General features: G+C 62.6%; 103 protein-coding genes and 1 pseudogene (1 of these 104 running past the window's edge). 58 read left to right on the top strand and 46 right to left on the bottom strand.

The genetic code is table 11. From position 1 onward, the window contains the following. From fapA to fapF, 6 genes are all read left to right on the top strand, one after another. Positions 1–365, top strand: the 3' portion of a protein-coding gene (gene fapA, locus HX851_RS01915; RefSeq protein ID WP_177057075.1) for a functional amyloid chaperone FapA. Its footprint begins 82 nt before the window's first position; only the last 365 of its 447 coding nucleotides appear in the window; the start codon falls outside the window, past its left edge; it ends in the stop codon at positions 363–365. 1 nt (position 366) lies between these two features. After that, entirely contained in the window at positions 367–942 is a 576-nt protein-coding gene (fapB, locus tag HX851_RS01910; RefSeq protein WP_177057076.1) for a fibril amyloid subunit FapB, read from the top strand. A gap of 61 nt (positions 943–1,003) precedes the next feature. Further along, entirely contained in the window at positions 1,004–2,002 is a 999-nt protein-coding gene (gene fapC, locus HX851_RS01905; RefSeq protein WP_177057077.1) for an amyloid-like fimbrin subunit FapC, read from the top strand. 64 nt (positions 2,003–2,066) lie between these two features. Further along, a complete protein-coding gene (gene fapD / locus HX851_RS01900) occupies positions 2,067–2,747 on the top strand; it encodes a fibril amyloid maturation endopeptidase FapD (RefSeq protein ID WP_177064770.1) in 681 nt (226 codons plus the stop codon). A 42-nt stretch (positions 2,748–2,789) separates the two neighbouring features. Beyond that, positions 2,790–3,539 carry a fibril amyloid subunit FapE gene (fapE, locus tag HX851_RS01895; RefSeq protein ID WP_177057079.1) on the top strand — a complete coding sequence of 250 codons (750 nt, stop codon included), beginning with the start codon at positions 2,790–2,792 and terminating at the stop codon, positions 3,537–3,539. Positions 3,540–3,588: 49 nt separating this feature from the next. Continuing rightward, a complete protein-coding gene (gene fapF / locus HX851_RS01890) occupies positions 3,589–4,887 on the top strand; it encodes a fibril amyloid transporter FapF (RefSeq protein WP_177064768.1) in 1,299 nt (432 codons plus the stop codon). A gap of 61 nt (positions 4,888–4,948) precedes the next feature. Here fapF and HX851_RS01885 read toward each other — a convergent pair whose 3' ends face one another. After that, positions 4,949–6,274 (bottom strand): sigma-54 dependent transcriptional regulator, encoded by a 1,326-nt coding sequence (locus HX851_RS01885; RefSeq protein WP_177064766.1) that lies wholly within the window; start codon positions 6,272–6,274, stop codon positions 4,949–4,951. Between the two features lie 334 nt (positions 6,275–6,608). On the opposite strand from HX851_RS01885, the gene HX851_RS01880 reads away from it, so the two are divergent. Further along, the gene (locus HX851_RS01880; protein WP_177057082.1) at positions 6,609–6,872 is read left to right on the top strand and encodes a hypothetical protein; all 264 of its coding nucleotides are present in this window, start codon (positions 6,609–6,611) and stop codon (positions 6,870–6,872) included. 66 nt (positions 6,873–6,938) lie between these two features. Here HX851_RS01880 and HX851_RS01875 read toward each other — a convergent pair whose 3' ends face one another. The 8 genes from HX851_RS01875 to HX851_RS01840 all read right to left on the bottom strand — a co-directional run bounded on the left by HX851_RS01875 (position 6,939) and on the right by HX851_RS01840 (position 18,798). Beyond that, positions 6,939–8,432 carry an efflux transporter outer membrane subunit gene (locus tag HX851_RS01875; RefSeq protein WP_177057083.1) on the bottom strand — a complete coding sequence of 498 codons (1,494 nt, stop codon included), beginning with the start codon at positions 8,430–8,432 and terminating at the stop codon, positions 6,939–6,941. Next, a complete protein-coding gene (locus tag HX851_RS01870) occupies positions 8,429–11,536 on the bottom strand; it encodes an efflux RND transporter permease subunit (RefSeq protein ID WP_177057084.1) in 3,108 nt (1,035 codons plus the stop codon). The genes HX851_RS01875 and HX851_RS01870 overlap by 4 nt, the downstream gene beginning before the upstream one ends. Continuing rightward, positions 11,533–14,634 (bottom strand): MdtB/MuxB family multidrug efflux RND transporter permease subunit, encoded by a 3,102-nt coding sequence (locus HX851_RS01865; protein ID WP_177057085.1) that lies wholly within the window; start codon positions 14,632–14,634, stop codon positions 11,533–11,535. The genes HX851_RS01870 and HX851_RS01865 overlap by 4 nt, the downstream gene beginning before the upstream one ends. After that, on the bottom strand, positions 14,631–15,935 hold the full coding sequence (locus HX851_RS01860; RefSeq protein WP_177064764.1) for an MdtA/MuxA family multidrug efflux RND transporter periplasmic adaptor subunit: 1,305 nt from the start codon (positions 15,933–15,935) through the stop codon (positions 14,631–14,633). The genes HX851_RS01865 and HX851_RS01860 overlap by 4 nt, the downstream gene beginning before the upstream one ends. Before the next feature lie 176 nt (positions 15,936–16,111). Continuing rightward, positions 16,112–16,612, bottom strand: coding sequence for a thiol peroxidase (gene tpx, locus HX851_RS01855; protein WP_177057087.1), 501 nt, complete (start codon positions 16,610–16,612; stop codon positions 16,112–16,114). A gap of 189 nt (positions 16,613–16,801) precedes the next feature. Further along, complete coding sequence (gene tpx / locus HX851_RS01850) at positions 16,802–17,302, bottom strand: thiol peroxidase (RefSeq protein ID WP_177057088.1); 501 nt, start codon at positions 17,300–17,302, stop codon at positions 16,802–16,804. 171 nt (positions 17,303–17,473) lie between these two features. Next, the gene (locus HX851_RS01845) at positions 17,474–17,968 is read right to left on the bottom strand and encodes a hypothetical protein (protein WP_177057089.1); all 495 of its coding nucleotides are present in this window, start codon (positions 17,966–17,968) and stop codon (positions 17,474–17,476) included. Positions 17,969–18,036: 68 nt separating this feature from the next. Further along, on the bottom strand, positions 18,037–18,798 hold the full coding sequence (locus HX851_RS01840) for an AraC family transcriptional regulator (RefSeq protein WP_256262734.1): 762 nt from the start codon (positions 18,796–18,798) through the stop codon (positions 18,037–18,039). 133 nt (positions 18,799–18,931) lie between these two features. On the opposite strand from HX851_RS01840, the gene HX851_RS01835 reads away from it, so the two are divergent. The 5 genes from HX851_RS01835 to efeO (HX851_RS01815) all read left to right on the top strand — a co-directional run bounded on the left by HX851_RS01835 (position 18,932) and on the right by efeO (HX851_RS01815) (position 24,104). Beyond that, positions 18,932–19,624 carry an aspartate/glutamate racemase family protein gene (locus HX851_RS01835; protein ID WP_177057091.1) on the top strand — a complete coding sequence of 231 codons (693 nt, stop codon included), beginning with the start codon at positions 18,932–18,934 and terminating at the stop codon, positions 19,622–19,624. Between the two features lie 252 nt (positions 19,625–19,876). Further along, positions 19,877–20,719 carry an iron uptake transporter permease EfeU gene (efeU, locus tag HX851_RS01830; RefSeq protein WP_177064760.1) on the top strand — a complete coding sequence of 281 codons (843 nt, stop codon included), beginning with the start codon at positions 19,877–19,879 and terminating at the stop codon, positions 20,717–20,719. Between the two features lie 8 nt (positions 20,720–20,727). Then, positions 20,728–21,921 carry an iron uptake system protein EfeO gene (gene efeO, locus HX851_RS01825; protein WP_177064758.1) on the top strand — a complete coding sequence of 398 codons (1,194 nt, stop codon included), beginning with the start codon at positions 20,728–20,730 and terminating at the stop codon, positions 21,919–21,921. An 18-nt stretch (positions 21,922–21,939) separates the two neighbouring features. Then, the gene (efeB, locus tag HX851_RS01820) at positions 21,940–23,256 is read left to right on the top strand and encodes an iron uptake transporter deferrochelatase/peroxidase subunit (RefSeq protein WP_177057094.1); all 1,317 of its coding nucleotides are present in this window, start codon (positions 21,940–21,942) and stop codon (positions 23,254–23,256) included. 23 nt (positions 23,257–23,279) lie between these two features. Further along, positions 23,280–24,104: an iron uptake system protein EfeO gene (gene efeO / locus HX851_RS01815; RefSeq protein WP_177057095.1), complete on the top strand. Its 825-nt coding sequence runs from the start codon at positions 23,280–23,282 to the stop codon at positions 24,102–24,104. Between the two features lie 252 nt (positions 24,105–24,356). On the opposite strand, the gene pssA is transcribed toward efeO (HX851_RS01815), so the two are convergent. Next, positions 24,357–25,700 (bottom strand): CDP-diacylglycerol--serine O-phosphatidyltransferase, encoded by a 1,344-nt coding sequence (gene pssA, locus HX851_RS01810; protein WP_177064756.1) that lies wholly within the window; start codon positions 25,698–25,700, stop codon positions 24,357–24,359. A gap of 221 nt (positions 25,701–25,921) precedes the next feature. Between pssA and HX851_RS01805 the strand changes: the two genes are divergently transcribed. The 8 genes from HX851_RS01805 (at position 25,922) to pncA (ending at position 32,387) form a co-directional block, all read left to right on the top strand. Then, the gene (locus HX851_RS01805) at positions 25,922–27,559 is read left to right on the top strand and encodes a methyl-accepting chemotaxis protein (protein WP_177064754.1); all 1,638 of its coding nucleotides are present in this window, start codon (positions 25,922–25,924) and stop codon (positions 27,557–27,559) included. Positions 27,560–27,663: 104 nt separating this feature from the next. After that, positions 27,664–28,227, top strand: coding sequence for a TetR/AcrR family transcriptional regulator (locus tag HX851_RS01800; protein WP_177057193.1), 564 nt, complete (start codon positions 27,664–27,666; stop codon positions 28,225–28,227). A gap of 118 nt (positions 28,228–28,345) precedes the next feature. After that, positions 28,346–28,825, top strand: a complete 480-nt coding sequence (locus HX851_RS01795; protein ID WP_177057098.1) for a nuclear transport factor 2 family protein — start codon at positions 28,346–28,348, stop codon at positions 28,823–28,825. Between the two features lie 184 nt (positions 28,826–29,009). Beyond that, a complete protein-coding gene (locus HX851_RS01790) occupies positions 29,010–29,582 on the top strand; it encodes a cytochrome b (protein ID WP_177057099.1) in 573 nt (190 codons plus the stop codon). 69 nt (positions 29,583–29,651) lie between these two features. Next, positions 29,652–30,194, top strand: a complete 543-nt coding sequence (locus HX851_RS01785; protein ID WP_177064752.1) for a tetratricopeptide repeat protein — start codon at positions 29,652–29,654, stop codon at positions 30,192–30,194. Positions 30,195–30,248: 54 nt separating this feature from the next. Further along, complete coding sequence (locus HX851_RS01780) at positions 30,249–30,746, top strand: RNA polymerase sigma factor (RefSeq protein ID WP_218173387.1); 498 nt, start codon at positions 30,249–30,251, stop codon at positions 30,744–30,746. Continuing rightward, positions 30,743–31,528: an anti-sigma factor family protein gene (locus HX851_RS01775; protein ID WP_177057101.1), complete on the top strand. Its 786-nt coding sequence runs from the start codon at positions 30,743–30,745 to the stop codon at positions 31,526–31,528. Before HX851_RS01780 ends, HX851_RS01775 begins: the two co-directional genes overlap by 4 nt. Positions 31,529–31,718: 190 nt before the next feature. Continuing rightward, positions 31,719–32,387 carry a bifunctional nicotinamidase/pyrazinamidase gene (pncA, locus tag HX851_RS01770; RefSeq protein ID WP_370590653.1) on the top strand — a complete coding sequence of 223 codons (669 nt, stop codon included), beginning with the start codon at positions 31,719–31,721 and terminating at the stop codon, positions 32,385–32,387. On the opposite strand, the gene HX851_RS01765 is transcribed toward pncA, so the two are convergent. The 3 genes from HX851_RS01765 to HX851_RS01755 form a co-directional block, all read right to left on the bottom strand. Next, positions 32,344–34,053, bottom strand: a complete 1,710-nt coding sequence (locus tag HX851_RS01765) for a SulP family inorganic anion transporter (RefSeq protein ID WP_177064751.1) — start codon at positions 34,051–34,053, stop codon at positions 32,344–32,346. The genes pncA and HX851_RS01765 overlap by 44 nt on opposite strands. 252 nt (positions 34,054–34,305) lie before the next feature. Beyond that, positions 34,306–35,445: a glycerate kinase gene (locus HX851_RS01760; RefSeq protein WP_177064750.1), complete on the bottom strand. Its 1,140-nt coding sequence runs from the start codon at positions 35,443–35,445 to the stop codon at positions 34,306–34,308. Between the two features lie 100 nt (positions 35,446–35,545). After that, positions 35,546–36,655 (bottom strand): sugar diacid recognition domain-containing protein, encoded by a 1,110-nt coding sequence (locus HX851_RS01755; protein ID WP_177057104.1) that lies wholly within the window; start codon positions 36,653–36,655, stop codon positions 35,546–35,548. Between the two features lie 158 nt (positions 36,656–36,813). On the opposite strand from HX851_RS01755, the gene HX851_RS01750 reads away from it, so the two are divergent. Both HX851_RS01750 and HX851_RS01745 read left to right on the top strand, forming a co-directional pair. Further along, the gene (locus tag HX851_RS01750) at positions 36,814–38,127 is read left to right on the top strand and encodes an MFS transporter (protein WP_177057105.1); all 1,314 of its coding nucleotides are present in this window, start codon (positions 36,814–36,816) and stop codon (positions 38,125–38,127) included. A gap of 152 nt (positions 38,128–38,279) precedes the next feature. Then, positions 38,280–39,293 carry an aldo/keto reductase gene (locus HX851_RS01745; RefSeq protein ID WP_177057106.1) on the top strand — a complete coding sequence of 338 codons (1,014 nt, stop codon included), beginning with the start codon at positions 38,280–38,282 and terminating at the stop codon, positions 39,291–39,293. Positions 39,294–39,311: 18 nt separating this feature from the next. Here HX851_RS01745 and HX851_RS01740 read toward each other — a convergent pair whose 3' ends face one another. Both HX851_RS01740 and HX851_RS01735 read right to left on the bottom strand, forming a co-directional pair. Further along, positions 39,312–40,829 carry a CoA-acylating methylmalonate-semialdehyde dehydrogenase gene (locus tag HX851_RS01740; protein ID WP_177057107.1) on the bottom strand — a complete coding sequence of 506 codons (1,518 nt, stop codon included), beginning with the start codon at positions 40,827–40,829 and terminating at the stop codon, positions 39,312–39,314. A gap of 162 nt (positions 40,830–40,991) precedes the next feature. After that, positions 40,992–41,663 carry an MOSC domain-containing protein gene (locus tag HX851_RS01735; protein ID WP_177064749.1) on the bottom strand — a complete coding sequence of 224 codons (672 nt, stop codon included), beginning with the start codon at positions 41,661–41,663 and terminating at the stop codon, positions 40,992–40,994. A gap of 113 nt (positions 41,664–41,776) precedes the next feature. On the opposite strand from HX851_RS01735, the gene HX851_RS01730 reads away from it, so the two are divergent. Continuing rightward, on the top strand, positions 41,777–42,664 hold the full coding sequence (locus tag HX851_RS01730; protein ID WP_177064748.1) for a LysR family transcriptional regulator: 888 nt from the start codon (positions 41,777–41,779) through the stop codon (positions 42,662–42,664). Here HX851_RS01730 and HX851_RS01725 read toward each other — a convergent pair. From HX851_RS01725 to HX851_RS01710, 4 genes are all read right to left on the bottom strand, one after another. Next, complete coding sequence (locus HX851_RS01725) at positions 42,642–43,619, bottom strand: NAD(P)H-dependent flavin oxidoreductase (RefSeq protein WP_177064747.1); 978 nt, start codon at positions 43,617–43,619, stop codon at positions 42,642–42,644. The two genes, HX851_RS01730 and HX851_RS01725, sit on opposite strands and share 23 nt — an antisense overlap. A 3-nt stretch (positions 43,620–43,622) precedes the next feature. Continuing rightward, positions 43,623–44,177, bottom strand: coding sequence for a cytochrome b (locus HX851_RS01720; protein WP_177057111.1), 555 nt, complete (start codon positions 44,175–44,177; stop codon positions 43,623–43,625). Between the two features lie 77 nt (positions 44,178–44,254). Continuing rightward, a complete protein-coding gene (gene actP, locus HX851_RS01715) occupies positions 44,255–45,925 on the bottom strand; it encodes a cation/acetate symporter ActP (protein ID WP_177057112.1) in 1,671 nt (556 codons plus the stop codon). After that, on the bottom strand, positions 45,922–46,236 hold the full coding sequence (locus tag HX851_RS01710; protein ID WP_177057113.1) for a DUF485 domain-containing protein: 315 nt from the start codon (positions 46,234–46,236) through the stop codon (positions 45,922–45,924). The genes actP and HX851_RS01710 overlap by 4 nt, the downstream gene beginning before the upstream one ends. Before the next feature lie 580 nt (positions 46,237–46,816). Here HX851_RS01710 and wrbA point away from each other — a divergent pair. The 4 genes from wrbA (at position 46,817) to HX851_RS01690 (ending at position 49,898) form a co-directional block, all read left to right on the top strand. Next, positions 46,817–47,431, top strand: coding sequence for an NAD(P)H:quinone oxidoreductase (gene wrbA, locus HX851_RS01705; RefSeq protein WP_177064745.1), 615 nt, complete (start codon positions 46,817–46,819; stop codon positions 47,429–47,431). 103 nt (positions 47,432–47,534) lie between these two features. Continuing rightward, positions 47,535–48,563, top strand: a complete 1,029-nt coding sequence (locus tag HX851_RS01700; RefSeq protein WP_177064743.1) for a D-cysteine desulfhydrase family protein — start codon at positions 47,535–47,537, stop codon at positions 48,561–48,563. A 129-nt stretch (positions 48,564–48,692) separates the two neighbouring features. Next, on the top strand, positions 48,693–49,247 hold the full coding sequence (locus HX851_RS01695; RefSeq protein ID WP_177064741.1) for a UPF0149 family protein: 555 nt from the start codon (positions 48,693–48,695) through the stop codon (positions 49,245–49,247). 105 nt (positions 49,248–49,352) lie between these two features. Further along, the gene (locus tag HX851_RS01690; protein ID WP_177064739.1) at positions 49,353–49,898 is read left to right on the top strand and encodes a hypothetical protein; all 546 of its coding nucleotides are present in this window, start codon (positions 49,353–49,355) and stop codon (positions 49,896–49,898) included. A gap of 39 nt (positions 49,899–49,937) precedes the next feature. Here HX851_RS01690 and HX851_RS01685 read toward each other — a convergent pair whose 3' ends face one another. The 4 genes from HX851_RS01685 to HX851_RS01670 all read right to left on the bottom strand — a co-directional run bounded on the left by HX851_RS01685 (position 49,938) and on the right by HX851_RS01670 (position 52,050). Then, a complete protein-coding gene (locus tag HX851_RS01685) occupies positions 49,938–50,570 on the bottom strand; it encodes a hypothetical protein (RefSeq protein WP_177064738.1) in 633 nt (210 codons plus the stop codon). 131 nt (positions 50,571–50,701) lie between these two features. Continuing rightward, entirely contained in the window at positions 50,702–50,884 is a 183-nt protein-coding gene (locus HX851_RS01680) for a DUF1289 domain-containing protein (protein ID WP_177064737.1), read from the bottom strand. A 3-nt stretch (positions 50,885–50,887) separates the two neighbouring features. Then, complete coding sequence (locus HX851_RS01675) at positions 50,888–51,259, bottom strand: hypothetical protein (RefSeq protein ID WP_177064736.1); 372 nt, start codon at positions 51,257–51,259, stop codon at positions 50,888–50,890. A 104-nt stretch (positions 51,260–51,363) separates the two neighbouring features. Beyond that, positions 51,364–52,050, bottom strand: a complete 687-nt coding sequence (locus tag HX851_RS01670; protein WP_177064735.1) for an SDR family NAD(P)-dependent oxidoreductase — start codon at positions 52,048–52,050, stop codon at positions 51,364–51,366. 355 nt (positions 52,051–52,405) lie between these two features. Here HX851_RS01670 and pstS point away from each other — a divergent pair, with 355 nt between their 5' ends. The 5 genes from pstS to yghX all read left to right on the top strand — a co-directional run bounded on the left by pstS (position 52,406) and on the right by yghX (position 57,178). Then, positions 52,406–53,425 carry a phosphate ABC transporter substrate-binding protein PstS gene (pstS, locus tag HX851_RS01665; protein WP_177057117.1) on the top strand — a complete coding sequence of 340 codons (1,020 nt, stop codon included), beginning with the start codon at positions 52,406–52,408 and terminating at the stop codon, positions 53,423–53,425. A gap of 69 nt (positions 53,426–53,494) precedes the next feature. Further along, positions 53,495–54,490, top strand: coding sequence for a phosphate ABC transporter permease subunit PstC (gene pstC / locus HX851_RS01660; RefSeq protein WP_177057118.1), 996 nt, complete (start codon positions 53,495–53,497; stop codon positions 54,488–54,490). Then, a complete protein-coding gene (gene pstA, locus HX851_RS01655; protein ID WP_177057119.1) occupies positions 54,487–55,359 on the top strand; it encodes a phosphate ABC transporter permease PstA in 873 nt (290 codons plus the stop codon). The genes pstC and pstA overlap by 4 nt, the downstream gene beginning before the upstream one ends. Next, entirely contained in the window at positions 55,359–56,138 is a 780-nt protein-coding gene (gene pstB / locus HX851_RS01650) for a phosphate ABC transporter ATP-binding protein PstB (protein ID WP_177057120.1), read from the top strand. Before pstA ends, pstB begins: the two co-directional genes overlap by 1 nt. Before the next feature lie 152 nt (positions 56,139–56,290). Beyond that, positions 56,291–57,178 (top strand): YghX family hydrolase, encoded by an 888-nt coding sequence (yghX, locus tag HX851_RS01645; RefSeq protein WP_177064734.1) that lies wholly within the window; start codon positions 56,291–56,293, stop codon positions 57,176–57,178. A gap of 31 nt (positions 57,179–57,209) precedes the next feature. On the opposite strand, the gene HX851_RS45375 is transcribed toward yghX, so the two are convergent. The 3 genes and pseudogenes from HX851_RS45375 to HX851_RS01635 form a co-directional block, all read right to left on the bottom strand. Beyond that, on the bottom strand, positions 57,210–57,935 hold the full coding sequence (locus HX851_RS45375) for a methyl-accepting chemotaxis protein (RefSeq protein ID WP_438362408.1): 726 nt from the start codon (positions 57,933–57,935) through the stop codon (positions 57,210–57,212). A 132-nt stretch (positions 57,936–58,067) separates the two neighbouring features. After that, positions 58,068–58,823 (bottom strand): annotated as a pseudogene (locus tag HX851_RS45370) (MCP four helix bundle domain-containing protein); the annotation flags it as partial. 131 nt (positions 58,824–58,954) lie between these two features. Then, complete coding sequence (locus HX851_RS01635; protein ID WP_177064733.1) at positions 58,955–59,575, bottom strand: cell wall hydrolase; 621 nt, start codon at positions 59,573–59,575, stop codon at positions 58,955–58,957. Between the two features lie 192 nt (positions 59,576–59,767). On the opposite strand from HX851_RS01635, the gene HX851_RS01630 reads away from it, so the two are divergent. Beyond that, positions 59,768–60,631 carry a CAP domain-containing protein gene (locus HX851_RS01630; RefSeq protein WP_177064732.1) on the top strand — a complete coding sequence of 288 codons (864 nt, stop codon included), beginning with the start codon at positions 59,768–59,770 and terminating at the stop codon, positions 60,629–60,631. Between the two features lie 9 nt (positions 60,632–60,640). Here the strand turns inward: HX851_RS01630 and HX851_RS01625 are convergent, their stop codons facing one another. Next, positions 60,641–61,321: a GNAT family N-acetyltransferase gene (locus HX851_RS01625; protein WP_177064730.1), complete on the bottom strand. Its 681-nt coding sequence runs from the start codon at positions 61,319–61,321 to the stop codon at positions 60,641–60,643. Positions 61,322–61,556: 235 nt separating this feature from the next. Here HX851_RS01625 and HX851_RS01620 point away from each other — a divergent pair, with 235 nt between their 5' ends. The 5 genes from HX851_RS01620 to HX851_RS01600 all read left to right on the top strand — a co-directional run bounded on the left by HX851_RS01620 (position 61,557) and on the right by HX851_RS01600 (position 73,256). Then, positions 61,557–62,606, top strand: coding sequence for an alpha/beta hydrolase (locus HX851_RS01620; protein WP_177057126.1), 1,050 nt, complete (start codon positions 61,557–61,559; stop codon positions 62,604–62,606). 85 nt (positions 62,607–62,691) lie between these two features. Then, positions 62,692–65,724, top strand: a complete 3,033-nt coding sequence (locus tag HX851_RS01615; RefSeq protein ID WP_177064728.1) for a ShlB/FhaC/HecB family hemolysin secretion/activation protein — start codon at positions 62,692–62,694, stop codon at positions 65,722–65,724. Positions 65,725–65,734: 10 nt separating this feature from the next. Next, complete coding sequence (locus HX851_RS01610) at positions 65,735–69,631, top strand: beta strand repeat-containing protein (protein WP_177064726.1); 3,897 nt, start codon at positions 65,735–65,737, stop codon at positions 69,629–69,631. After that, entirely contained in the window at positions 69,618–71,141 is a 1,524-nt protein-coding gene (locus HX851_RS01605; protein ID WP_177064724.1) for an argininosuccinate lyase, read from the top strand. The genes HX851_RS01610 and HX851_RS01605 overlap by 14 nt, the downstream gene beginning before the upstream one ends. A gap of 267 nt (positions 71,142–71,408) precedes the next feature. Beyond that, on the top strand, positions 71,409–73,256 hold the full coding sequence (locus HX851_RS01600) for a peptide transporter (RefSeq protein ID WP_177064722.1): 1,848 nt from the start codon (positions 71,409–71,411) through the stop codon (positions 73,254–73,256). Here HX851_RS01600 and HX851_RS01595 read toward each other — a convergent pair. Continuing rightward, entirely contained in the window at positions 73,216–74,565 is a 1,350-nt protein-coding gene (locus tag HX851_RS01595) for a cation:dicarboxylate symporter family transporter (protein ID WP_368670253.1), read from the bottom strand. The genes HX851_RS01600 and HX851_RS01595 overlap by 41 nt on opposite strands. 128 nt (positions 74,566–74,693) lie before the next feature. Between HX851_RS01595 and HX851_RS01590 the strand changes: the two genes are divergently transcribed. Continuing rightward, positions 74,694–75,662 (top strand): LysR family transcriptional regulator, encoded by a 969-nt coding sequence (locus HX851_RS01590; RefSeq protein WP_177057131.1) that lies wholly within the window; start codon positions 74,694–74,696, stop codon positions 75,660–75,662. A 6-nt stretch (positions 75,663–75,668) separates the two neighbouring features. Here HX851_RS01590 and HX851_RS01585 read toward each other — a convergent pair whose 3' ends face one another. The 4 genes from HX851_RS01585 to HX851_RS01570 are packed head-to-tail and all read right to left on the bottom strand — an operon-like array spanning position 75,669 to position 80,718. Beyond that, positions 75,669–78,053, bottom strand: a complete 2,385-nt coding sequence (locus HX851_RS01585; RefSeq protein ID WP_177064719.1) for a hypothetical protein — start codon at positions 78,051–78,053, stop codon at positions 75,669–75,671. Between the two features lie 58 nt (positions 78,054–78,111). Further along, positions 78,112–78,861: an ABC transporter permease gene (locus HX851_RS01580; protein ID WP_177057133.1), complete on the bottom strand. Its 750-nt coding sequence runs from the start codon at positions 78,859–78,861 to the stop codon at positions 78,112–78,114. Between the two features lie 7 nt (positions 78,862–78,868). Beyond that, positions 78,869–79,870: an ABC transporter substrate-binding protein gene (locus HX851_RS01575; RefSeq protein ID WP_177057134.1), complete on the bottom strand. Its 1,002-nt coding sequence runs from the start codon at positions 79,868–79,870 to the stop codon at positions 78,869–78,871. After that, positions 79,867–80,718 (bottom strand): ABC transporter ATP-binding protein, encoded by an 852-nt coding sequence (locus tag HX851_RS01570; RefSeq protein WP_256262733.1) that lies wholly within the window; start codon positions 80,716–80,718, stop codon positions 79,867–79,869. Before HX851_RS01570 ends, HX851_RS01575 begins: the two co-directional genes overlap by 4 nt. A gap of 135 nt (positions 80,719–80,853) precedes the next feature. On the opposite strand from HX851_RS01570, the gene HX851_RS01565 reads away from it, so the two are divergent. The 3 genes from HX851_RS01565 (at position 80,854) to HX851_RS01555 (ending at position 82,560) form a co-directional block, all read left to right on the top strand. Beyond that, on the top strand, positions 80,854–81,597 hold the full coding sequence (locus HX851_RS01565; protein ID WP_177057136.1) for a GntR family transcriptional regulator: 744 nt from the start codon (positions 80,854–80,856) through the stop codon (positions 81,595–81,597). 157 nt (positions 81,598–81,754) lie between these two features. Further along, positions 81,755–81,916, top strand: coding sequence for a hypothetical protein (locus HX851_RS01560; protein WP_177057137.1), 162 nt, complete (start codon positions 81,755–81,757; stop codon positions 81,914–81,916). A gap of 53 nt (positions 81,917–81,969) precedes the next feature. Then, positions 81,970–82,560: a helix-turn-helix domain-containing protein gene (locus HX851_RS01555; protein WP_177057197.1), complete on the top strand. Its 591-nt coding sequence runs from the start codon at positions 81,970–81,972 to the stop codon at positions 82,558–82,560. 68 nt (positions 82,561–82,628) lie between these two features. On the opposite strand, the gene HX851_RS33525 is transcribed toward HX851_RS01555, so the two are convergent. The 5 genes from HX851_RS33525 to HX851_RS01530 form a co-directional block, all read right to left on the bottom strand. Beyond that, positions 82,629–83,129 (bottom strand): hypothetical protein, encoded by a 501-nt coding sequence (locus tag HX851_RS33525; RefSeq protein ID WP_256262358.1) that lies wholly within the window; start codon positions 83,127–83,129, stop codon positions 82,629–82,631. A 285-nt stretch (positions 83,130–83,414) separates the two neighbouring features. Next, positions 83,415–84,086, bottom strand: coding sequence for a methionine ABC transporter permease (locus HX851_RS01545; RefSeq protein WP_177057139.1), 672 nt, complete (start codon positions 84,084–84,086; stop codon positions 83,415–83,417). Continuing rightward, the gene (locus HX851_RS01540; RefSeq protein ID WP_177064715.1) at positions 84,083–84,862 is read right to left on the bottom strand and encodes a methionine ABC transporter ATP-binding protein; all 780 of its coding nucleotides are present in this window, start codon (positions 84,860–84,862) and stop codon (positions 84,083–84,085) included. The genes HX851_RS01545 and HX851_RS01540 overlap by 4 nt, the downstream gene beginning before the upstream one ends. Beyond that, entirely contained in the window at positions 84,859–85,674 is an 816-nt protein-coding gene (locus HX851_RS01535) for a MetQ/NlpA family ABC transporter substrate-binding protein (RefSeq protein ID WP_177057141.1), read from the bottom strand. The genes HX851_RS01540 and HX851_RS01535 overlap by 4 nt, the downstream gene beginning before the upstream one ends. Positions 85,675–85,702: 28 nt before the next feature. Continuing rightward, positions 85,703–86,755: an isopenicillin N synthase family dioxygenase gene (locus HX851_RS01530; RefSeq protein WP_177057142.1), complete on the bottom strand. Its 1,053-nt coding sequence runs from the start codon at positions 86,753–86,755 to the stop codon at positions 85,703–85,705. A 358-nt stretch (positions 86,756–87,113) separates the two neighbouring features. Between HX851_RS01530 and HX851_RS01525 the strand changes: the two genes are divergently transcribed. The 3 genes from HX851_RS01525 to HX851_RS01515 all read left to right on the top strand — a co-directional run bounded on the left by HX851_RS01525 (position 87,114) and on the right by HX851_RS01515 (position 89,418). Beyond that, positions 87,114–87,920, top strand: a complete 807-nt coding sequence (locus HX851_RS01525) for an ABC transporter substrate-binding protein (RefSeq protein ID WP_177057143.1) — start codon at positions 87,114–87,116, stop codon at positions 87,918–87,920. A gap of 79 nt (positions 87,921–87,999) precedes the next feature. After that, positions 88,000–88,728, top strand: a complete 729-nt coding sequence (locus HX851_RS01520) for an amino acid ABC transporter permease (RefSeq protein WP_177064712.1) — start codon at positions 88,000–88,002, stop codon at positions 88,726–88,728. A 3-nt stretch (positions 88,729–88,731) separates the two neighbouring features. Continuing rightward, positions 88,732–89,418, top strand: a complete 687-nt coding sequence (locus HX851_RS01515) for an amino acid ABC transporter permease (protein WP_177064710.1) — start codon at positions 88,732–88,734, stop codon at positions 89,416–89,418. Between the two features lie 24 nt (positions 89,419–89,442). Here the strand turns inward: HX851_RS01515 and HX851_RS01510 are convergent, their stop codons facing one another. After that, positions 89,443–90,333: a LysR family transcriptional regulator gene (locus HX851_RS01510; RefSeq protein ID WP_177057146.1), complete on the bottom strand. Its 891-nt coding sequence runs from the start codon at positions 90,331–90,333 to the stop codon at positions 89,443–89,445. A gap of 140 nt (positions 90,334–90,473) precedes the next feature. Here HX851_RS01510 and HX851_RS01505 point away from each other — a divergent pair, with 140 nt between their 5' ends. From HX851_RS01505 to HX851_RS01490, 4 genes are all read left to right on the top strand, one after another. Continuing rightward, positions 90,474–90,905, top strand: a complete 432-nt coding sequence (locus HX851_RS01505; RefSeq protein WP_177064708.1) for a GFA family protein — start codon at positions 90,474–90,476, stop codon at positions 90,903–90,905. 119 nt (positions 90,906–91,024) lie between these two features. Next, positions 91,025–91,681 (top strand): peroxiredoxin-like family protein, encoded by a 657-nt coding sequence (locus HX851_RS01500; protein WP_177057147.1) that lies wholly within the window; start codon positions 91,025–91,027, stop codon positions 91,679–91,681. Between the two features lie 291 nt (positions 91,682–91,972). Then, entirely contained in the window at positions 91,973–92,467 is a 495-nt protein-coding gene (locus tag HX851_RS01495; RefSeq protein WP_177057148.1) for a DUF1640 domain-containing protein, read from the top strand. A 122-nt stretch (positions 92,468–92,589) separates the two neighbouring features. Further along, positions 92,590–94,113, top strand: coding sequence for a class I adenylate-forming enzyme family protein (locus HX851_RS01490; RefSeq protein ID WP_177064706.1), 1,524 nt, complete (start codon positions 92,590–92,592; stop codon positions 94,111–94,113). A 9-nt stretch (positions 94,114–94,122) separates the two neighbouring features. Here the strand turns inward: HX851_RS01490 and HX851_RS01485 are convergent, their stop codons facing one another. Genes HX851_RS01485 through HX851_RS01475 form a run of 3 tightly spaced genes read right to left on the bottom strand, consistent with a single transcriptional unit; the run spans position 94,123 to position 98,232 of the window. Next, entirely contained in the window at positions 94,123–95,550 is a 1,428-nt protein-coding gene (locus tag HX851_RS01485; RefSeq protein ID WP_177057150.1) for an efflux transporter outer membrane subunit, read from the bottom strand. Continuing rightward, positions 95,547–97,133, bottom strand: coding sequence for an MDR family MFS transporter (locus tag HX851_RS01480; protein WP_177057151.1), 1,587 nt, complete (start codon positions 97,131–97,133; stop codon positions 95,547–95,549). Before HX851_RS01480 ends, HX851_RS01485 begins: the two co-directional genes overlap by 4 nt. Next, positions 97,126–98,232: an HlyD family secretion protein gene (locus tag HX851_RS01475; RefSeq protein WP_177064704.1), complete on the bottom strand. Its 1,107-nt coding sequence runs from the start codon at positions 98,230–98,232 to the stop codon at positions 97,126–97,128. Before HX851_RS01475 ends, HX851_RS01480 begins: the two co-directional genes overlap by 8 nt. 98 nt (positions 98,233–98,330) lie before the next feature. Between HX851_RS01475 and HX851_RS01470 the strand changes: the two genes are divergently transcribed. The 4 genes from HX851_RS01470 to HX851_RS01455 all read left to right on the top strand — a co-directional run bounded on the left by HX851_RS01470 (position 98,331) and on the right by HX851_RS01455 (position 102,191). Next, a complete protein-coding gene (locus tag HX851_RS01470; protein WP_177064702.1) occupies positions 98,331–99,038 on the top strand; it encodes a CerR family C-terminal domain-containing protein in 708 nt (235 codons plus the stop codon). 156 nt (positions 99,039–99,194) lie between these two features. Further along, a complete protein-coding gene (locus HX851_RS01465; protein WP_177064700.1) occupies positions 99,195–101,249 on the top strand; it encodes a lipase family protein in 2,055 nt (684 codons plus the stop codon). Positions 101,250–101,277: 28 nt separating this feature from the next. After that, complete coding sequence (locus HX851_RS01460; RefSeq protein ID WP_177064698.1) at positions 101,278–102,051, top strand: hypothetical protein; 774 nt, start codon at positions 101,278–101,280, stop codon at positions 102,049–102,051. Then, positions 102,048–102,191 carry a hypothetical protein gene (locus tag HX851_RS01455; RefSeq protein ID WP_177064696.1) on the top strand — a complete coding sequence of 48 codons (144 nt, stop codon included), beginning with the start codon at positions 102,048–102,050 and terminating at the stop codon, positions 102,189–102,191. The genes HX851_RS01460 and HX851_RS01455 overlap by 4 nt, the downstream gene beginning before the upstream one ends. Before the next feature lie 58 nt (positions 102,192–102,249). On the opposite strand, the gene HX851_RS01450 is transcribed toward HX851_RS01455, so the two are convergent. Further along, a complete protein-coding gene (locus tag HX851_RS01450) occupies positions 102,250–102,606 on the bottom strand; it encodes a DUF1937 family protein (RefSeq protein ID WP_177064693.1) in 357 nt (118 codons plus the stop codon). A gap of 327 nt (positions 102,607–102,933) precedes the next feature. Between HX851_RS01450 and HX851_RS01445 the strand changes: the two genes are divergently transcribed. Beyond that, positions 102,934–103,716 (top strand): DeoR/GlpR family DNA-binding transcription regulator, encoded by a 783-nt coding sequence (locus tag HX851_RS01445; RefSeq protein WP_177057155.1) that lies wholly within the window; start codon positions 102,934–102,936, stop codon positions 103,714–103,716. A gap of 168 nt (positions 103,717–103,884) precedes the next feature. Here HX851_RS01445 and HX851_RS01440 read toward each other — a convergent pair whose 3' ends face one another. The 4 genes from HX851_RS01440 to HX851_RS01425 all read right to left on the bottom strand — a co-directional run bounded on the left by HX851_RS01440 (position 103,885) and on the right by HX851_RS01425 (position 109,689). Next, positions 103,885–105,360: an amino acid permease gene (locus HX851_RS01440; protein WP_177064691.1), complete on the bottom strand. Its 1,476-nt coding sequence runs from the start codon at positions 105,358–105,360 to the stop codon at positions 103,885–103,887. A 250-nt stretch (positions 105,361–105,610) separates the two neighbouring features. Further along, positions 105,611–107,026, bottom strand: coding sequence for a glycerol kinase (locus HX851_RS01435; RefSeq protein WP_177064689.1), 1,416 nt, complete (start codon positions 107,024–107,026; stop codon positions 105,611–105,613). A gap of 25 nt (positions 107,027–107,051) precedes the next feature. Beyond that, on the bottom strand, positions 107,052–108,290 hold the full coding sequence (locus HX851_RS01430) for an NAD(P)/FAD-dependent oxidoreductase (RefSeq protein ID WP_177064687.1): 1,239 nt from the start codon (positions 108,288–108,290) through the stop codon (positions 107,052–107,054). After that, a complete protein-coding gene (locus tag HX851_RS01425) occupies positions 108,280–109,689 on the bottom strand; it encodes an NAD(P)/FAD-dependent oxidoreductase (protein ID WP_177057159.1) in 1,410 nt (469 codons plus the stop codon). Before HX851_RS01425 ends, HX851_RS01430 begins: the two co-directional genes overlap by 11 nt. A 619-nt stretch (positions 109,690–110,308) precedes the next feature. Between HX851_RS01425 and HX851_RS01420 the strand changes: the two genes are divergently transcribed. From HX851_RS01420 to HX851_RS01405, 4 genes are all read left to right on the top strand, one after another. Beyond that, positions 110,309–111,211, top strand: coding sequence for an arginase family protein (locus HX851_RS01420; RefSeq protein ID WP_177064685.1), 903 nt, complete (start codon positions 110,309–110,311; stop codon positions 111,209–111,211). Between the two features lie 61 nt (positions 111,212–111,272). Continuing rightward, the gene (locus tag HX851_RS01415; protein WP_177057161.1) at positions 111,273–112,094 is read left to right on the top strand and encodes a helix-turn-helix transcriptional regulator; all 822 of its coding nucleotides are present in this window, start codon (positions 111,273–111,275) and stop codon (positions 112,092–112,094) included. 134 nt (positions 112,095–112,228) lie between these two features. Then, on the top strand, positions 112,229–113,404 hold the full coding sequence (locus HX851_RS01410) for a cystathionine beta-lyase (RefSeq protein ID WP_177064683.1): 1,176 nt from the start codon (positions 112,229–112,231) through the stop codon (positions 113,402–113,404). A 97-nt stretch (positions 113,405–113,501) separates the two neighbouring features. Continuing rightward, on the top strand, positions 113,502–114,530 hold the full coding sequence (locus HX851_RS01405) for an amino acid ABC transporter substrate-binding protein (protein WP_177064682.1): 1,029 nt from the start codon (positions 113,502–113,504) through the stop codon (positions 114,528–114,530). The last annotated feature ends 69 nt before the right edge of the window (positions 114,531–114,599 follow it).

Genomic DNA, 114,599 nt, shown 5'->3' with positions numbered 1-114,599 from the left:
AGGCCGACGGTAATGGCGTGATCGTACTCAACCGCGATGTACAGCCCCAGGCTTACGGCCGTCCCGCCCTGAAACCGGATCCGAATCCAACCACTGTCAACGCCAACCCTTCAGGTCGCATCAACTCGCTGACCAGCAACATGGAACTGAGCGACGGCGATATCGCCGGGATCAGCACAGGCGCCAATGTCAGCCGGGTGATCACCGTCCACACCACCAACATGCCCGGCCTGAGCAACCCGAACGGCCTGCCCGGCATGGCGGCCGGACACGGTGGCGGCAGCGGCGCCAGCATCGCCAATACAGTCAATCGGGGCTTGTCGGCCGGCATGGGCGCACTCAATGCCATCGGCAAGGGGCAATGACATGAATCGTTCAGTCCTTTTTCTCGCCATGTTCAGCAGCTTCACGGCCTTCGCCGACACCAGCGTGGCCACCAGTGACAACGCCGTGATCGACAACTCCGGCCAACAGTACAAGGGCAGCATCATGGTCAACCAAGCTGCCGGCGACCAGCAACAACAGATCAACAGCCGCGCGATCGCCGTTGGCACCAACGCCACTGCCACGACCTCCCTGACACAGAAGATCAACACCGCGGCCAGCACGGCAATCAACGCCAAGGCCGCCATCCAGGGCAACTCTTTCAGCAACGGCACCGGCATGGTGGGCGTCAACCAGTCCGCCGGGGCCAACAACCAGATGATCAACGCCGTGCGTATCAGCATCAGTGCTGCGCCGCAAAGCGTCGATGACAGCGCTCTGTCGCAACAGAACGTGGCGCTGTTACCAAACTCGGGTTCACCCGCCACCCCAGGCAGTCGCCAGGTCGTTACCAGCGACCAGGCCTTCACCGGCAGCCGGGGTGTGATTCAGGTGAACCAGAGCGCGGGGGTGGGGAACCGTATGGCTAACACCCTCAGTATCCGGGTCGCAGACTGACCCGTGCAGTGCAATTAGAAAGTACCAACACTTAACCAACTAATAAGCACGGAGATACACCATGAAACCTACAATGGCTCTTAAACCACTGGTGTTTGCACTGGCCGCCGTCATGGCAATGGCTGCACAGGCAGGCGGGAACGACAACCACGGCAATGGCCATGGCAACGGTCACGGTAACAACCATGACCCTAAAGGCCCTGACCTCAGCACCCTGCTGCAAATCACCGCCGGCGCCGGCGCTGCAGTGATCGACACCCAGTACAGCCACAACAACGCCGTGGTCAACCAGGGCACCAAGAACAACGCCAGTGCCAATGACTCGCTGAACCACTCCAGCGGTAACATGGGCGCCAACGTGGCAGCCGGCGACGGCAACCAGCAAGACAACGCCGCCGCCCTGGCCACCGCCGATGAAAGCTTCATCTTCGGTACTGCGGTCGCCGCCAGCAGCGCCACCCAGACCAACACCAGCAACATCGTGCTCAATCAATCGACCAAGAACAATGCGTCGATGAACGACTCCGGCAACAACGGCTCCGGCAACATGGGCGTCAACATCACCGCCGGCAACTTCAACCAGCAGAAAAACAACCTGGCCATCGCCGTCTCCGGTGGTCGTGTAGCCACCGCCGCGGCTGCCGCCAACCAGACCGAAAGCGGCCTGCTGGTGACCAACGCCGGCGTGCAGGACTACAAGAAAACCACCCTCACCGGTACTTTCTACGCCCACGGCAGCTACAAAGGCACCGGCTACGGCAAAATCGAAGGTGACGACGATCACCATGGCGGTGGTAACGGCCACGGCAACAAAGGCGGCCATGACAACGATGACCAGAAATTCACCTTCAAGGAACAAGGCGATATTTCCCTGGCCGGCTACTGGACCCAGCAAGTGCTGACTCCTGATGGCTGGAAAAACGTTGTCACCAACAACGCCAGCATGAACAACTCGGCCAACTTCATGTCCGGCAACGCTGGCATCAACGTCTCGGCCGGTGTGGGCAACCAACAAAGCAACTCCCTGTCCATTGCTGCCGGTTGCAAAGCCTGCATGTAATCGCGACAGAACTGAGAGCCCCGGAAACGGGGCTCTTTTTTCCGCACCTGAAGGCCTATCGACCATGCGTATTCTTACTCTTGCTCTGATGCTGTGCCTGTCTGGCCTGACCGAGGCTGCAACCATGGCGGTTCCCGGCTTGCCCGGTTCGGCTGTCATCTACAAGCAGGTGCAAAGCATCCGCGAACGGCGCTTCTCCGATCTGGTCGAGCAGAAAACCGATTTCAGTTGCGGGGCCGCCGCCCTGGCAACCGTGCTGCGCCAGGCCTACTGGATGGACGTCAACGAAGAACAAGTCATCAAGGGCATGCTGGGCACCTCTGACCTGAACCTGGTCAAGACCCAGGGTTTCTCCATGCTCGACATGAAACGCTACATCGAAAGCATCGGCATGCGCGCCCGCGGCTACCGGATCCCACCGGACAAGCTGGCCAGCGTAACGATTCCAGTCGTGGTCCTGATGGATATTCGTGGCTACAAGCATTTCGTGGTGATGCAACGGGCGGACAAGGACTGGGTGTACATCGGCGACCCGGTACTCGGTCACAAGCGCTACACCGCCGCAGACTTTGAAAAGGGCTGGAACGGCATCGTCTTTGCCATCGTCGGCCCCGGTTATGACAAGGCCAATGCCTTGCTGGACCCGCCGGCCCCGCTCACGGCGAAAAACAAGCTGGATACCTTCAACCCGGTCAAAGACGCGGAATTGATGGACTTCGGTTTTATCCAGAGCGATTTCTTCTGAGGTGTAATAACGATAAGGAGCAGGAAGCTCCGGGAGCAACAGATGAAAACTCCACGCTGGCTGGTAGTGAGTTGTCTGGCAGTCGCTTGTTTGCCCGCACACGCGGCCTTACCCTTCAAGCCTGTCGAAATCAAGGATCAGGAATTGTCCGAGTTGCGTGGCCGTTATGTCATGCCCGGACGCATCATCAGTTTCGGTATCGTGATGGAGAGCAGTTGGAAGAACGCCAGCGGTGACATCATCGGCGCAACCACCTCCCTGCAAATCCAGCAATCGACCGTCAAGCCGCAGTTTTATGTTTCCACCTACAGCGTCCAGGGGAATGGCTCCACGCCCACCCAGGGCTCGGGCACGGTGACGGGTGGCGCGGGCTTCAACACCTCCGCTGGCGTCACCCAGGTCGTAAGGGCCGCCGGTGATGGCAACAGTGCCTATAACAACGTCGCGATCAACGTCAGCGAAGCCAACCAGGCCCCCATCAGCGGCCAGCAGGTCGGGCAGATTCTCAACAGTGGCGGCAGCATCACCGGCTCCAGCGCCGCCGGCAACGTCACGGTTTCCGCCGTCTCCGGCGGGATTCAGATGGCTATCGCGGCCAGCGGCAACCAGGGCAATTCATTGCAACAGATCGCCCAGGGCGGCGTGCTGCAATCCACCTCCCTTCTCGGCGGCGGCAACCTGGTCAGCAGCATGACCCAGCTCAATGTGGTGCTGCAAAACAACCTGGCGAGCGTGGGTGCACTCGACTGCAACCTGACTCAGCTTAAAGGACTACGCAATATGGGATTCTGAACTACGCTCACCCTCGACCATTGGAAGTTAGTAAGGGACGGCTTATTTCATGCGATCGTTTTCTCTGCGCACAGCAATATGTGTGGGCACTTTATTTCCGGCGGCGATGTTGCAAGCAGCGCCCGATGCCGAAGTAGAAGCCTTGAAACAAGAACTTCTGGAGCTGAAACAACGTTACGTTCAACAGCAACAGGCCCTCTCGGTATTGGAACAGCGGGTTCGCCAGGTTGAAGACCAACCGCCGGCACCGCAACCCAAGCGCCTGGTCAAGTCCCCCGCGGACTTGAGAAAGGGCCAGGCGGTGGCGGGGGCCAGCGCAAATGCTTCGGGGGCAGCAGCGGGAACCTCGGGGGCCTCTTATGGCCAATCGCTCAAGGATGATTCGGCACCGGCGCAAAGCGTCTCCGATCTGTACAACGAAGCCAGCGGATTTTTTGGCAATGGCAAGTTCAGTTTCGAAACCGGTATAACCTACTCGCGTTATGACACCCGGCAGCTGACACTTAACGGATTCCTTGCCCTGGACTCGATCTTCCTCGGCACCATCAACCTCGACCGGATCAAGGCTGATACCTGGACACTGGACCTGACCGCCCGCTACAACTACGAAAACCGTTGGCAGTTCGACATTAACGCGCCAGTCGTCTATCGCGAATCCACTTATCAGTCCGGAGGTGGCAACGGTGGCAGCGCGGCAACGACCGTGGAAGACAGCGTGACACGCGATCCGACACTCGGTGACGTGAACTTCGGTGTGGCCTACAAGTTCCTCGACGAATCGGAAACCTGGCCGGATGCGGTCGTCAGCGTCAGGCTCAAGGCACCGACCGGCAAGGACCCCTTCGGCATCAAATTCGTCCCGTCAGCGAAGAGCAGCAGCCTGTCCGTACCTGAAGACCTGCCCACCGGCAACGGTGTCTGGGCCGTCACCACAGGCCTTTCGCTGGTCAAGACGTTCGATCCGGCAGTACTCTTCGGGACCCTCGCCTACACCCACAACTTCGAGGATTCCTTCAGCGATATCAGCGCTCAACAAGGCACTACGCTGCCGGGCAAGGTCAGTATCGGCGACAGCTTCCAGATCGGCGCCGGTGTGGCCTTTGCACTGAACGAAAAGATGAGTATGTCGTTCTCCGTTTCGGACCTGGTACAGCGCAAGAGCCGCCTCAAGCCTAGTGGCCAGGACTGGCAGAGTGTTGTCGGCAGCGACGCCAACGCCGGCTACTTCAACGTCGGCATGACCATCGCCGCCACACCGAACCTGACCATCGTGCCGCAACTGTCCCTGGGGATGACGCCCGATGCCCCGGACTTCTCCTTCAGCCTGAAATTCCCCTACTACTTCTAACCTCTCGTCCCATGGAAAAGGCCCCTGTGGGAGGGGGCTTGCCCCCGAAGTTTCTGGAGTTCTACCGGATCTGGTGCTTGTGCAGCAACCGGTAGAAAGTCGGCCGGGAAACCCCCAGCACCCGTGCGGCAACGCTCATATTGTCGCTGTGGCGATTGAGCACATCGCACAAGGCCTGGCGTTCGGCCTGGTAGACATAATCCTCGAGGGTCCCCATCGGCGCGGTCGCGGAAGGCTCGCTGACCAGCCCGAGGTCACGGGCCTCGATCTGCCGTCCCTCGGCCAGCACCAGCCCACGGCGAACCCGGTTGGCCAGTTCACGGACATTGCCCGGCCAGGCGTGATTGCCCATGGCAACCAGGGCTTCCTCGCTGAAGCTGCGCGGCCGCCGCCCGGTTTCCTGGCTGTAGAAGTGGGAAAAATGGTTGGCCAGCATGCCCACATCACCATGGCGGTCACGTAGCGGTGCCGTCACCACCTGCAGCACATTCAGCCGGTAATAGAGGTCTTCACGAAAACGCCCGGTGCCGATCGCCGCTTCCAGGTCGACGTGGGTGGCCGCCAGGACCCGCACATCCACCGGGATCACCTGGCTGCCACCGACCCGCTCGATATGTTTTTCCTGGAGGAAACGCAGCAGATTGGCCTGCAACTCCAGCGGCAGGTCGCCGATTTCATCGAGAAACAGGGTGCCGCCGTTGGCCTGCTCGATCCGCCCGACCTTGCGCTGGTGCGCCCCGGTAAACGCGCCCTTCTCGTGCCCGAACAGCTCGGACTGGATCAGATGCTCGGGAATCGCCCCGCAATTGATCGCCACGAAGGGCTTGGCATGGCGCTGCGACTGGCGGTGCAAGGTGCGGGCAACCAGTTCCTTGCCAGTGCCGCTTTCACCACGGATCAGCACCGGAGATTCGGTCGGCGCCAGTTTGCCGAGCAACTTGCGCAGCTCGCGAATCGAACGGCTATCGCCCAACAGCTCGTGTTCCGGCTGGTCGACATGAATCGAACCTTGCCCACGCAGGCGCGCCATGCCGAAGGCGCGACCCAATGTCACCTGTACGCGGGAAACATCGAAGGGCAAAGTATGAAAGTCGAAGAACCACTCACAGACAAAGTCACCGACATTCTGCAAGCGCAGCACTTCCTGGCTGAGTACTGCGATCCATTCGGTACCGCTGCGGCTGATCAGGTCCTTGACCGCCTCGGGACGCTCCAGGTGAAACGGTTGCAGGCGCAACAGGCCGACATCGCAGGAGCGATCGGCGGCGGCCTCGAGATTGCAGCTGTCGACATCCCAACCGACGCTGCGCAGGCCGGGAAGCAATTGATGACAGTCGTCACAGGGATCGACGACCAGGAGACGTCTGAGCGGTGCGGCTTCTTGCATGACTGTTCCCTGGCGCCGGAATTATAAAATTTTATTAGAAACAGTAATTTGGAAAACCTGGCAGTAACACTAGCAAGAACTTGACGCGGACTTGTACCGTTTGATTATAAGGTCGATAACCAATTGCTCATGGCGTACATAACCGGGACAGCCATTGTGTATTCCCGACCGCACCGTAGAGCGTTATCAAATTATATGAACAAAAATGAAAAAAACTTTATTTCTTGTGTGACCTGATACCCCTCGGCGGACATCAGTACAAGTAACCAGCCGCGACGGTGCGCCCAACCGACGGCTTACAACATTATTACGGGCAACCTTGAGAGAAGACCCCATGAACGCCCCGCTCCGTTTCAACGAAGCACTGCTGATGGCCGGCAACGCATTCAAACCTTTCCAGTGCGTAGCCTGGACGGCCCAAGACAAAGGCGACCTGAGCCTGACGGTGATCGATCGCACCAACAACAGCATCGGTCGCCAGCAGATCTCCTGCAGCGACTACTCGGACCCGGCGCAGCTGAAATCCCTGCTGGAGCGGGCCCGTGCCGAACTGAGCGAAAAAGGCTACGACCTGCAACCGTGGACCATGTCCGCCTGAGACAGCCACGTGTTCAAGATGATCGTTCCCAAGTGCAGTCCGGGAACGATCAGCAACTGACGCGGGTTACTGGCGGGCACTCAGATCGGTATTGCCGTCCCAGCCACCGCCCAGCGCGGCAATCAACTGCACGCTGGCGATCAGGCGGCTTTGCAACAGGCTCAGCACGCTGCGCTCGTTGCTCAGGGCAGTGGTCTGTACCGTAACCACATCCAGGTAGGCAATCAGGCCGGCCTTGTACTGGTTGTCAGTCAACCGCAGTGACTCGCGGGCCGCCTCCAGGGCCTGCTGACGGACCACTGCCTCGTCCTCCATGACCTTGAGCTGTACCAGGTAGTTTTCCACCTCGCGGAAACCATCCAGCACGGTCTGGCGGTACTTGGCGACGGTCTGGTCATACACCGCCTCGGTACGCTCGACTTCCGCCGAGCGCTGCCCGCCATCGAACAGAGTCATCGCCAGTTTCGGCCCCACCGACCAGAAGCGGTTCGGCAGGCTGATCCAGTCGGCATAGGTGCTGCTGCTATAACCGCCGGAAAGGCTCAGGCTCAGGTCCGGGTAGTACGCGGCCTTCGCCACGCCGATCTTGGCGTTGGCGGCAATCACCGAACGTTCCGCCGAGGCGATATCGGGACGCCGTTCCAGCAGTTGCGATGGCAGGCTCAACGGAATCTGCGGCAACGCCGGGATATCCCGGGTAGCCGCCAGCTTGAACTCGGCCGGCGGTTGGCCGGTCAGCACGGCAAGCGCATTTTCGAACTGGGCCCGCTGCCAGATCAGGTCGATCAGGTCGCCCTGGGCACTTTTCAGCTGGGTCTGCGCCTGGGCGATCGCTGCCTTGCCGGACACCCCGAAACGGTACTGGCTCTCGGTGTTCTTCAGGGATCGCTCGTAAGTCTGGACCGTGGCTTCTAGCAAGCGTTTCTGCTCATCGATCACCCGCAATTGCAGGTAGTTCTGCACCAACTCCGATTGCTGGCTCAAGCGCATGGCCGCAAGGTCGGCGAAACTCGCCTGGGCACTGGCCTGGTCCGCTTCCAGGCCACGGCGCAGCTTGCCCCAGACATCCGCCTCCCAACTGACGCCGAGCTGGGTGTTGTAGGTATCGCGAATCCCGCTCGCCGAACTGCTCAGGCTTGAGTTGCTGCTGCCGGTACCCTGGCTGGAGCGGGTCTTGCCGGCACTCAGGTCGACACTCGGAAAGAACGCCCCGCGCGAACTGCGCACCAATGCCTGGGCCTGGCGAAACTGCGCCTCGGACTGGGCCACGGTCTGGTTGCTGCTGTTGAGCTTCTCCACCAGTTCGTTGAGGGTACGGTCGCCATACAGTTCCCACCAGGCGCCACGGGCCAGCGAATCGCTGGGCTGGGCCTGGCGCCAGCCGCTGGCTTCCTTGTACTGCGCCGGGGTCTCGGCATCCGGGCGCTTGTAGTCCGGGCCGACGGCGCAGGCGCTGAGCAGCAGCCCGCACAAGGCCAGGCTGAGCAGGCGCGAACCACGTGCCGTCTCCAGACGTTGGGCAGCCAGTACGGGCGCATTGCAGTGTGAACGGTCAGTCATAGCGGAGTTTCCAGAGCACCATCGGTACGTACGCCGCGCCAGGCGTTGAAGCGATGGCGCAGGCGGTCGAGATAAAGGTAAACCACCGGAGTGGTATAGAGCGTGAGGATCTGGCTGAAGATCAACCCGCCGATAATGGTCAGGCCCAGCGGCTGGCGCATTTCCGCGCCCTCGGCACTGCTGAGCAGCAACGGCAAGGCCCCGAGGATCGCCGCCAGGGTGGTCATCAGGATCGGCCGCAGGCGCAGCAGGCAGGCCTCGCGGATCGATGCCAGGGGCGCAAACCCCGAATGCCGTTCCAGTTGCAGGGCCAGGTCGATCATCAGGATCGCGTTTTTCTTCACCACGCCGATCAGCAGGAACAGCCCCAGCAGGGAAATCAGGCTGAACTCGCCTCCCAGCAGGTAGATGCTGAGCAAGGCACCGACACCCGCCGACGGCAGGGTGGAGAGAATGGTCAACGGGTGGATATAGCTCTCGTAGAGAATCCCCAGCACCAGATAGACCGCCACCAGCGCGCCGAGAATCATGAACGGCTGGCTTTTCTGGGTCGCGGCGAACGCATCACTGGTCCCGGCCATCTTGGCGATCACCGACTCCGGCAGGCCGACCTTGGCGACCGCCCGCTCGATCGCGGCGGTGCCCTGCTCCACCGTCACCCCGGGCGCCATGTCGAACGACAGGCTTTCCGAGGCGAACTGGCCTTCGTGGTCGACCCGGTCGTCCTGCAGGCTGTTTTCGTAATGGGCGATGGCCGACAGCGGTATGCGCTGTCCGTCACTGCCGATCACCTTGACCTGGTTCAGGGTTTCCGGGTCCTGGGCATATTTCGGGTTGACCTCCATCACCACCTGGTACTGGTTCAGGCTGTCGTAGATAGTCGAAATCTGCCGCTGGCTGTAGGCGTTGTTGAGCACCGCCGTGACCATGTCCATATCAATGCCCAGGCGCTTGGCGGTGTCGCGGTCGACCACCAGGGTGGTCTGCTGGGCGCCACGGCCTTCCCGGGCGTCGATGGCGGTCAGTTCCGGCAAGGCCTTGAACGCGGCGACCACTTTCGGATACCACTCGCGCAAGGCCGCCAGGTCATCGCTTTGCAGGATGTAGGAGTACTGCGAGGTGGTCTGTTCACGCCCACCGCCGAACTGCAGGTCCTGATCGGCCATCAGCATCAGGCGTGCGCCGGGAACCTTGGGCATTTCGGTACGCAGGCGCTCGATGACCTTCTGCGCCGAGACATTGCGCTCCTTGATCGGCTTGAGCCGCACCAGCATGAAAGCGTTATTGGTGCCGTTGTTGCCGCCGATGAAGCCGGCCACGCTTTCTACCGCCGGATCGGCCAGGACCGCCTTGCGGAAGATTTCCATCTTCGGCTGCATGATGCCGAAGGACAGGCCGTCGTCGCCGCGCACGAAACCGATCAGTTGCCCCGTGTCCTGCTGCGGCATGAAGGTTTTCGGCACCACCACGTACAGGGCGATATTGACGCCGATGGTGACGAACAGGCTGAGCAGGGTCAGGCGCCGGTGACGCAGTACCCAATCGAGGCTGACTGCATAGCCGGCGACCATCCGCTCGTTGACCTTCTCGCTCCAGCGCTGCAGGCGGGTCTGCCGGCCCTGGGCGTGGGGCTTGAGCCAGCGTGCGCAGAGCATCGGGGTCAGGGTCAGGGAGACCACCAGCGACACGACGATCGAAGCCGCGAGGGTGATGGAAAATTCGCGGAACAGGCTCTCGATGATCCCGCCCATGAACAGGATCGACAGGAATACCGCCACCAGCGACACGTTCATCGACAGCAGGGTGAAACCGACCTCCTTGGCCCCCAGGTATGCCGCCTTCATCGGCGCGACGCCGTCGTCGATGTGCCGAGAAATGTTCTCCAGCACCACGATCGCATCGTCCACCACCAGTCCGGTGGCGAGGATCAACGCCATCAGCGACAGGTTGTTCAGGGAGAACCCGTAAAGGTACATGATGGCGAAAGTGCCCACCAGCGACACCGGCACCGCCAGGGTCGGGATCAGCGAGGCGCGGAAATTGCCGAGAAACAGGTAGACCACCAACACAACAAGGGCGACGGCAATCAGCAGGGTCATCTCGGCCTCATGCAGGGTCGCCTTGATCACCGGCGAACGGTCCATGGCCAGGTTCAGCTTGACGCTGGCCGGCAGCACCGCCTGCAACGCCGGCAACTGGGCCTTGATCTCGTTGACCGTCTGGATGATGTTGGCCCCGGCCTGGCGGTTGATCACCAGCAGCACGGCCGCGTCATTGTTGAAGAAACCACTGTTGTAGCGATCCTCGACGCTGTCGTTGATCTTCGCCACATCACCCAGGCGCAATGCCGAGCCGTTCTGGTAGTGGATGATCAGCGGCTCGTAGTCCTTGGCCTTCTCCAACTGGTCGTTGGCCTGCACCTGCCAGTTACGCTGGTCATCCTCCAGCGAGCCCTTGGGCCGGCGCACGTTGGCGTTGGCGATGGTGGTGCGCACATCGTCCAGGGCCACGCCGTACTGGTTCAGGGCCTGGGGCTCGAGCTCGATGCGTACCGCCGGCAGCGAGCTGCCGCCGATCTGCACTTCGCCCACGCCCGGCACCTGGGACAGGCTCTGGGACAGGATGGTCGAAGCCAGGTCGTAGAGCTGGCCCTTCTGCAACACATCGGAGGTCAGCGACAGCACCATGATCGGCGCCTGGGACGGGTTGACCTTCTTGTAGGTCGGCATGCTGCGCATGCCGCTGGGCAACAGGTTGCGCGAGGCGTTGATGGCCGCCTGCACCTCCCGCGCCGCGCCGTTGATATCGCGGTCGAGATCGAACTGCAGGATCACCCGGGTCGAACCCTGGCTGGACCGGCTGCTCATGGTGTTGACGCCGGGGATCACCCCGAACGAACGCTCCAGCGGCGTGGCGACGGTCGACGCCATGACTTCCGGGCTGGCCCCGGGCAGGCTGGCCTGGACCACGATCACCGGGAAGTCCATCTGCGGCAGTGGCGACACCGGCAAAAGACCGAAACTGACACCGCCGAGCAGGACAATCGCCAGGCTCAGCAGCATGGTCGCCACCGGCCGGCGGATAAAGGGTCCGGAGAGGTTCATGTGTCCGCCTGTTCCAGGCGACTCGGGTGCCGGCCCCAACGCCGTCCGAGACGGTCGAAGAACAGATAGATCACTGGCGTGGTGAACAGCGTCAGCACCTGGCTGACCAGCAACCCGCCCACCATCACCAGGCCCAGGGGCTGACGCAGCTCGGCGCCGGAACCGGTCGCCAGCATCAGCGGCACGGCACCGAACAGCGCCGCCAGGGTGGTCATCAGGATCGGTCGGAAGCGCAGCAGCGCCGCCTGGTAGATCGCCTGCTCGGGCGGCATGCCCTGGTTGCGTTCGGCGTCGAGGGCGAAATCGATCATCATGATCGCATTCTTCTTGACGATGCCGATCAGCAGGATGATCCCGATGATCGCGATCATGCCCAGGTCATTGCCCGTCAGGATCAGCGCCAGCAAGGCGCCGACCGCGGCCGAGGGCAAGGTCGAGAGGATGGTGACCGGATGGATATAACTCTCGTAGAGCACCCCGAGCACGATATACATGGTCACCACCGCCGCCAGGATCAGCAGCAAGGTGCTCGACAGCGAGGCCTGGAAGGCTTCGGCGGCACCCTGGAACTGGGTCTGCACGCCCACCGGCATACCGATTTCCTGTTTCACCTGGTCGATGATCTCGACGCCCTTGCCCAGGGCGATGCCCGGCGCCAGGTTGAACGACATCATCACCGCCGGGAACTGGCCGATATGCGTGATCGCCAGTTGCGCCTGGCGCTCCTCGACACGTGCCAGGCTCGACAGACGTACCTGGCCGCCGCTGGTGGTCTTCACATGGATCTGCTCCAGGGCCGCCGGGCCGATCTTTTCCCCGGCCTGGGCCTGGAGCACCACGCGGTACTGGCTGGCCTGGGTGTAGATGGTGGAAATCTGTCGCTGGCCGAAGCCATCATAGAGCGCATCGGTGATATCGGCGACCGACACCCCGAGCCGCGAGGCGGCGTCCCGGTCGATCACCAGGTACACCTGCAGGCCCTTGTCCTGCAGGTCGCTGGCGACATCGGTCAGTTCCGGACGCTGGGCCAGGGCCTCGACCAGCTTGCCGCTCCATTCGGCCAGCAGCTCGGCATCCGGCGAGGACATGCTGAACTGGTACTGGGTACGGCTGACCCGGTCCTCGATGGTCAGGTCCTGCACCGGCTGCATGTACAGGCGGATCCCCACCAGCTTGTCAAGGTCGGGCTGCAGGCGGGCGATCACCTGGGTAGCACTCAGGTCGCGCTCGCGATGGGGCTTGAGGTTGATCAGCAGGCGCCCGCTGTTCAGCGTGGCGTTGTCGCCGTCGACGCCGATATAGGACGACAGGCTTTCCACCGCCGGATCGGCGAGGATCACCTTGGCCAGTTCCTGCTGGCGCTGGCTCATGGCGGCAAACGATACCGACTGCGGCGCCTCGGAAATACCCTGGATCACCCCCGTGTCCTGCACCGGGAAAAAGCCCTTGGGCACCGCCAGATAAAGGACCACGGTCAGCGCCAGGGTGCCGACGGCGACCAACAGGGTCAGCGACTGGTGCTTGAGTACCCATTGCAACTTGCGCCCGTAAGACTCGATCAGCCAATCGATCCAGGCCCCGCTGGCACGGTAGAAACGTCCCTGCTCCGCCTCCTTGGGCTCGCGCTTGAGCAAGCGCGCGCACATCATCGGGGTCAGGGTCAGGGACACCACCAGGGAAATCAGGATCGCCACCGCCAGGGTGATGGCAAATTCGCGGAACAGCCGCCCCACCACATCGGCCATGAACAGCAACGGGATCAGTACCGCGATCAGCGACAGCGTCAGCGACACCAGGGTGAAACCGATCTGCCTGGCGCCCTTGAGCGCCGCCTGCATCGGGCTATCGCCCTCCTCGATGAAGCGCGAGATGTTTTCCAGCATGACGATGGCATCGTCGACCACGAAGCCGGTGGCGATGGTCAGGGCCATCAGGGTCAGGTTGTTGACCGAGAAACCCGCCAGGTACATCACGCCGAAAGTGCCGATCAGCGACAGCGGCACGGCCACCGAGGGAATGATGGTGGCGCTGGCGCGGCGCAGGAACAGGAACGTCACCATCACCACCAGGGCGATGGCGATCAGCAGTTCGTGCTGCACGTCGGTGACCGAGGCCCGAATGGTCTGGGTGCGGTCGGTGAGCACGGTGACATCGATACCGGCCGGCAGGTTGTCGGTGATGCTCGGCAGCAGCGCCTTGATGCGGTCGACCACCTCGATCACATTGGCCCCTGGCTGGCGCTGGATATTCAGCAGCACCGCCTGGTTTTCATTGGCCCAGGCCGCCAGGCGTTCGTTTTCCGCACCGTCGACGATCTGCGCCACATCCTTCAGGCGCAACGGCGCGCCATTCTTGTAGGCAAGGATCAGTTCGGCGTATTCCTTGGGCGAACGCAACTGGTCGTTGGCATCGAGCATCGACACCCGGGTCGGGCCGTCGAAGTTGCCCTTGGGCTGGTTGACGTTGGATGCGCCGATCAGGGTGCGCACATCGGAAAGATTCAGGCTGTTGGCCGCCAGGGCCTCGGGGTTGACCTTGATCCGTACCGCCTGGCGCTGGCCACCGGCAATGCTGACCATGCCGACGCCGCTGATCTGGGCGATCTTCTGCGCCATGCGGGTGTCGACCAGGTCATTGAGCTTGGGCAGCAGCATGGTTTTGGAGGTGATCGCCAGGGTCAGCACCGGGGTGTCCGCCGGGTTGACCTTGTTGTATACCGGCGGTGCCGGCAAGTCCTTGGGCAGCAGGTTGGTCGCGGCATTGATCGCCGCCTGGACCTGCTGCTCGGCAACATCCATGTTGATGTCGAGGTTGAAGCGCAGAGTCAGTACGGAGGCGCCACCGGAACTGGTGGACGCCATCTGCGTCAGCCCCGGCATCTGCCCGAACTGACGCTCCAGCGGCGCGGTCACCGCGCTGGTCATCACATCCGGGCTGGCGCCCGGGTACAGGGTCATGACGCGAATCGTCGGGTAGTCGACCTGCGGCAGCGCCGAAACCGGCAACAGGCGGTAGGCGATCACCCCGGCCAGGACAATCGCCAGCATGCTCAGGGTGGTCGCTACCGGGCGGAGGATAAACAGCCGCGAGAGATTCATGCGCCGACCTTTTTCGCCTTGTCGGCGCCAGCCGAAGCGTCATCGCCCTTGGATTTCGAGCCCTGCAGGTGTTCGGCAGGCGTGCTCGGCACTTCCTGGTTGTCGTTGACCACCTCCACTTCACCCCCGTCCTTGAGGCGATCGGTGCCTTCGAGCACCACGCGATCGCCGGCGGCCAGGCCCTCGGTGACCACGGTGACGTTGCCGTCGCTGGCACCGACTTTCAAAGGCCGGATCTTGACCTTCTTGTCGCCGTCCATGGCGTAGACGAAGGTGCCGTCGTTGCCGAACTGGATCGCCGCGCTCGGCGCCAGCACCACGTTCTTCAGGGTGTCGGCGAGCAAGCGCACATTGACGAACTGGTTGGGGAACAGGGTCTGTTCCCTGTTCTCGTAGAGCGCCTTGAACTTCAGGGTGCCGGTGGTGATATCAATCTGGTTGTCCAGGCTCTGCAATACTCCGGTGGCCTGCAGCTTCACGTCGCCGCGATCCCAGGCTTCGGCGGGCAGGTGCGCACCGCTGCGGAAACGCGGCAGGACGATTGCCAGGTTGTTTTCCGGCAGGGTGAACGCCACGCTGATCGGCTGGGTCTGTGTGATCACCGCCAGCGCCTGGCTGTCATTGGCCGCCAGCAGGTTGCCGACATCCAGTTGGCGCAGGCCCAGTCGTCCGGAGATCGGTGCGCGGATCCTGGTGAATTCCAGGTTCAGCTTGGCTGCATCGACCGCGCCCTGGTTGTTCTTGACCGTGCCCTGGTACTGCAACACCGTTGCTTCGGCGGTGTCCAGGGTCTGCTTGGCGATACTGTCCTCGGCATACAGCCCGCGATAGCGTTGCAGGTCGACCTGGGCATTCTTCAACTGCGCCTGGCTCTGCAACAAGGTGCCCTGGGCCTGCAGCAAGGCGCTTTCATAGTTACGCGGGTCGATCTCGGCCAGCACGTCGCCGGCCTTGACCATCTGTCCTTCCTGGAAGTTGATCTTGACCAGTTGCCCCGCCACCTGCGTGCGCACATTGACCGTATTGAGCGCGGTCACCGTGCCCAGTGCCTTGTAGTAGAGCGGGAAATCACCGACGGTGGCAGGCGCCACACGCACCGGCACCGGGCCGGCCGCGGCACCGAAACCGGGACGCATCATGCCGCTCTTGCCGGTACGCCCGGCAGGCTTGTGTTCGGTCTTGTGATCGCCGGCCGGCCAGAAGTGCCAGCACAGCGCTGCGATGATCAGCAGGGTCAACAGGCCGAACAGCCAGCGACGGGATTTGCGAGGAGCAGAGGATTGCATGGAATGATCAACCATTGTGTGCGAGAGCTTCTTCCTTAGGAGGCTGAAAGATAAGCACTCAAGTGTTTCAAGCAAAGCGCCTTTACCGGCAATTTACCTTCGCATGACGTTCTTCAGCCTTCGACTAAGGCACTGAAGCACAAATAAAAACGGCCTGGACAGAGGCAGGCCGTCAATAATTGTAAAAGCGTTTAGCGCAGTGCCGCGAGAGCCGCGGCATAGTCGGGTTCCTGGCCGATATCGGCGACCAGTTCGCTGTGCAGCACCTGATCCTGTTCATCGAGGACCAGTACAGCCCGGGCCGTCAGGCCGGCAGTCGGGCCATCGGCGATGGCCACACCGTAGTTCTCCATGAATTCTCCGCCGCGCAGGGTCGACAGGTTCTGCACCTGGTCCAGACCTTCCGCCCCGCAGAAACGCGCCTGGGCAAACGGCAGGTCGGCGGAGATGCACAGCACCACGGTATTGGCCAGTTCATTGGCCCGGGCATTGAAGGCCCGCACCGACTTGGCACAGGTCGGCGTATCGACGCTCGGGAAGATGTTCAGCACTTTGCGCTTGCCGGCAAAGTGGCCCAGGGTGATATCCGCCAGGTCCTTGTCCACCAGGGAAAACGCCGGTGCCCGGGTGCCTGGACGTGGCAGCTCACCATTGACCTGGACCACCACTCCCCTGCGCGTCACTTGTGCCATGAACTGAATCCCTCTGAACGGTGTATGAAGTAAAGTCGAAGTTAACCACGATAAGGTCCGGCGACCTACGTGCAAACACAAATTGTCACACCAGCACCTGCGCAGAGCTGCCCGGGACGCCTGCAACAGAGCGCCATACAACGAAAAACGGCCTGGACTAAGCCAGGCCGTCGGGCATCACCGCTACCGTTACTTCAGAACAGCCAGGGCTGCTTCGTAGTTCGGTTCTTCGGCGATTTCCTTGACCAGTTCGCTGTGCAGGACGTTATCGTTTTCGTCCAGTACCACCACGGCACGGGCGGTCAGGCCGGTCAGCGGACCGTCGGCGATGGCCACGCCGTAGTTCTCGATGAATTCGCGGCCACGCAGGGTCGACAGGTTCTGCACATTTTCCAGGCCTTCGGCGCCGCAGAAACGGGCCTGGGCGAATGGCAGGTCGGCCGAGATGCACAGCACCACGGTGTTGGCCAGTTCGTTGGCCTGGGCGTTGAACTTGCGCACGGAGGTGGCGCAGGTCGGAGTGTCGACACTCGGGAAAATGTTCAGCACTTTGCGCTTGCCGGCAAAGCTGCTCAGGGTGACGTCGGCGAGGCCGCCGCTGACCAGGGAAAAGGCTGGTGCCTTGGAGCCGACTTGTGGCAGTTGACCGTTGACTTGAACCGGATTGCCTTTGAGGGTGACTTGAGCCATGAACGAAATCCTTCCAGACGTTTTTTGAAGAGGCCGAAGTTAAACACGAAAGTGTCGGGCGACCTATGGGGACGCACAAATTGTCATACGTTCCCTTGTGCGGCAAACCTGAAAAGCAGCTTTTCAGTGTAGGAACGTGCGCGAAACACCGCCACCCTTCTCCTCGCCCGCTCAGGCGCGTTCGCGAGGAATCAGGCTCTGCAGTTGCACCGCGAGGAAATTGGCATCGAACGTGAAGATATCCGGATCTTTCAGGCCGTTGGTCTTACGCCACTGCCAGTCCCCCGTACCGGGCACGCCCACCAGTGACACACTGCCATGGCGCGCCGCCGTCAGGCCCACCACCGCCAGGGAGATCGCACCTCCGGCGCCCATCACTTCCGGGACGAACTCCACCGGCTTGCCGGCGATATGAATGCTCAGTTTCTGCGTCTTGAAGGTAGAGGTCTCCACCGCGACGCCAGGACCGAAGGCCACGTACTCTTCGCGCCGTACTTCCAGCAGGTCCGGCGCCTTGACCGGCTCCAGCCAGCGCTCGATATGATCGAACAGCTCGACGATCCGCGCCGTCCAGTGGGCCGACTGGCTCTCGAACAGTTGCCGCTTGTGCGCTTCGCTCTCGGCGTAGTGCCGAAGCATTTCCCCCAGTTGCCGTACGTCGTCCATTGAACTGCTCCTCGGGTGAATCGGAATCGAAGCCACGATCATGGCAGATCGTATCCTGGGGCGTACGACTAACTCATGGCGAGCCGTCGACGGTACTCACCTGGCGTCTGGCCCAGCACCTTGCGAAAGGCGCTGCCCAGGTGCGACTGGTGGGCAAAACCGCAGTCCAGGGCGATTTCCGCCAGCGTCAGGCGGGAGCTCTCGATCAACCGTCGCGCCGCCTGGACCCGGACTTCAAGCAGGTAGGCATGGGGTGTCATGCCGATAGCGCGGGTGAAATCCCGCAGGAAACGCAATTCCGACTGCCCTTGCTCGGCCGCCAGTTGTGCCAGGCTCAAGGGTTGCGCAAAGGCTTCGGCGAAACGTTGCAGGAGCGGCCCGAAGTCTTGCTGCGGACGGGTCACCGAGGGGGCCGTGTCACACAGACCGACAAAGTCCAGTGCGGCGGCTTCCAGGGCCAGCGGATCGGTGTGCGGGTCCAGCAGCAGCCGGCGCAGTTGCCGCCCGCAGGCCATGCCCCGGGCATGGCCGGGAATCTCCAGGCGGCGCTGCACTGATGGCTGCTCGTCCTCGAGGTGCCAACGCACCAGCAGGTATTCACCGCCCCTGGCCGACTCGGAAAACACCTCGACGCCGGGCGGTGTCAGGGCCAGGGTGCCGGGCCAGGTGTCGAAATCCACGCGCTGGTCGGAATCGATCGCGTGCACGCCCTGCTGATGTTCCAGGGCAATGCCCAGGGTCTGCCACTGCACCGGGTCCCGGCCGCTGTAGGCTGAACGCGGTAGCAGCTGCAGGCACAGCCGTCCGTCCAGCAAATGCCGGGGAGGCATCGAAAGCACAGCGGGTCGTTGCCCCGGCATATGAAATTTCCTGATAGATGGGACCCGGTGCCACCGCGCAGACTGCCCAGGCATGCTTTCTCGACACCCTTTATCGACGCCCTTTTATCGACAGGAGCACCACATGCGTACCATCGGCCTTATCGGCGGCATGAGCTGGGAGTCCAGCGCCGAGTACTACCGGATCATCAACCAGCAGGTCCGCTCGCGACTCGGCCCGTTGCGCTCGGCGTCGTTGCTAATGTACAGCGTCGACTTCGGACCTGTCGAACAGGCCCAGCACGCCGGGCGCTGGGACGATGCCGGGCTGATCCTGCAGGACGCCGCGCGGCGCCTGCAGGCCGGTGGCGCCGACTGCGTCGTGCTCTGCACCAACACCATGCACCGGGTCGCGGAGCAGATCCAGGCAGCGGTAGACATCCCCTTCCTGCATATCGCCGAGCCGGCCGGACACGCCGCCCTCGACGCCGGGGCACGCACCGTGGGGCTGCTGGGCACCGCGTTCACCATGGAGCAGGACTTTCTCAAGCAACGGCTGACCGTCCTGGGGCTGGAGGTACTGGTGCCCGAAGCCGACGAGCGCCAGGCCGTGCATCGGATCATCTATGACGAACTCTGCGTCGGCATCATCAGCGAGCACTCGCGCCAGGTTTACCGGCAGGTGATCGACGGCCTGGCCGCCCGTGGCGCCCAGGCGGTGATCCTCGGCTGCACGGAAATCAGCCTGCTGATCAAGCCCGAGCACAGCACCCTGCCGCTGTTCGACACCACCGAGTTGCACGCCGTGGCAGCCGTGGAGTTTGCGCTGGGCAAATAACCGCCCCCTCCTACCGCTAGATCGTTCCCCCGCTCCGCGTGGGCATGCAGCCCGTGACGCTCCGCGTCACAGAAGCAGACGCAAAGCGTCCTGGGAGACGCTCCCACGCTCCGCATGGGAACGATCAGCCGGTTGCTACATGCAACCCCTGCCGTTCAGCCAAGGTTCAGCTATTGTCAATGAAAGCTGTTTAGTAATGAGTATCATTATGTTACAAATTACCATCCACTTTGTAACGGACGCGATTGCCGAATGCTGGTTCCCTTTCTGATCATGTTGCGCGAAGGCATCGAAGCCGCGCTCATCGTTGGCATCATTGCCAGCTACCTCAAGCAGACCGGCCGCGGCCAGTGGATGCCGGCCGTGTGGATCGGGGTCTTTCTCGCCGCCGCCCTCGCCCTGCTGGTGGGGGGCGGCCTGGAGCTGATGAGCGCCGAATTCCCGCAGAAACAACAGGAACTCTTCGAAGGCATCGTCGGCCTGATCGCCGTCGGCATCCTCAGTTCGATGGTGTTCTGGATGCGCAAGGTCGCCCGTTCCATCAAGCACTCCCTGCATGTGTCCCTCGACCACGCCCTGGCCGGCTCCAGGCATCAGGTCTGGGCGCTGATTGCCATGGTGTTCTTCGCCGTGGCCCGCGAAGGCCTGGAAACCGTGTTCTTCCTGCTGGCGGTGTTCCAGCAGAGCGAAGGCCCGGGGGCACCGATCGGCGCCCTGCTCGGCCTGATCCTGGCGATTTTCGTCGGCTTCGCCATCTACACCGGCAGCATGCGCCTGAACCTGAGCCTGTTCTTCCGCTGGACCGGCCTGTTCATTCTGGTGGTCGCCGCCGGGATCCTCGCCAATTCGGTCCAGGCCCTGCATGAAGCCGGCCTGTGGAACCACCTGCAAGCCGTGGTCTTCGATATCAGCGCCACGCTGCCGATGGATGGCCCTATCGGTTCGGTCCTGGCCGGCATGTTCGGCTACCAGGATGCCCCGACCGTCAGTGTGGTGGGCGCCTACCTGCTGTACCTGGTGATCGCGCTGGTGATGTTTTTCATCCCGGCCGCGCCGCCGGCAGCCAAGCAAACTTCTTCCGTTCCCAACCAGTAAGGTTACCCATGTCCAACCCTGCAACTGGCAAACCGCCCCAGGCCTTGCGCTGGGCGGTAGCCGGCTCGGTGATCGTGATGATCGCGGCCGGTGGACTGTTCTACTACGCCTCGCAACTGGCAGCGAGCAAACGCCAGAACCATCACAACGAAATCACCGTCAGCATCCTGCCCCACAGCTGCGAGCCGAACGCATTGACCGTCTCCGCCGGGCAAAACAGCTTCCGCATCCTCAACAAATCGGACCGCGCGGTGGAGTGGGAAATCCTCGACGGCGTGCTGGTGGTCGAAGAACGCGAGAACATCGCTCCCGGCCTGAGCCAGGTGATCAACGCCAACCTCGCCCCCGGCGACTACGCGATTACCTGCGGCCTGCTGAGCAATCCCCGTGGCACGCTGCACGTGACCCCGACGGCGGCCTCGGAAGCGGCCGCCCAGGCGCGCCCGTCGATGACCGCCTTTATCGGCCCGTTGTCGGAATTCCGCGTCTACCTGAGCCTCCAGGGCTCGGCCCTGATCCAGGCGGTCGATGCGCTGGAGCAGGCCATCGCCGCCGGTGACCTGAGTCAGGCCCAGGCGCTCTATGTCCCTGCCCGTGTTGCCTACCAGGGCCTGGCCCCTGCCGCCCAACGCCTGTCCGAACTGGACAATGGCATCAACGCCCGCGCCGACTACTACGAAAAGCGCGAGCAGGACCCCGGCTTCGGCGGTTTCCACCGCATCGAATACGGCCTGTTCCAGCAGCGCAACCTCGATGGCCTGTTGCCCATCGCCCAGCACCTGCGGGCCGATGTAGCCACGCTCAAGCAACAACTGCTGGCCCAATCGCTGCCTCCTGAACAATTGGTCAGCATCGTCGCCCGCAGCATGCACAGCATTGCCGAAACCCGCGGCAGCAGTGGCGAAGAAGAGCGCTACAGCCATGTCGACCTGAATGGCTTCGCCGCCAACCTGCAAGCCACGCGCAAGGTCATCGACCTGCTGCGGCCGTTACTGGTGAAGTCGGCCGCCGACCTGCTGCCCAAGCTCGACAGCGCCGCCGTTGCCCTCGACGCCGAGTTCAACGGCCTGAAAACCGCCGACGGTTATGTCGCCTATGACACCGTCAGCGCCGAACAGCGCAAACAGCTTGCCGACAAGGCCAAGGTCCTGGCCGATGCACTCGATGGAATCGATCCCGCCCTTGGCCTTTCCGGCCTGTAACAAGCAGACGACCCGAACATGAGCGATTCAGAACAGCGCAACAACGAATTTTCCGCCGACCGCCGCCGTGTCCTGCTGGGCATGGGCGTAGCCGGCGCGGCCATTGCCGGCAGCGCCCTGAGCTGCCCGGCCATGGCGGCCGCCGCCACGCAAGCCCAAGTAACGCAAGCCCCGAGCAGTGACAAGACGCAGGACCGCCACGACTTCCACGGCCAGCACCAGACCGGCATCGTCACGCCGCGCCCGGCAGCCGGCATGATCGTCGCCTTTGATGTCCTCGCCGGCGACCGCAAGGACCTCGAGCGGCTGTTCCGCACCCTCAACCAGCGCATCGCCTTCCTGATGACCGGCGGCGCGGTGAAGCAGGTCGACCCGAAACTGCCACCGGTGGACTCCGGAATCCTCGGCCCGGTCGTCACCCCGGATAACCTGACCATCACCGTCTCCGTCGGCGACTCGCTGTTCGATGAGCGCTTCGGCCTGGAGGCCGCCAAGCCCAAGCGCTTGAGCCGGATGGTCGGTTTCACCAACGATGCCCTGCAACCGGACCTGTGCCACGGCGACCTGAGCATCCAGTTCTGCTCCAACACCCCGGACACCAACATCCACGCCCTGCGCGACATCGTCAAGAACACCCCGGACCTGCTGCTGGTGCGCTGGAAGCAGGAAGGCTCGGTACCGCCCCAGGCCCCGACCAAGCCCGGCGAACCGGCCCAGAGCGCGCGCAACTTCCTCGGTTTCCGTGACGGCTCGGCCAACCCGGACTCCAATGACGGCAGCGCCATGGACCGTATCGTCTGGGTCCAGCCCGGCAGCGACGAACCGGCCTGGGCCGCCCACGGCAGCTACCAGGCGGTGCGGATCATCCGCAACCTGGTGGAACGCTGGGACCGTACCCCGCTGCAGGAACAGGAAAGCATCATCGGCCGGGTCAAGAGCTCGGGGGCGCCCATGGACGGCCAGAAAGAAACCCAGGTACCGGACTACGCCAAGGACCCTGAAGGCAAGCTGACCAAGCTCGATGCCCACATCCGCCTGGCCAACCCGCGTACCGCCGAAACCCAGCGCAACCTGATCCTGCGCCGCCCGTTCAACTACTCCAATGGTGTGAGCAAGAACGGCCAGCTGGAAATGGGCCTGCTGTTCATCTGCTACCAGGCCAACCTGGAGCAAGGTTTTATCGCGGTCCAGACACGACTCAACGGCGAGCCCCTGGAGGAATACCTCAAGCCGATCGGCGGCGGTTATTTCTTCACCCTGCCGGGGGTCACGGGCGATCAGGACTTCATCGGTCGCTCGCTGCTATCTGCAACACCACAAAAAACCACTGCTTAACCCTTAACTCACGGAAACGTCCCATGAAGAAGTCGCCTCTTGCTTTGTTGTTGGCCGTCGGCCTGCTGCACACTCCGCTCTCGGCTTTCGCGGCCACCGCGCCCCTGGACCTGGTAGGTCCGGTCTCGGACTACAAGATCTACGTCAGCGAAGAACTGGGCAAACTGGTTACCGAAACCCAGAAGTTCACCGACGCGGTGAAAAAAGGCGACCTGGCCACCGCCAAGAAGCTCTACGCGCCGACCCGCGTTCACTATGAGTCGATCGAACCGATCGCCGAGCTGTTCAGCGACCTGGACGCGGCCATCGACTCCCGTGTCGACGACCACGAGAAAGGCGTCAAGGCTGAAGACTTCACCGGTTTCCACCGCATCGAATACACCCTGTTCTCCGAGAAGACCACCGACGGTCTGGGCGCACTGGCCGACGGCCTGAACAACAACGTCAAGGAACTGCAGACCCGCGTTGCCGGCCTGACCTTCCCGCCTGAGAAAGTTGTTGGTGGCGCCGCCGCCCTGCTCGAAGAAGTGGCCGCGACCAAGATTTCCGGTGAAGAAGACCGCTACAGCCACACCGACCTGTATGACTTCCAGGGCAACATCGACGGCGCGAAGAAAATCGTCGACCTGTTCCGTCCGCAGATCGAGAAGCAGGACAAGGCCTTCGCCGCCAAAGTCGACAAGAACTTTGCCGCCGTGGACAAGATCCTCGCCAAATACAAGACCAAGGACGGCGGTTTCGAGACCTATGACAAGGTCAAGGACGCTGACCGCAAGGCCCTGGTGGGTCCGGTCAACACCCTGGCCGAAGACCTGTCGACCCTGCGCGGCAAGCTGGGCCTGAACTAAGACTCATATCGCCCTGTAGGAACTGGCCTGCGTAGGAGTGGGCTTGTCGGGGCGCCGCATCGCCGCGAAGCTTTTAGCGATCTCAAGGACGCCATCGCCGGCAAGCCGACTCCTACAGGGGGCGTATCCCCACGCAGCACCGTGTGACCCGGATCCTCTGTAGGAGCCTGGCTTGCCAGCGATGAGGCCCTTGAGCCTTGCGGCGCCTATCCTGACGCCATCGCCGGCAAGCCGGCTCCTACAGGGGCCGCCTCAAAGCATCCGATACAACAACCGCTCGATCTTCACCCGACTGACCCGCCGCAAGAACTTGCTCACCGCCTCCGGGTATTCCACCAGGGTATCCAGCTCCTTGAAGCTGTCGATACGCCGCGTGTTCTCGAAAATCAGCTCCAGCTCCCGGGCCCTTGGCTCAAGCAGTTCGCTGCGCGGATCGTCGATCAGCAAGGCGTTTTCCAGGTCGAGGCGGAATGCCCGTGGATTGAGGTTGTTACCGGTCAGCAAGGTATAGCGCTGGTCGATCCACATGCCCTTGAGGTGGTAGCTGTTGTCACCATCACGCCACAGGTGCAGGTTCAGCAGGCCGCTGTCGATGGCCGCCTGATGACGCTTGGCGAAACGCCGCAGGCTGATCTCGTACAGGTACGGCAGAGCGGCGATGACCTTGAACGGTTGGCTCGGCGGGATGTAGAAGTCGTTGGCGGTCTTGTCGCCGACGATGATGTCGATCTTCACCCCGCGCTCCAGGGCCCGGTTGACTTCCCGGGTCACCGCCAGCGGCAGGTTGAAGTACGGCGTGCAGATGGTCAGTTGTTGCTGGCTGGCAGCGATCAGTTCGCAGATCACCCGGCTCAGCGGATTGTTCTTGCCCAGGCCCAGCAGCGGGCTGACCGACAGGCTGAAACTCGGTTCGGCGCCGGCCTGAGTGTCGTACTGGGCCTTTTTCAGGCGGCTGCGCAGATCGCCGATACCGCCGCGCAGGCTGCGGGTGCTCGGCAGGCTCGGCAGGTCCAGGCGGCAGACCGCATGGGAAGCCAGCAGCTCCTTGCGAATCAGCCCCTGCATCGAATCGGCCAGGGCGCGGTTTTGCAGCAGGTGATAGCGGTCGAAGCGGTACTTGTCGAACTTGTGCAGGTAGACGTTGTTCAGGCTCGCGCCGCTGTAGATCACGCAATCATCGATCACGAAACCCTTGAGATGGAGCACGCCGAACAACTCGCGGGTCTGCACAGGCACGCCGTAGATCGGCACTTCGGTGGTGTGGTCGCGGGTCTGCGCCTGGTACCAGGCGCTGTTGCCCGGCTGCTTGCCCGCGCCGATCAGGCCACGCTGAGCGCGCAGCCAGTCGACCACGACGACGATCTCCAGCGCCGGATGGGCCGATTTGGCCGCATGCAGCGCATCGAGAATCTCCTGCCCCGCCTCGTCTTCCTGCAGGTACAACGCTACCAGGGTGATGCGTTGCCGTGCCCCGGCGATCTTCTCCAGCAGACAGCGACGGAACTCGGCGGCCGACGGCAGGATGGTCAAGGCATCGGCAGTCAACGGGAAACTGCGCAGTTTGGGCAACAGGGAGCGTTTGAAGAGCGACGGCATAGGGCTCGCTAAGGGTCGAATGCGAAGGACTCGAGAGCTTACACCATGCATCGCTTTTTGCGCTCGCCTTCCAGGAGGGCGTTGCTGCCAACCTCGAGATATTCAGCCCATTGCCCTGATAGGCAAAAACAAATTCCGACTGGCCCTTGTAACGGGCTACAAATTGGCCCATCTAATGGCTCTCTGATATCAATCCTGCGTTTACGCTAAGGAAACCTGAAATGACCCGCTCTCTGACAATCGCCAAACGCCTTGGATTGGGGTTTGGGCTGGTACTTTCGCTGTTGATTCTGGTAACCCTGATCGGGGTCAATCGCGTGGGGTTGATCGACTCGACCCTGACCAACGTCAGTGACGACAGCGCGGTCAAGCAACGCTACGCCATCAACTTCCGCGGCAGTGTGCATGATCGCGCCATCGCCATTCGCGATGCGGTGCTGGTCCGCGACGGCGCCGGCCTGGACACCCACCTGCGCAACATCGAACGGCTGAACGCCGATTACCAGGCCTCGGCCCAGCCGATGGATGCGATCTTCTCCCACATGGGCGCCTCCGACGCCGAACGGCGCCTGCTGGCTGACATCAAGGACAGCGAGCGCACCACCCAGGCCCTGACTGCCCGACTGATCGAGCTGCGCAAGCAGGGCGACATGGACAAGGCCCAGGCCTTCCTGCTTTCCGACATTTCCCCGGCCTACAAGGAATGGCTCAAGCGCATCAACGCGCTGATCGACTGGGAGGAAGCCTCGATCGGCACGCAACTGGCCGACGTGCGCGCCACCGCCAGCCACTTCGCCACCCTGATGTTGCTGGCCACCTCCATCGCCGTCCTGCTCAGCGTGCTGGTCTCGGTGCTGATCATCCGCAATCTCAAGTCGACCCTCGGCGCGGAACCGGAAGCGGTCGCCGACTCGATCCGCCAATTGGCCAACGGTCAACTCGATGGTGTGATCGATACCCGCTATCCCGACAGCGTCATGGGCGCCCTGAAGACCAGCAACCGCCACCTGGCCGAAACCATCACCCAGGTACGCGCGGTGGCCCACGACCTGATGGGTTCGTCCACGCAGTTGCTGGCCAGTTCCGACAGCAACAGCGAGCAGATGCGCGTACAGACCGGGGAAACCCAGCGCATGGCCACCGCGATCAACCAGATGGCGGCCACGGTCCACGAAATCGCCGGCTACGCGCAGAAGGCCGCGCTGGCCAGCAATGCCGCCGACCAGGCGGTGGAAAGCGGCAAGCAGATGGTGCAGACCACCTCCAGCGAGATGCAGCGCCTGTCGCTGGTGCTCGACGGCGCCGCCGAGTCGGTGGACCAGGTGTCCCACGACAGCCAGGCCATCGAAAACGTGGTCGCGGTGATCAACTCGATTGCCGAACGCACCAACCTGCTGGCGCTGAACGCCGCCATCGAGGCCGCCCGCGCCGGCGAGGCAGGCCGCGGCTTTGCCGTGGTGGCGGACGAAGTGCGCTCCCTGGCGACCCGTACCCAGGATTCGACCCGGGAGATCCGCGACATGGTCGCCCAGTTGCAGTCCGGTGCCGGCAAGACCGCCGAGATCATGCGCAACAGCCGCGAAATGGCCCAGCAGACCGTCGAACGCACCCGCGTCGCCGAAGGCGCGCTGATCCGCATTCGCGAGGAAGTCGGCGCCATCAACGACATGAACGCGCAGATCGCCAGCGCCTCCACCCAGCAAGGCGTCGCGGCCCAGGAAGTGAACCAGAACATCATCCGCATCCACGATGCGGCCATGGAGACGTCGGTCGGCTCCAACCAGGTGGCCCTCTCCAGCCGCGAACTGTCGGTACTGGCCGACAGCCTGACGCAGAAAGTCAGCTTCTTCAGAGTCTGACCTCCCCGCCATCACGGTTGCCAGGGACGGCAACAATCGCCTGCGGCGGATTATTTCGAGAACAGGGATTGACCATGGAGAACGATCGTTCTACCATCTTTCCCATGAACGAAAATATGCCCAATCAAACCCGCGACACCCTTCTGGATACCGCCGAACAGCTGATCTACCAAAGTGGCATCCACGCCACCGGGATCGATCTGTTGGTGAAGACTTCCGGCGTGGCGCGCAAAAGTATCTACAAGTACTTCGGCACCAAGGACCACCTGACCGTCGAGGCCTTGCGCCGGCGGGATGTGCGCTGGATGCAGTGGTACCGCCGCGAAGTCGACAAGGCCGCCACCAGCGGCGAACGTCTGCTCAACCTGTTCAGCGTGCTCAAAGGCTGGTTCGACTCCGAGGGCTTTCGCGGCTGCGCCTTTATCAATACCGCGGGCGAGACCGGCGATCCACAGGATCCGGTGCGTCTGCTGGCCAAGGAACATAAACAGAAACTGCTCGACTATCTCGTCGAGCTCTGTGAAGCACATGGCATCGACGACAAAGAAGCAGTTGCCCGGCAATTGCTGATATTGATCGACGGCGCCATTACCGTTGCACTGGTCATGGGCGACCACGGTGCAGCCGATAATGCGCAATGCATGGCGCGGAAGTTATTGGCGCTCTGACGGCGTCATGCCCCGGGAATAACCGCTCAATCTGGATGACGACTTCCCGGGCGTGACACCTTTCGCTTGAACACAGCGCGACAACTGGTCTGAACTCAACCTCATTGGAGACATTGAAATGTCATCTAACGCAGACGCTCGCCCGCCACTTCCGCCTTTCACCCGTGACTCGGCGATTCAGAAAGTTCGCCTCGCCGAAGACGGCTGGAACTCCCGCGACCCGGAACGGGTTTCCCTGGCCTATACCCTGGATACGAAATGGCGCAACCGCGCCGAGTTCGCCAACAACCGCGAAGAAGCCAAGGCCTTCCTGACCCGCAAATGGGCCAAGGAGCTCGATTACCGGCTGATCAAGGAGCTCTGGGCCTTTACCGACAACCGCATCGCGGTGCGTTACGCCTATGAATGGCATGACGACTCGGGCAACTGGTTCCGCTCCTACGGCAACGAAAACTGGGAGTTCGACGAAAACGGCCTGATGGCCCGTCGTTTCGCCTGCGTCAACGATCTGCCGATCAAGGCCGGAGAGCGCAAGTTCCACTGGCCGTTGGGACGCCGTCCCGACGATCATCCGAGCCTGTCGGACCTGGGCCTGTAATCGATTATCATCGATCGTTCCCACGCTCCGCGTGGGAATGTCTCTCTGGACGCTCTGCGTCCGCTTTGTGACGCCGAGCGTCGCAGAGCGTGGGAACGATCCTGAGCTTGAAAATATTTCTACCGACAAATGAATAAACCCCAGATATCGCGTGTTCAATCCACAACGCCACCGAGGATTGTCCATGCACACCGTCTCCCTGCCCCTGGGCAACACGCCCACGCGCCGCCATGACCGCCTGACCATCGGCCTGCACTGGCTGACCGCGGTACTGGTGATCTATCTCTTCGCCAGCTCGCAGATCTGGGCCCAGCTGGAGCGCGGCACGCCATTGCGCAAAGGCCTGCAATCGCTGCATATCTCCTGCGGCATCCTGCTGGCGCTGATCGTCGTCACCCGTATCCTCTGGCGCCTGTTCGCCGCTCGTCGCCTGCCGGCGCTGCATCGCGGTGCCCTGCCTATCCTGGCCAAGCTCGGCCACCTGGCGCTGTATGGGTTGTTGCTGGCACAGATCGGCCTGGGTTTCGCCTTTCGCTGGGCCCAGGGCGAGCCCTTCAGCTTCTTCGGCCTGGTGGATATCCCGACGCTGGTCAGCCTCGATCGTTCGCTGCGCCCGGTGCTCGCCGGCCTGCACGAGCAGGTGGCGTGGATCATCGTGATACTCGCCGGCTTGCATGCGATCATGGCGCTGGTGCATCACTACGCCCTGGGTGACGATACCCTGCGGCGCATGCTGCCTGGCGGTCGCCTGAAATAATTTGCAGATTCAGCGAATAAAACCCGACGCCCAGGCGTTCTCCTTGTTGCCGACACCGGAGCAGTACCCATGAGCCTTCGTAAACGCCCTTTCGCCGTTCCTTTCCTGATTGCCAGCTGCCTGGCGGTTTCGCTGTCGAGCACCCTGGCCTTTGCTTCCGGCGACGACCCGGCGCCACCCAAGCCCAAGTGCACCGAACAACAGGTATGGAACCCGAAAACCAACAAGTGCGATCCTTTGGTAACCAGTACCACTACCGATGACGAACGCGCCGACTACGCTTACAGCCTGGCCAAGGACAAGCAGTACCAGGAAGCGTTGAACGTACTCAACACCCTGAAGGATCCGAACACCGCCAAGGCCCTGAACTATCGCGGCTACGCCACCCGCAAGCTGGGCCGTACCGACGAGGGCATCGGCTATTATTTGCAAGCCGTGGAACTCGACCCGAACTATGCCCAGGTCCGTGAATACCTGGGTGAAGCCTATGTGATCAAGGGCCGCCTGGACCTCGCCCAGGAGCAGTTGCAGACCATCAAGTCGCTCTGCGGCACCCAGTGCGACGAATATGAAGACCTGGCTGACGCCATAGCCCATCCTACCCAGAGCTGATAACCGATAGACGCGGAGGTTGCCATCGCCAGCGACAAGGAAATACGAGCCGAGTTGGGCCAGCACCTGGCACGCCTGTGGCGTTACGCCCTGGTGCTGTCCCGACAACGACATCTCGCCGAGGACTTGGTGCAGGCCACCTGCGTCCGGGCGCTGGAGCGTGGCGACCAGTTCGTCTCGGGCACCCGCATGGATCGCTGGCTGTTGAGCATCCTGCACTCGATCTGGCTCAACGAAGTCCGCTCCCAGCGCGTGCGCCGGGGCCAGGGCCAGGTCGATGCCGACGAGGTGCTGTCCTTCGATGGCGAGCAGGTGGTGCAAACCCACGTGCTCGCCTCACAGGTCATCAAGCGCGTCGACGCCCTGCCCGAAGCCCAGCGCGAAACCGTGTTCCTGGCCTATGTCGAAGGCCTGTCGTACAAGGAAGTGGCCCATGTTCTTGAGGTGCCGATCGGCACGGTCATGAGCCGGCTCGCCGCCGCGCGCATGAAACTGGCGGAGCACCCGCCCCTGCGTGCCGTGCCCACCTCAACCAGCGGAGAACGGCGATGACTGATCAGCTTTCTCACTACACGCCTTCCGATGAACTTCTGGTGGCCTTTCTCGATGACGAACTGGATGTCGAGGAACGCACTCGCGTGGAAATCGCCATCGCCGAAAACGAGGCCGTCGCCGAGCGCATCGAATGGCTGATCCGCAGTGACATGCCCTTCCAGGACGCCTATGGCGAGCTGCTCGAACAGGCCCCCCTGGCCAAGCTCGAAGCCATGCTCGACTCATTGCCGTCGGAGCGCGCCAAGCCGCCGATGAGCCGGCGCAGCTTCCTCGCGGTCGCTGCCAGCTTCATGGTCGCCGGAATCGCCGCCGACCGCTTGTTCCAGGTCTGGCAGGCGCCGGCACCAACCAGCGAAGTCACCTGGCGCAGCGTGGTGGCGGACTACATGACGCTCTATACCACGCAGACCCTGGACAATCTGCCGGGCGACGAAGCCTCGCAGCGGGCGCAGTTGCAGAACCTCGACAAAGGCCTGGGACTGGCGCTGGAACCCAGCCAGGTGGCGTTGCCGGGACCGCAGCTCAAGCGTGTGCAGATGCTCGAGTACGAGCATGTGCCGATTGCCCAGATGGCCTACCTGGATCCTCGGTACGGTCCCCTGGCGTTGTGCATCACCCGTTCGAAGAACGGTGTGAAGCCGGTGACCGAGGAAGTCCGCCACGGCATGAACGTGGTGTTCTGGGCCGGGAAAACCCATGCCTACATGCTGATCGGCCGCAACTCGGCCGCCGAGTTGCAGGCCATGGCGAGCGTGCTCCGCGAGCGTTTCGCCACCTAGCCTGCGGCAAGGCTGCGTACCTGCCGTTTCACCAGGGAATACCCTTGGGTGAAACGGCGACGGGCCAATCACCTACCCCATTCAACGCCGAGCACTGACAACACGGCGCACGGCTCTCGCAGGCCGGAACAACTAGAGTCATCCTTGTATGCCTGATGGTAACAATCGAACCCGCATCGAGGACATTTGAATGCCCCACATTGACAGCCTGTTGCCCCTGAACGACCCACGTTGCGCGCTGATCGTGATCGACGTGCAGAACGACTTTATCCCCGGCGGCCAACTGGCCGTTGCCGGCGGTGACGAAATCGTGCCGCTGATCAGCCGCCTGGGGAATCGTTTTCGCAATGTGATCATCGCCCAGGACTGGCATCCCGCCGGACACGCCTCGTTCGCCAGCAGCCATCCCGGACGCGTGCCGTTCGACACCGTGCAATTGGCCTATGGCACCCAGGTGCTGTGGCCCGACCATTGCCTGCAGGGCAGCCATGGCGCCGAACTGCATGCCGAGCTGCACCTGCCCCATGCGCGGCTGGTGATACGCAAGGGTTGCAACCCCGGGATCGACAGCTACTCGGCGTTTGTCGAAGCCGACCGCAAGACCCCCACCGGCCTGGCGGGATACCTCAAGGAATGTGGTATCACGACGGTCTACCTGACCGGCCTGGCCCTGGACTACTGCGTCGCCTGGTCCGCGCTGGATGCCCGGGCGGCCGGATTTACCACCTTCCTGATCCCCGATGCCTGCCGCGCCATCGACATGGACGGTTCATTGCGGCGCGCCATGGCGGAGATGGAGGCGGCCGGCGTGCAGTTCATGAACTCACTGGATCTGGTGGCGCTGAATCAGCGGTGCTGAACCCGCTGCCCGCCTCCAGCGCCTGCTGCACCACGGCATACACACTCAACTCACTGAGGGTGACCTTGGACAGGACATCCTCGGGTAATGCCAGCAAGGCCTGATGGGCCTCGTGTTTCAGGCGGGCCAGCAGCAGGTGCCTGTCGTCGCCCGGGAAGCGCAGGATAAAGTCCTGCAGCGCCTCCAGGCTGGTGCCATCGAGGTCCGGAGACTCTTCCAGGCTGAGGATCACTGCCTTTATCCCCGGGACCCGTTGTCGGGCCAGGCGCTGGACACTGCCGAGAATCCGCTCGGCATTGGCGAAAAACAGCGGTTCCCCCGGTCGCAGGATCAGCAGGCCCGGCACTTCACGGGCCTGCGGGTGCAACTGGCAGTCGACAAAATCATGGCCGTCGGCCAGATGCCCCAGCACCTGGACCGCCGCCGAGGACATCTGCCGCAGCATCAGCAGCAGGCTGATCGCCACCGCCGCGAGCAGGCCGTCCAGCACCCCGAGCAGCAGGACCGCGCCCACCGCGCAGATCGCCAGGAAGCGATCGCGCCGCCAAGTGAAATAACGCTGCAAGGGCTCCAGGCTCACCGCCCGGGTCAAGGCATGAATGACTATCGCCGCCAGCACCGGCTCCGGGGTCAGCGCGATCAATGGCAGCAACGTCGAGACAATCACCAGCACCACCAGCGCGGCGACCACTCCGGCACAGCGCGAAGTCGCCCCCGCCGCTTCGTTGGCCGAAGTCGCCGAGTACCCGGCACCGGCCGGCATGCCATGAAACAGCCCGGACAGCAGGTTGGCGCCGCCCAGCACCAGCAGGTCGCGGTTGGAACTCACCCGGTCGCCATGCTTGAGGGCAAAGGCGCTGATGGAGCCATAGGACTCGGCATACAGGATCATCACCAAGGCAAAGCCCAGTTCCACCAGCTTCAACCAGTCGGAGAAACCCAGGCGTGGCAGCGACGGCACCGCCAGTTGCAGGTCGATGATCCCGATCAGGCCGACCCCATGGCTCGGCAGGTCCAGCCATTCGCCCGCGGCCACGCCGAGCACCACCACCAGCAGGCCACCCGGCAAACGCCGGAAACGCCCGAAGATCCACAACAACAGCAATGCCACGCCGGCCACCGCCGCACCCGCCCAGTTCCATCGCGGCAGTTGCCCGAGCAGTTCGGGAATGAAACGGATCAGGTCGCTGTGCTCCGGGTGAACATCGACGATGCTCGCGACCTGCCTGAGAATGATGGTGACCGCCAGGCCGAAGGCAAAGCCGCGCAACACCGGCTTGGCTATAAACGAGGTCACGCTGCCCAGCTTGAACAGTCCGGCGAGCAGGAACATCAGGCCGGTAATCAACACCAGGCCGATCGCCATGGTCAGGCGCAGGACGATATCCGTTCCGGCCACCGACAGCGTCGCCGCGGCCAATACCGCAGCGGACGACGAAGTGGCCGAGACAATCGCAAACCGGCTGGTGCCGAACAAGCCATAGCAGAGCAGCCCCGCGAACAGCGCGATCACCCCGGCCTGGGGTGGCAGGCTGGCGATGGTCGAATAAGCCACCGCCTCGGGCAGCAGCAAGCCGGCGATCGACAGGCCGGCGATCAGGTCGGCCCCGGTACGACGAGACTGGGCGGGAGGTGCGGGGGTATTGAGGGGGGAAGGTTCACGCATCGATGGGCCGGTCCGTCCTGACAGGTAGCCAAACACGTCCAAACCTTGGACTGTCCTTAAGCTTAACGCTGAATCACCCGCCACACATCATTTTGCAGTCCCTGTGGCGAGCGGGCTTGCCCGCACTGATCGTTCCCACGCTCCGGCGTGGGAATGCCTCACTGGAGGCTCCGCGTCCGCTCTGGTGACGCAGAGCGTCACGGGCTGCATTCCTTTGCTGCGCGTGGGGACGATCTGGGCACAAGGTTATGCTCAGCGCCCCGCCGCCAGCTTCCACACCCGGGCGATATCCCGCGCCCGCGCCGACAGCAACGGCGCAGCCTCGGCACAGGCCTGCTCCAGGCTCATCGGTCCGGACGCCAGGGCAAACGCGGCATCGACGCCGTGCTGGTACATCTGTTCATAACCCTCGCCCAGGGTGCCCGCCAGCACGATAACCGGCACGCCATGCTCGCGGGCAATCCGCGCCACGCCAAAAGGTGTCTTGCCCCGCAGTGTCTGGGCATCGAAACGCCCTTCGCCGGTAATCACCAGGTCGGCCCCCTGCACCGCCTGCGCCAGCCCCACCAGTTCGGCGACCACTTCCACCCCGGGCCGGAACTGCGCCGCGAAGAAGGCCTTGGCCGCAAACCCCAGGCCACCCGCCGCACCACTGCCGGGCTCGTCGCGAACATCAGCGAGCAATACCTCGGCGCACAGATCGGCAAAATGCCCGAGTGCGGCATCCAGCTCACGGACCTGGGCCGCTGTCGCGCCTTTCTGCGGACCGAAGATCGCCGAGGCACCGTGCTCACCGCACAGCGGGTTGTTCACATCGGCGGCAATTTCGAAACGCACCTCGGCAAGGCGCGGGTCCAGTCCGGCCAGGTCGATGCGCCGCGTTCCCGCCAAGGCCCGGCCACCCCGCGCCAGCTCCCGCCCCCGGCTATCGAACAAGCCCAGGCCCAAGGCCTGCAAGGCGCCGGCGCCGGCATCGTTGGTGGCGCTGCCACCGATGGCCAGGATAATCCGTCGGGCCCCGGCATCCAGGGCCGCGCCAATCAACTGGCCGGTGCCGAAGGTACTGCTGATGCAGGCGTCCCGTTGGCCGGGCGGCACCAATTGCAGGCCGCTGGCCTCGGCCATCTCGATAATCGCGGTGTAGCTGTCCGGCAGCCAGCCCCAATGGGCCTCTACCGGCGCGCCCAAAGGCCCCTGGACCGTCGCGTCGCGCCGCTCGCCGTTGCAGGCCGCCAGCACCGACGCCACCGTCCCCTCACCACCATCGGCCATCGGGCACTGGATCAGCTGTGCCTGCGGCAGGACCTCGGCCAGCCCTTGGGCAATGGCCTTGGCCACGGCGTCAGCACTCAGGCTGTCCTTGAAGGAGTCAGGGGCGATGATGATTTTCATGGGGGGCATTCTCCGGTTCTTATGGCGTCCATGCTGCCAGTTGAAACTGGGAATGACGCCTGTCTGCTGCACAAGCATTGGCGGGCTTTCTTGTTCATTCCTACAAACCCGGTTCATTGTGCGGCAGCAACTGCACGCCCAGGTACAACGCCAACATGCCGTCCAGGCGCAACGGATCGACGCCGCTGAGTTCGGCAATACGCTCCATGCGGTAGCGCAGACTGTTGCGATGGATGCCCAGCGCTTCGGCACAGGCCTGGCTCTGGCCATCGTGCTCGCACCAACTGCGCAAGGTCGAGAGCAGTTGACCGTTGCTGTCCTTGGCGATGACCTTGCGCAAGGGCTTGAGCAACTCCTCCAGCGCATCGTCATCGCGATGCCGCCAGAGCATCACCGGCAGGCGATAGCGATTGAGCTGCAGCACGCGGGTCAGCGGCACGACATCACGACCGTAGGCCAGCAGATCACTGACCCGTCGATAACAGCGGCGTAATCCCGCCAGGCCATCGGCCTGTCCACCTTGCGCGAGTCGCAGGACTTTCCAGCCCTGGCCGTCGAGTTTCTCCAGCAAGCGCAGCTCATCCAGCGCCACCGTCGCCGGACGGCACCAGAGCAACGACGACTCCGAGGCACTGACACACCAGCTGTCGGGATAACGCGACTGCAGCCAGAGAATCAACGCATCGGCGCTCTGCCCCGGTTCCAGTTCGAACAGGCAGGGAATGCGCGACAACTGCGGCTTGAGCCCCATCTGCCGGGCTTCGTCGACCAATCGCGGCGAATCCCCGGCATCGCCCAGGAGCAACGCCAGCAGGTCATCGCTGCGCTGGCGCCGCCATTGCTGCTCGGCCTGTTGATGACGCTGGCCCACCAGCATCTCGGCGGTCATGCGCACCAGTTCGGCGTAGGTACGCAGCTGATCCGGGTCGCCGGTGATGCCCAGCACGCCGATCAACCGCTGATCATGCAACAGCGGCAGGTTGATCCCCGGTTGCACGCCCTTGAGGTGCTTGGCCGTCTGTACATCGATCTCCACCACCCGACCGTTGGCCAGCACCAGTTGTGCCCCTTCGTGCCGAGTATTGACGCGCTCCTTCTCGCCACTGCCAAGGATCAGGCCCTGGCTGTCCATGACATTCACGTTATAGGGCAGGATCGCCATCGTGCGGTCGACGATATCCTGCGCGAGGTCATGGTCCAGTTCGAACATGAGGGAGGGGTCCTTGGTCGGGATTGTTCAGTGGCACAGGGTACACCGGCAAACCCTGTGCACCGGCACAAAGACAGCAGGCCCCGGGGTGGCCGAGACTCACAGGGCGATCAACGTTACCCTTGCATCGCAAAAAATCATAATAAAGAGAGACCGCCATGTCACAGAGCGCCGCGTTGCCCCAGGCCACCGCTGACTTGAAAAATGCCGTATACAAGCGCATCACCCTGCGCCTGATCCCCTTCATCTTCATCTGCTACCTGTTCAACTACCTCGACCGGGTCAACGTTGGATTCGCCAAACTGCAGATGCTCGACGCCCTCAAATTCAGTGAAACCATCTACGGCCTCGGGGCCGGGATCTTCTTTATCGGCTACGTGCTGTGCGGCGTACCGAGCAACCTGGCCTTGAACCGCTTCGGTCCACGGCGCTGGATCGCGTTGATGATGATCACTTGGGGCGTGCTGTCGACCTGTCTGCTGTTCGTCACCACACCGACCCAGTTCTACACCCTGCGGCTGTTTACCGGTGCCGCTGAAGCCGGGTTCTTCCCAGGCGTGGTGCTGTACCTCTCGCAGTGGTTCCCGAGCTTCCGCCGCGGTCGCATCATGGCCCTGTTCATGTCGGCGATCCCGGTTTCCGGCCTGCTCGGCAGCCCGTTCTCCGGCTGGATCCTCAACCATTTCGCCGCCGGCCAGGGCGGGCTCGCCGGCTGGCAGTGGATGTTCCTGTTACAGGGCATTCCCACCGTGCTGCTGGGTGTCGCGGCGTTCTTCCTGCTGGCGGACAAGTTCGCCAACGCCAAGTGGCTGACCGCCGAGGAGCGCGCGGTGCTCGAAGCCGACCAGGCCATTGACGCCGCCAACAAGCCGAAAACCGTCAGCGATTCCCTCGGCGAGGTGTTCAAGAACCCGGCGATCTGGGCGTTCGGCCTGATCTACTTCTGCATCCAGAGCGGTGTCTACGCCATCAACTTCTGGCTGCCGTCGATCATCAAGAACCTCGGTTTCAGCGACAACCTGGTGATCGGCTGGCTCAGCGCGATCCCTTATCTGCTGGCGGCGGTGTTCATGCTGCTGGTGGGGCGCTCCGCCGACCTGCGCAAGGAGCGCCGCTGGCATCTGGTGGTACCGATGCTGATGGGCGCCATCGGCCTGCTGATCGCAGTCAACTTCGCCACTCACCCGGCCATCGCCATTCTCGGCCTGACCATCGCCACCATGGGCGCCCTCACCGGCCTGCCGATGTTCTGGCCGGTGCCGACCGCCCTGCTCAGTGCCGGTGCCGCCGCCGGCGGGCTGGCCTTGATCAACTCGATGGGCCAGATGGCCGGTTTCCTCAGTCCGTACCTGGTGGGCTGGGTCAAGGATGCCAGCGGTTCGACCGATGCCGCGCTGTATGTACTGGCGGCCGTGATCGTCGGCGGCAGCCTGCTGGCCCTGCGCATGACCCGCGGCTTGCGCGCCCAGTAATCCCCACGCCATGAACAGGACCTGATAATCGGCATCGCCCGTTATCAGGTCCCGACGCTGTCAGAAACTGGCAAGATAATTGAGGGATTGCTCAACCACGGGCTTCTGGTATCTGATTGAAGCCTTTCCGTCACCGCAAAAGGACATCGATCATGAGTTATCGCACCCTCGGCCAGTCCGGGCTCAAGGTTTCCACGCTGACCCTGGGCAGCATGATGTTCGGTGAACAGACCGATACCGAAACCTCGCTGCGGATCATCGACAAGGCCTGGGACCAGGGCGTCAATTTCATCGACACGGCGGACGTCTACAACGCCGGTCGTTCGGAAGAAATCGTCGGTGAAGGGGTGGCCCGCCACCGGCACGACTGGATCATCGCCTCCAAGGTTGGCAGCGGCCCGGCGGAGGGCATACCCAACCGCAGCGGCCTGAGCCGCAAGCACATCTTCAATGCAATCGACGCCAGCCTCACCCGCCTCGGCACCGATTACCTGGACATCTACTACCTGCACCGCGAGGACCACGACACCCCGCTGGAGGTCACGGTATCGGCCATCGGCGACCTGCTGCGCCAGGGCAAGATCCGCCACTGGGGCCTGTCGAACTTTCGCGGCTGGCGCATCGCCGAAGTGATCCGCGTGGCCGAGCAGCTCGGGGTCGACCGGCCAGTGATCAGCCAGCCGCTGTACAACATCGTCAACCGCCAGGCCGAGAGCGAGCAGATCACCGCCGCCGCGACCTATGGCCTCGGCGTGGTGCCCTACAGCCCGCTGGCCCGTGGTGTGCTCAGCGGCAAGTACGCACCGGATGTCGCGCCGGACGCCAACAGCCGCGCCGGCCGCCAGGACAAGCGCATCCTGGAAACCGAATGGCGCCTGGAGTCCCTGCGCATCGCCCAGCAGATCCAGCAGTACACCCAGGACCGTGGCGTCGGCATCGTCGAGTTCGCCATTGCCTGGGTCCTGAACAACGCGGCGGTCAGCTCGGCGATTGTCGGTCCGCGCACCGAGGAACAGTGGGACAGCTACACCAAGGCGCTGGCGGTGCGGATCAGCGCCGAGGATGAAGCTTTCATCGACTCGCTGGTGACGCCGGGGCACGCCTCGACGCCAGGCTTCAACGATGTCAGCCACTTCGTCTCCGGACGCAAGCCGCTGGGTCAGTAACCGGTCCGGGCCAAGCGGCTACTGGGAGGTCGGCATCGCGAACTCGGCCCCCTTGGCGATGCTGTTCGGCCAGCGCTGCATGATCGATTTCTGCCTGGTGTAGAAGCGTACGCCTTCTTCACCATAGGCATGCATGTCACCGAACAGCGAACGTTTCCAGCCGCCGAACCCGTGCCAGGCCATCGGCACGGGGATGGGCACGTTGATGCCGACCATGCCGACCTGGATCCGCCGGGCGAACTCGCGGGCAACATGACCGTCGCGGGTATAGCAGGCCGTACCGTTGCCGAACTCGTGGGCATTGATCAGTTCCACCGCATCGGCAAAGTCCTTCACCCGTACACAGGCGAGTACCGGGCCGAAGATTTCCTCCTGGTAGATCTTCATCTCCGGCGTGACGTGATCGAACACGGTGCCACCGAGCCAGAAGCCCTGTTCACAATTGTCGCCGGCCTGCCGGCCATCAAAGCCACGACCATCGACCAGCAACTGCGCACCTTCCCTGATGCCCTGCTCGATGTAGCCGGTGATACGCTGGCGCGCCACTTGCGAGACGATCGGGCCCATTTCGGCGGCCTGGTTCATGCCGTCGAGGATCTTCAGTGTCTCTGTACGCTCGACGAGTCGGGGCATGAGCCGGTCCGCCACATCCCCCACCAGCACGGCGACCGAGATGGCCATGCAACGCTCCCCGGCCGAACCGAACGCCGCGCCCATCAGCGCATCGATGACCTGGTCGATATCGGCATCGGGCATGACCACCATATGGTTCTTGGCACCGCCCAGGGCCTGGACACGCTTGCCGTGGCGCGCGCCGGTCTCGTAGATGTAGTTGGCGATCGGTGTCGAGCCGACAAAGCTCACGGCCCTGACCTCCGGGTGATCCAGCAGCGCGTCCACGGCTTCCTTGTCACCCTGTACCACGTTGAACACACCGTCCGGTAATCCGGCTTCCTTGAACAACTCGGCGATAAACAGGGCCGGCGTCGGGTCGATCGGGCTGGGCTTGAGGATAAAGGTGTTGCCGCAGGCAATGGCCACCGGGAACATCCACATGGGCACCATCACCGGGAAGTTGAAGGGCGTTATGCCGGCGACCACGCCCAGGGGCTGGCGCACGGTCCAGTTATCGATATTGGTGGAGACTTGCTCGGAGTAATCACCCTTGAGCAGTTGCGGCATGCCACAGGCGAACTCGACCACTTCGATACCGCGGGTGACTTCGCCCTGCGCGTCGGTGAACACCTTGCCGTGTTCAGCGGTGATCATCCGGGCCAGCGTGTCGCGGTTTTTGTTGAGCAGGTCGAGAAACTTGAACATGATTCGCGAGCGACGCAGGGCCGGCAGGTTCGACCAGGCCGGAAACGCTGCGGCCGCGGACCGCACGGCGGCATCGACCTCCTCCGACGAGGCCAGGGCCACCCTGCCGGTCACCGATCCGGTGGCGGGGTTGGTGACGTTCTGCGTGCGCCCGGAAGTACCGGGCATCACGCGACCGTGAATGTAATGGGCGATATCGGCTGGCTGATTGCTCATGGCGGGAGTCCCCTGTTGGGTGGTTTCTTATTGGAAGCAGCCAGGCAGTCCTCCGGTGAAGCTTCGGGTCAATCATGACCCGGACCGTTGGAGTACCCGGTGAAGACAACATAGGGCCCCCACAAAATCATGTAAAATGATGATTAATGATCCTTTCGATCATTAATCATGAAGTCTCTTGCTCAACCATTTCGCCCTTTCAACCAACCGCCGTTGCCAGTCTCCGGCCAGGCCGGGAGTCGCCGCCAGGGCCTGGAGTTCGTCTATCAGCGGCCGATGGGACAATTGCACTTCCCAGAACTTGTCGATGGAAAATCGATCCGTGTGCCGCTGTAGAAGTTCGATCGTGTCGCCCTCCTGGATAAGCCCGGGCTGGAGCACCCGGTAATACCAGCCGGTGATGCGCTCATGGGCGACAAACATCGACATCTGTTCGACGCCAAAACGATGGTTGATTTTCCAGCACGGACTCCGCGGTTGAGAGACCTGTAGAACCGCACTGCCCATCTGGAAAACATCGCCGATATGGATATTTCGCTCAGTCATATCCGCCGCACAGATGTTTTCTCCCAGACTGCCCGGCTTCAGCTCATGCGTACTTTGCGGATAAGCCAATGCAAAGCGGACATAGTTTTCCGGCGCATATTGGTGGACGGCCTTTTCCGGCCCACCGTGAACCCGGGTATCAGCGTGCTCGTCGCCGGCAATGCCGTGGATCTCCACGCGGGCCGGGCCTGTCAGCCTTCGCTTGAAAATCCCGCTGCGCTGTCCCTCGGGCTGCAAAGTCCCCGTTCCACCGGCAAAAATGCCCTCGACTTGCGCCGTCAATTTCATCGTCGAATATCCTTTTATCGCCCTGTTTCCAGCACTTTACTAACCGCTATCAATCTAGTAAATTGATGGATAGTGATGAAATCCATCACTTCTAATAATAGGTGACATTACTTATGGAAATGCGCCAGCTGAAGATTTTCTGTGCCGTTGCGGAGCTTGGCAGTTTTACCGCGGCGGCAATCAACGTGAATACCGTCCAGTCCAATGTCACCATGCGGGTGAAAGAGCTTGAAACCGAACTCAATCGGGATCTGTTCATTCGCAAGAAAAGTGGTGTAGTCCTGACTTCGGCCGGCGAAACATTCCTCGGTTATGCCCGACGCATACTGCAACTCACGGATGAAAGTCGCAGCGCCCTGATGGACACCGGTGTGCCGAGCGGACTGCTGCGGCTGGGCTCGATGGAAACCACCGCGGCCATCCGCCTGCCACAAGTGCTGACCCGCTACCGCGAGCGCTTTCCCGAGGTCCGCCTTTCCCTGCTGACCGGGACCACCGCCGAACTGATCAAAGCCATCGAGACACATCGACTCGACGGCGCCTTCGTGGGCGGATTCCATCAGAACTCGGCGCTGGCACAGGACGTAGCCTTCGAAGAGGAACTGGTGCTGGTCAGCAGCAGCCACTTCGACTCGCTGGCAACGCTGATCGAACAGATGCCCCAGCAAACCGTGCTGGTGTTCCGCACCGGCTGCTTCTATCGCTCGACCCTGGAAAACTGGTTCTACCAGGTCGGCCTGGTGCCCAACCAGATCATGGAACTGGGCACACTGGATGGCATCCTGTCATGCGTGGCAGCCGGCATGGGCGTGACCCTGCTGCCCAGGGCCATCGCCGAGAGCTGCAGCGTGCGGCACGCCATTCACTGCCACACGCTGCCGGCCGAATTTGCCAATGTCTCGACGGTCTTCATTCGCAGAAGCGACACGATGCTCACCTCGGCCCTGAGTGCCTTTATCGAACTGGCACAGGAACACATCAACCGGCCAACGATTCAGTGAACTTCACGCTCGGCTGGTCGGCCGGTGCCAGGCCCTGGATCAGCTCCGCCATGCGCTCCGCCGCGGGCCCGACGCGATGGATCTTGCCGACGCCCTGACCGGCATACAGCGACAGTTTCCTGGCCATGCGCGGCGGGTCGATCTTGCGGGCTCCCCCGCCCATCAGGCGCAGCGGGTTCCACTTGTCGCGATTGGCGATGACCCGGTGCGGCGTGCCGTAGGTCCAGCCAAAGGAATAGCCGGTGCGGTACTCGGTATCGTCCGTAGTCGCCTCGACAATCTTCTGCTTGTAGAGGTCATGGGCATTGGACTCGCTGCAGGCCACAAAGGCGGTACCCACGACGACCCCCGCCGCCCCCAGCGACAGCATCGCGCGGACATCTTCGCCGGTGACAATGCCTCCGGCAGCCAGCACCGGCCGCCCTTGCGCGACGGCAACCAGTGCCGGCAGCAACGACATGATCCCGACCGTGCCGCGATTCAGGTGCCCGCCGCTTTCACTACCCTGCGCCACGATGATGTCGGCACCCTGCTCGATGGCCTGCCTGGCAAGGGCTATCGAACCCACTTGCACCATGACCCGCATGCCGGCGGCTTTCGCCCGGGGAATCATGTCGGCAGCGTAATCCTCGGCATAAAACAACGACAACAGCTGGGGCTTTTCCTGCAGCAGCACCTGGAACTGCGCCTCGAATACATCAGGGCCGCCAAACTGCGGGACGAGATTGACGCCAAAAGGCCGGTCGGTCAGTGCCCGTGTCTCGCGGATCCAGCGACGCAAGGCCAGGGGCGCCAGCCTGAGCCCGCCAAGAACGCCCATTCCACCCGCGTTTGCCACGGCCGCAACCAGTTCGGGACCGGAAATGGCCGCCATTCCACCGAGAAAGATCGGGTAGCGAACGCCGCAGAGTTGGGTAACGGCATTGCCGGCAAAATCAATAGTGTTTTTATTCATGATTCACAACTCCACCTTTTTTCCAAGCATCCGCTTCAGCGTATTGTTTTTCAGTTGGATGTGATTCTTGACCGCGCCGAAGATATGCAAGGCCAGACCGGCAAGGAAGGCTGACGCGCCAATATTGAAAAGCACATCAACGACGTGTTTGAACTCTTCATTGACGGGAATAAGCGAAGGAATAGAGAAACCACCCGGTAACCCAACCACTTGTCCCGCCGCTGATCGGCTCGCCCAGACCGCAATCGGCAATAACACCATCGCCAGGGCAAGTGCGACCGCTACCGATCGGCTGATAATCAGCTCGATAGGATTGGGTGTACCTGTAGGGAGAGGATGATAGGAAGTAATTCTGGCCCAGAAGCGATAAATGGAGACCAGAAAAAGAATAAGCCCCATCAGGTTCTGAACCCTGGCGAGTTCCATTTGCAGCACACTGTCGGATATCCGGGAAACCATTAAACCCAGTCCCAGGATCGACAGCAGAGCTACCACTACCAGCCAATGCACAATTATTGTGATGGGCGAAAACCTCAGGCCATTGTCGCGCAATTGCATGACTGACTCCTTATTGTTAGTGATGTAAATAAACAACAGGCGGCGAGGATATCGACCCAGGCCGCCCATGCCAGGCCTTAGTGACTGACCGTCCTGGAGGCGCCTATCCCGGTCTGGGCGCGAACCACCTGATCGTCGAACAACCCGCGTTCGATAACAGCCCCGGCACTGCGATCGGTGACCGAGCCGAGCCAGGTGAAGAAGAAGGCGACGTTCATGGATATGATCGCGGGATAGTCAAAGGGAAAGATCGCGGTGGGATTGCCCAGCACCTTGACCCACACCGCCGGCGACAGGATCACCAGGCCAACCGCGCTCACCAGTCCGGCCAATCCGCCCATCAACGCGCCGCGCGTTGTCAGGCCCCGCCAATACATGGAAAGCACCAGGATCGGAAAGTTGACCGATGCCGCGACACCAAAGGTCAGGGCCACCAGGAAGGCGATATTCTGGTCCTTGAACACGATCCCCAGTACCACCGCAACGATGCCGATGCACACCGAGGCAATCCGCGAAACGCGTCTTTCGTCGGCGGCATCCGCGCGGTTGTTCTTGAACACCATCACATACAGGTCATGGGAAATGGCCGAAGTGCCGGCCATCGTCAGCCCGGACACCACCGCCAGGATCGTGGCAAAAGCCACTGCGGAGATGAAACCGAGCAACAGGTCTCCACCCACCGCCTTTGCCAGGTGCATCACCGGCATGTTGCCGCCGCCGATGAGCTTCCCGGCCAGGTTGCCATTTTCGAAGAAGGCCGGGTCCTGGCCGACGATCACGATGGCAGATAACCCCAGCAATGCCACGATCACATAGAAGAAACCGATGAAGCCCGTGGCGACAAACACCGACTTGCGGGCCTCCTTGGCGTCCGGGACAGTGAAGAAACGCATGAGGATATGCGGCAGGCCGGCGGTGCCGAAGACCAGCCCGACCGCCAGGGAAATCAGCGCGAGCGGATCGGCGACCAGTTTGCTTGGCAACAGGATGTGCTCTCCCTCGTGATGAGCGGCAACCGCTTGCTGGAACAGGCTTTCGAGAGAAAATCCGAACCGGCTCAACGCCAGGCCCGCCAGCACGACGCCGCCCAACAGCAGCAACCCCGCCTTGACGATCTGTACCCAGGTGGTGGCGACCATGCCGCCAAAAGTGACATAGACCGCCATCAACAAACCGACGGCGATCACCGCATAGTTATAGGGAAGACCGAACAGCAACTGGATCAGCTGTCCTGCCCCGACCATCTGCACCACCAGGTAAAAACACACCACGGTCAATGAACCAAACGCCGTCAACGTGCGGATGCGTCTTTGATCCAGGCGAAAAGAAGCAATGTCGGCAATGGTGATGCGCCCCAGGTTCCTGATGCGCTCGGCAAACAGAAACAGCAGCAGCGGCCAGGCCACGAAGAAACTGATGGAGTAAATCAGGCCATCGAAGCCATTGAAGTAAATCATGCTGGTGACACCCAGCAGTGCCGCCGCCGACATGTAGTCACCGGCCAGCGCCAGGCCGTTCTGAAACCCGGTGATGCCACCACCGGCATTGTAGAAGTCATCCATGGATCGGGTCTTGGTGGAGGCCCAATAGGTGATCCCCAGCGTCGCGACGACGAATACCAGGAACATGGCGATAGCCGTGAGATTGACCGGCTGCTTCTCGATGCCCTGCAAAGCGTCCGCCGCCTGGGCACTGCCCGCCGCGCACAAAAAGGTCATCAGGCCGAGGTATTGCAACAGGCGGCTCATTGCTCGGCTCCCCGGCGAATCTCGGCGGTCAGGTCATCGAACTCGCCATTGGCGCGCAGGATATACAGGCCTGTCAGCAACCAGGCACCCACGATAAACGCCAGCCCAAGGGGCCAACCAATATTGATGATGCTGGTAGCGGAGATCTTCTTCGCGAGAAGTTGTGGCGCAAAGGCCGCCACGAGGATGAAAACGCAAAAGGGCACGAGCGTTGCCGTCGTGAGAGAAACCAGGAACTTTCGCCGCCGTGATACCAAATCCTTGTAACGAGGGTGGTTCCGAATTCTTATTGATTCAGTCTGGATATTCACGTTGACTCCGGGGTGCTGTGGGAAATTATTGTTCCGCAGCCTCGGACTCGATGACTCGATCCGCCACTGGCTACGGTTTAGGTGCCCGATCAACATAGGACCCCGTAGCAAATCATGTAAAATGATTATTCAAGATGGCTTTTATCGTTTTCAGTGAAACGCAATACAACGGCGTTTACACGATTGAGTCGCTCTATTGTTGTGCCCTCCCCCCCGACTCTCGCTCCCCTTCTTACCCAGGCATAACCCGATCGGAGAATCAAAAGCCTGTCGCGATTAGTTACATTGGGTATCAACTCATGTTTCAGATTTCGTATTTATCAAAAAATAAAACATAAATACAGTTGCCTCACGAAAACGCTAGTCGTGCGCGATAAAGCCAACCGACAACAAAGCCCACTCACAACACGTCTTGTATTCCCTCTTTTGCGAAGTGTAAACAGCAAGGCTTCGTCAAAAGACCACAGTGCAAACCTGAGGCATAAACATGTCCCACCCCTTACGACCGAAAACACCCCTGATCCGCTGGATCAGCCGTTTGTCAGGTCATGCAGAAAAAACATCACGCGAGGAAGTGCCCATGTCGACGAAAGTATTGGTCTTGTATTACTCCACTTACGGTCACACTGAAACGCTGGCCCGAGCCATCGCCGAAGGCGCGCGCTCAGCCGACGCCGAAGTCAGCCTCAAGCGCGTCCCGGAATTGATGTCGGCGGAAGTGGCACGTCAGGCAGGGGCCAAACTGGAACAGGACGCCGATATAGCGACACCCGGCGAACTGGTCAATTACGACGCCATTATCATTGGTACCCCCACCCGTTTCGGCCGTGTTTCTTCACAAATGGCCAACTTCCTCGATCAAACCGGCGGTCTCTGGGCGGAAGGAAAACTGATCGGCAAGGTCGGTGGCGCTTTCGTATCCACCGCCAGCCAGCATGGCGGTGTCGAGACCACGCTGTTCTCGCTCCTGACCTCCATGATGCACCACGGAATGATCACCGTGGGCCTGCCCTACTCCTTCCCGGGGCTGGTCAAGATGGATGAGGTCAGCGGCGGCTCTCCCTACGGCGCTTCCGCGCTGGCTGCCCCGGACGGTTCCCGCCAACCCAGCGAGAACGAACTGGCGGGCGCACGCTTCCAGGGTCGCCATATCGCCGAAATCGCCACGGCCCTGGTGCGCGGGCGCAAGGCCTGATCCCGCTCCGCCCCGTAGTTGAAGCCTGATCCAGGTATTTTCTGGCCATCGCAGGACTCCACCTTCTGCTGCGGTGGCCGTTTTATTCATGAGGTAGATCTGCATGCCGCGTACCCTCGACACTCTGCACTCGGCCTTGTCCGTTTTCCCCCGCGTCACGCTGCTCGATGGACCCACCCCGATCCAGAAACTTTCACGGCTGAGTGCAATGCCGGTGCTCAAGGGCTGCAATCTCTATGTCAAACGTGATGACCTGATGGGCCTTGGCGGCGGCGGCAACAAGCTGCGCAAGCTCGAGTTCCTGCTGGGCCAGGCGCTTGCGCAAGGCGCGGACACACTGATCACCTGGGGTGGGCCGCAATCCAACAACGCCCGCCTCACCGCGGCGGTCGCCGCCCGCCATGGCCTGCATTGCGTATTGCTCCTGAGCCCCTCTCAGGTTCGCGGGGATGACGACTACCACCTCAACGGCAACGTGCTGCTGAACGCTCTCTTCGGCGCGACTGTCCAGCGCCTGCCTGCGGGAACGACACCTGCGACCCATGCCCGGGAACTGGCCGAACAGCTACAACGCCAAGGCCGAAAAACCTTTCTCATGCCTCTGGGCGGTTCCAGCCCCGTGGGTTGTCTCGGCTATGCCGCCGGCGCCGCCGAACTGCTCGCGCAGAGCCAGGTTCTGGGGGTCGACTTTGACCAGATCGTTGTGCCCAACGGCAGCAGCGGTACTCATGCCGGTCTGCTCGCGGGCCTTGTCGCCGCCGCTGCCTCGACGCGGGTGAAGGGATACTCGGTGCTGGGTACGGCGGAGCAATCGCACGAGGCGACCCTGGAAAAGACCCGCCAGGTACTCGAACTGCTCAACAGCGATGCGGATCTGCCCCGCGACGCGATTCACATCGATGATTCGCAAAGAGGTGCCGCCTATGGCGCGCCGACCCGGGCGATGCAGGTGGCAACCCGGACGCTGGCGACTCAGGAAGGCCTGTTGATCGACCCGGTCTATGGTGGCAAGGCATTGGCCGGACTACTGCACTCGGTCGCGGCGGGTGAGTATCCGCCAGGCAGCAATATCCTGTTCGTCATGACAGGAGGCACGCCGGGTATTTTTGCCTACCGGACTGCCTATAGCTGATCCAGGCGGCCCCTCAGCGGCAAAGTCCCCGTCTCCGGTGCTGGATAAATTCCGCCGAAAGCGCCATCCTGCGCGCCTTTTTCCAGCGCGGCGCAGGCTTTACCGCGCCCGACACTCCAGGGACCCGCCATGCACGACCAGCCACTGAACGACGCCGACTTCGAGTTTATCGAGGACATCCTGCTCAAATACGGCGACGATCACAGCGTACTCAACCCTTCCGAGCTCGACGGCTACCTTACCGCACTGGTCTCCGGCCCGACCCCGGTGGATATCGCCGAATGGTTCCCGGCCATCTGGGGCGGGCAGAACCCGGCCTGGGAAAGTCCGCGGGAGTGCAAGCAGTTCATCGATCTGAGCGTACGCCACATGAATGCCCGGGCGACCCAACTGGCGACCGATGCAGCGGCCTTCAAGGCGCGCTTCGAAGAAACCGAACACCAGGGCCAACCGCTGATCCTGGCCGAAGAGTGGTGCTTCGGCTACCTGCGCGGCATCGGGGTCAAGCAATGGCCCGAACTACCGGCCGCCCAGGCAAACCGGCTGGACGCGATCAGCTTCTGCGCGGAACAGGATAATTTCGAACTGCCGGCCAACTTCGATGTGCCCCTGCATCGCCAGCGGGTGGCGGCGATCGAACCGGCGGCGCGCGGATTACACGACTATTGGCTGGCCCGGCGATAACGACACGGCAGCCTTTTCAAGATCGCTTGCAACAATTATCGATTGATAGCGTAAAGCCATCAATCGATAATCCCGCCTCTCATCCGCTTCGCGCAAGGAAAGCCAGTGAAAAAAGCCCTGTTGTTCATCCCGTTGTTCGCCGTGCTGCTGCAAGGCTGTGGCGTCAGCATGACCCGTTATGACCCCAGTTTCGACAATGTCCAGGTGCTCAAGCAACAACAGCCCCTGCAACCGATCAGCAAGGCGCAAGTGACAGCAGCTCCGGGCCAGGGTTCGTTGTCGGTGCGGACCAACCCGATCAGATCCCCCAGCGGCAGCATCACCGGACATATTCAGGACGCCCTTACCGAGGAGCTTCGCCTGGCGGGCCTGCTCGATGCACAGGCGCAGCGGCGTCTGGATGTCCTGGTGACCAGGAATGAACTGGAGGCCGGAGTGAGCACCGGCAAGGGTACGCTCGCGGCGCATTTCACCCTGTTCAAGAATGACCAGGTGGCCTATGACGCGACCAAGCAGGTCAGCAGCGAATGGAACAGCAGCTTCATCGGTGCCGTTGCCATTCCGAACGCGGCCAATGCCTACAACCCGCTGGTACGCAACTTGCTGAAGGACCTGTACAGCGATCCGTTGTTTATCCAGGCCTTGAAATAAGGTCAAAAAAAGAGCCGCGAATGCGGCTCTTTTTTCAAGTCAGGCCCGAGGTCCGAAACCCAGTGCCGAATACTTCAGGTTGTTGCTCTCGACCATCTGCTTGAGCAGCGCATTGACCTGACGGGTGAAGGTATCGTCCACCGCGGCTTTCGGCGTTTTGCCCGCCAGCGGAATGAACCAGATACCTATCCAGGTATTGATAGCGTCATGGTTGCTGTTGCTGCTGACGCTCTGTCCTTGTGCATCAAGCGCTTCGAGACTCATGCTGTACTGGTCGGTCGCCAATGCAGGGATGATGGTGAAGGTGAATCCGCTGATAAAGGCCATGACCAATTGACCACCACCCGGTGGATGGTTGTAGACCTTGAGGCGCAGATTGTAATCACCCGGCTGCTTCTGGAACTCGTCCAGGGTGACGCGGCCGAAAAGTCCGGAATCGGTCAACGCTTTTTGCAACTGCGGCTTGAGCGCCTCGCGCGCTTGCGGAACCTCGACAGCCGACGCGCTCTTTGGCTCACCCTGGTAGAAATCGAATTTGACGTAGACATTCGGCTTGTTCGAATAAGCCGCCATCGACGGCATTTTTACCGGTGCCACTTCATCTTTCGTAAAACTGGCGCAACCGCTCAACGTAAGCGCCAGGGCCAACCCCAGCATTTTTCCGATATTCATTACCGCGTCCTTAGTGAAATGGCAAAGCGCCTCCATCGCCGGAGTGCTGCGGCGGATTCTAGAGAGTGTCGATCAATAGCAAAAGGCCACATTACAGAAATATTCCTCGGTGCCACACCGGGCCAGAACCCTCAGGCATTCTTTTTCTGCAGGCTTTTCATTTGCAGCTTCGCCCGTTGCACGGCGGCCATCTTCTCCGGCCGCTTCATGCGCTTCCATTTGCGGATATCGTCCTTGGTGCGGCCACAACTGACGCACAGCTCGCCGCTGAGCTGGCACAGCGAAATACAGGGGTTATCGATCTCCTTGGCCATGACTCAGCCCCGCCCAGGACGCTTGCGCGCCAGGCGCTGCGACCCGTTTCCGGCATTCTCGCGCTGGCGGGCTTGCTCACTGTCAAATTGCACATGGGCGGCCACCGCATCCAGCACCACACCAGCCTGGGCCAATGCCGCAGCTGTCAGCTCGACCATGCGAGCGTCCTGTCCTGCGGCCAGCGCCTGGCGTTGATGAACCTGGGTGTCAAACACCCAGATCACCCTCAGACTCGTGGGAAACAACGCGTAATCGACCTCATGGGTCAGCCAGCAAAACCCCACGATCTCCGCCTTCGCCGTTTCACAGGCTTCAGTCAGGGTGGCGACCAGCAGACGCTCTGTGCGTGCCTGGTCGCGTTTACTCGACAGCATGGATGAGTCCTTGTAGCAAACGACGTGAAAACGCTCATCATACGCTACCGGAAATCGTCCTACCCGCCACGCCCCCCAGGCCTGCCAAACCGTAGAAACACGCCCTACCAGGGCAGCGTTTCACCATGGCGATCGGTAAAACGCAGGCCCGGCAACCCGGCGTGACGTTCCACGCAATCGACGACCAGGGGAATGCTCTGCGGGATCTCCAGAATCGCATTGGGACCGCCCATTTCCGTACGCACCCAACCCGGCGCCATCAACAACAACGCTCGGGGGTCATGCGGATGGCGCGCGGCAAATGCCTTCATCAACATATTCAGCGCGGCCTTGCTGGAGCTGTAGAGCGCCCAGTTCCCCGCGTTGTTGGCAATGCTCCCCAGTTCCGAGGACATCACCACGATGACGCCGTTGTGCTCGACAGTGTCGTGAAACACCTCGACGACCCGCATCGGACTCAGGGCGTTGGTCAGCATCATGTCGATAAAGTCCTGCTCGTCGACCTTCAGCGGTGTCAGTTCGTTGGCCTTGCAGATCCCGGCATTGATGAACAAGGTCCGCAGTGGGCGGTCCCCCAGTCGCCCCCGGAGTTGCCTGACAGCGGCAAGATCCACCATATCCAGCGACTCGAGTTGCAACTGCCCGGCGTACCGCACCTTCAGCGCCTGCAAGCCGCTGGACGGGCCTCGCGACGTGGCGATGACCTGATAGCCACGGGAGCAATACTCCTCGGCCAATGCCAACCCCAGGCCGCGGGAAGCGCCTACTATCAAAGCCGTTTTTTCTGTCATCGGTCATTCTCTTCTGCGTCGGCGCCTTCTCCTCTACCGCCGAGGAAACAGCACCGCATAGGTGGATTGGTGTCTAGGCGACATTGAAACACCGGAAAAACGTCCAACCCACCACCGCGCCGTCATGAATCCGCTGCCGCAAAGTCATCAATCACTTTGCCTGGCCCACCCCGCGCCGGCTCAGGCGGAGCACGGCCTGGAGCCTTTTCCGGATATCAAAACCACGCAGACCGCAATCAGCCCACCATTACTAAATATTTCTTCATGTCATCAGAAAGAAATATTTCAGGCATTAAATCGCTATCAGTCTGACTTATGAACCCTTTCACCCAACCCTGTGCATCGAGGTATTGCCGTGATTTTGCTGACAAAAAAACGCCTGTCGGTCCTGCTGGCTTCTCTCTGCCTGAGCGGCGTTGCTCATGCCACCGACGTCACCGGTGCCGGCTCCAGCTTCGTCTTTCCGGTGCTGTCCAAATGGTCCCAGGACTACAGCAAGACCTCCAGCAACCGCATCAACTACCAGTCCATCGGTTCCGGCGGCGGTATCGCCCAGATCAAGGCCGCGACCGTGGATTTCGGTGCTTCCGATGCCCCGCTGTCGGCTGACGAACTCAAGGCCGGTGGCCTGGGCCAGTTCCCTAGCGTGATCGGCGGTATCGTGCCGGTGATGAACATCGAAGGCGTCGCCGCCGGCCAACTGAAGCTCGACGGCGAAACCCTGGCGAAGATCTTCCTGGGCACCATCACTGCCTGGAACGACCCGGCCATCGTGGCCCTCAACCCAGGCCTGAAACTGCCTGACGGCAAGATCACCGTCGTGCACCGTTCCGATGGTTCGGGTACCTCTTACAACTTCACCAACTACCTGGACAAAGCCAGCGCCGACTGGAAATCCAAGATCGGTTTCGGCACCACCGTACCTTGGCCGGTCGGTGTCGGTGGCAAGGGCAACGAAGGTGTCTCGGCCTACGTGAAGCAGATCAAGAACTCGATCGGCTACGTCGAATACGCCTACGCCCTGCAGAACAAGATGACCCACGCGCAGCTGAAGAATGCCTCCGGCAAGTTCGTCCAGCCTAACGCCAAGGCCTTCCAGGCCGCCGCCGATACCGCCGACTGGGCCAGCGCCAAGGACTTCAACCTGATCATGACCAACGCTCCGGGCGACGCCGCATGGCCGATCACCGCGACCACCTGGATCATCATGTACAAGCAGCCGAAGAATGCCGAGCAGAGTTCGGCGGCCTTCAACTTCTTCAAGTGGTCCCTGGAAAACGGTCAGCAACAAGCGGCCTCGCTGGACTACGTAGCCCTGCCCGATTCGCTGGTCAAGCGCATCGAAGGCTACTGGAAATCCGACTTCGCCCATTGATCCAGCCCGCCTGAAACCTCCCGTCATCCGGTCATCACAGCCGGATGATGGGACTTGAGCAGAGTCATAATGAACGACACCGTCCAGCCCCTGGCACTGTCCACCTACAGCAGCGATACGGCCAGTGATGGCCGGGCCGCCCGCGACCAACGTCATGACCTGTGGTTCAAACGAACCCTATTCGGCGCCGCCATGCTGGTGCTGGTACTCCTGGCAAGCATCGCGGCCTCTACCCTGTGGGGCGGCAGCCTCGCCTTCAAGACCTTTGGTTTCGACTTCCTGACCAGCACCGAATGGGATGCGGTCAACAATCATTTTGGCGCGTTGGTACCGATCTACGGCACCCTCGTGACCTCCTTCCTGGCCTTGCTGATCGCCGTGCCCGTGAGCTTCGGCATCGCGATCTTCCTGACCGAGGTGGCGCCGCCCTGGCTGCGCATGCCCGTCGCCTCCGCCGTCGAGCTGTTGGCCGGGATTCCCTCGATCATCTACGGCATGTGGGGCCTGTTCGTGTTCGGCCCGTTCATGGCCGACCACCTGTCACCGTGGATCAACGACTATCTCGGCGCCTTGCCGGGCATCGGCCCGCTGTTCCAGGGCCCGCCCCTGGGTATCGGCATGCTGACCGCCGGCATCGTCCTGGCGATCATGATCATGCCGTTCATCACCTCGGTGATGCATGAAGTGTTTCGCAGCGTTCCCACCACCCTCAAGGAGTCCGCCTATGCACTGGGCGGTACCACCTGGGAAGTGGTCTGGGACATCGTCCTGCCCTACACCCGTTCGGCGGTGGTCGGCGGGGTGTTCCTCGGCCTCGGCCGGGCCCTGGGCGAAACCATGGCGGTGACCTTCGTCCTGGGCAACGCCCAGCAGTTCTCGGCCTCGCTGCTGATGCCGAGCAGTTCCATCGCCTCGATCATCGCCAACGAATTCAGCGAAGCCTATACCGACCTGCACCGCTCGGCGCTGATCGCCCTGGGATTCCTGCTGTTTATCGTCACCTTTATCGTCCTGGCATTGGCGCGACTGATGCTCATGCGACTCTCACGCAAGGAAGGTCTATGACGGGCAACGAAAGTCTTTACCGGGCCCGCGCCTTCAAGAACCGTCTGGCGATGGTCCTCAGTTGCGGTGCCACGCTGTTCGGCCTGACCTGGCTGGTGTGGATCCTGCTGACCACCGTGATCAACGGTTTCCAGGCCCTCAACCTGCGCCTGTTCACCGAGATGACACCGCCACCGGGCACCGAAGGCGGCCTGGCGAATGCCTTCTACGGCAGCGCCCTGATGTCGGCGATCGCCCTGCTGATCGGGACCCCGATCGGCTTGATGGCCGGGGTCTGGCTGGCCGAGTTCGCCCGCCACTCGCGCCTGGGCAGCATCGTACGTTTCATCAACGATATCCTGCTCTCGGCACCGTCGATCGTACTTGGCCTGTTCGTCTACACCGCAGTGATCCTGCCGTTGAACCTGCTGACCAATCACCAGGTCGGCTTCTCCGCCATTGCCGGCGCCCTGACCCTGGCGTTGCTGGTGATTCCGGTGGTGGTGCGGACCACCGACGAGATGCTCCAGCTGCAACCCTCGACCATGCGCGAGGCGGCGCTGGCCCTGGGCGTGCCACAGTGGAAACTGACCCTGCAGATCGTCCTGCGCGCAGCCAAGGCCGGCGTCGTCACCGGGGTGCTGCTGGCCCTGGCGCGCATCACCGGCGAAACCGCCCCGCTGCTGTTCACCGCCTTCGGCAACCAGTTCTGGAGCAGCAACCTGCTCAAGCCGATTGCCAGCGTGCCGGTGGTGATCTTCCAGTACGCCATGAGCCCGTTCGAGGACTGGCATGCCCTGGCCTGGGCCGGCGCCCTGGTACTGACCCTGTTTGTACTGCTGCTCAGTTTGCTCTCCCGATTGATCCTTTTGCGCAATAGGCTGACCTGATGAAGACCCGTGACCTTGCCAGCGAGAACACCAAGATCCGTGTTCGTGGCCTGGAGTTTTTCTACAACAACCAGCCGTCGCTGAAGTCCATCGACATGGATATCCCGGAGAAACGCATCACCGCGATCATCGGGCCTTCCGGCTGCGGCAAGTCGACCCTGCTGCGGGTATTCAACCGCATCTACGCGATGTACCCGAAGCAGGAAGCACGCGGCGAAGTGTTGCTCAACGGCGAGAACATCCTCGCCCCCGGCTATTCGATGAACCGCCTGCGCAGCCACGTCGGCATGGTATTCCAGAAGCCGGTACCGTTTCCGATGTCGATCTATGAAAACATCGCCTACGCCGTGCGCCACCACGAAAAGCTGTCGCGTCACGAGATGGATGAGCGTGTCGAACAGGCCCTGCACGGCGCGGCGCTGTGGAACGAAGTCAAGGACAAGCTCAAGCAAAGCGCACAGGGCCTCTCCGGCGGCCAGCAACAGCGCCTGTGCATCGCCCGCACCATCGCCCTGCGCCCGCAGGTACTGCTACTGGACGAACCGACCTCGGCCCTCGACCCGATTTCCACCGGGCGCATCGAGCAACTGATCACCGAGCTGAAAGAGCAGTACACGGTAATCATCGTCACCCACAACATGCAGCAGGCCGCTCGGGTATCGGACTACACCGCGTTCATGTTCATGGGCGAACTGATCGAGCATGACGAGACCGACTCGATCTTCACCCACCCGAAAATGAAACAGACCGAGGACTACATCACCGGCCGGTTCGGCTGACCGCTCTTTCTCATGATCGAGATAGAAACGGCACATTGATAAAGAAAGATTCGGCCAAAGGCTGCTTTAATGAGTCCATTCCAGGCCCTGCCGATTCGCGCCGTGAGGCGGCGCGGAGCGGTTCCTCGATCCACTCGAAAGGTAGCGCACCGATGGCACGTCTCACCGCAAAAGACTTTGCCCCTGAACTGCTCGAACTCTACGACTACTACGTCCACGGCAAGATCAACCGCCGGGAGTTTCTTGACCGCGCGGCGAAATTCACCCTCGGCGGCATGGCTGCCGCCAGTGTGCTGGCGGCGCTGAGTCCGGACTATGCACTGGCCGAACAGGTGCCGTTTACCGATCCGGATATCGTCGCCGAATACATCACCTACCCCTCGCCCAACGGCCATCAGCAGGTCCGTGCCTATCTGGTCCGGCCGGCCAAGGCCACCGGCAAGGTGCCGGCGGTAGTGGTCGTTCATGAGAATCGCGGGCTCAACCCCTACATCGAAGACGTCGCCCGGCGTGTCGCCAAGGCCGGCTTTGTCGCCCTGGCCCCCGATGGCCTGTCATCGGTCGGCGGCTATCCCGGCAACGATGAGAAAGGCGTGGCCCTGCAGAAAACCGTCGACCCCGAAAAACTCATGAACGACTTCTTCGCCGCCATCGAGTGGTTGATCGGCCATGACGCGACTACCGGAAAAGTCGGGATCACCGGGTTCTGCTACGGCGGTGGGGTTGCCAATGCCGCAGCCGTGGCCTATCCCGAACTGAGTGCGGCGGTGCCCTTCTATGGCCGCCAACCCAAGGCCGAGGACGTGCCCGGGATCAAGGCGCCCCTGCTGCTGCACTACGCCGAGCTGGACAAGGGCATCACCGATGGCTGGCCAGCCTACGAACACGCCCTGAAGGCCGCCGGCAAGACCTATGAGGTGCATATCTACCAAGGGGTCAATCACGGCTTCCACAACGACTCCACGCCGCGTTACGACGAGGCGGCGGCCAAGCTGGCGTGGGACAGGACGGTGGGCTGGTTCCGACGCTACCTGGCGTGACGCTCCGGCCGTTCAATCGACGCCCGACCGATCAGAGGCGAAAGCGATCCACCGATTGCGAAAGCTGCCCGGCCAGGGCGGACAACTGATCGGTGGTCGCGGCCGTCTCGCCGATGACCCGGCTGTTGCCCACCGACATATCGGCGATCATTTCCACCTGATGGGCAATTTCGTTGCTGGCCAGGCTCTGCTCGCCAATCGTGCGGGAGATATCGTTGACCAGTTGGCTGGTATTGAGCGTGGCGTCGAGGATCTCGCGGATGGCGCGTTCGACATCGGCAGTCACCGCCATGCCCCGGTCGACCTGAGCGACACCGGCCTCCATACTGCTGACCGCCTCGCGCGTGCTTTGCTGGATGCGCGCGACCATGCTGGCAATTTCCTGGGTCGACGCGCTGGTGCGTGCAGCCAGGCTGCGCACCTCGTCGGCGACCACCGCGAACCCGCGCCCCTGCTCACCGGCCCGAGCGGCCTCGATGGCCGCGTTGAGCGCCAGCAGGTTGGTCTGGTCGGCAATGCCCTTGATCACCTGGATAATGCTGAAGATCCCCTCGGACTCCTTGTCCAGGGTACGGATTACCTGGGCCGACTGCTGCGCCGAGCGGGCAATATCGTCCATGTCGCTGACCACCTGGTGAATCACCCGGCCGCCGTCCTTGGCCAGGGCCTCGGCCTGGTTGGCCATGCCCAGCGCGCGTTCGGCATGGCGGGTGATATCCTCGATACTCGCGGTCATCTCACTGGCCGCTGCCGCCATGGTGCTGGCGGCATCGCTCTGCTGCTGGCTGCTGCCCGCCACCTGGTGGCAGCCACTGCTCAGTTGCTGGCTCATGCCGCTGACGCCATGGGCATTGCCACGCACCACTTCGATCATGCTGCGCAGATCACGCTGCATGGTTGCCAGGCTGCGAATCAGCAAGCTGGCCTCGTCCCGTTGCCGGGGTTCGACAATGGCTTCACTGAGGTCGCCGTGGGCAATCCGTTCGGCGATCCGGTTGGCGGACTGCAACGGCCCCATGATGCTGCGAATGACCCAGTAGCCCTGCACAAGCAGCAACAGCAAACCGGCGACCAGGACACCGGCAAGGGTCAGGTTGGCATGGCTGATCGTTCGTTGGGTGCCCTCTCCGCTCAGTTGTGCGTTGGACTCGATCAGTCCGCTGAGGCTGGCCATTTCATCCTCCAACTGGCCGAACGCTTTGTTGAAAGAGGCCAATTGCTGCTGGGCATTCTCCGGGTTGTCGAGCGCCAGCCCCACCATATGTTCGGCGGCGTTGATATAGGTTTCAAGACTCGGCTTGATCTTGTTCAGGGCCGCCTTGAGAGTGTCATTGACCGGCAGCTTGAGATTCTCGTCGAGCACCTGGCGGAAATGCGTGGCGTGCTCCTCGATGGAGCTGCGCACCTCGGCCTTGTCGCTGGTGCTTTTGCCCAGCCCGACCAGCATCGCCGAAAGGACGTCGGCGCGCAGGGCGTCATGCATCATGTCGGCTTCGAGATGATTGCGCAGCGCGGTCATGCTGACCTGGCTGTCATCCGTCGCGGTCGCCATCCGCACATTGCCCAGGTAGCTGGCCAGGCTCATGATCAGGACAGTGAGCAGGCTGGTGCCGATCAGCAGGAACAAGCGCAACTTTATGGACATGGTGCAACCCTCCGTTAGGCAATCCCGCGGCATCGGCTGCCGAATACCCGCATGAAGAGGTTATCGGCCCTGCCTGACGCTTATTTAAGCCTATTTCCACGGATCGGCCGCTATCGCCGGAGCACCGGACGTTATTTCGCCTTGTCATCCCGAGGTTTGTAGAACAGGAATTTGTCGGTCTCGGCGGTCTTGATGTATTGCTTGATCCAGTCCGGGCTCACACTCCGGTCATGGAAGTACATCGCGCCGTTGGTGCGGTCCTTGAGTTGCTGGTTGAGGGCCTTGCGCGCGACTTCCTTGGCGATGGTGTAACGGTCCTCCTCCTGTACCTCATCCGAACGCCCGTCGCACCACCAGGAAAACTGACAGGCTTTCTTCTCGGAGCCCTGCTTGACCACCTCGCAGATCGTTCCGGGAAACCCTTCATGCCCCAGGCGATTCACCACCACGCTGGCGACCGCTTCCATATCGGCCGGCTGACCGCCCTTGGCTTCCCAGTAGATGGTCCGAGACAGGCAGGTAATCGCATCGGCCACCGCCGCGTCGCCCGCCGGGTCCACCGCCTGCGTCTCGACCTTGGTCAGGGTTGGCGCCTTGGGTTCCGCCGCCGGGCTCTCCTTTTCAGCGGCTTTCTGCTCCAGCACCTGCGCCTTGTCGATGGCGACTTCCGGTTTCGGTTGCGGATCGGCGGCGATAGCCGCCCCCGTGGCAAGAGCCGTCGCGAGACAGCCGGCTATCCAGATAGGGTGCATGGTCCGATCCTGTTGAATGAACCCTGCCCAGGGAATGCCGCCGCGCCGCGTCGGGCAGATTATCCGAGGCTCGCTGGCCAATTCGACATCGACGTGAACAAATCATTCCCCGACCTGCCCGACATAAAAGCGCTTGCCTGCCATGGGGCACTATCGCGCATCATGTGCGCAGTCCGTTCGAGGGGAATATCCATGCGCGTCCTGTTTTCCACCCTGCGTTCCGTCGTACTGCCGCTGGGCCTGGTGCTGGGCCTGACGGTTGGCAACAACGCCCTGGCCAGCGAAGAAACGCAATTGCTGCAGTCGATCAACGGCTACCGAAGCCAGGTGCAGCGCTGCGGCAACCAGGCATCCCTGGAGTTGCCGCCGCTGGCCGCCGACCCGCGCCTGATCCTGCCGCCGGACAGTGCCGGCGACCTGCAACAGGCCCTGGCGCGGGCCGCGTATCCGATGGTCAATGTGCAGGCGATCAGCCTGTCCGGCCCCCGCGATGCCAATGCGGCCATGAAGGCGGTGCGGGAAAGCTTCTGTCGGGTGGTGCTGGACCCGCAATTCGTCGATATCGGCGTCAGCCGCCAGGGCAACGAGTGGCGTATCGTCCTCGCCCGGCCGCTGCTGACCGCCCGTCTCGGCGACAGCCAGGCCGAAGGCCAGAAGCTGCTGGAGATGATCAACAGCGCCCGTGCCCAGCCGCGCCAGTGTGGCACCCAGGCCTTTGCCGCCACCTCACCGCTGGTGTGGAACGCGCTGTTGGCGACCACTGCCGAAAGCCATAGCCGCAACATGGCGAACAACAACTTCTTCGATCACCAGGATCGCGACGGCCATACCCCCGGAGACCGGGCCGAACTGGCGGGCTATATCGCCCAGCGGATCGGCGAGAACATCGCCGCCGGGCAGGACAGCGGGCGCAAGGTGGTCGACGGCTGGCTTGCCAGTCCCGGCCACTGCGCCAATCTGATGAACCCGCAATTCCGCGAGCTGGGCGCCGCCTATGCGGTCGACCCGAAGAGCGATTCGGGCATCTACTGGACCAGTCTGTTCGGCACCCAGTAAGCCCGTGGCCTAGCCAAGACGCGCCAGCACCAGAGCCCTGGCCTGGCGCGCCATCTGGTCGAGATGGCGATCGCGCTTCTTCTCGGCCTCGGCCATCGCCTTGCGGCCATGCTGCTGCAACAGGTAGGCATGAATCTGCCGCACTTCCAGGGTGTTGTAGATCGGCGCCACGTCGAGCACCGCCACTAGCCCGTCGGTGCCGTGATCGCGAGTGTTCATCACCACCTGCGGCCCGCGCGCGGCCAGGACCTGGAAACCCATCGCCTCGAAATACGCCACCTTGCCCACCGCGCAGGCCAGTTCGGCATGAGGGTAATGGCCGACCATCTGCCCCAGCATCGCCCGGGCGATACCGCGCCGACGCCGGTCGGCCTGCACGGCCATATAGGCCACGGCACAGGCCTGGGCATCGTCCTTGACCGGCAGGTACAGCAGGAAACCGAGCACCCGTGACGGCTCCTCGTCATCCAGGGCCACGATCAACTCCGCCGGAATGCCCTTCGAACCGTCCATCGCATCCAGGTAGAGATGCACCTCGTAGCCGACCCCGTACTGATACAGGTTATACAGCGGGTTGCTTGGCGTGAGGGCGACCATGCTGATATCGGTGAAGTAATCCACCACCATCTGCAGGATCTGGCTCTTGATCGATTCGGGCGGCGGGGTTTGCAGGCGGGTCAGCGTGAACATCGACAATCGGCTCCGGGCAAAGGCATGCCCGGGCTGGAAGGTAGAAGCCCGGACGCGGGCATTGTAGCGCGTCCTGAGCCATTGAATTGACGTGACAGCGAACCGGCCTCAAAAACAGCATATTCATAAAGTATCAGGATTGTCTTTTCAGGATATTTTTATTATGGAAATACGCCTGCTAGCATCCGTTCCACAACAACAAAGAACCGCTGCATTGCGAAGGTTTGCCAGACTTATGTCCACTCGCCTCACTACTCTGCTACGTGTCCTCGTGCCCGCTGTTGCCGTCGCCGGCACCCTGATGACCGGTGGTTGCGCATCCCCGGAAACGGAGCAGGCCAACCGGTCCCAGCAAACGATCGAGATCGGTCCCCAGGGCGCCCGTTATCCGTTCGTGGTCTTTGCCAATCACGACCTGCAGGCGTCAGAGGCGCGGATCGAGCAGGCGGTGGTAATCCTCCATGGGGTCAAGCGCAACGCCGATACCTACTTCGCCACCGGTCGCAAACTGCTCAAGCTGGCACAGTTGCCGAACCAGCAGACCTTGCTGCTGGCGCCCAACTTCCTCACCGAGGCCGATCGTCGCGCCAGCAATGACCTGCCGCTGTGGCGCAAGGACAACTGGATGCAGGGCGAACCCTCGGGCTTCGGCCTCGGCGGTATCAGCTCGTTCCAGGCGCTGGACGATGTGGTGCGCTACCTGGCCGACCGCCAGCGCTTCCCGGCCCTCAAACGCATCACCCTGATCGGCCACTCCGCCGGCGCCCAGTTGATGCAGCGCTACGCTGTGCTCAATCCCCAGGACGAAAGCCTGCGCCAGTCCGGTATCGACATCCGTTATGTGATTTCCAGCCCGTCGACCTATGTCTATTTCGACGCCAACCGGCCTCAGTCCCAGGGATTTGCCCCGGTCGTCTCGATCATGTGCCCCAGCTACAACCGCTATCGCTACGGGATCGATGCCGCTCCCGCCTACCTGCAGGTCCAGCACCTGAGCGCCGAGCAGTTGTTCCGCCGCTACGCGGGTCGCGATGTCACCTACCTGGTCGGTTCGAAAGACAATGATCCGGCCAACCGGATCATGGACAAATCCTGCGGCGCCGGCATGCAGGGCGCGACCCGGGTCGAGCGACAACTCAACTACCTGGCCTACGAACGCTTTCTCGGCCAGAACTGGAACATCCCGGTGCAGCATCCGCAATTCCAGGTGCCAGGCATCGGTCACAGCGCCAACGGCTTGTACACCTCGCCGCTGACCGCCGAGCGATTATTTCCGGCGCGCTAGGGAGCGGGCGGCAGGGCCGCCCCCGTTCCCCTGAACATCCCGTTATCTCCCAAAACAATTAAAAAATCCGGGAACCACCCTCATCATGAAACGGATACGTGCTTCTGCCCCTGCGCAGCCGATCTGCCGTGGTCGCCAGTTGACGCTGCTGGCCGCCACCCTGCTCACGCTCCATGCCCAGGCCGAGACGCTGCCCTCGTCCGGCACCCTGTTCGATGCCAACCGCTCGCAGCTCAGTCCGTCCGAGCGCGTTCCCGCGCCGGCCCGGCAGCGGGTGCAGATCGAAGCGCCGGCCACGGAGCAGAATCGCCCCGCCGCTGCCGCTTCGACCCTGAAGGTCAAGGTCAGCCATTTCACCCTGAGCGGCAACCAGGCGTTCAGCGATGCGCAGTTACAGGCACAGTTGAAACCTTTCCTGGACCGGGAACTGGACCTCAACGGCCTGCGCGACGCCGCCGCCAGCATCACCGCGCTGTACCGCGAAAACGGTTACCTGGTGGCCCGCGCCTACCTGCCGCCACAGAATATCCAGGCCGGCAGCGTCGCCCTCGCCGTACGCGAAGGGGTGATCGGCAAGGTCCGCGCCGAACCGGCACCCGATGTCCGCCTGAGCGCCGGCATGCAGCAACGCTTTGTCGACGACCTGGTGCCCGGCACCGTCATCCGCGAAGCCGATCTGGAACGGGTGCTGTTGCGCCTGTCCGATATCGCCGGGGTTTCGGTGCGGGCGGTTCTCGCCCCGTCCGCGCAACCGGGTGCCGCCGACATCGTGCTGAAGATTACCGAGATGACCGCCTGGACCACCCGCGCCAGCATCGACAACTACGGCAACTACTACACCGGCTCGAACCGCATCTCGACCAACGTCAGCCTCAACGATGCCCTGGGCCTCGGCGAAAGCCTGTCCCTCAATACCCAGAACTCCCTGGAAGGCCTGAGCATCCGCAGTATCGGCTACCTGCAACCGCTGGGTGCCAGCGGTGTTTCCCTCGGGCTCAACCACGCCACCCTGGACTACCAGATCGGCAAGGAACTCAAGGACGCCCAGGCCAGCGGCTCGGCGGACATCGATACGGTCTACCTGACCAGCTCCTTGCTGCGCAGCCGCAACAGCAATATCAACCTGTCCCTGGCGGACGAATGGCGGCGCTTCGAAGACCGTACCGCGGCGACCCAGGTCAGCAAGTCGGCCAACTTCCGCAGCATCAGCCTCTACGGCGACTGGCGCGACGGCTGGCTGGGCAGCAACCTGTGGAGCCTTCGCTACGGGCGCGGCACCCTGAACAAGGACACCGCCGCCGATGCCGCCCTCGACCGGGTCACCGCCCGCGCCGCCGGCGACTACACCAAGGCCAACATCTCCTTCAGCCGCCTGCAGCAACTGGGCAACGGTTTCTCCCTGCTCGGCTCGATCACCGGGCAATACGCCGACAAGAACCTCGACGCGTCGGAAAAGCTCAGCCTCGGCGGCCCCGATGGCGTACGCGCCTACCCGGTGGGCGAAGCCGCCGGTGACCAGGGCGTGCTCGGCCGGCTGGAGTTGCGCAAGTACCTGGGCCGCTTCGCCGACTCGCAGGTCGAAGCCGCGCTGTTCGCCGACGCCGGTCGGGTCACGGTGAACAAGCAGCCCTGGGACAACAGTGAAAACCAGCTCAGCCGCTACGGCTACGGCGTCGGCCTGAACGTCTATCACAAGGATGTGGTGATGAACGCCAGCCTGGCATTCTCCCCTGGCGCCACGCCCACCGCCGATCCCCATGAGGCACGGCGCTTCTGGCTGTCGATTTCCGGTTCGCCCCAGGCCTTCGTCGGCCTCGCCAGCGATATCGGCGGCAAGGGCGAGGACTTCGAAGAGCCCTCGACCGATTTCATCCTCTACGGTTCCGTCGGCCTCGTGCCCGAATACGTCGACCGCCATGGCGCCGCACCGGCGGGTGTGGCCGACCAGAGCAAACTGGCCACCGCCAACGGACGCAACATGGCCAGTTTCACCCGTGTACGTGACAACGTCTCCTATATCGGTGCCCATAGCGGGATTCCCCTGGCCTACGACTGGGACTTTCTCTGGCAACTGGAATACGGCCTGTCGCTGAACTATGCCGACCACAGCGATGTGTCGGTACCGGACGACAGCTCCTCCCACAACCAACTGCGCAACACCGGCGTGGCCCTGGCCAATCCGGACAGCGGGACCTTCCTCTACGGCATCTGGGATATGCCGATGAAAGAGAGCATGACCGGCCTCGACCCCTTCCACGGTCGGACCAGCGCCGCCCACTACAACATCATCGGCTCGCCCGGCTTCAGCACCAGCATCACGCGTAACAGCGGCCCGGTGGGCACCGCCTCGGAATCGAACAACGACGACGCCGCGTTCAACCGTCGCCAGTCCGGCGTGTTCGCCTACTGGACTCCCCAGTGGCATGGCCTGCAAATGAAGCTGGCGTACTCCAACAACGGCGAGAAAGCCGCGCCGGACGTTGACGAGGGCTATATCTACGGCGGCAGCCTGACCTATGAGAATGCGGGCTTCACGGCGATCGCCGCCTACGAAAAACACGTCAACTATTTCGGTATCGCCAGCATCGGCCGCAATGCCCGGGGCGTGGGCAGCAACACCCATGTGACCGCCGGCACCTCGTCCGACGACTTCAGCCTGCGCTACGGCCTGGCCTACGACTTCGGGGCGACCAAGGTCTCGCTGATCGCCGACGACCTTTCCTATTCCGAAGATGGCGTGATCAACACCAGCAACACCTCGACCGACGTCTCGCGCTATCGCCGCCAGGCCTGGATGGTCGGCCTGACCCACGACGTGAACAAGCAACTGCAGTTGCGCGCCAGCTACGCCAAGGCCCTGCCGGGCGAGTGCACGATGATTTCCGGGAACAACCGCGAGTGCTCCACCGATGGCATGGGCGCCACCCAATACGCGGTCGGCTTCTCCTACAAGCTGAACAAGCAGACCGAGCTGTTCAGCCAGTACGTGCTGCTGCAGAACAACTCGCTGGCCAACTACAACTTCGCGATTTCCGGGGTCTACGCGGCTTCCGGTTACTCCCCGGGGACCGGGACCACGATCAGTGCCCTGGGCACCGGCATCAACTATTCATTCTGAGGAGGCGACCATGAAGACGCACAAGACCCCAGGAATGACCCGCCCGATGCTCAGCCCGCTGAGCTGGGCGATCTTCGCCGCCGTCTACAGCCTGGTGCCCCTGTCGGCCTGGGCCCTGGACCCCAATGCGCTGCCGAGCAACGGTCATATCACCGCCGGCAGTGGCAGCATCAGCAGCAGCGGCAATGTCCTCAACGTCAACCAGACCAGCGACCGCCTGTCCACCACCTGGGACACCTTCAATATCGGCAGCGCCGCGCAGGTCAACTTCAATCAGCCCGGCGCCTCCTCGGTGGCCTTGAACCGCGTGCTGTCCAGCGATGCCTCGCAGATCTTCGGCAAGCTCAACGCCAACGGCCAGGTGTTCCTGATCAACCCGTCCGGCGTGTTGTTCGGCGCCGGCTCGGCGGTGAATGTCGGTGGCCTGGTGGCCAGTACCCTGAACCTGTCCGACGCCAACTTCATGGCCGGCAAGAACCTCTTCGAAGGTAACGGCAGCAGCGCCACGGTGATCAACCAGGGCCAGATCAAGGCCGCCGATGGCGGCTACGTCGCCCTGCTCGGGGGCCAGGTGCGCAACGAAGGCACGGTGGTCGCCAAGCTCGGCTCGGTGATGCTCGGCGCCGGGGAAAAAGTCACCCTCGACTTCAACGGCGACGGCCTGATCAACATGGCGGTGGACAACCCGGCGCTCAACGCCAGCGTGGTCAACAGCGGCGCACTGCAAGCCAACGGCGGCCGCGTGATGCTGTCGGCCCGGGCCAGCAACTCGATGCTCAACGAGGTGGTGAACAACAGCGGCGTCATCGAAGCCACCAGCCTGCAACAGCGCAACGGCACTATCATCCTCGACGGCGGCGACAGTGGTGTCGTGGCCAACAGCGGCAGCCTCGACGTGTCCGGGCGCAACCCGGGGCAAACCGGCGGCAACGTCACCCTGACCGGCCAGTATGTCGGCCTGTACGACGGCACGCGGATCGACGCCTCGGGGGCTGCCGGCGGCGGCCAGGTACTGGTCGGCGGTGACTTCCAGGGCACGGGCCCGTTGCACCAGGCCGACGCCACCTACATGGACGGCAATGCCAGCATTCACGCCGATGCCTTGAACAGCGGCGACGGCGGCAAGGTGATCCTCTGGTCGAAGGACAGCACCCGGTTCTACGGCAATATCAGTGTCACCGGTGCCGGCCAGACCGGCAAAGGCGGCCTGGCGGAAACCTCCGGGCATGCACTGGACGCCTTCGGCGTGGTCAACCTCAGCGCCGCCTCGGGTATCGGCGGCACCTGGCTGATCGATCCGTTCAATATCAATATCACCAGCGGCGCCAGTTCCGGTGCCACCAGCAGCAACCCATTCACCTCCAGCGGTTCGGCCAGTTCCAACCTGAGCTCGGCGACCCTCAACGCCTCGCTCTCCGAAGGCGCGAACATCCTCGTCTACACCACCTCGGTGGGCGGTACGTCCGGCGATATCAACGTGCTGGACAACGTCAAGGCGGTCGGCAACGCGAGCCTGACCCTGCAGGCCCATCGCAATATCGTGATGACCAACACCAGCATCAGCAACGCCAGCGGCAAGACGCTGAACGTCTCGCTGCTGTCGAACTTCAACAACAGCGGCAACGGCTCGGTGCAATTGAGCAATGCCACCATCCGTACCAACGGCGGCAACCTGACGATCAGCGGCGCGGCCTCGCCTACCGGATCCTTTGCCAGCACCAACGTCAGCAACGGCTTCGGCGTCTCGCTGAACAACAGCCAACTGCTCACCAGCGGCGGCGACATCCTGATTCGCGGCGCCACTTCCGCGACCCTGGCCAGCGGCTCCACCGCCGGCGCGGTGCAGATCGGCGGCGCCAGCCTGCTGGATGCGGGCGGCGGCAGCATCGCCATCGTCGCCAACCAGGCCAGCACCAGCGGCACCGGCGATGCCTTCGTGCTCACCGGCGGCAGCCAGATCGTCACCAGCGGCACCGGCTCGATCCGTATCGACAGCAGCAACCTGGGCAGCGGCAACGGCACGCGGATCTTCAGCACCAGTAACACCATCGCCGCCACCGGCTCGGGCAATGTCACCCTCAACGGCAGCGCGACATCCGGCCAGGGCGTGCTGATCTGCTCGACCGCCGCCGGCTCCACCCAGAACGTCCGGGTCGGCAGCGGTACCCTGACGGTCAATGGCAGCAGTACCAGCGGACGCGGCGTCAACCTGTCGGCCTCCGGCAATGGCGTGGTCAACCTCCAGGCCACGGCCGGCGGCAAGCTGCTGGTCAGCGGTGACAGCGGCGGCTCCTATGGCACGATCTTCAACGCCACGGGTGTGGGGTCCTCGATCAACCTGCTGAGCGACGGCGATATCAACGTATCGGGCAACACCTCGGGCGGCACCACGCCGGCACTGGCCCTGGTCAGCTCCGGCAGCGGCAGTGCCGCCACGCCGGGCTCGCGGATCAACATCGGCAGCAGCGCCGGCAACGTCACGCTGACGGCCAACAGCACGGTGATCAACAACACCAGCGGCTCGTTCCGGGCGATCTTCTTCGACGCCAGCGGCGCCTATGGGGCGATCAATGTCAGCACCCAAGGCGGCCGGCTGACCCTGGACGGCACCAGCGCTTCGGGGCGCGGCATCGATCTCGCGCCCTCAGGCAGCAATGCCAGCGTCAACCTCTCGACCACCAGCGGCGACCTGTTGCTCAGCGGCAACAGCACCAACAGCTTTGGCGGCTACGGGATATTCTTCAACTCCACGGGCGGCTCCCAGGGTGTCAATGTCTCGACCACCACGGGCAATATCACACTGCGCGGCGACTCGGTAGGCACCTCGGACGCCATCGCCCTGGGCGGCAGCGGGATCGCCTCGACCAACAGCATCACCTCCCGGAGCGGCAATATCAGCCTGCTCGGCAACTTCCACTCACCCAACAGTGGCGAACTGGACCACGGTATCGCGATCCTCAGCGTGACCAACATCATCCAGACCCACGGCAACGGCAATATCACCCTCGACGGTAGCGCCGCCGACCAGGGCAATGGCATCGACTTCTACGGCAACGGCCGGGCGCTGGTCAGCGTCGACGACGGCCGACTGGTCCTGCGCGGCAGCAGCGGCTACGCCGACGGCATCGGCATGGCGACCGGGATCAACCGGATCCAGGCCACCGGCAGCGGTTCGGTGTCGCTGACCGGCAGTTCCACCTACGGCAACGGCATCAGCCTGTACCCCTCCGGTAACGCCAGCTCGGCAACCCTGTCGACCGTCAGCGGCGACCTGACCCTGACCGGCAGCAGCAGCAGCGCGGCGGGCGAGGCCGGGATCTTCATCCGCGCCGCCTCGGCCGGCCCGGCCAACGGCGTGAGCCTGCTCTCGGGCAGCGGCAACCTGCGTCTCAATGGGCGTACCGACGGCAGCAACTCGGGGATCGCCATCGTCGGCAACAGCAACAGCGCCTACACCCTGATGCAGACCGGCGGCAACGGCCAACTGAGCCTCGACGGCTACAGCGCCGGCGGCTACGCCCTGAGTTTCGACGGCGGCAACAACAGCCTGCAGGCCGCCGACGGTGGTGTGCTGGTCAGCACCGAATCGCCCGCCGGGCGCTTTATCAGACATACCACCGATGTCACCACCTTTACCGCCAGCGGCAACGGTGCCGTGGTGTTCCGCCAGGGCGGCACGATCAGCAACCTGTTGACCGACCCGGCGGCCGCCCCTGCCGGCGATGCCATGCAACGAACCATGAGCGACAGCCTCTGGACCCGCCCACTGCAGGACCACAGTCGCCTGACGCCCCTCGATGGCCTGCGCGATCAACCGCACATCGACCTGGCCCGCTTCGACCAGGCCTCTATTGCCAACCCATTCGATAACCGTGAAGAGAGACCCCACGACCATGAAAAACCTTAAGCCGACCTGCCCTCCGTTCCGTCTCGGCCGGCTGGCCCTCGGACCGTTGCTGATGCTGGCCATGGGCGCGGGGAACGCCGCCGATGCCAAGGAGCCCCACGACTATTTCTATTTCCTCGGGGAAATGAACAAGGCCTCGACCGTGATGGTGATCGACAACAAGATCGTGCCCGCGGACCTGGGCAAGAAGATCGTCGCGGCCGTCGAGCAGGTCATCAATGACGGCAATCGACCGGGCGCCGAACGGCCGGCCGACTACCTCAAGTACGAACCGTTGATCCTCGCCATCGCCGGCCCCGACGGTTCGCGCATGCACTCCGGGCGCAGCCGCCAGGACATCCTGTCCACCACCCGCCGCCTGATGCAGCGCGAGCGCGTGCTGGGCCTGCTGGACTCGATGAACAAGTCCAAGGCGGTGTTCCTCAAGCTGGCCGCGGACAACCGCGACACCCTGGTCCCGGCCTATACCAACGGCGTCCAGGCCCAGCCGACCACCTACGCCCATTACCTGCTGGCCTTCAGCGCGGTGTTCGACCGCGATGCCGAGCGCCTGCGCCAGGCCTATGCCCGTCTCAACCTCAGCCCGCTGGGCTCGGGCGCCCTGGGCACATCGAGTTTCCCGGTGGACCGCAAGCAACTGGCAGAACTGCTGGGCTTCGATGGCCCCGTGGAGAACTCCTATGACGCCGCGCAGCTCGGCGCCCTGGACACCGGCATGGAGCTGACCGGCATCTGCAGCAATGCAGCGGCCACCATCGGCAGCCTGGTGCAGGACATGCACACCCAGTACCACCAGCCCTACCCGTGGATCATGATCACCGAAGGCCGCCTGACCGGCACCAGCAGCATCATGCCGCAGAAGCGCAACCCCTACGGCCTGAACCTGCTGCGCCTGCAAGCCAGCGATGTGGTCGGCGGCGCCATGACCTACCAGTTCGAGGCGCACAACGTCACCCCGGGCATGCCTGACTACAAGCGCGACCAGGTGGAAAAGACCCTGGACCTGACGGCCAGCTCGTTCCAGATGCTTGCCGACCTGATGAGCAACCTGCAGATCGACAAGGCCCGGGCCCTCCAGGAGATCGATGCCGACTACTCCACCACCACCGAGCTGGCGGACATCCTGCAGCGCGAATCCAATGTACCGTTCCGCGTCGGGCACCATTTCGCCTCGGACCTGGTGACCTACGGGCGCACCAACAAGATGAAGCCGGCGGACATCCCCTTTGCCGAGGTCCAGAAGATCTACGGCGAAGCGCTGAAGGCCTTCGATATGCAGAATGTGCAGTTCCCGCTGACCCAGGCGCAGTTCCGCAAATCCCTGACCGCGCAGAATATGATCGAGTCGAGCAAGGGCCTCGGCGGTCCGCAGCGTGCGGAAGTCGATCGCATGCTGGCGGCGGAACAGGCCAGCCTCGGCGTCGACGAAAACTGGGTCAAGGAGCAGAAGCAGAAACTGGCGATGGCTTCGGCTAATCTGGACAAGGCGTTTTTTGCGCTGGGGCGTTAAGAGTAGATCGCGGCGCCGGCAGGTTCGGGGGATGATCCTCGAACTTGCCGGAGCCCTTGAGGCCGCCTTCGCGGGCAAGCCCGCTCCCACAGAGGTACGCAACAATCCTGTGGGAGTGGGCTTGCCCGCGAAGGGCCCCCAAGGAGTCCTGGACCATGCAACAGGTGCCTCCACATAAATCCCGTGGGAGCGAGCTTGCCCGCGAAGAGGCCCCGGCAGCCACCACAGCACTGGCAAATACACGCTCTTTCACCAAAGGCCCACCCGATGCCCGAAGACAACTACTCGCTGGAGCACTTCGAGTTCCTCTGCTACTCCCGCAACCATGAAGCCGCGGCGCGCGAGCTGGTGCGCCTGCTGCTGTTGATCGACCGCCACTACGGCAAACTGTCCAACACCTTTTCCCTGGCGGTATCGCCGGCCCTGCCCGCCGCCGAGCTGGAGGCCCATGCCCTGACCCGCCTGACCAGCGCCATCTCGGCGCTGTTCTCCGACCCCGGCTTTCGCATCAGCCCGGATGGCTTCGGGCAACTGATCCATTTCCAGCGCTGGCTGTCGTCACTGTTCGCGGCCAGCGCCTTCGTCAACGCCGACCACCTGCTGCAATCGCTCAATACCCTGGGACCGACCGCCGATGATTTCCAGGTCAACAGCGCCGACCTGGTGAAGTTCTGCGTGCTCTACTCGGCGGAATCGGAAGTGCCCCTGGACGTCGAACTGCTCTGGCGGCAGAACCGCGATATCGCCGCGGCGTTGTTCATGGCCTTGCTCTCACCACGACTGATCGGCACCCAGGCCGCACACTCCAAGCGCGAGGCGCTACTGGCCTGGTTGCCCAGCCGACTGGAGGAGATCGACAGCCTGGACACCCTGCCAGTAGGTATCCTGCACGATGCCTACATGCATTGCAGCTACGCCGACCTGCCCCAGCGCCATGACATCAAGGCCTCGATCAATCGCCTGGTGGAGCGCAAGCTCGCCGCGGCGGACATCCTCGACCTGCCGACCACGACGCCGCGTCCCACCAACGCCGACAAACCGGTGATGCTGGTGCTGCTGGAATGGTTTTCCGCCGGGCATTCGATCTACCGCACCCATTCCAGGACCCTGGAAGCCGCCCGCGCGGGTTTCCAGTTGGTCGCCATCGGCTATCAGGCCAATGTCGACGATGCCGGTCGCGAAGTCTTCGACCACTTTGTCGCCTTCGACGAGCCCGACGATCTCTATGCCTGCCTGCGCCAGCTGAGGAGCGTCGCGCAGGCATGGGCACCCCAGGTGTTCTACATGCCCAGCGTCGGCATGTTCCCGATCACCCTGTTCGCCAGCAACCTGCGCCTGGCGCCATTGCAGGTCGCCGCCCTCGGGCATCCGGCGACCACCCGCTCGCGGCATATCGACTACATCAGTGTCGAAGAAGACTTTATCGGTGACCCGGCCTGCTTCAGCGAACGGCTGTTGCGCTTGCCCGCCGACGGCCAGCCCTATCGTCCCTCGGCCCATGTGGTGGCGCTGCCCAAGCATCAGCGCCAGGACTCGGCAGTGGTGCACGTCGCCATCGCGGCCACCACCATGAAACTCAACCCGCGCTTTCTCCTGGCCTGCCAGAAGATCGTCGAACTGACGCCGCAACTCCATGGTCGCGAAGTGCGCCTGCACTTCCTCATCGGCCAGGCCCAGGGCCTGCTCTATCCGCAGGTGGTCCGGCTGATCCAGCGGTACGTGCCGCAGGCGGTGGTGTATGCCCATCAGCCGTACCAGGACTACCTGGCGATCTTCAACCAGTGCGACATGTTCCTCAGCCCCCTGCCCTTCGGCAATACCAACGGCATCATCGACGCCCTGACCGTGGGCCTGCCCGGTATCTGCAAGACCGGCCCGGAAGTGTTCGAGCATATCGACGAAGGGCTGTTCCGCCGGGTCGGCCTGCCGGACTGGACCATCACTCATACCTTGGAGGAGTACATCCGCGCGGCCTGCCGCCTGGCCGGCAACTTTGCCGAGCGCGAGGCGCTCTATCGCCAGCTGGAACGTCCCGAGGCGCTGCAGCGGCTGTTCAGCGGTCGCCCGCAGGCGCTCAGTCAGGCGCTGTCGGACCTGCTGAAAACGGCGCCTTGAGTTCACGCTGCATGACCTCGCGGTCGAGGGCGCTCTCCCAACGGGCAATGGCCACGCAGGCCACGCAGTTGCCGATGGCATTGGTCAGCGAGCGGCATTTCATCAGCCGCTCGACGCCCAGCAGCAGGACCACCCCTTCGGTGGGCAGGAACGGTAGCGCACTGAGGGTGGCGGTCAGGGCGACAAAGGCCGAGCCGGTCACACTGGTGGCGCCCTTGGACGTCAGCGAAGCCACCAGTACCAGCATCACCAATTGCGCAAGACTCAGGGGAACCTCCTGGACCTGGGCGAGGAAGATCACCGCCACCGCCAGGTACAGGTTGGTGCCGTTGAGGTTGAACGAATACCCCGCCGGCATCACCAGGCGCACCACCGCCGGAGAGCAGCCCAGGCGCTCCATCCTGGCGATCAGGCCCGGCAGCGCGGCAATCGAAGATGTGGTGAACAGCACCAGGGCCAGCTCATCCTTCACATACAGCAGCAGGCGCCAGAGACTGACACCCGCGAGCTGGCTGACCAGCCCCAGGACCAGCACGATGAAGACCACGCTGGCGAGATACAGGCAGGCGACGAACTTGAGCAACGGCACCATCGAGCCGACCCCGTACTTGCCGATGGTGAAGGCGATGGCGCCGAATGCCGCCAGGGGCGCCAGCTTGAGAATGAGGTTCATCAGGCTGAACAACAATTCAAGCAACAGCTCGATCATCCGCCGTACCGGTGCCCCGCGTTCACCGCTCCAGGCCAGGGCGACACCGAACACCAGGGCGAGCAACAACACTTGCTGGATATTGCCCTGGGCGAAGGCGCCGAAAAAACTGCTCGGGATCGTCGCCAGCGTGGCCTCGGTGAACTGCCACTGCCGCCATTGGGCGAGGAAATATTCGCTCGACGAGGTCAGGCTCGACAGTTCATCCAGCGCAAACCCCGGTCCAAGGTCGTTGCCCGGATGCAGCAGCAAGGCCGCCACGACGCCCAGCAGCAGCGACAGCAGGGTCATCAAGGCGAAATACAGCAAGGCCTTGCCGCCGATCTTGGCCGCCTGGGCCTGGCTGCGCATGCCGGCGATGCCCGAGACCACCAGGGCGAACACCAGCAGGCTGATGGGCATGCCGATCAAACGCACGAAACCGTCGCTGAGGGGACGCATTTCCACCGCCAGCGCCGGGTACCAGCGGCCGAGGGCGATGCCGCAGGCGACTGCGATCAGAATCTGTACCACGCCTCGCTTGAAGAACCCCAACCCCATTCGCCGCACCGTCGCCTGTCGATCCTCGCCCATGGTACTGGCATCCGGGCCCGCACTCACGCCTGATTTCTCACATGGCTGCGCGAGGGGGCTACGGCTACAATCGAAGCCATCCGAAGGTGCCCTCAAACGGCATTGGCAATTAAACGGCACGGGCGGTACACGCCACTCAAAACATAAGAAGCCCCATGGAACTCCGACACCTGCGTTATTTCCTGATGGTCGCCGAGGAACTGCATTTCACCCGTGCCGCCGCGCGCCTGAACATGCAGCAACCGCCCCTGAGCAACCAGATCCGCCTGCTGGAAAAGGAACTGGGTTTCGACCTGTTCAAACGGCACCCCAAGGGGGTGGACCTGACGGCCGGCGGGCAGGTGTTCCTGCAAGAAGCCAGGGCCATTCTCAACCGGGTCGACGAGGGCTCGAAACGCGCGGCACGGGCCGCCCAGGGCCTGGAAGGCAAGCTGTCGATCGGCTTCACCAGCTCGGCCGCCGCCCACCCGTTGATTCCCGGTATGATCCGCGCCTATCGCGGGCTCTATCCGAATGTCGAGTTGCTGCTCAGCGAAGGCAATGCCGGAGAGTTGACCGATGAAGTGAACCTGGGGCGCATGGACCTGGGCATCCTGCGTGCGCCGGTGAGCCGGCCCAGGGGCGTGACCCTGTACCGGCTGCTCAACGAGGAAATGCTGCTGGTGCTGCCGGTGGGCCACCGTCTGTTGCCGGCGGATGTCCTGGTCAACGGCCTGAGCCCGGACGAGATCGACGCCATGCCGGTGATTGCCATCGGCGACCTGGCCGACGAGGCGTTTATCCTGGTACGCCGCCATGGCGCGCCGGGCATGTACGCCAAGCTGGTGGAGGCTTGCGAGCGCGCCGGTTTCACCCCGAAGATCGCCTTCGAAATCGAGCGCATGCTGACCAACATCAATCTGGTGGCCGCCGGTGCCGGTATCTCGGTGGTGCCAGCGTCCATGCGCAGCTTCCATCGCCACAGCGTCGTCTACTGTCGGATCGGCGAAGCCAGTCCACGGCTGGTGGCACCGATCACCCTGATCGTGCGTACGGAGGACCAGGACCCGACCCGGCAGAACTTCATCGAACTGGCCCAGGACCTGGGGCGCCAGTTCCGCCGTGAACAGCTCCCCCGCCCCTGAGTCGCACTACAACGTCAGGAACAGCGCCGACGTCCAGACCCGTGACTGATCGCGCTGCCGCGCACAGATGAACAAGGGATGCTCACGACCCGGATCGAGCTTCAGCTGCGCCAGGCCGATGCGCCCTTGCAGTTCGCGGGGCAGCGGCGCGGCGGTGGTCCGCTCCAGGGAGACCTTCAACTCCGCCCCCGGCAGTTCCTCGATCACCTGTGACTGGGCCAGCAGCGTTTCCCCGGACACCTGGATCAGGACCGCAGGCGCGTGCACATAAGGTTGCGGCTCGGACGGATCGCCGACCTTGATGTAGTTGTCGATGCGGCTGCGGATCTCCAGCGTCGCACCGGCCAGTTGCGACAGATCGATCTCCAGGCTGTCGGTGTCGCCATTGGTATCGGTGCGAAAGGCCAGGACCGTCGCGTCCTTGCGCCAGACCGTCTGCTCCGGATGATCGAGCCCCAGGGCACGAAAACCGTTGATGAGCGCACCGGTGATGCGGATTTCGCCGCTCCAGTAGGCCCCCCGATAACGATCCTTGATCCGTGCGCCGCCCAGGCGCAGGCGAATGCGCTGCTCGGAAAAGCCCAGTTCCTGGTGCAGGTTGCGCGACCAGATCAACCGCTCGCCATCGAACAGGTCGACCTGTTCCCAGCCCGCGTCACCCAGCAGGCGGTAGTCGAGCTGCGCATCGGCCGGCGCGTTGAACACCTCGCCCATGAAGTGCTCGCCCTCGCGCAGGCTGGCAAATGAGCGTTCGCCGGTGGTGGCGAACGTCCGCCGTGCCCGCAGCGCCTTGCCGACACTGACACGGTCGAAACGCTCGGCAAGCACGCCGGTCAGTCCGCCGCGGGAACCGAATACCGCGGTGGCCGGGACACCGCCGCCACAGCGACCCTGGTGCTCGTCGCTGTTGGCCGCCGCACCGACCCGATAGCCACGCTGCAACGCCTCGGCATAGACCCAGTGGAATTGCCCCCAGGCCGAGCCGACTTCGATCAGCCGCTCCAGTTCCGGATGGTGCCAGTCGAGGTTGCAGCGACGCCCGCCGACATGGGGCATCATCAGATGGCCTTCGGGGTCCTTGGCATAGGCGGCGTACAGCTCGTCCACCGGCCAGGCGCCCGGTTTGATGGTGCCGGCGGTGAATTCGTTCCATTCGAAGGAGCGTACCAACCGCCCCTGGTTATCGAAGGGGAATTCCGGCTTGCGGTCATGCAGGAACACCACGTTGCGGTCGCCACCGGCGCAGGAGTTGCCGCACCATTCGGTCCCCGGATAGCAGACAAATCGGCCCGCCTCGTTGAGTTCGTGGATCAGCCTGACGGCCTGGTCCCAGCGTTGCTCGGTGATATTGAAATCATTGGCGGTGTAGCCCAGCACATCGAGCCCGGCCACATCGCGGCCGTAGCTGAGGTTGTAGAGCGTGTCGTTGGTGCCCACGGTGTCGTCGGAATGCACATGCAGGTCGGCATACAGCGGGCGCAAGCCGCTGCCGGCCGGGTCGACCGTGACAAAGGCCTGGGCCGCGCGCACAAAAGGTCCGTGCACAAAGGGACCGTGCACCTGGGCCGACAAGCGCCACTCGCCCACCGTATCGAAGGCCAACCCCTCCAAACGGGCAATCGCCCACCCCTCATTCGCCAGGCGGAACGCTTGCTGGCGCTGCTCGCCGTCCGGACCGTCCAGAGTCAGCAGGCCATCGAGCGGCAACTGCCGGCAGGTATTGCCCCAGGCATCGTCGACCCGCAGCAGCACGTCGAACGCCTCGCCGGCGCTGACCAGTCGCGGCACGATCAGTTGTACGCCATGGGCCGGTCCCGGAACGATATCCAGCAGCGGGTCACCCGGCACCTCGGCAAATTTCGAACTGCCCAGCGGATCGATGAACAGGCGAAAACGGAAGTCCTTCTCGACAAAGCTCTGCACCCGCGTGCCCGCCCCGCCCTGGCGACGATCGCCCAGGCGGATGATGACCCGGTCACCGGGATTGAGGTAGCCGTCGACGATATCGATGATGATCGCCTTCTGGAACGGCCGCTCGTGGCCCTTCTGGTCGAAACGCACCTTCAGGTGCTGCACCGTGGCCCGGCTCTGGCCCGGCACCAGTTCGCCGGCCTGGTACTCGGCGCTGACATAGTTGGCACCGGCCGGATTCGAGGTCTGGAACAAGGCCCAGTCGGAGTAGAACTTGAAGGCCAGTTTCAGCCAGGCGCCATCGGCCAGGCCGCTGCCACCCACCTCGTAGACCAGGGTGATCTCGTCCCACTGACCGGCCACCAGGGTGTTGCGATCACAGTTGACATGGCCCAGGAACGGCCGCTGCTTGTTGCGTTCATACAGGCCTTGCGGGGCAATGTAGTGCCCGGCTTCGCGGGGATCGAAAACGTTGTTCACATGACACCTCGTACGGGTCTTGGCGGAATTTTCAAGGGGGCAAGGGGATCGTCGCGACCTATTGCACACGCCATTTCTGGTAGTGACGCTCGATGCGCCGGAACACGAAACTCTCCATCAGCCAGGCGGTCAGGCCGATCAGCACGATGCCCAGCAGTACCTGGCTGCTGTTGCCGATCTGGCCGCCGGTGGCGACCATCCAGCCGATACCCTGGGAGGCACCGATCATTTCCGCGGCGACCAGCGCCCGCCAGCCCTGGCTGAAGCCGATACGCAGGGCGGCCGTGACAAACGGCAGCGACGCCGGCAGGTAGACATGGGCCAGCAGTTGCCAGGGATTGGCCCCCAGCGTGCGCGCGGCACGGACTTCGCCACCGCGAATGCTCTGCACGCCCTCCTGGATCGTCACCGCCATGGGAAACACCGCGGCGATAAAGATCACCAGGACGATGGACACGTAGCCCAGGCCGAAAATGATCATGATCAACGGTGCCCAGGCGATGGGCGGGATCGCCATGAACAGGCTGTTGAGCGGCGAGATGAAATCGCGAAAACGCGATGACAGCCCGCCCGCCGCGCCCGACAGGAGCGCGACGATGACCGCGGCACAGAACCCGCCCAGCTCTTCGAGCACGCTGGCCCGCAGGTGCTGCCACAGCGAGCCGTCGCCCAGCCAGCGCAACGTCTCGCGGGCCACGTCCCAGGGCTGCGGCAGGATGTAAGTGGGAAAACGGCTGGCCAGGGCCACCCAGATCAACAGCAGGACGGGCAGCGAAGCCCAGCCCCAATTCGGTTTTGGCAAGGACATGACAGACTCAGCGCGAGGCTTTTTCCAGGTAGGTGGTGTCGACGATCTGCTCGGTCTTGAGCGCGACATCGATAAAGCCCAGGTCGTGGGAGTAGTTCATCAGGCGCTGGATAAAGCGGATGTCGGCGTCCTGCAGATCCGCCGACCAGCCGAGCCGGCTACGAGCCTGGGCAACGATGGTTTCCGGGGCGATGGTGCTGCCGTCAGGGCCCTGTACCGCTTCGAGCTTGAACGCCTCGGCAATGATCCGGTTCGACTCGGCGGGATGCTCGTTGAGAAAGGCAATCGCCCTGCGATGCGCCCGCAGCAGCTTGACCACATCGTCAGGGCGCTCCTGCAAGGTCTTCGGCAAGGCGATCACCACGTACCAGGGGTATTCGGGCAAGGCCTGGTTGACGTCGAACAGTACCCGGCTCGAACCGCGCAGCAGCGACTGGCTGACAAAGGGCTCCCAGGAAAAGGCCGCATCGACGATGCCGCGCTCCAGGGCAGCGTTCATGTTGCCCGGCGGCATATCGATAATGCTCAGGTCGGTCTCAGGATCCAGACCGGCCTTCTCCTTGAGCACATAGCCCCTGAGCAGCACGTCCATGCCGCTGCCCTTCTTGACCCCGGCGAGTTTCTTGCCCTTGAGTCCGGCCAGGGAAGTGATCAGGCTCTTGCTGTCGACGATCACGGCAGCCTGGCCGTAGTTGACCTTGGCCAGGATGCGGCTCTGCAGGCCACGGGAGAACCACTGGTACACCGGTGGCGTACCGACGTAGGCCACATCCAGTTCACCGGCCGCCAGTGCCTGCTGGATCACCGGCCCGTCACCGAGGGCCTTGAGATCCACCGTCAGGCCTTCCTCGCGGTAGTATCCCTGCTTGTCCGCGATCAGCGCCGGCGCGTTGGCCATGGCAAACACATACCCCACCCGCAACGGCCGGGCCTCATCGGCAACGGCCGATAAACCGCCGGCCATGGCGACCACGGAGAATGAAAGGGCAAGCAGGCTACGTTTGATCATTGGATCGACTCGATTTCAAGGGAGAGGGAAACGACGGGAGGAATGCGGGCCTCGGACAGCGCCATGACCTGGGCAATACGCTCCATCAGCTCATTGCGGTAATCGAGGAAAGCCGGCAGCCGGCGGGTGTGGCGATTGGAGCGTGGACGCGGCAGGTCGATCCGCAGCTCGCTGTGGATGCCACCCGGGGCGATATTCAGGACAATCACCCGGTCCGCGAGGAAGACCGCCTCGTCGATATCGTGGGTAATGAACAGCACCGTCTGGCCCAGTTCGGCCCAGATCCGCAGGGTTTCCTCGTTCATGCTGTTGCGACTGATGGCATCCAGCGCGGCGAAGGGTTCGTCCATCAGCAACACCTGCGGCTCCAGCGCCAGGGTGCGGGCCAGCGAGACACGCTGCTGCATCCCGCCGGACAGCTGGTGAGGCAAACGCTGGGCAGCCTGCTCCAGGCCGACCAGGCGCAGGTACTGCACCGCCTGCTCGCGCTGTTGCGCCTCACTGCCCTCGGCGGCCATGCGCAAACCGAAGCGCACGTTCTCCAGGGCGGTCAACCAGGGAAACAACTGCGGCGCCTGGAACACATAGCCGAGTTCCGCATGCTCCGGCTGCACCGTGGCCTCGTTCAGGTGGATCTGTCCCGACTGCGGCCGGACAAAACCCGACAACAGGTTCAGCAAGGTCGTTTTGCCGCAGCCGGAAGGCCCGAGGATCGCGACGAACTCGCCAGGGGCGGCGCTCAGGCTGAAGGAGGAAAACACCCGATGACCGTTGGGGTAACTGAAACTGATGTCATCGACCATCAGTGCCGCGGCCGGCCGCGGGGCACAAGGAAAGAGTTCTGGCATGGCAAGTGTCGTCAGGTCGTTTACAATAGGAATGCCTGACATAATACGTATTAATACAAGTCATCCCAATAACCTGTTTTTATAACCTTAGAAGCGAAGTCTCGGTCCTCGCTTCTCCGGCCATGGAATCACTCAGTGTCTACGTCCATTCTTCGCGACAGCACGACCTCGCTCTATGAACAGATCGCCCACCAGTTGCTCGGCGAGATCCAGCGCGGCGACTACGAACCCAGCGGCAAGCTGCCCTCGGAGGCCGAACTGGGCCAGCGCTTTGCGGTGAGCCGCGTGACCATCCGCCTGGCCGTGGGCAAACTCAGCGACGATGGCGTGGTGGAACGCAAACAGGGCAAGGGCACCTTTGTCGCGGCCAAGCAGGTGCGCCATGGCCTCGATGCCCTGCGCAGCTTTCATGAAGCCTTGCTGCTGCAAGGACTGAAGCCGAGCATGCGGGTCCTCGACCATCATCTCCAGGCGGTTCCCGAGGCGTTGCGCGGCCTGTTCGGCCCGGCGCAGGACTGCCTGCTGCTGGAGCGCCTGCACTTTGTCGACGACGACCCCATTGCCCTGGGCCGCAGCCACTTGCCCGCCGAACTGGCGAGCGTGGTCTGGAGCGAGGTCGAGCACCGGCCGATCTATTCGATCCTGGAGTCGATCACCGGCTCGCCGGTCACCCGCGCCGACATGGCGATCCGCGCCCAGGAAGCCGACAGACACCTGGCCACCGCGCTGAATGTCAAACGCGGTGCGGCCCTGCTGGTCATGGAGCGCACCTCGTATTTCGCCGATGGCCGCTGCTGTGACCGCACGACCTTCTTCATTCGCCCGGAACGCTACGCCTTTGTCCTGAGCGGCGTGTTCAAGTCCAGCCCGAGCGCGTGAGAACGACGGCCCGCCAGGTTCGTTCCGGGGCCTGGCGACAGGCTTTCACCGCACAATCGCACTAAGATCCAAAAAGAATTAATAAATAAATAATCAGTATTTATCGTTATTAAAACAACCACGTACTCTCCCCTCATACCGACACTGGAGAGTCCCCATGCATCCGACCGATACCGTTATCGACCTCGCCCGCTACCGCAAACGCAAGCAGGCGCAACAATTGGCCCGGACCCTGTGGGAACTGTATGCACGCAATGCCGGCTACCAGGCATTCCAGTGGGTGCAGACCGCCCGCGCCAGCGAGATCCGTCACGCGTGAATGCACAGGAGCCCTCGCGGTTTCTGCCGAGTGCCGACGAACCGCTGCTGGACCTGAACCACCTGCAGGCGCTGGAAGAAGATCCGATCTGCGAACGGGTCGCGCAGAACCTGCAACGCTTACGCGGCAAGCATCATCTGTCCCTCGACGCCCTCGCCCGCCAATGCGGGGTCAGCCGGGCGATGCTGGCGCAGATCGAGTCCGGCCGCAGCGTGCCGTCGATCAAGGTGCTGTGCAAGATTGCCAAGGGCCTGAAAGTATCGGTGGCGGCGTTCCTCGAACATCGCGCCTTCGAAGGCGTGGCCGTGTTGTCGGCGAACAAGAGCAAACGCCTGGTCAGTGCCAACGGCGCCTTTGTCAGCCGCGCCCTCTTCCCGTTCGATGTCGCCCGCCAATCGGAGTTCTACGAGTTGCGCCTGAGCCCGCTGGGCGAGGACGAATCCGAAGGCCACGGCCCCGGTGTCCAGGAAAACCTGGTGGTGTCCCAGGGCGTACTGGAGATCAGCGTCAATGACCAGCGCTACCTGCTGTCCACCGGCGACTCGATCCTGTTCTACGCCGACCAGCCGCATCGCTATCGCAACCCCGCCGACAGCGAAGCCGTGGCGTACCTTGTGGTGACCTACCCCGAACGCCTCGACTGACCCACCGACAGCCACGAAAAAGCCCGGCGAGGATTACTCCAGCCGGGCTTTTTTACTGCCGCGATCGATCAGCAGGTGCAGCACATCATCGGCATGCCGTTGCAGCTCATCATCATCGGCATGCTGCAGTCGTCCATCAGCTTCATCATCAGGGCGCAGCAGCTTTTCATCATGTCCATGTTCATACCGGCCATCGGCATGATCTTGCACTGCATGCCGTCGGCCAGCATCGAGCATTCCATCACGCACTTCATCGATGGCATCGGCATGCCCATCATCGGCATCATGCTGCTCATCATCGGCATGGCCATGGCCGCCTGGGACATGCACATCATGCTCATGTTGGCGCAATGCATCATCATCGGCATGCCGCAGTCCATCATCATCTGCATCATTTGCGCGCTGTTCTTGAACATGGCCATGTCCATGCCCGCTGCCGGCATCATCTTGCACAGCATGCCGTCGGCCATCATTTCGCAGCTCATGGTCGCCATCATCATCGGCATACCCATGGCCGGCATCATCGGCATGGTGTTCATCGGCATTGGCATCTGCATGGCATTCATCATGGTGAAACTCCCTGATAGTTCGATAGTTGGACGAAGCTGATGGGGCGGATTCTAAGGAATGCCAGGCACACGGCAAGATGCCGATCCAGCAGCGGGAACGGATGTCGCAGCGAGTTTTATGCTGTCCTTTGCGGACCGATATCTGCCTTGACGTTCATATCGCTTTCAAAGCAGACAGGGACGAAGTTCAAGCTGCAGAAACCCGGCTTTGGATATGCCTATATGCGCTATTCAAATAACCGAAGGAAATAATCAATCTAACCAGGCCGAACTTTCCTGGTTTCCTCAACGCCGATGGGCCAGGGAACGCACCAGCCGGTCACCGAGGCTTTGCACGCCCTGCACCATGATCACCAGGACAATCACCGTGGCGACCATGACCTGATTGTTGAAGCGTTGGTAACCATAGCGGATCGCCAAGTCCCCCAGGCCGCCCCCGCCGATCACCCCAGCCATGGAGGAGAAGCCGATCAGCATCACCAGGGTCAGGGTGACGCCCGCCAGCAGGGCCGGCAGGGACTCGGGCAACAGGACCTTGAAAATCACATGGCGGATATCACCGCCCATGGACAGGATCGCCTCGATGCGTCCCTTGTCGACCTCATCCAGCGCGTTTTCCACGATACGGGCAAAGAACGGAAAAGCGCCGATGGTGATCGGCACCACGGCGGCGGTACTGCCCAGGGTGGTGCCGACAATCAGCCGGGTCAGCGGGATCAGGGCAATCAGCATCACCACGAATGGCAACGACCGTCCCAGGTTGACCAGCGCGCTCAAGCCGCCATGCAGGCGCGGCAGCGGGTACAAGCCATGGCGGCGACTGATGAACAACAGGACCCCGAGGGGCAGGCCGATCAACAAGGTGAAGAGTCCCGCCAGCAACACCATGTACAACGTCTCGCCAGTGGCATTGAGCAACAGCTGGAAAATCTCGTTCCAGTCGATGGTCCGGTTCATAACTGCGCCAACCTCAAGCGGGGGACCCGTACCTCATCGTCGAAGCGCGACTGTCGGGACGGCAGCAACGAGCGGCCCAGGGCCGAATCCGGGTCGGCCAACAAACGCGCCAGTGGGCCGGACTCCAGCACTCGCCCCTGGGCCAGGGAGGCGGCGTGGTCGCAGATCGAGCGGATGACGTCCAGCTCATGGGTGATCAGCACGATGGTCAGCCCCAACCGGCGATTGATATCGCGCAGCAATTCGAGAATCGATGCCGTGGTTTCCGGATCAAGGGCGCTGGTGGCTTCATCCGAAAGCAGATAGGCCGGCCGTGCCGCCAGGGCGCGGGCAATGCCGACCCGCTGTTTCTGCCCGCCGGACAGTTGCGAGGGAAACGCCTCGGCCTTGTCCGCCAGGCTCACCAGTTCCAGCAACTCACTCACCCGCTCGTGCCGTTCGGCCTTGCCGACACCGGCGATTTCCAGCGGTACGGCGATATTGTCGAACACCGTGCGCGAATGCAGCAGGTTGAAGCCCTGGAAGATCATGCCGATGCGCTGGCGCTGGCGACGCAGGTCCTGCTCGGACAGTGCCGTCAGATCCTGGCCGTCGACCACTACGCGTCCGGCACTGGGGCGTTCGAGCAGATTGAGACATCGCAGCAGGGTCGACTTGCCGGCGCCGCTGCGGCCGACGATGCCGTAGATCGCCCCGTCGGGGATATCCAGGGACACCCGGTCCAGTACCGGTGCTCCGTCGCCATAGTGTTTGCTCAACTGCTCGATGCGGATCATGGTGCACTGGCCGCGACGGTCACTGGAATCACCGAGCCCGAGTAGGTATCGGTGATGAACTTCGCGACCTGGGGTGAGTTGAGATCCTTGGCCAGTTGCCTGATCCGTGGGTCATCCTGCAACTTCGGCGTCGTCACCAGGATATTCGCGTACGGATTATGGGCAGCCTTTTCCAGGCCCAGGGCGTCCCTGGCCGGCGACAATCCGGCCTCCAGTGCGTAGTTGCCGTTGATCACCGCCAGGTCGACATCGTCCAGGGCGCGGGGCAACTGCGGTGATTCGATCTCGAGAATCTTCAGTTGCCTGGGGTTCTCGGCAATATCCCTGGGCGTCGCCTGGTCGGTGGCCGGATTGTTGAAGCCGGGCTTGAGCTTGATCAGGCCGTTATCCTGCAGCAGATACAGGGCGCGACTGAGATTGGTGACATTGTTCGGCAGCGCGACGGTGCCCTTTTGCGGCACCTGGTCGAAGCTTTTATGCCGGTGCGAGTAGATTCCCAGCGGTTCGATATGCACGGTGGCCGCCACCACGAATTTCTGGCCGAGGGCCTGTTCCTGGGAATTGAGGTACGGCAGGTGCTGAAAGTAGTTGGCATCGACATCGCCGTGGGCCAGCAGCTCGTTGGAGTTCACGCCGTTGGGGATTTCGATGACCTTGAGGTTCAGTTGCGGATCGATTTTCTGCACATAGGCCAGGATCTGCGCGTGGGGGACCGGGTCCGCCGCCACCCGCAACGGTTCCGCGGCCAGGGCGCCGAAGGAAGCGAACAGGCCCGCCAGGACCGCCAGGGTCAATCCGGTTTTTTTCAACATGCTGGTAATCCTTGAGCAAATGACAGGGTCAGGCGCTGACGGCCTTCGGGGCCAACACCTGGGGTGTGGGGGCATCGGCGTAGAACCGCCGGGCGACATCGGGGTGCGAACGCAGGCGGCCCTTGAGGTAGTTCCAGCCGACATCACGCAACAACGGGTTGTCGGGATCGCTGGCCGGACCCCGCGCCTCACGCAGCAGCGCGGTCGGCAAGGGGTACAGCGGCACCACCGCATCCAGTTGCGCGCCGAGGAAGAAGGCAATCGACAACCGCTCCTGCCCGGCCGGCGGTGACTGCACGCGATGCACCGTGGCCCGCAGATAGCCGTTGGTGGCCAGTTCGAGCAATTCGCCGATATTCACCACCAGGGTGTTTTCCCGTGGTAACGCATCGATCCAGCGGCCTTCCTCGATCTCCACTTGCAGGCCGGCCTGCCGGTCCTGCAGCAGGAAACTGAGGAAACCGGAATCCTTGTGGGCGCCGACGCCCTGGTTGCTCTCGTCAGCGCTGCGGCCGGGATAGCGGATCAGCTTGATATGTTCATTGGGCTTGTCGCCGTACAGCGGGTCGAACGCCCCTTGCGGCAATGACAGCGCCTGGGCAAAGGCCCGCAACAGGCGTAGCGACATCCGGGTCATGGCCTGCTGCCAGTCGAGCAACAGGGGCTTGAGCTGCGGCAGCGCCGCCGGCCACAGGTTCGGTCCTTGCAGGCGCGCCCAGGTCGGCGTGTGCTCATCCAGCGCCAGGGCTTCGCGTTCGGCACCGATATCGAATTGTTCGCGCAGGTCCGGCTGGCCTCGGGTGATCTCCGAGGCGGCGCGGTTGTAACCACGAAAGTGCGGTGAATGGATCATGCCGACGGCATTTTTTTCCGCTTCGGGCAGGGCAAAGAACTTCCAGGCATGATCCTGGACCTGCTTGAGCAGATTGCCGTCGATACCGTGTCCGGTGAGGTAGAAAAATCCGACGTCACGGGCGGCGTGACGCAGTGCATCGAGAAATTCCTGGCGCTGTTCGACGCCGCCATCGAGCGCCGAAAGGTCCAGGAGCGGCAACGCGGTGATGTCCAGCGGCTGCGGCATGGGTCACTCCCTGTGGTCTGGAAACATTCGTCCTGATATCCGACACCCCGCCGCAGTAACTTGGGCGAGCTGCTGAAATCCCGTTGCCAACAAAACTATCCGATCTTAAAAAATCGTAATAAATATCTTTTTAGAATTAGCTTAGGTTCACCCCGACTTGCCCAGTGCAGGCAGAAAAATGACTGGCCGTTGCCGGCACGATTCTTCTAGAAGGCTCTGGAACAGAGCTTGTAGAGAGCCCCCGAAAAAACCACTTATTCCAAAAAAGAATCAAATCATTCTTTTATATTCTTTTGTCGTTTATTCATCGGACTGCAAGACTCGGCGCCAGAATCATCCATCAAGTGTTGAGATCACCATGAAAAAACTGACTGCCCTCACTGCCCTCACTCTCGCCGTTCTCTCGGGCCTGGCCCACGCCGACCGCCTGGAAGACATCAAGAAATCCGGCGTCCTGCGCGTCGCCTCGTTCGACAGTAATCCACCTTTCGGCTTTATCGATGCCAAGAGCAAACAGATCGAAGGCCTGGACGTCGACTACGCCAAGGCCATTGCCGACAAGCTCGGGGTCAAGCTCCAGCTGCAACCGACCAACCCGGCCAACCGTGTCCCACTGCTGGTAGCCAACAAGGTCGACCTGGTCCTGGCCAACTTCACCATCACCCCGGAGCGTGCCCAGCAGGTCAACTTCAGCATTCCCTACTTCAGCTCCGGCCAGCAATTCATCGTCAAGAAAGGCACCCTCAAGTCCCAGGATGACCTGAACAAATGGCGCGTGGGCGTGGACAAGGGCACGGTCAACGAAGGCGTACTGCGGGAAAAATTCCCGGGCGCCAAGGTCGTCGCCTATGACGACACCCCGTTCGCCTTCACCGCCCTGCGCAACGGCAATGTCCAGGCAATCACCCAGGACGGTCCGAAACTGATCGGCCTGCTGGCCAACGTGCCGGACAAGGACAAGTACGAGGTTCCGCCCTTCACCATCTCCAATGACCTGATCGGTGTCGGCCTGCCCAAGGGCGAGACCGCCCTGACCGAACTGGTCAACCAGACGCTGGTGGAACTGGAAAGCAAGGGCCAGGCGCAGAAGATCTACGACACCTGGTTCGGCCCGGACACCAAGACCCCATTGGCCCGCCTGTACAAGATCGGCGACAAGAGCTGATCGCCCTCCCCGCCGTACACCCACAGCCTGCGCGGTTCTCCGCGCGGGCTCTTTGTATTCTGGATGGACACCGTGATCGATGTTTGGTGAATTGCTCGGCCCGCAGTACCTGAAATGGCTGTTCGATGGATTTGTCCTGACCGTGGCGTTGTCGGCCGTGGTCTGCCTGGTCGCCACCGGGCTGGGTTTCCTCGTCTGCCTGGCGCGCCTCGGCCGCTCGCGCCTGATCGCCTGGCCGGCACGCACCTACCTGGCGTTGTTTCGTAATACACCGCTGCTGGTGCAACTGTTCTTCTGGTATTTCGGCGTCAGCGCCCTGTTGCCCGAAGGCCTGGTTAGCTGGCTGAACCTGCCCCATGACGTGAGCGTGGCCGGCGTGGAAATCAGTTGGCCGTCGTTTGAATTCATCGCTGGCTTCTGGGGGCTGACCCTGTATACCTCGGCGTTTATCGCCGAAGAGTTTCGTGCCGGCGTCGCCTCGGTGCGCCCGCAGCAGCGCGAAGCCGGTATCGCCATGGGTTTCCGACCGGCCCAGGTCTGGCGTTACGTGGTGCTGCCGCAGGCCTTGCGCACCGCCCTCGGCCCCTTGCTGGGGCAATACATGAACGCATTGAAGAACTCCTCGCTGACCATGGCCATCGGCCTCGCCGAGCTGTCCTACGCCTCGCGCCAGGTGGAGACCGAAACCTTCAAGACCTTCCAGGCCTTTGGTTTCGCCACCCTGTTGTACATTCTCAGCATCGCGCTGATCGAAACGGCCGGACAATGGATCCGCCAAACCAGGCGTTATCGCCAGGGAGCCGCATAAGCCATGGACTTTTCCGTTATCAGCGACAACCTCGACTACTTCCTGATCGGCGCCTACCCCAACGGTCCCCTGGGCGGCGCGGCGCTGACCCTGCTGCTGAGCGTGCTGTCAGGGATTACCGCCGCCGTCCTGGGCCTGGTGCTGGGCATTGCCTTGAGTACCCTCAAGGGCTGGCCGCGGGGAATACTGATCACCGTGCTGGGTTTCCTGCGGGCAATCCCGGTGCTGATGCTGATTTTCTGGAGTTACTTCCTGCTGCCGATCGTCTTCCATGTGGACATACCGGCGCTGTTCACCGTGGTCTGTGCCCTCTCGCTGATCGGCGGCGCGTACCTGGCGTACTCGGTCCATGCCGGTATCCAGAGCCTGCCGGACGGCCAGTGGGCAGCGGCCCGCGCCCTGGGCATGCGTCCCGTCCAGGTCATGCGCCTGATCATCCTGCCCCAGGCCCTGCCGATCATGCTGCCATCGTTCCTCAATCAGTGGATCTCGCTGATCAAGGACACCTCGCTGGCCTATGTGATCGGCGTGGGGGAACTGTCCTTCGTCGCCACCCAGGTCAGCAACCGGGTGATGGTCCACCCCACGGAGATATTCCTGTTCGTGGCCCTCGTCTACTTCCTGATCTGCTCCAGCCTCGATCTGCTGGCCGGTTTCGCCACGCGCAAACAGCAGGTGAAACGCGGCTGATTCAAGCGTGGGAACGATCATCCCTCAGGTATTCAGGAACTGCGTCAGCGATTCCCCCAGCGCATCGAACACCAATGCGATGCGCTGGACCCGGCGCATGTCCTGGTGCATGGCGATCCAGACGTCCACGGCAAAATCCACCTGCCCGGGCAGTACGCGCACCAGGCCATGACGCCGCGCCAGTTGGCTGGAGCAGACGCCGATGCCTAGCCCCGCACGCAACGCCGCCCACTGCGCAAGGTGGTCGTCGGTGCGAATCAGCGTACGCTGCACCGTGCAGTCGAAGCCGTGCTCGCGCAGAAACTGCAGCTCCACCAGGTTGCGATCCGGCCCGATCAGCGGGTAATCGTCGAGCTGCGCGACAGTGTCCGGGGTCCCCTGCTCGGCCAACAGTTCGGCGGTGGCATAGAGACCGACCCGCAGGTCGCCGACCTTGCGCGTGACCACGGCCGCCTCGGTCGGCCGGCGGATACGCACCGCCACATCGGCCTCCTGTCGGGACAGTGCCTGCAGCCGGTTCGACACGCTGAGCTCGACGGCCAGTTGCGGATGGGCTTGCCGCAACGTGCGCAACATCGGCGGCAGTACCTCGACGCCCAGCAGTTTGCTGCTGGTCAGGCGTACCGTGCCGCCCGTCACATCGGCATCTGCCGACGCCGCGCGGTTGAAGGCGTTGGCCGCCATGGCCATGGCCTCGACATGGCTGATCAGGTCCTTGGCCATGTCCGTCGGCAACAACCCGGCCGGCGAGCGGATAAACAGGCTGACGCCCACACTCTGCTCCAGCGCTTCGATCCGCCTCCGCGCGGTGGCCTGCGCGATCCCCAGCAAACGTGCCGCTCCCGATAGACTGCCAGCACGCAATACCGCCAGAAAGGCACGCTGGGTTTCCCATTGTAGTTGAGGGGTGTTCATACATTTCCTGTGAGCCGCTGGGCAACTTTGGCTGATTTTCTTTCGTGAGGCACGGCCTCATGCTGGTCAAGCATATCCCACGGGCGGTTATCCCAGAGCTTATGCCGCGCCCGCAACCTGAATACTGAAGGAGTTCTCCCATGTCCCTCACTGGCCAATGCCGCTGCCACGCCGTGAGCTACACCCTGGCTGCCGACGTTCAGCTGGCGGTCTATGCCTGCCATTGCCGTGATTGCCAGACCTGGAGCGGCAGCGCCTTTGCCCTGCACGCGCTGTTGCCGGGAAACACCCTGCACATCAACGGTCCGCTCACGGAATACGCCCATGACAGTAACGGCGTGCATTCGCATCACTACCTGTGCGGTGTGTGCCATACCCGTCTCTACAACACCACCAGCGCCGCACCGGGCCTGCACGTGCTGCGCGCCGGCACGCTGGACAACAGTCCCGCCCTGCAACCCGTGGCGCATATCTGGGTGCAACACAAGCAAGCCTGGCTGACGCTGCCCGACGGTATTCCCAGCTGGCCGCGAAGCCCTACACCCGAGGCGTTCGCGGCGGCGTTGAGCTAGCCACATCGCGCCTATTCCGGCGAAGAATAGAAGCTATGCCGGCCGCCTCCCTAGCGATCACGGGACCGGCCTGTGACCATGACCTGGCGATTGAACACTTAATCACTCAGGTAACCCTCATGACCCTGCAAGCAAAACTCGACGCCTTCAAGGCCGACTTCGTCGGCGGCAAACCACCTTACAACGCCCCGCCGGAAGTTCATGCGGTGATGAAACGGGCCACCGACGAACTGATTGCCAGTGGCCTGGCCGAACGCACCCTGAAAGTCGGCGACCTGGCCCCGGCGTTTATCCTGAACGACCCGGACGGCAACCCGGTGTCCTCCGCCGAGCTGTTGGCCAAGGGGCCGCTGGTGGTGAGTTTCTATCGGGGCGTATGGTGCCCCTATTGCAACATGGAGCTGCAAGCCCTCGAGGAGGCGCTACCCAGGTTCCGCGCACTGGGTGCCAACCTCGTGGCGATCTCGCCGCAGATCAAGGCCAACAGCCGCAAGTCGGTACGCCAGAACAACCTGACCTTCCCGATCCTCAGCGACACCCACAACGACGTCGCCGCGGCATTCGGGCTGCGCTTCAGGCTGCCGGACTACCTGATCGAGCTGTATCGTGGCTTCGGCAACGACCTGCCGACGTTCAACGATGATCCGGCCTGGACCCTGCCCATGCCGGGACGTTTCGTGATCGCACAAGACGGGCGAATCACCTACGCGGAAGTGAACCCCGACTACACTCTGCGCCCCGATCCGGAGGAGCTGTTGCCCGCCTTGCGCGGTTGAGCGGCAAGCACTCGAAACCGTCACACCGGTGACGGTTTCAACGGATTTCCAGCGATTAATCGACCAGGTCGACGTGCCCGACGCCCTCCATTTATTGTGCAGACGTCGCCAGAACGTTCGCCTACCGTGGCAAACGATCAACTCCACTCAATTTACCAGGCAAAGGACTACAGCATTCAACGACGAGTCTGGCTATTTCATCCGGTGCGTTTGGGTCGACGATCGGCGCTAGCGTAACGGAGACTCACTGTGGGGTGAGCTTCCTGATCAGTCTCAGGCGCAGGAGGCACAATGGCACTGACAATTACACTCTACGACGCGCTGACCGCCGTCAGCGTTCCATCGGAAAAGTCCAGGGCAGTAGTCGATGCCTGGGAGGCTGAAGTGGAACAACTCGCATCGAAATCCGACCTCAAGCAAGTCGAGACCCAATTGCGTGCTTCGATCAAGGAGCAGGGAGATGAACTACGAGTCTCGATCAAACAGCAAGGGGACGAACTGCGCACCATGATCAAAGAGCAAGGGCTTGAACTGCGCTCCATGATCAAGGAGCAAGGGGTTGAACTGCGCTCCATGATCCAGGAACAGGGAGCCGAGCTGCGCGCTTCGATCAAGGAGCAGGGCGCCGAATTTCGTGCCTCGATCAGGGATCTGCACTCCTTGCTCCGGGAACAGTCCGTCGAGCAACGCGCTTCCATCAAGGTCCTGCAATGGAGCGTCGGTGTGACCTTCCTCTGTGTCGCGGCCCCGTTTATCAGAAACACCTTCGAACTGTTCAGCGGATAACACCCGGGCAAGCCGGTACAGCGATTACGGGGAATTGCTGACAAGCAGGAATAAATGGGGTGGGCAGCGTGTTTCCTTGTTCAGGTAACACGCCGCCCTGCTTTCTCCATTGGAAAATATCCATGTCTACAGATGTCCTCCTGCCGCCCTCGCCAACGCCCCTTCAAGAGTTGTTTCGTCATTCCTACGAGCGTCCCGATGCAGTCGCCTTGATAGCCGATGGCGATGTCTGGACCTATCAACGCCTGGCCGGCGAGGTGGTGCGGCTGAGCAACGGCCTGCGCCGCGCCGGCATCCGTCCCGGTGACCGGATCACCTTGGTAGTCAGGCCGGCGCCGGTGTATGCGTTGTTCCTGTTCGCCGCCATGATGACGGGCAGCATCGCGGTGTCCCTCAAGACCGAACTCACGGCCATCGAACTCAACGAGTTCCTGCACCGGCAGCGACCGGCACTTTTCATCCATGACGCCGATCTGCAGGATGTCGTCGCCCGGATGGACCCTGCGCTGCTGGAGCGCAGCCGACGCTTTCTCTCCGCTGGCGACGGTCCGGATTCCTGGCGACAACTGCTCGACGATATGGACGCGACAGAGGTGCCTCTACCTTCGGATATCGACTCGCCGTTCCTGTTGCTCGCCACCTCCGGCACCACGGGCACACCGAAGCTGGTTGCCTATAGCCAACGTGTCGTCGCCCACGTCACCAGCGCCTTGAACGCATGGCAGATAGACACCGACAGTTGCCTGATCGGCAGCACCGCGGTCGCGCATATTTCCGGCTCGCTTCTGCTGCTGGTTACGATCATCAAGGGCTGCAAGGAGGTCATGCTCGCCCGTTTCAATGCCGAAACGGTGCTCGACGTTATCGAGGAGCACCGTGGTACGGCGATGTTCGTCGCGCCGTTTATCTGCATGCCCCTGGTCGAGGCGCAACAGAAGCGTCCACGGAATATCAGCTCGCTGCGCGTCTGCGGCGTCGGTGGCGATGCCTGCCGACCACAGGTTGCACAGGCCTTCGAAACCACCTTCAAGCTGCAACTGGGCAACACCTACGGCCTGACGGAGTGTATCGGCAGCATGGTCTTCGGCTCGGACCATGCCTCCCTGCGCGCCGTACCCGGATGTGCGCGCCTGGTGGATGGACAAGGTGCCGAGGTCGTCCCGGGCACGGTGGGCGAACTGCAAATGCGCGGCCCGAATCTGAGCCTGGGCTACTGGACCGGGCCTGGCGATATCGTCAGCCATACACGCGATGGCTGGTTTGCCTCGGGCGACCTGATGCAGCAGGACAGCAACGGCGACTATCGCTATGTCGGCCGCTGCAAGGACCTGATCATCAGCAACACCCTGAATATCTCGCCGATAGAGGTGGAGAACCAGTTGATCCAGCACCCTTCGGTGGCCGATACCGCCGTGGCCGGGGCACCCGACGACGAGTCCGGGCAGCGGGTGGTGGCCATCGTCAGGCTGACTGCCGATGCCGACCCCGCCGGTGCCGCCGATGAAATCCTCGACTGGCTGCGAACCCGACTGGCCAGTTTCAAGCTGCCAGAGCGGATCGTGATCGCCACGGCGATCCCGCGTAATGCCCTGGGCAAGATCGTGCGTAGCGAGGTGGTAAGGATTGCGATTGAGCGCTACTCGTAACGCGCCCTCTCAACCCTGCCAGCCCAACCCCAGCGCCTTGTGCAGCGAAGCAAAATCCTTGAGCAGTTCACTGTCGCCACTGACGCGATTCTGCTCGGCATCGAAGCGTGTGCGTTCGGCATTCAGCCAGTCCAGGGTACTGGCGGTGCCGGCGTCGTAGCGTTCACGGGTCAGGCTGGCCGCACGCGCGGAGGACGCTTCGATATCCCTCAGCAGCACCACGTTCTCACGCTGGTGACCGTAACGCGCCAGGGCCACATCGGCATCGCGCAATGCACCGAGGACCACGCCGCGATAATGTGCCAGGGCTTCGTCGAGGCCACCTTCGGCACTGTCGATATTCGCCGCCACGCGACCGAAGTCCAGGGCGTTCCAGGTCAGTCGCGGGACCAGCAGCCAGGTGGCGTTGTCCTTGCGCATCAGATGCGAAGGCTCGGCGGCGCTGAAACTGAGGTCGCCGGTCAGCGACAGCTTGGGAAACCAGTCGGCCTTTTTCTCACCGACCTGGGCGCTGCTGGAAGCCAGTTGGCGCTCGGCAACCCGGATATCCGGACGGGACTTGATCAGCACCGCCGGATCGGCGACCGGCACGCTCGCGGGAATACGGGGAAGCCCGCGCGGTTGGCCGAGACGACTGTCCAGCTCGCCCGGTTCCAGGTCACAGAGCACCGCCAGTTGGTCCAGCGACTCGATGATCTGCGCCTGCAACGGCAGGCGCTGCGCGCGGGTGGTCTGCCATTGGGTGGTGACTTGCTCCAGTTGCAGTTGCGAAGCCACGCCACGACTGCGGCGCTGCCGGGTCAGGTCGACCACCTGCGCTTCCAGATTGGCCGAAGCATCGACCAGGGCCAGGCGGGTCTGTTGGTCACGCAGGCCGACATAGGCCTGCACGACTTCGGCGGCCAGTTGTACCTGGGCATCGGCCAGGGACTCGGCCGAAGCGTCGGCGCTGGCCGAGGCGGCTTCGATGGCGCGCCGCGTACCGCCAAACAGGTCCACCTCCCAACTGGCATCGAAATCCGTCAGATACAACGACAACGGCCCGCGCCCGCCACTACCGCTGTCCTGCCCCGTCAGGCCGGAAAGGTCGGGGGAACGCAAGCGGATCGCCGTGGCATTGGCGCTCAATTTCGGCCGGCCGGCCGCTTGCTGGCCATGCAGCCCGGCCCGCGCCTGGCGCAGACGCGCCTGGGCCACGTGGATATCCGAGCTGTCGTCGAGTGCGGTTTCCACCAGGCTGTCGAGTTGTGTATCGCCCAGGGTACGCCACCAGTGGGCAACCGCCGGAGTACTGGCAACGCCCGCATCGGCATGGGCGAAACGCCCGGCCGCCAAGGTCTTTTCCGCCACCACGGGCGCACCGTGGTAATCGGGGCCGACGGTGCAACCGGCGAGCAGGCCCATGAGCAGGGCCGAAATCAGAGTTCTGTCGATCATCGTGCGGGGCTCACCGGAAGAGGTGGTTTCTTGAGGAAAAAGGCCAGGGGAATGCACAACGCCAAGGCGATACCCAGCAGGTAGAAACAGTCGCTGAAGGTGATCACCGAGGCTTGCAGGGCAATGTCGCGGCTCAACTGGCCGATCGTCTGCAATTGCGCCTGTGCCTGGTCACCGGTCTGGCCCATGAACGCCGCGGCCTGTGCCGCCATATGCTCCTGGCCCAGGGTGCTGTTGGCGGTTAGCGACTCACGGATCATCGCGTCGTGATAGCTGTTGCGCCGGTCGATCAGCACACCGGTCAGGGCCAGGCCGATGGAACCGCCGATATTGCGCGACATGTTGTAGAGCCCCGCCGCCTCGCCTTTTTCATGGACCTGGACCGCCGCCATGCTGAGCTGGTTGAGCGGCATCATCGCCAGGATCTGGGCGAAACCGCGCACCAGTTGCGACGCGTCGAAATCATGGCCGACGCTATCGACCGTGAGGTTCAGGCTCATCATGCAACTGATCACGAACAGCACCAGGCCGGTGCTCACCAGCCAGCGACTGTCATAACGCTGCATCAACCGGGGCAGGAACGGCATCAGCAGAAAGGCCGGTATGCCGGACAGCAGCATGATCGACCCGGACTGCTGGGCGTTGTAGCCGGAAATGCTGCCGAGAAACTGCGGCAACAGATAGGAGACGCCATAGACTGCCGCCCCCACCGTCGACACGATCAGGATCACGCTGGCATAACGCGGGTTGCGCATCAGTTCGAGCTTGACGATCGGCTTGGGCGCGCTGAACTGGCCGAAGGCGACCAGGATAAATCCCAGTAGCATCAACAGGCTCAGGCCGACGATCAGCGAGGACTCGAACCAGTGTTCGCGCTGGCCCTCTTCGAGGATCACCGTCAGCGCACTCAACCCCAGGGCCAGGCCGAGAATGCCCAGCCAGTCGGCCTTGATGAACTGCTGGAAGTCGGCTCTTTCCGGGCGGATGCCGGTCCACAGCAAAGTGACCAGGGCCAGGCTGATGGGCAGGTTGAGAAAAAAGCACCAGCGCCAGCTGGCGTTCTCGGTCAGCCAGCCGCCGAGCACCGGCCCCAGCAACGGTCCCAGCAGCACGATCAGGCCGAACATCGACATGCCGATCGCCATCTGATGCCTGGGCAGGCGCGTACCGATGATGGTCTGTGCCGTGGGAATCATCGCGCCACCGGCAAAGCCCTGGCCGACCCGCGCCAGGATCATGCCGGTGAGGCTGGTGGACATGCCGCAGAAGAATGAAAACAGCGTGAAGGTCATCGCCGTGCCCATCAGGAAACGACGCAAGCCAAAGACCCGGGTCAGCCAGGCCGCGAGCGGGATCATGACGATCTCCGACATCAGGTAGCCGGTGGAGATCCAGGTGCCCTCCGTGCCCGAGGCGCCGATCTGGCCCTGGATCTGCGGCAATGCCGAGTTGGTGATGGAAATATCCAGCGTCGCCAGCAGGGCGCCCAGGGCGCCGGCCGCGACCGCGATCCAGTCGGTCACCGAGGCATTGGCCTCCGGCGCGGGCTCCGGCGTTGCCGCGACCGGCGCGCTGTCAGCCATGGTGACGGGTATCCACGTCGACGGTCACCGACAGGCCCGGCATCAGCACGGCACGCGCCGACTCCGGGACATCCAGCTGGATTCGCACCGGAACCCGCTGCACGATCTTGGTGAAGTTGCCGCTGGCATTCTGCGCCGGCAACAACGCGAACTGCGAACCGGTGCCAGGCGAGAGGCTGTCGATATGGCCGCGCAGGTCTTCACTGCCCAGGGCGTCAACGTGCACCGTCACCGCCTGGCCGGGTTGCATATGGTGAATCTGGGTTTCCTTGAAGTTGGCCGTCAGGTACAGCGCTTGCACCGGCACCACGGTCAGCAGACGGGTACCCGGCTGGGTGAACTGACCGACCCGCACACTGCGATCGGCCACCCGACCGGCCAGGGTGCTGATCACGGTGGTTTCGTCCAGGTCCAGTTGGGCCTGCCGGGCACTGGCCTGGGCCACCGCCAGTTGCGCCTGGGTCTGTTGCAACTGCGCCTTGAGCGTGCCGATACGGGTCTCGGCCGCCCGCAGCGAAGCCTGATGCGCGACCAGGCCGGTGCTGGCCTGGGCCAGTTGATTGTTGAGGTCGGCCAGATGCTCTTCGGTCTCGGCCCCGGAGCGGGCCAAGGGCGCGTAGCGCTTGACCTGGGTCTGGGCATGGCGCAGGTCGGCATTGGCGCCATCGAGCTGGGCACGCACCTGGGCAATGCTCGCCCCCTGCTCCACCAGTTCGGCTTCGGCCCTGGCAACATCAGCCTGGCGCGAGGCCACGGTGGCCTGGGCTTCGTCCAGCGCGGCCTGATACTTGCGGTTGTCCAGGCGTACCAACGGCTGACCGATAGCGACGGTCTGGTTGTCGCTGACCAGTACCTGGGCAACATAACCACCGACCTTGGGCGCCACGGTCATGCTGTCGGCCTGCAGGTAGGCGTCATCGGTGGTTTCCACAAAGCGCCCGCTGAACCACCAGTGCGCACCCCAGCCGGCCACGGCCACTACCGCGAGAATGCCCAGTCCGATCAGGGCTCGTGGCGGTTTGCCCCGGCGCCCTGGAGGGTTGCCGGCAGACACGGGTTCAAGACGGCCATGCTGACCGATAGGTTGATCGACGGACATGCCGCACTCCAAAATATTCCAGTTGGTAAAAAATGCGGCGATGGCGAATTTATGTCAAGTGATATAATTTGTTGGTTATCTCTTTTTCAGGTTTCCCCATGGCACGACATCGACCAGCAAAGGAAGGCGGTTACCAACGCGGCGAGGAAACCCGCCTGCGCATCATCGAGGCGGCGGTGGACCAGTTCGCCACTCATGGTTTCGAAGGCGCCTCGACCCGCCAGATCGCCACGGCCGCCGGGGTCAACGCCCCGGCGCTGCAATACTATTTCGACAACAAGGAAGGGGTTTACCTGGCCTGCGTCGAGCACATCCTCGCGCAGCTCTGGGCACAGCTGACGGACGAGGTCTCGGCCGCCGAAGCAGCGCTGGCCGATCCCCACGTCGATGACCGGACATTGATCGAGCGTTACCTGGACATTCTCGGCGTCTTCCTGTCATTCATCCTCGAGACACCGGAATCCGCCGACTGGCGTCGCTTCATGGCCTGCGAGCAGGCCGGCATGGGCCCGCCGTCGGCCGCGACGCTGATGGAGCAAGGCCTCAACCAGCGCCTCTCGCACGTTACCCGCTCCATCGTCGCCCGCCTGACCGGGCGACCCGTCGATGACGAAATCACGATCATCCGGACCATGGCGTTCAACAGCCAGAGCATCGTCTTTCGCGTGAAACGCGCGCCCATTCTGCGGGCGCTGGGCTGGGACACTATCGACCAGCAACGCATGGAAACCGTGCGTGACGTGATGCTGGCACAAAATCGCCTGACGCTGCTGGCGCTGGTCCACGAGCGCGAGGCGCAACGGTGAGCTGATAGGTCCTCGTAGTGATCGTGAAGCTTCCCGCTCGGAGTAAACAGCAAATGATCAGAAATGTAGGACGGATCTGATTTTCTCCAACCCCATTCATCTAAACAGTCTCGGAAAGCAGAATCATCCGCCAACCTTTTGAATAAGGAACAACGGATGTCCACTCACAACGACCGAATACTTCGCACAGACACTATCTGCACCGTCCAGGAAGTGATCTGTGGCCCGCAGATCAAACACTGGATCGAGTTCCAATTGCTCGATGAGCAGGGTGAGCCTTTGGCGAACCTGCCTTGGCGGGCGGTCAATGACGCCACCCGCGCAGCCTGCGCGCCCGAATGCTCGGGTGAGAGTGATGCCGAGGGTGTGATCCGTATCGAGGGCCTGCATCCGATCCCCATTACCCTGCAACTGGCCGCCAACCCCCTGGCCGAGCAACTGCAAACCCGTCGATTGCGCGCCGAGCGGGCCGAGCCTCCACTGCCAGGCTTCGGTGATCGTACCCCGCTGTATGGTCCGCAGCGCGCGGGTTTCTCCCCTATCGAACAGCAGGCACGCGCGGCAGGCTATGGTTACCACTACCTGCGTATCGGTCAGCTATGCGACCAGTTGCCGACCCTCGATCCGCCCCTGGTGGATCCGAAGCAGCCCCCTGCCTTTCACTTTCCGGACCGGGACTTTGGCGGTTTCACCGTCAGCGACGAGGAGCTGGATCGTCACCATGTGCTGGAAATCTGCCCGTTACGTGCATGGTCGCTGGTACTGCATCACCAGGCCGAATACAGCCTGGCGAATGCCTACAACCTGGGGTTGATGAGCATCCTGTCTTACAGCACGCGGGGTCACCCGGACTATGGATCCGTCAAAGAGTTCTTCGAGCGGCAATGCCTGGATCTGTCGCGCACGCCACGGGTATGGGATGAGGGCCAAATGTGGCCTTGCCTGGTCACCGACGTTCCCTTCAGTGATCGCTACACCCTATTTGAACCGTTGGACACCGCCAAGGCCGATCCCCCGGAGAGCCATACCCAGTTGTTCTACGCCATCAGTGCCTCCCAGGTGTTGGTCGCTTGGCGTGGCACCGAGATGGCGTTTCCCTTCACCGATCTGGCGACGGATGTGACCTTCCGCCCGGTCAAGCCGGAGGTTGCGGTCAACTGTGAACCCAAGGTGCCTTGTCCTGATCTGACCCCGCAGGGGCGTGTGCACCTGGGTTTTCGCGAGGCGTTCGAAGTGGCGCGAAGGATCTATGACAGAGATCTGGGCAAGACGGTTCCTGAAATGTCCGAGGAGAGACAATTGTTTATCTGCGGCCACAGCCTGGGCGGCGCCCTCGGCCTGATCCATGCGGCGGCACTAAAAGACCAAAATCCGCTGCTCTACACCTACGGCATGCCCCGCACCTTCACCCTCAAGGCCGTACAGGGCCTGGACGAGGTCAAGCATTTCCGTCATGTCAACGATACCGACACCATTTCCAGCGTGCCGCCCGAGGCCGAACTGGATAACTACCTGTACAACCTCTATGGCCCATTGGGCACCACCCTGGGCTTTACCTGGTCGCTGCTTCAGTTGGCCACCAGCCCGTTGTTCAAATACGACGATCCCTTTTGCCATCACGGCAAGATCGCCATGTTCTACAGGGCCGAGCAGCACCGGGAGGCTCAAGGGTCGAGTTCCCCGACTTTTCGTGGCAAGGACGGGCTCGGCGCGCCCTACCACACCACCCTCGCCTACCGCCTGCCGGAAAAGGCCAAGCTCTACCTGGTGCCCCATCTGAACGAGGACACCGACCGGCAGGCCGAGCACGAGCAGAAGTGCTTCACCGATTGCTTGAGCCGCGAAAGCCGGGCCGGGCTCTTTGCGCCTTACCGCAACCTCAAGGCCGGCCAGCTGATAGGCATCGGCAATCACTTTATGTCGCAATACCAGCCCTATATCCACAATCAGTTGCTGGAGTCGATCGAACCCGCGCGTGATCCCTTGATGGAGCGTCAGACGCAACGGCAAAAATTCGAACAGCAGATGACGGAAAACGCCATAAGCATTCCCGAGCATGAACTCGCCCGCAACCGGGTCTTTCTCGACTTGCAGAAGCAGGTGAGCCAGGCCTTGAACGTCACCCGACGGGCCGAGGGTGGTGTCGAGGCCTTGCAGCGATTCGATGCCGTGACCGACCCACGGACTTATTACGAAAAAACCTACGGATAAACCCGTTGATACGGCCAAGGACAAGACCATGATCAAGACAATGCCTTTCGTGCTACTTAGCCTGTTTTTCAGCCTGAGCGGCTGTGCCAAGGATCGCGGCCTCGCGCCGCCGCCTGATAGCGAACAGGTTACCGTGACGATAAAAGTGCCTCCAGAATTGGAGGCGGAGACCTTGCAAGTGATGTATCGCTCGACTCTTTGCACGTTCACCGATATTAGTGCCAGTGGCAAACGCTATCAGCGAGACGGGTATCAACGCACTGATATACAACCTGTGCGTCAGGGGCAGAGTGATCTTTATCAAGCCAAGCTGCCCATCGAGGGTGGTGGCGCGTGCCAGTGGCGGTTGAGCAATGTGACCTTTGGCGTTGTTTACGCCAATCCTGCTCGCTTTGGCGAGAACGTAACCTACGGTGCGGGAGGAGGTGTCGTCGTGATATTCGACCACAACAATTCGCCACGCGGTAGTGCGGATATAGAAGTGGATGGGGACTTGACGATCACAAAAGATTACTACCCTTGGTTGAGCGAATCCTTTCTTGGTGGTTATAAAAAACGAATCAGCCTTGCGGGTGAAGGCCATATTTACCTGAAATATCAGGCCTTACAGGCACGACAGGTATATTTCGAACCCGTTCTGCATTCTGATTTCGTTCTTTATTCAGTAGGGCCCAAGGTGAAGAAAGAGGGCAATTACAGAACTTTTACTTACCCCGATGGCAGCGTTTTCGCCGATGGTCGCTGGCATCCTAACTTCCTCAGATTGCAGAGCATCCGCCTCGCTGCGCAGGGGAAGCAATGAAACCTATTCTTCTCATGGCGTTATTCACCCTGCTCACCAGCCTGAGCGGCTGCGCCAAGGATCGCGGCCTCGCGCCGCCGCCTGATAGCGAACAGGTCACAGTGACCGTGAAAGTACCGCAACAACCCGGTTCGGCCTGACCGAACCGGGTATGATCAAAATCGCTCAGGGCCAGGCTCTCAACGGAAAAAATGCCGCTCAAGCAAGCTCGGTCGAAATCACCGACCAGACACCGACCTGGCGTCCCCGGCTCTCGAAAAACTCGATCTCGCGCTGAATCCCCGAACTCAGTTCCCACCCCGGCAGATCGAGGATGATCAGTTCCTCCATCATGTCCATGAACAGCGCATCCACCGGCGCCCACAGCTTGCCGATCGCCTGGCTGTCCTTGCCGACAAACGCCAGGTTGATCGGATGGGACATCGATACCTGGCTGAACACCGCGTGCCCGGCCTCGATGATCCGGGCGGCAACGCGGTTGCACTGGATAAAACGCTCATGAACCACGGTGGCGTCGACATGGCTATACGGACAGGCCAGGAAAATCTTGCGCATGAAAAATCTCTCGTCTGATCAATGAATGGCTAAGGCAAGGCATCACTGGAACACGCCTTATCGACCGGATAAGCATCACATCTCATGCCATTTCTTGGTTTTAATGTTGATTTGAAAGTAACTCCCACTTAAATTGGTCATTCTCATCGACACATCCGCCGGCTCGAACCCGATGGCCGGAGCCGGCGTCGTGTGGGGATGATTGTGCATTTCCCCGTTTCCGTGCCGCCGCTCGGCGCACCTTGCCACAAGCCCTTGCGGAGACTGGCTGGCAGCGTGTGCGGCGGTAACAACAAATGCCCATCCAGGTAGCAACCGGAGCCCGCCATGCGTCCCAACGAAAGACGACAACACATCCTCGAACTGCTGCGGCAACGCGAACGGATCTCCGTGGATGAACTGGCCAGGACCCTGCACACTTCCCAGGAAACCATTCGCCGCGACCTCACCGAGCTTGCGGAAAATGGCCAGGTCACCAAGTTCCACGGCGGTGCTTCCCTGCCCCCCAGCGGAGAACACGAAAACGCCTTCCAGACCCGGATGAACGAGTTCTCCCAGGAAAAGCGCGCGGTGGCCCGCTACGCCGCAGGGCTCTATGCCCCGGGCGACAGCATCTTGATCGATACCGGCACCACCACGCTGTTCTTCGCCAGGGAACTGGCCCGCCTGAACCGCATCACCGTGATCACCAATTCGCTGCTGATCGCCGAAGCCATGGGTGTCAGCGGCAATCGGGTGTTCATGATCGGTGGCGAATTCCGCCCCGAATCCAACCAGAACAGCGGCTCCCTGGCGCTGGAACAGATCGCCCGCTTCAACGCCGAACATGCGGTGGTGACCATCGGTGCCTTGAGTGCCGACGGCGCCTTTGATTTCTCCATCGAGGAAGCCGAGATCGCCCGCGCCATGATTGCCCGGGCGCGTTACCTCACGGTGATTGCCGATTCGTCGAAGCTGGGTCGCCGCGCGTTGTTCCAGGTGTTCCCGCTGGAACGTATCGACCGGCTGATCATCGACCGCAAGCCGATCGGCGAATTGGCTGAAGCCCTGGCCAGGGCCCAGGTGGAAGTTCACGAAGCACCACTGTTGCAGCGCACGGAATGGATCTGAAAGTCTGCCTCGATCCCTCTTGTCTTATATGGACAAAAGGGATCGAACAGCTTTATCGCGGCCAGCCGGATCCATGAGTCTGACAATGCCAGTCCCGGAATGACAACTTCACGTATTAACGGTTTTAATTAATCCGACGCGCCCAACAACAAGTCCGACTTGTCTCGTTCAATGCAGCGGCGGCATGCGCTCCAACTGTTTGCGACGGGTCATCCAGACACACGCAAAGATCACCGCGCCCACCGCCATCGACGCCAGTACATACATCTGAGCCACGCGGAAGTCGCTCGGAATGATAAACACACACAACTCGACGGCCAGCCAGACGCAGGCGCCGATCACCACCGGCCATTCCCATTTGCCCAGGGTGAAATCATCGGCGTGATGTACATGCTTGTGCCGTGTGGCGATATACAGGATCACGGTCCCGCTGTAGAGCAAGGCCGGGAACAAGGTCGCGGCGCCCAGCATCTCGGTCAGGGCATCGGGGCTGTTGTAGAAGCTCAGGACCACCAGCACGCTGACCAGCGTGACAAATACCGTTGCCCATGACGGCCCACCCGTGGCGCGTGGCACCCGGCTCAGTTGCTCGGAAAACGGCAGGCGTCCATCACGGGCCATGGAGTGCACCAGCCGGCTGTTGCTGGTCATGATCACCAGGCCGCAGGCGAAGATCGCCACGCAGACCACCACCAGGATGAGCTTGCTCATGGTCTCGCCGAGGGTGATACGGATCACGTCCGCCACCGGCGCCGAGCTCTTGGTCAGCTCCGCCACCTGGTCGCCCAGGCCCATGCTGATCACGATCAGGAAGAAGGTCCCCATCACCCCGCTGATCAACACCGCGTTGGCCATGGCGCGCGGCACCACCTGCTTGGGGTTGTGGGTCTCTTCGGCCATGTTCGCCGCCGCTTCCCAGCCCACCAGGGTAAAGGCGCCGAGCAGCCCGGAGAGCATGAACGGACCGAGCCAGCCGTAATAGTGATCGCTATGGACGATACCGGTGGAAAACAGGTTCGACAGGTTGCCCTTGCCGAAAAAGGTCACCGCCACGCCGATGCCGACGATCAGGCCGATCACCGCGATCACCTCGGCGGCTACCGCCATGTTGTTGATCCTGGTCAGCAGCGGTGTCGACCAGATGATCAGCGCGCCCTGGATCAGGAACACCGCCGCCGCTGTCAGGGCCCCCGCCTGAGGCGTGTAATCGAGCCCCAGCAAGGGAAATAGCGCCACCTGCGCCAGCCCGTAATCCACCGCCACGGCCACCATCATGGTGAACGCGAAACTGGCCCAGCCGAACCACCAGCCCACCACCGGATTGACCAGGCGACTGGCCCACTGGTAGCTGAACCCCGAGAGCGGGATCTTGCTGGCCAGCAGGCCGAATACCAGGGCCACCAGCAAGGTGCCAAGGGTCACGATGGGCCAGGTCCAGATGCCGATCGGCCCGCTGGAGACCAGTACCGAACCGTAGGTTGAAAACAACCCGGTGGTAATCGAGATAAACGAGAACGCCACCGCGAAGGATTCAAACTTGCCCAGCGAACGCTCGAACTGCGCCTGATAGCCGGCGCCTGATTCCAGTGAATGGGTTGCCCCAGCGGCCACAGCTTCCTGTGACCTTGATATAAAGTCAGACATTGGAGTGTCTCCTCAAAGTGTCTTATTGATGTACTTCGCCCTGTTCGACAGGCCGTTCATATAACGCGGCAGTTGCTCGACAGGAGCTGAAACAGACGACGCACTTCGCATGCCATTATCTTTTTTGTTGTGGTTTTGCCTCTTTCAAAACAACGATATGGTCACTTACTTGTGGGAGATCTCCATGAGTACGGACAGCACTTTCCTGGGCGACCTGATTGCGCAGGTCGCCAAAGGACTTGGGGTTCACTCAGCGCCAGTTGCGACAGCGACTGACCGCGTCGGCAAAGGTTTCGCGCCAGGCCAGCGCGGTGGCGACGCCGACCCTGGGATGAAACTCGGTACAGGTGTTGCGCGGGGCAACCAGTTCGCGACCGAGGCCACGGGCCGCCAGCGCGGCGCAGCCGAACGCGGTCAGCTCATCGAAGCGCTGGGTGACGATGCACCGCTGCAGGGCATCGGCGAGGAACTGGGCAAAATAGGGGCTGCGGGCCAGGCCGCCGTCGATGGACAGGCGATCGGTGACGTTGAGGAAGCCCTCCATCGCGCTGATCACCTCGACACTGCGCAAGGCCACGCCTTCCAGCAGCGCCTGGCACATATCCTGGCGTGACGTCCCGGCGTTCATACCGATCCACTGCGCCGCGGCACTGCGGTCCCAATGCGGGCAAGCCAGACCGGACAGCGCCGGGACAAACGCCAGTTGCCGGGAAATCGCCGGCGGCTGGTCAAAGCCGGCCAGCTCGGAAAAGTCCTCGAACAGACCCAGGCGCCCTGCCCACTCGACCGCCGCGCTGGCGTCATAGACACCACCGTCCATGGCATACACCGGCTTGCCGTCGATCTGCCAGGCAATGGTCGCCAACAGGCCCTTTTCCGGCGCGCGAATGATCTGCTCGCCAGTCACGGTCAGGGCAAACGCGCCGGTGCCGAAGGTGATTTTCGCGTCGCCCGATTGCCGGCAGCCGTGTCCGTACAACGAGGCCTGCTGGTCCACCACCGAAGCGGTTACCGGCGTGCTGCCGATCTCGCCGAACGACCCGACCGTGTCGCGGATCGGTGGCAGCGTCTCGATCGGTACACCGAACAAGGCGCAGAGCTGCGGATCCCACTGCCCGCTCGCCAGGTTCATCAATGAGGTCCGCGACGCGGTGGTGACATCCGTGGCGAAGACCCCGGTGAGACGGTCGAGAAAGTAGGCGTCGGTGGTACCCAGGCGCAAACGTCCGGCCGCCAGCGCCTGCTGCGCGGCCGGCAGGTGCGTGAGGATCCAGCCCAGCTTGCTCGCGGAAAAATACGGGTCCAGCGGCAACCCGGCACACTCCAGGGTCAACGCCTCGCCACCTTCGCGGCGCAACTGCTCGATCCGCGCCGAGGTCCGATTGTCCTGCCAGACGATCACCGGTGACAGCGGCTGTCCGCTCAGGGCATCCCAGGCCAGGCAGCTTTCGCCCTGGTTCGCCAGGCCGATGGCGTCCACCGGGCCGGTAGCTTCCAGGCAGCGCTCGATATTGGCCAGCAACTCCAGCGGGTCATGTTCGACCCAGCCCGGTTGCGGATGATGTTGCTGGTGACGCAGCGACAGGAGGATGTCGGCGGCACCATTCTGGTTGACCACCAGCACGCGGGTGCTGGTGGTTCCCTGGTCCAGGGCGGCAATTCGCATGGTTATGCTTTCCTCGGTAATACGTTCAATCATGATCGACGACATCGACGTCCAGGTGCTGGACGCCCGCCGGCCATTTCAAGTGAGCAATAGGGATCAGTACCCGACGCTCGGGCAGACTGGTCAATGAACGGGCCCAGATTTCCTTACCATCGGCCAGCACCCGCAAGCGCCCCTGCGCCGCCTGGCTGACCCGCAACTGCAGATGTTTGAGCCCGCGGGTGGTGCTGGTCGCCAGGCGTTGCGGCACACAGAGCTTGAGCGGGCCATGCACGACAATCGCCACCGAACCGCCAGGGACCGGCAGTTCGCCACGCAAATCCCTGGCCAGCAACTCGGCAACCCGTCGGCCTTCGCGATACGACCAGCCAGCGGTCTCAATCGGTCGCAGCAGGTTGCCGGCGGCGAAATAGGCCGGGTCGGAGCAGCGGGCAAACTGGTCGATCACCGGCCCGCCGCTGCTGCGATCCAGCTTGAGGTGACTCAGGCGTACCAGGCTCGCTTCCGGGACAAAGGCACCGGTCAGCAGGACGCCGTCACAGGCAAAGGTCCGTACGCCGCCATCGGCCAGTTCCACCCGCGCCGACTCCACGCGCCCGGTGCCCTGGATATCCAGCAGCCGCGCGCCGAAATGCATCGGTACACCGCATAACCGCGGGAACAACGACAGCGGCCAGCGCGCCGTGGCCCGGCTATTGGCCTCGATCATCGCCACCGGCCGGATTCCGGCGCGGCGACAACTGAGCACCGACGACAGGCTGACCAGTTCGGTGCCGATGATCAGCGGGCGCTCGAACGGCTTGAGCCGCTCCAGGTAGAGATAGGACTGCAGTGCGCCGGTGTTGATCACTCCCAGCGGCCGGTCGCCGCCGAGCAGGCGCGCCGAGCGCGGGGTCTCCCGGGCGCCGGTGGCCAGCAGCACACGACGGGCCTGGAGTCGCAGGGAGCCCTGGGGGCTGACGATCTCCAGCATCCCGCCATGGCCCAGTTGCGTCACCGTGTGCTTGAGACGAATCTCGACGCCGACTGCCAGTGCCTCGCGGACATTGCGCCTGGCGTAGTCCGGCCCGGACAGAATCCGACCGTACTCGCGCAGGCCGAAAGGCGGATGCCCACAATGGCGCGGAATGCCTCCGGCTTCGGCTTCGCGCTCGATGATCACCACGCGCTGGACACCACGGCGTTTCAAGGCAACCGCCGCGGAAAGCCCCGACGGCCCGCTGCCGATGATCGCGACATCGACCGTTTCAATCTCAGTGAACATGAACGCAACTCCCTGTGGACAGCGGCACGGCGAGTCGGCCCTCGCTCAATTGCGCCACCCGTGCCGAACAATAGAACCCCTGGCAACGCCCCATGCAGGCGCGTGTACGCCGCTTCAATCCGCCCAGGTCACCAGGCGGCAGGGCGCTGTTCAGCGCCGCGCCGATTTCCCGGGCGGTGACCAGCTCGCAATGACAGACCATCTCGCCGTAACCGGGACTCTGGTAGTCCCGCGGCAGGTGTTCCGCCAGGTTCGGTACCTGCGGCCAGAGGACGGTCGACGGTGGACGATGGGAATGTGTCGCGCCATAAAGTTCGAAGACATGCCGGGCGATGCCCAGTGCGGCGGTCAGGCCGGTGGAGCGGATCCCGCCGACGGTGATCCAGTTGCGCTGGGCCACCTGGCGAATGCGGTATTCCTTCTTGTCACTGGCCGGACGCAAGCCGGCGTAGGTGGCGGTCACCGGCATACCGGCCAGGGCCGGAATCCGCTCCACCGCCGCCTCGACCAGTTCCGCCAGCATGTGCCCGTCGAGGCCGGCATGAATGCGGTCGTCCTGCTCCTCGGCGGTTGGTCCCACCAGCAGGTTGCCGAAGACCGTACGGGTCAGCACGATGCCCTTGGTCCGCTCGTTGGGTACCGGCAGGACGATGGTCTGCAGCAATCGCGCGGCAGCCTTGTCGAAGACCACGAACTGTCCCTTGCGCGGATGGATGGTGAAATGGCTTTCGCCCAGCAGGCGCTCTTCCAGGCAGTCGCCGAACAGACCCGCGCAATTGATGACCTGCGCTGCCCGTACAGACCCACGACTGGTCTGCAGTTGCCAGGCCTGGCCGTCGAAATCGCCGCCCTGGACCTCGGTCCCCAGGAGCACCTTGGCGCCATGCAACAGGGCCTGTTGCAAATACCCCAGGGGCGCCGACCAGGGATCGATGAGGAACTCTCCCGGCACTTGCACCGCGCCCAGTGCCTTGTGGGACAGTTCGGGTTCCAGTTGCCGAATCCGTGCTGGCTCCAGCAGTTGCACATCATCGACGCCATTGTCCCGCGCCTGCCGGGCAATACCGTCGAGCTTGTCCAGATCGTCCGCGGTCCAGGCCACGACCATGGCGCCGGTCCTGAGCAAGGGCAGGTTCATCCGCGGGTGGATATCGAGGTACTCGCGGTAACCGGCCTGCATGCAAGCCAGTTCCAGGCTGTCGCGGGGCGCATCGAAGCCGGTGTGCAGGATCGCGCTGTTGCCTTTGCTGGCTCCCGACAGAATATCGCTGGCCTTTTCCAGCAGCAGTACACGGGCGCCCTCCAGGGCGAATCGGCGAGCCATGGCACACCCCACCACGCCGCCGCCGATCACCGCGACGTCGTAGGTATCTGCCTTGTTCGGGAATGCATCAATCATCGTCTTGACCTGTCTCGTAATACGGCATCTTCAATAAGCGGAACAGGTGCAGTGACTATGCCAGCCTCCGTTTTCTTGTGGTTTTGTGGAAAGCGACCGCTCTTATTCGGGCATCCCTGTACCCCTGCACGTGCGACTCCCTGGTAGCCTGGAAAAAGCCGACGTATCAGCAATCAGTCAAAACCACTGGTTTTCTTAATCTCTTCATCAATAGCAAGTTGGCTCGAAGTCATTTAAACCTCTATCTGTGGCTATTTCGCTCTTCGAAAGCCATTCGGGCGGCCGCCTAAATGGTCACCGACTTCAACAACTCAGTCATTTACCAGTCAGTTGCTACGTTGCTACCCAAAAATGCACAACGTTGTTACGAGCGCACTCATCCAGTGCGACATCGCCTGTATCGACCCCGTTTCATCGTGACTCTTCGGAATCGAACATGGGGTTTCAGGACAAATGTCTCCACAACCATCCAAGCATTGTCTTTTCGGCTGATCGGTCATCGAACAGACGATCAGTGACCGAATCAGGCACAAGATATCGGCAACTCAACAATCCAAAAAAATACTGGCACAGTCCCTGCGATTTCCCCCTCCACGAACAACAAACAGGAGGAACCACCATGCGCAACTTTGCAATCATCGAAGCCCCCTCGGTACTGGGTCATATCTCTACCCACCTGGGCGTTGCCCATATGCCCGAGGCGCTGCTCAATGCCGGCCTGGCCACACGCCTGAATGCCCGCCTGGCCGGTCGGGTCGAGTCGCCGCCGTGGCGCATCGAGCGTGATCCGGAAACCCAGATCATGAACCCCCATGCCATCAACGAATACTCGATCAGCCTGGCCGATGCGGTCGGCAAGGTGATGGACAATGACGAGTTCCCGGTGGTGATCGGTGGCGACTGTTCGATCCTGCTCGGCACCATGCTAGCGCTCAAGCGTCGTGGCCGTTATGGCGTGCTCTACCTGGACGGCCATGCCGATTTCTATGAAGCGGACAACAACCCGATCGCCGGTGCGGCCTCGGCCAGCGACCTGGGCTATGCCACCGGTCGCGGCCCGGCGGTGGTGGCCGATATCGAAGGCCAGCGGCCTTTGCTGCGCGACGAAGATGTCGTACTGTTCGGTTATCGTGACGGTGCCATCCAGGCGCGCAATCGCGGCCAGCAACTGCCCAGGGACCTGATGGCGCTGAACCGTCAGGAAGTGCGCATTCTCGGTACCGAGACCGCCGCCGAGGAAGCCGTGGCCCACCTGACCCGCGAAGACGGCCCGGAAGGTTTCTGGATTCACGTCGACGTCGATGTACTGGACCAGGGCATCATGTGGGCCGTGGACCATCCGCAGCCGGACGGTTTCTCCTGGGAAGACCTGGGCACCACCCTGCGCACGGCCATGAGTTCACCCAGGGCCATCGGCATCCAGTTCACCATCTACAACCCCGAGATGGACCCGGGTGGCTTGAGCGGTCGCGGGCTGGCCGCGACCATTGGCAAGGCCCTCGGCCAGTTCGCCAACCGCTAGCGGCCTGTCAGCCAGACAGCAGGGGCGGTGGCATGGGCCGGGCTTATCACAGGACTGCACCATGACCACCGCCGACCGCAGCAATACCGTGCACTACTGGCGCTCGCCGATCCTGCCGGGCGCCGACATGCTCACGGCCCAGTACCGTGACCAGCGTTTCGCGCCCCATTGGCACGATGCCTATACGCTGTCGGTGATCGAAGACGGCGCCCAGCGCTATGACTATCGCGGCAGTCGCTGCGTGGCCGAGGCCGGCGCCGTGCCGGTACTCAACCCTGGCGAAGTGCACACCGGTTCCGCCGCCAGCGAGTCAGGCTGGCGTTATCGGGTGTTCTACCTGCCGGTTCCCTTCGTGCAATCGGTCATGGACGCCGTGGCCGGGCGTACGACGCCTCTTCCCTGGTTTCGCGAAGATATCATTCGCGATCCCGACCTCACCCTGCTGATGGCGGCGGCGCACCGCGCACTGCAGGCCAATATCGATCCGCTGCAAGCCGAGCACCAGTTGCTCCAGGCGATCTCCACCCTGCTGCTGCGCCATGCCGGACAACGCCCGGTGCTGCCGCACCTGCCCCGCGACGAACAGCGTGTGGCGGCCATGCAGCAGCGCCTGCAGGAAGACCTGACCGAACCGGTCTCCCTGAGCGAACTGGCCGACGAAGTCGGCTTGTCGACCTTTCATGCCGCCCGCCTGTTCACCCGGGAAACCGGTCTGGCACCCCATGCCTGGCGCAACCAGGTCCGCCTCAACCGGGCCTTGGAGGGCTTGCGCAAAGGCGTTGCCGCCACCGATGTGGCGACCGACAGCGGCTTTGCCGACCTCAGCCATTTCACCCGGCATTTCAAGAAGGCCTTTGGTGTGCCGCCCGGACGCTGGCGCTGAAGTATTTTTTTCATAATCGCAAGAACGTTCAATCGCACGGCTCGCCCGCTCCCTAGCATTCCGTCAAGACAGGCCATCACGACTCCCTTCGTGCATGCCCCCGGTCCTTCACACGAAAGCTTGGAGAATGCGGCGTGAACAGCCCCCGAAGACCCCATTGGCAAACCACCTTGCTGGACCCGGCGCCCCAGGCCCCGTGCGGTTTCAGATCCCTGAGCACAGCGACGTATCGCGGCTCGACCACGCTCTTTGACAGTGCCCGCGACGTCCGTGACGACTGGTGCCCCGAGCGCGTGCCCTATGCCTACGGCTTGCACGGCACCCCGACCACGCTGGAGCTGGCCAGACGCATTGCCGAACTCGAAGGCGCCAACCACTGCTTTATCACCCCCGGCGGCCAGGCCGCGCTGGCCTTGATCTACTTCGCTTTCTGCAAGAGCGGTGATCACGTCCTGGTGCCGGAAAGCGCCTATGGCCCGAACAACGACCTTGCCCGCGACCTGCTCGCCCGCCTGGGTATCGAAGTACAACCCTACGACCCGCTGATCGGGGCCGATATCGCCGGCCTGCTGCGCGCCAATACCACGCTGGTGTGGTGCGAAAGCCCGGGCTCGGCCACCATGGAGGTCCAGGACATCCCGGCCATCGTCGCCGCGGCCCGCCAGGTGGGGGCCGTGGTCGCGCTGGACAACACCTATTCGGCCGGAGTGCTCTTCGATGCATTCGGGCACGGCGTGGATGTCTCCACCCAGGCCCTGACCAAATACATCGGCGGCCACAGCGACCTGCTGCTGGGCTCCGTCAGCACCTGCAACCCCGAGCACTACCAGGCCCTCGGCCATGCCCGCTCGCTGCTCGGCATGGCCGTTTCCCCCGACGATTGCAGCCTGGCCCTGCGTGGCCTGCAGACCCTCGCCGTACGCCTGGCCCATCTGGAGCAGGCCACCCTCGCCGTCGCCCGCTGGCTGGGCACCCGCCCGGAGGTCGAGCGGGTCCTGCATCCAGCCCTTCCCGATTGCCCCGGACATGAACTCTGGAAGCGCGACTTCAGCGGTTCCAGCAGCGTGTTCTCGGTGGTCTTCAACGAAGCCTTCAGCGGTGAACGGCTGCTGGACTTCATCGACCAATTGCATCTGTTCCGCATCGGCTACAGCTGGGGCGGTGTTACCAGCCTGGTAGCACCGCACTTCAATCTGCGACGGGAACACCGCACCTACGGCGAACGACTCGTCCGTTTCAACATCGGCCTGGAAGCCATTGACGACCTGATCGCAGACCTGGAACAGGCATTCGCGACGCTGCACCTCTGATAGCTGCCATTTGACCCGACCCCAAGGCGCCTTCCGGCCCGCATGCGCGAGCCGGGCCTGCGGCGCCCGTACAAGAAAAACACCTCAGGAGGTTTGAATGAACATGTTGAAATCCACCCTCGGCGCCCTGGTCGCCACCTCGATACTCGGCACCTGCGGGCTGGCCCAGGCCGGTGCGACCCTCGATGCGATCCAGAAGAAAGGTTTTCTGCAATGCGGCGTCTCCGACGGCATTCCCGGATTCTCGGTACCCGACAAGAACGGCAAGCAGACCGGCCTCGATGTCGATTTCTGCCATGCCCTCGCCGCCGCCGTCTTCGGCGATGCGGCGAAAGTGAAGTTCACCCAGCTCAACGGCAAGGAGCGCCTGGCCGCCCTGCAATCGGGCGAGATCGACGTATTGTCGCGCAGCACCACCTGGACCAGTTCCCGCGATACCGCCATGGGCCTGGTGTTTACCGGCGTGTCCTATTACGACGGCGCGGGCTTCATGGTGAACAAGAAGCTCGGCGTCACCAGTGCCGGCCAGCTCGACGGCGCGGCCCTGTGCATCCAGGCCGGGACCACCACCGAGTTGAACGCCTCGGACTTCTTTCGCAGCCATGGTCTGAAATACACCCCGATCACCTTCGACACCTCCGACGAAACCGCCAAGGCCCTGGAAGCCGGGCGCTGCGATGTGATCACCGCCGACAAATCCCAGCTCAACGCCCAGCGCAGCCAACTGACTACGCCGGCGGACTACGTGATCCTGCCGGAAACCATTTCCAAGGAACCCCTCGGGCCGTCGGTGCGCAAGGGCGATGAGGAATGGTTCGGCATTGTGCGCTGGACCCTGTTCGCCATGCTCAATGCCGAGGAGGCCGGTGTCACCTCGAAGAACGTCGAACAGGAAGCCAAGTCCACCAAGAACCCGGATGTCGCCCGCCTGCTGGGCGCCGATGGCGAGTACGGCAAGGACCTGAAACTGCGCAAGGACTGGGTGGTGCAGATCGTCAAGCAGGTGGGCAACTACGGTGAGGTCTTCGAACGCCATTTCGGCAAAGGCACGCCACTGGCCATCGACCGTGGCCTGAACGCTCTGTGGAACAACGGCGGCATTCAATACGCACCACCGGTGCGCTGATTGACCTATCGTCCGGCGGGCCAACCGCCGGGCGATGTTTCTGTTCCATTTTTTCTGGGGCACTACATG

Origin of the sequence: Pseudomonas gingeri (genome assembly GCF_013385635.1) — a bacterium.
Classification (GTDB): domain Bacteria; phylum Pseudomonadota; class Gammaproteobacteria; order Pseudomonadales; family Pseudomonadaceae; genus Aquipseudomonas; species Aquipseudomonas gingeri_A.
Note: the sequence above shows the minus strand (reverse complement) of the source record. Positions and strands in the feature narration are given on the sequence as shown.

What these genes read in the sequence shown, in the direction of transcription:
- fapB (WP_177057076.1), top strand. Translation starts at nt 367, where the DNA reads ATGAATCGTTCAGTCCTTTTTCTCGCCATGTTCAGCAGCTTCACGGCC.
- fapC (WP_177057077.1), top strand. Translation starts at nt 1,004, where the DNA reads ATGAAACCTACAATGGCTCTTAAACCACTGGTGTTTGCACTGGCCGCC.
- fapD (WP_177064770.1), top strand. Translation starts at nt 2,067, where the DNA reads ATGCGTATTCTTACTCTTGCTCTGATGCTGTGCCTGTCTGGCCTGACC.
- fapE (WP_177057079.1), top strand. Translation starts at nt 2,790, where the DNA reads ATGAAAACTCCACGCTGGCTGGTAGTGAGTTGTCTGGCAGTCGCTTGT.
- fapF (WP_177064768.1), top strand. Translation starts at nt 3,589, where the DNA reads ATGCGATCGTTTTCTCTGCGCACAGCAATATGTGTGGGCACTTTATTT.
- HX851_RS01885 (WP_177064766.1), bottom strand. Translation starts at nt 6,274, where the DNA reads ATGCAAGAAGCCGCACCGCTCAGACGTCTCCTGGTCGTCGATCCCTGT.
- HX851_RS01880 (WP_177057082.1), top strand. Translation starts at nt 6,609, where the DNA reads ATGAACGCCCCGCTCCGTTTCAACGAAGCACTGCTGATGGCCGGCAAC.
- HX851_RS01875 (WP_177057083.1), bottom strand. Translation starts at nt 8,432, where the DNA reads ATGACTGACCGTTCACACTGCAATGCGCCCGTACTGGCTGCCCAACGT.
- HX851_RS01870 (WP_177057084.1), bottom strand. Translation starts at nt 11,536, where the DNA reads ATGAACCTCTCCGGACCCTTTATCCGCCGGCCGGTGGCGACCATGCTG.
- HX851_RS01865 (WP_177057085.1), bottom strand. Translation starts at nt 14,634, where the DNA reads ATGAATCTCTCGCGGCTGTTTATCCTCCGCCCGGTAGCGACCACCCTG.
- HX851_RS01860 (WP_177064764.1), bottom strand. Translation starts at nt 15,935, where the DNA reads ATGGTTGATCATTCCATGCAATCCTCTGCTCCTCGCAAATCCCGTCGC.
- tpx (WP_177057087.1), bottom strand. Translation starts at nt 16,612, where the DNA reads ATGGCACAAGTGACGCGCAGGGGAGTGGTGGTCCAGGTCAATGGTGAG.
- tpx (WP_177057088.1), bottom strand. Translation starts at nt 17,302, where the DNA reads ATGGCTCAAGTCACCCTCAAAGGCAATCCGGTTCAAGTCAACGGTCAA.
- HX851_RS01845 (WP_177057089.1), bottom strand. Translation starts at nt 17,968, where the DNA reads ATGGACGACGTACGGCAACTGGGGGAAATGCTTCGGCACTACGCCGAG.
- HX851_RS01840 (WP_256262734.1), bottom strand. Translation starts at nt 18,798, where the DNA reads ATGCCTCCCCGGCATTTGCTGGACGGACGGCTGTGCCTGCAGCTGCTA.
- HX851_RS01835 (WP_177057091.1), top strand. Translation starts at nt 18,932, where the DNA reads ATGCGTACCATCGGCCTTATCGGCGGCATGAGCTGGGAGTCCAGCGCC.
- efeU (WP_177064760.1), top strand. Translation starts at nt 19,877, where the DNA reads ATGCTGGTTCCCTTTCTGATCATGTTGCGCGAAGGCATCGAAGCCGCG.
- efeO (WP_177064758.1), top strand. Translation starts at nt 20,728, where the DNA reads ATGTCCAACCCTGCAACTGGCAAACCGCCCCAGGCCTTGCGCTGGGCG.
- efeB (WP_177057094.1), top strand. Translation starts at nt 21,940, where the DNA reads ATGAGCGATTCAGAACAGCGCAACAACGAATTTTCCGCCGACCGCCGC.
- efeO (WP_177057095.1), top strand. Translation starts at nt 23,280, where the DNA reads ATGAAGAAGTCGCCTCTTGCTTTGTTGTTGGCCGTCGGCCTGCTGCAC.
- pssA (WP_177064756.1), bottom strand. Translation starts at nt 25,700, where the DNA reads ATGCCGTCGCTCTTCAAACGCTCCCTGTTGCCCAAACTGCGCAGTTTC.
- HX851_RS01805 (WP_177064754.1), top strand. Translation starts at nt 25,922, where the DNA reads ATGACCCGCTCTCTGACAATCGCCAAACGCCTTGGATTGGGGTTTGGG.
- HX851_RS01800 (WP_177057193.1), top strand. Translation starts at nt 27,664, where the DNA reads ATGAACGAAAATATGCCCAATCAAACCCGCGACACCCTTCTGGATACC.
- HX851_RS01795 (WP_177057098.1), top strand. Translation starts at nt 28,346, where the DNA reads ATGTCATCTAACGCAGACGCTCGCCCGCCACTTCCGCCTTTCACCCGT.
- HX851_RS01790 (WP_177057099.1), top strand. Translation starts at nt 29,010, where the DNA reads ATGCACACCGTCTCCCTGCCCCTGGGCAACACGCCCACGCGCCGCCAT.
- HX851_RS01785 (WP_177064752.1), top strand. Translation starts at nt 29,652, where the DNA reads ATGAGCCTTCGTAAACGCCCTTTCGCCGTTCCTTTCCTGATTGCCAGC.
- HX851_RS01775 (WP_177057101.1), top strand. Translation starts at nt 30,743, where the DNA reads ATGACTGATCAGCTTTCTCACTACACGCCTTCCGATGAACTTCTGGTG.
- pncA (WP_370590653.1), top strand. Translation starts at nt 31,719, where the DNA reads ATGCCCCACATTGACAGCCTGTTGCCCCTGAACGACCCACGTTGCGCG.
- HX851_RS01765 (WP_177064751.1), bottom strand. Translation starts at nt 34,053, where the DNA reads ATGCGTGAACCTTCCCCCCTCAATACCCCCGCACCTCCCGCCCAGTCT.
- HX851_RS01760 (WP_177064750.1), bottom strand. Translation starts at nt 35,445, where the DNA reads ATGAAAATCATCATCGCCCCTGACTCCTTCAAGGACAGCCTGAGTGCT.
- HX851_RS01755 (WP_177057104.1), bottom strand. Translation starts at nt 36,655, where the DNA reads ATGTTCGAACTGGACCATGACCTCGCGCAGGATATCGTCGACCGCACG.
- HX851_RS01750 (WP_177057105.1), top strand. Translation starts at nt 36,814, where the DNA reads ATGTCACAGAGCGCCGCGTTGCCCCAGGCCACCGCTGACTTGAAAAAT.
- HX851_RS01745 (WP_177057106.1), top strand. Translation starts at nt 38,280, where the DNA reads ATGAGTTATCGCACCCTCGGCCAGTCCGGGCTCAAGGTTTCCACGCTG.
- HX851_RS01740 (WP_177057107.1), bottom strand. Translation starts at nt 40,829, where the DNA reads ATGAGCAATCAGCCAGCCGATATCGCCCATTACATTCACGGTCGCGTG.
- HX851_RS01735 (WP_177064749.1), bottom strand. Translation starts at nt 41,663, where the DNA reads ATGAAATTGACGGCGCAAGTCGAGGGCATTTTTGCCGGTGGAACGGGG.
- HX851_RS01730 (WP_177064748.1), top strand. Translation starts at nt 41,777, where the DNA reads ATGGAAATGCGCCAGCTGAAGATTTTCTGTGCCGTTGCGGAGCTTGGC.
- HX851_RS01725 (WP_177064747.1), bottom strand. Translation starts at nt 43,619, where the DNA reads ATGAATAAAAACACTATTGATTTTGCCGGCAATGCCGTTACCCAACTC.
- HX851_RS01720 (WP_177057111.1), bottom strand. Translation starts at nt 44,177, where the DNA reads ATGCAATTGCGCGACAATGGCCTGAGGTTTTCGCCCATCACAATAATT.
- actP (WP_177057112.1), bottom strand. Translation starts at nt 45,925, where the DNA reads ATGAGCCGCCTGTTGCAATACCTCGGCCTGATGACCTTTTTGTGCGCG.
- wrbA (WP_177064745.1), top strand. Translation starts at nt 46,817, where the DNA reads ATGTCGACGAAAGTATTGGTCTTGTATTACTCCACTTACGGTCACACT.
- HX851_RS01700 (WP_177064743.1), top strand. Translation starts at nt 47,535, where the DNA reads ATGCCGCGTACCCTCGACACTCTGCACTCGGCCTTGTCCGTTTTCCCC.
- HX851_RS01695 (WP_177064741.1), top strand. Translation starts at nt 48,693, where the DNA reads ATGCACGACCAGCCACTGAACGACGCCGACTTCGAGTTTATCGAGGAC.
- HX851_RS01685 (WP_177064738.1), bottom strand. Translation starts at nt 50,570, where the DNA reads ATGAATATCGGAAAAATGCTGGGGTTGGCCCTGGCGCTTACGTTGAGC.
- HX851_RS01680 (WP_177064737.1), bottom strand. Translation starts at nt 50,884, where the DNA reads ATGGCCAAGGAGATCGATAACCCCTGTATTTCGCTGTGCCAGCTCAGC.
- HX851_RS01675 (WP_177064736.1), bottom strand. Translation starts at nt 51,259, where the DNA reads ATGCTGTCGAGTAAACGCGACCAGGCACGCACAGAGCGTCTGCTGGTC.
- HX851_RS01670 (WP_177064735.1), bottom strand. Translation starts at nt 52,050, where the DNA reads ATGACAGAAAAAACGGCTTTGATAGTAGGCGCTTCCCGCGGCCTGGGG.
- pstC (WP_177057118.1), top strand. Translation starts at nt 53,495, where the DNA reads ATGAACGACACCGTCCAGCCCCTGGCACTGTCCACCTACAGCAGCGAT.
- pstA (WP_177057119.1), top strand. Translation starts at nt 54,487, where the DNA reads ATGACGGGCAACGAAAGTCTTTACCGGGCCCGCGCCTTCAAGAACCGT.
- pstB (WP_177057120.1), top strand. Translation starts at nt 55,359, where the DNA reads ATGAAGACCCGTGACCTTGCCAGCGAGAACACCAAGATCCGTGTTCGT.
- yghX (WP_177064734.1), top strand. Translation starts at nt 56,291, where the DNA reads ATGGCACGTCTCACCGCAAAAGACTTTGCCCCTGAACTGCTCGAACTC.
- HX851_RS45375 (WP_438362408.1), bottom strand. Translation starts at nt 57,935, where the DNA reads ATGGCGGCAGCGGCCAGTGAGATGACCGCGAGTATCGAGGATATCACC.
- HX851_RS01635 (WP_177064733.1), bottom strand. Translation starts at nt 59,575, where the DNA reads ATGCACCCTATCTGGATAGCCGGCTGTCTCGCGACGGCTCTTGCCACG.
- HX851_RS01630 (WP_177064732.1), top strand. Translation starts at nt 59,768, where the DNA reads ATGCGCGTCCTGTTTTCCACCCTGCGTTCCGTCGTACTGCCGCTGGGC.
- HX851_RS01625 (WP_177064730.1), bottom strand. Translation starts at nt 61,321, where the DNA reads ATGTTCACGCTGACCCGCCTGCAAACCCCGCCGCCCGAATCGATCAAG.
- HX851_RS01620 (WP_177057126.1), top strand. Translation starts at nt 61,557, where the DNA reads ATGTCCACTCGCCTCACTACTCTGCTACGTGTCCTCGTGCCCGCTGTT.
- HX851_RS01615 (WP_177064728.1), top strand. Translation starts at nt 62,692, where the DNA reads ATGAAACGGATACGTGCTTCTGCCCCTGCGCAGCCGATCTGCCGTGGT.
- HX851_RS01610 (WP_177064726.1), top strand. Translation starts at nt 65,735, where the DNA reads ATGAAGACGCACAAGACCCCAGGAATGACCCGCCCGATGCTCAGCCCG.
- HX851_RS01605 (WP_177064724.1), top strand. Translation starts at nt 69,618, where the DNA reads ATGAAAAACCTTAAGCCGACCTGCCCTCCGTTCCGTCTCGGCCGGCTG.
- HX851_RS01600 (WP_177064722.1), top strand. Translation starts at nt 71,409, where the DNA reads ATGCCCGAAGACAACTACTCGCTGGAGCACTTCGAGTTCCTCTGCTAC.
- HX851_RS01590 (WP_177057131.1), top strand. Translation starts at nt 74,694, where the DNA reads ATGGAACTCCGACACCTGCGTTATTTCCTGATGGTCGCCGAGGAACTG.
- HX851_RS01580 (WP_177057133.1), bottom strand. Translation starts at nt 78,861, where the DNA reads ATGTCCTTGCCAAAACCGAATTGGGGCTGGGCTTCGCTGCCCGTCCTG.
- HX851_RS01575 (WP_177057134.1), bottom strand. Translation starts at nt 79,870, where the DNA reads ATGATCAAACGTAGCCTGCTTGCCCTTTCATTCTCCGTGGTCGCCATG.
- HX851_RS01570 (WP_256262733.1), bottom strand. Translation starts at nt 80,718, where the DNA reads ATGCCAGAACTCTTTCCTTGTGCCCCGCGGCCGGCCGCGGCACTGATG.
- HX851_RS01560 (WP_177057137.1), top strand. Translation starts at nt 81,755, where the DNA reads ATGCATCCGACCGATACCGTTATCGACCTCGCCCGCTACCGCAAACGC.
- HX851_RS33525 (WP_256262358.1), bottom strand. Translation starts at nt 83,129, where the DNA reads ATGATGAATGCCATGCAGATGCCAATGCCGATGAACACCATGCCGATG.
- HX851_RS01545 (WP_177057139.1), bottom strand. Translation starts at nt 84,086, where the DNA reads ATGAACCGGACCATCGACTGGAACGAGATTTTCCAGCTGTTGCTCAAT.
- HX851_RS01540 (WP_177064715.1), bottom strand. Translation starts at nt 84,862, where the DNA reads ATGATCCGCATCGAGCAGTTGAGCAAACACTATGGCGACGGAGCACCG.
- HX851_RS01535 (WP_177057141.1), bottom strand. Translation starts at nt 85,674, where the DNA reads ATGTTGAAAAAAACCGGATTGACCCTGGCGGTCCTGGCGGGCCTGTTC.
- HX851_RS01530 (WP_177057142.1), bottom strand. Translation starts at nt 86,755, where the DNA reads ATGCCGCAGCCGCTGGACATCACCGCGTTGCCGCTCCTGGACCTTTCG.
- HX851_RS01525 (WP_177057143.1), top strand. Translation starts at nt 87,114, where the DNA reads ATGAAAAAACTGACTGCCCTCACTGCCCTCACTCTCGCCGTTCTCTCG.
- HX851_RS01520 (WP_177064712.1), top strand. Translation starts at nt 88,000, where the DNA reads ATGTTTGGTGAATTGCTCGGCCCGCAGTACCTGAAATGGCTGTTCGAT.
- HX851_RS01515 (WP_177064710.1), top strand. Translation starts at nt 88,732, where the DNA reads ATGGACTTTTCCGTTATCAGCGACAACCTCGACTACTTCCTGATCGGC.
- HX851_RS01510 (WP_177057146.1), bottom strand. Translation starts at nt 90,333, where the DNA reads ATGAACACCCCTCAACTACAATGGGAAACCCAGCGTGCCTTTCTGGCG.
- HX851_RS01505 (WP_177064708.1), top strand. Translation starts at nt 90,474, where the DNA reads ATGTCCCTCACTGGCCAATGCCGCTGCCACGCCGTGAGCTACACCCTG.
- HX851_RS01500 (WP_177057147.1), top strand. Translation starts at nt 91,025, where the DNA reads ATGACCCTGCAAGCAAAACTCGACGCCTTCAAGGCCGACTTCGTCGGC.
- HX851_RS01495 (WP_177057148.1), top strand. Translation starts at nt 91,973, where the DNA reads ATGGCACTGACAATTACACTCTACGACGCGCTGACCGCCGTCAGCGTT.
- HX851_RS01490 (WP_177064706.1), top strand. Translation starts at nt 92,590, where the DNA reads ATGTCTACAGATGTCCTCCTGCCGCCCTCGCCAACGCCCCTTCAAGAG.
- HX851_RS01485 (WP_177057150.1), bottom strand. Translation starts at nt 95,550, where the DNA reads ATGATCGACAGAACTCTGATTTCGGCCCTGCTCATGGGCCTGCTCGCC.
- HX851_RS01480 (WP_177057151.1), bottom strand. Translation starts at nt 97,133, where the DNA reads ATGGCTGACAGCGCGCCGGTCGCGGCAACGCCGGAGCCCGCGCCGGAG.
- HX851_RS01475 (WP_177064704.1), bottom strand. Translation starts at nt 98,232, where the DNA reads ATGTCCGTCGATCAACCTATCGGTCAGCATGGCCGTCTTGAACCCGTG.
- HX851_RS01470 (WP_177064702.1), top strand. Translation starts at nt 98,331, where the DNA reads ATGGCACGACATCGACCAGCAAAGGAAGGCGGTTACCAACGCGGCGAG.
- HX851_RS01465 (WP_177064700.1), top strand. Translation starts at nt 99,195, where the DNA reads ATGTCCACTCACAACGACCGAATACTTCGCACAGACACTATCTGCACC.
- HX851_RS01460 (WP_177064698.1), top strand. Translation starts at nt 101,278, where the DNA reads ATGATCAAGACAATGCCTTTCGTGCTACTTAGCCTGTTTTTCAGCCTG.
- HX851_RS01455 (WP_177064696.1), top strand. Translation starts at nt 102,048, where the DNA reads ATGAAACCTATTCTTCTCATGGCGTTATTCACCCTGCTCACCAGCCTG.
- HX851_RS01450 (WP_177064693.1), bottom strand. Translation starts at nt 102,606, where the DNA reads ATGCGCAAGATTTTCCTGGCCTGTCCGTATAGCCATGTCGACGCCACC.
- HX851_RS01445 (WP_177057155.1), top strand. Translation starts at nt 102,934, where the DNA reads ATGCGTCCCAACGAAAGACGACAACACATCCTCGAACTGCTGCGGCAA.
- HX851_RS01440 (WP_177064691.1), bottom strand. Translation starts at nt 105,360, where the DNA reads ATGTCTGACTTTATATCAAGGTCACAGGAAGCTGTGGCCGCTGGGGCA.
- HX851_RS01435 (WP_177064689.1), bottom strand. Translation starts at nt 107,026, where the DNA reads ATGCGAATTGCCGCCCTGGACCAGGGAACCACCAGCACCCGCGTGCTG.
- HX851_RS01430 (WP_177064687.1), bottom strand. Translation starts at nt 108,290, where the DNA reads ATGTTCACTGAGATTGAAACGGTCGATGTCGCGATCATCGGCAGCGGG.
- HX851_RS01425 (WP_177057159.1), bottom strand. Translation starts at nt 109,689, where the DNA reads ATGATTGATGCATTCCCGAACAAGGCAGATACCTACGACGTCGCGGTG.
- HX851_RS01420 (WP_177064685.1), top strand. Translation starts at nt 110,309, where the DNA reads ATGCGCAACTTTGCAATCATCGAAGCCCCCTCGGTACTGGGTCATATC.
- HX851_RS01415 (WP_177057161.1), top strand. Translation starts at nt 111,273, where the DNA reads ATGACCACCGCCGACCGCAGCAATACCGTGCACTACTGGCGCTCGCCG.
- HX851_RS01405 (WP_177064682.1), top strand. Translation starts at nt 113,502, where the DNA reads ATGAACATGTTGAAATCCACCCTCGGCGCCCTGGTCGCCACCTCGATA.